The 115,343-nt window shown below is 69.2% G+C and carries 90 protein-coding genes, 3 tRNA genes, 3 rRNA genes and 2 pseudogenes (2 of these 98 cut by a window edge); 30 read left to right on the top strand and 68 right to left on the bottom strand.

Annotated elements, in window-relative coordinates:
* On the bottom strand, nt 1–803 hold the 5' portion of the coding sequence (locus FB559_RS25895) for an NAD(P)H-binding protein (RefSeq protein WP_141958470.1). It extends 61 nt beyond the left edge of the window; the window shows 803 of its 864 coding nt (coding positions 1–803); the start codon lies at nt 801–803; its stop codon lies off the left edge, out of view.
* 20 nt (nt 804–823) lie between these two features.
* A complete protein-coding gene (locus FB559_RS25890; protein WP_141958468.1) occupies nt 824–1,837 on the bottom strand; it encodes a saccharopine dehydrogenase NADP-binding domain-containing protein in 1,014 nt (337 codons plus the stop codon).
* Nucleotides 1,838–1,921: 84 nt separating this feature from the next.
* Here FB559_RS25890 and FB559_RS25885 point away from each other — a divergent pair, with 84 nt between their 5' ends.
* Both FB559_RS25885 and FB559_RS25880 read left to right on the top strand, forming a co-directional pair.
* The gene (locus tag FB559_RS25885; RefSeq protein ID WP_185792402.1) at nt 1,922–2,530 is read left to right on the top strand and encodes a TetR/AcrR family transcriptional regulator; all 609 of its coding nucleotides are present in this window, start codon (nt 1,922–1,924) and stop codon (nt 2,528–2,530) included.
* Nucleotides 2,531–2,596: 66 nt separating this feature from the next.
* Complete coding sequence (locus FB559_RS25880) at nt 2,597–3,181, top strand: GNAT family N-acetyltransferase (RefSeq protein ID WP_141958463.1); 585 nt, start codon at nt 2,597–2,599, stop codon at nt 3,179–3,181.
* Nucleotides 3,182–3,582: 401 nt separating this feature from the next.
* Here FB559_RS25880 and FB559_RS25875 read toward each other — a convergent pair.
* From FB559_RS25875 to FB559_RS25850, 6 genes are all read right to left on the bottom strand, one after another.
* A tRNA-Ala gene (locus FB559_RS25875) sits at nt 3,583–3,655 on the bottom strand.
* A 77-nt stretch (nt 3,656–3,732) separates the two neighbouring features.
* Nucleotides 3,733–4,368, bottom strand: coding sequence for a histidine phosphatase family protein (locus tag FB559_RS25870; RefSeq protein ID WP_141958461.1), 636 nt, complete (start codon nt 4,366–4,368; stop codon nt 3,733–3,735).
* Between the two features lie 201 nt (nt 4,369–4,569).
* Nucleotides 4,570–4,977, bottom strand: a complete 408-nt coding sequence (rsfS, locus tag FB559_RS25865) for a ribosome silencing factor (protein ID WP_141958459.1) — start codon at nt 4,975–4,977, stop codon at nt 4,570–4,572.
* Between the two features lie 36 nt (nt 4,978–5,013).
* Nucleotides 5,014–5,619, bottom strand: coding sequence for a nicotinate-nucleotide adenylyltransferase (nadD, locus tag FB559_RS25860; protein ID WP_141958456.1), 606 nt, complete (start codon nt 5,617–5,619; stop codon nt 5,014–5,016).
* A gap of 53 nt (nt 5,620–5,672) precedes the next feature.
* On the bottom strand, nt 5,673–6,587 hold the full coding sequence (locus tag FB559_RS25855; RefSeq protein WP_141958454.1) for a hypothetical protein: 915 nt from the start codon (nt 6,585–6,587) through the stop codon (nt 5,673–5,675).
* A 101-nt stretch (nt 6,588–6,688) separates the two neighbouring features.
* A complete protein-coding gene (locus FB559_RS25850) occupies nt 6,689–7,957 on the bottom strand; it encodes a phenylacetate--CoA ligase family protein (protein WP_141958453.1) in 1,269 nt (422 codons plus the stop codon).
* Between the two features lie 83 nt (nt 7,958–8,040).
* Between FB559_RS25850 and FB559_RS25845 the strand changes: the two genes are divergently transcribed.
* Nucleotides 8,041–9,075, top strand: a complete 1,035-nt coding sequence (locus FB559_RS25845) for a M48 family metallopeptidase (RefSeq protein ID WP_141958451.1) — start codon at nt 8,041–8,043, stop codon at nt 9,073–9,075.
* 233 nt (nt 9,076–9,308) lie between these two features.
* On the opposite strand, the gene FB559_RS25840 is transcribed toward FB559_RS25845, so the two are convergent.
* The 3 genes from FB559_RS25840 to FB559_RS25830 all read right to left on the bottom strand — a co-directional run bounded on the left by FB559_RS25840 (nt 9,309) and on the right by FB559_RS25830 (nt 11,009).
* A complete protein-coding gene (locus FB559_RS25840; protein ID WP_141958449.1) occupies nt 9,309–9,797 on the bottom strand; it encodes a hypothetical protein in 489 nt (162 codons plus the stop codon).
* 102 nt (nt 9,798–9,899) lie between these two features.
* Entirely contained in the window at nt 9,900–10,229 is a 330-nt protein-coding gene (locus tag FB559_RS25835; protein WP_141958447.1) for a hypothetical protein, read from the bottom strand.
* Nucleotides 10,230–10,238: 9 nt separating this feature from the next.
* Nucleotides 10,239–11,009, bottom strand: coding sequence for a hypothetical protein (locus tag FB559_RS25830; RefSeq protein ID WP_141958445.1), 771 nt, complete (start codon nt 11,007–11,009; stop codon nt 10,239–10,241).
* Nucleotides 11,010–11,178: 169 nt separating this feature from the next.
* On the opposite strand from FB559_RS25830, the gene FB559_RS25825 reads away from it, so the two are divergent.
* Nucleotides 11,179–12,363, top strand: a complete 1,185-nt coding sequence (locus FB559_RS25825; protein WP_221640185.1) for an ROK family transcriptional regulator — start codon at nt 11,179–11,181, stop codon at nt 12,361–12,363.
* Between the two features lie 121 nt (nt 12,364–12,484).
* On the top strand, nt 12,485–14,728 hold the full coding sequence (locus FB559_RS25820; protein WP_185792401.1) for a glycoside hydrolase family 3 N-terminal domain-containing protein: 2,244 nt from the start codon (nt 12,485–12,487) through the stop codon (nt 14,726–14,728).
* 109 nt (nt 14,729–14,837) lie between these two features.
* Here FB559_RS25820 and FB559_RS25815 read toward each other — a convergent pair whose 3' ends face one another.
* The 11 genes from FB559_RS25815 to FB559_RS25765 all read right to left on the bottom strand — a co-directional run bounded on the left by FB559_RS25815 (nt 14,838) and on the right by FB559_RS25765 (nt 27,823).
* Entirely contained in the window at nt 14,838–17,030 is a 2,193-nt protein-coding gene (locus FB559_RS25815; RefSeq protein WP_141958441.1) for an MMPL family transporter, read from the bottom strand.
* 119 nt (nt 17,031–17,149) lie between these two features.
* Nucleotides 17,150–17,407: a hypothetical protein gene (locus tag FB559_RS25810; RefSeq protein ID WP_141958439.1), complete on the bottom strand. Its 258-nt coding sequence runs from the start codon at nt 17,405–17,407 to the stop codon at nt 17,150–17,152.
* Nucleotides 17,407–17,745: an ArsR/SmtB family transcription factor gene (locus FB559_RS25805; protein WP_246122049.1), complete on the bottom strand. Its 339-nt coding sequence runs from the start codon at nt 17,743–17,745 to the stop codon at nt 17,407–17,409. Before FB559_RS25805 ends, FB559_RS25810 begins: the two co-directional genes overlap by 1 nt.
* 144 nt (nt 17,746–17,889) lie before the next feature.
* Entirely contained in the window at nt 17,890–19,143 is a 1,254-nt protein-coding gene (locus FB559_RS25800) for a glutamate-5-semialdehyde dehydrogenase (protein WP_141958435.1), read from the bottom strand.
* Nucleotides 19,144–19,154: 11 nt separating this feature from the next.
* Nucleotides 19,155–20,291: a glutamate 5-kinase gene (proB, locus tag FB559_RS25795; protein WP_141958433.1), complete on the bottom strand. Its 1,137-nt coding sequence runs from the start codon at nt 20,289–20,291 to the stop codon at nt 19,155–19,157.
* Between the two features lie 19 nt (nt 20,292–20,310).
* Nucleotides 20,311–21,774 carry a GTPase ObgE gene (obgE, locus tag FB559_RS25790; protein WP_141958431.1) on the bottom strand — a complete coding sequence of 488 codons (1,464 nt, stop codon included), beginning with the start codon at nt 21,772–21,774 and terminating at the stop codon, nt 20,311–20,313.
* Between the two features lie 91 nt (nt 21,775–21,865).
* Nucleotides 21,866–22,123, bottom strand: a complete 258-nt coding sequence (rpmA, locus tag FB559_RS25785; protein WP_141958430.1) for a 50S ribosomal protein L27 — start codon at nt 22,121–22,123, stop codon at nt 21,866–21,868.
* A 9-nt stretch (nt 22,124–22,132) separates the two neighbouring features.
* Nucleotides 22,133–22,447 (bottom strand): 50S ribosomal protein L21, encoded by a 315-nt coding sequence (gene rplU / locus FB559_RS25780; RefSeq protein ID WP_141958428.1) that lies wholly within the window; start codon nt 22,445–22,447, stop codon nt 22,133–22,135.
* Nucleotides 22,448–22,655: 208 nt separating this feature from the next.
* Nucleotides 22,656–25,184, bottom strand: coding sequence for an Rne/Rng family ribonuclease (locus FB559_RS25775; RefSeq protein WP_141958426.1), 2,529 nt, complete (start codon nt 25,182–25,184; stop codon nt 22,656–22,658).
* A gap of 164 nt (nt 25,185–25,348) precedes the next feature.
* Nucleotides 25,349–26,164 carry a TIGR03936 family radical SAM-associated protein gene (locus FB559_RS25770; protein WP_185792400.1) on the bottom strand — a complete coding sequence of 272 codons (816 nt, stop codon included), beginning with the start codon at nt 26,162–26,164 and terminating at the stop codon, nt 25,349–25,351.
* Nucleotides 26,165–26,740: 576 nt separating this feature from the next.
* Nucleotides 26,741–27,823 (bottom strand): LacI family DNA-binding transcriptional regulator, encoded by a 1,083-nt coding sequence (locus tag FB559_RS25765; protein ID WP_185792399.1) that lies wholly within the window; start codon nt 27,821–27,823, stop codon nt 26,741–26,743.
* A gap of 93 nt (nt 27,824–27,916) precedes the next feature.
* On the opposite strand from FB559_RS25765, the gene FB559_RS44115 reads away from it, so the two are divergent.
* Nucleotides 27,917–28,132 (top strand): hypothetical protein, encoded by a 216-nt coding sequence (locus FB559_RS44115; protein ID WP_185792398.1) that lies wholly within the window; start codon nt 27,917–27,919, stop codon nt 28,130–28,132.
* A 366-nt stretch (nt 28,133–28,498) separates the two neighbouring features.
* Here the strand turns inward: FB559_RS44115 and FB559_RS25760 are convergent, their stop codons facing one another.
* From FB559_RS25760 to FB559_RS25705, 12 genes are all read right to left on the bottom strand, one after another.
* Nucleotides 28,499–30,415: a TIGR03960 family B12-binding radical SAM protein gene (locus FB559_RS25760; RefSeq protein WP_141958420.1), complete on the bottom strand. Its 1,917-nt coding sequence runs from the start codon at nt 30,413–30,415 to the stop codon at nt 28,499–28,501.
* A gap of 96 nt (nt 30,416–30,511) precedes the next feature.
* The gene (locus FB559_RS25755; protein WP_141958418.1) at nt 30,512–30,910 is read right to left on the bottom strand and encodes a type II toxin-antitoxin system VapC family toxin; all 399 of its coding nucleotides are present in this window, start codon (nt 30,908–30,910) and stop codon (nt 30,512–30,514) included.
* Complete coding sequence (locus FB559_RS25750; protein WP_185792397.1) at nt 30,910–31,173, bottom strand: ribbon-helix-helix protein, CopG family; 264 nt, start codon at nt 31,171–31,173, stop codon at nt 30,910–30,912. The genes FB559_RS25755 and FB559_RS25750 overlap by 1 nt, the downstream gene beginning before the upstream one ends.
* A 136-nt stretch (nt 31,174–31,309) precedes the next feature.
* Nucleotides 31,310–32,488 carry a rod shape-determining protein RodA gene (gene rodA, locus FB559_RS25745; protein WP_141958414.1) on the bottom strand — a complete coding sequence of 393 codons (1,179 nt, stop codon included), beginning with the start codon at nt 32,486–32,488 and terminating at the stop codon, nt 31,310–31,312.
* Entirely contained in the window at nt 32,485–34,638 is a 2,154-nt protein-coding gene (gene mrdA, locus FB559_RS25740) for a penicillin-binding protein 2 (protein WP_141958412.1), read from the bottom strand. The genes rodA and mrdA overlap by 4 nt, the downstream gene beginning before the upstream one ends.
* Before the next feature lie 7 nt (nt 34,639–34,645).
* Complete coding sequence (gene mreD / locus FB559_RS25735) at nt 34,646–35,191, bottom strand: rod shape-determining protein MreD (RefSeq protein ID WP_141958410.1); 546 nt, start codon at nt 35,189–35,191, stop codon at nt 34,646–34,648.
* A 2-nt stretch (nt 35,192–35,193) separates the two neighbouring features.
* Nucleotides 35,194–36,174 carry a rod shape-determining protein MreC gene (mreC, locus tag FB559_RS25730; RefSeq protein WP_141958409.1) on the bottom strand — a complete coding sequence of 327 codons (981 nt, stop codon included), beginning with the start codon at nt 36,172–36,174 and terminating at the stop codon, nt 35,194–35,196.
* Nucleotides 36,175–36,189: 15 nt separating this feature from the next.
* Nucleotides 36,190–37,221: a rod shape-determining protein gene (locus tag FB559_RS25725; RefSeq protein ID WP_141958406.1), complete on the bottom strand. Its 1,032-nt coding sequence runs from the start codon at nt 37,219–37,221 to the stop codon at nt 36,190–36,192.
* A 189-nt stretch (nt 37,222–37,410) separates the two neighbouring features.
* Nucleotides 37,411–37,842 (bottom strand): nucleoside-diphosphate kinase, encoded by a 432-nt coding sequence (ndk, locus tag FB559_RS25720; protein ID WP_141958404.1) that lies wholly within the window; start codon nt 37,840–37,842, stop codon nt 37,411–37,413.
* 106 nt (nt 37,843–37,948) lie between these two features.
* Nucleotides 37,949–39,436, bottom strand: coding sequence for a hypothetical protein (locus tag FB559_RS25715; RefSeq protein ID WP_141958402.1), 1,488 nt, complete (start codon nt 39,434–39,436; stop codon nt 37,949–37,951).
* A 125-nt stretch (nt 39,437–39,561) separates the two neighbouring features.
* The gene (locus tag FB559_RS25710; protein WP_141958400.1) at nt 39,562–39,879 is read right to left on the bottom strand and encodes a DUF4233 domain-containing protein; all 318 of its coding nucleotides are present in this window, start codon (nt 39,877–39,879) and stop codon (nt 39,562–39,564) included.
* A gap of 52 nt (nt 39,880–39,931) precedes the next feature.
* Nucleotides 39,932–41,311, bottom strand: a complete 1,380-nt coding sequence (locus tag FB559_RS25705) for a bifunctional folylpolyglutamate synthase/dihydrofolate synthase (RefSeq protein WP_246122045.1) — start codon at nt 41,309–41,311, stop codon at nt 39,932–39,934.
* A gap of 98 nt (nt 41,312–41,409) precedes the next feature.
* Between FB559_RS25705 and FB559_RS25700 the strand changes: the two genes are divergently transcribed.
* Nucleotides 41,410–42,732, top strand: coding sequence for a folylpolyglutamate synthase/dihydrofolate synthase family protein (locus FB559_RS25700; protein ID WP_141958396.1), 1,323 nt, complete (start codon nt 41,410–41,412; stop codon nt 42,730–42,732).
* A gap of 3 nt (nt 42,733–42,735) precedes the next feature.
* On the opposite strand, the gene FB559_RS25695 is transcribed toward FB559_RS25700, so the two are convergent.
* Complete coding sequence (locus FB559_RS25695) at nt 42,736–44,811, bottom strand: SpoIIE family protein phosphatase (RefSeq protein ID WP_141958394.1); 2,076 nt, start codon at nt 44,809–44,811, stop codon at nt 42,736–42,738.
* Nucleotides 44,812–44,920: 109 nt separating this feature from the next.
* On the opposite strand from FB559_RS25695, the gene FB559_RS25690 reads away from it, so the two are divergent.
* Together FB559_RS25690 and FB559_RS25685 are read left to right on the top strand one after the other, a co-directional pair.
* Complete coding sequence (locus FB559_RS25690; RefSeq protein ID WP_141958392.1) at nt 44,921–48,757, top strand: HAMP domain-containing protein; 3,837 nt, start codon at nt 44,921–44,923, stop codon at nt 48,755–48,757.
* Nucleotides 48,758–48,770: 13 nt separating this feature from the next.
* On the top strand, nt 48,771–49,388 hold the full coding sequence (locus tag FB559_RS25685) for a response regulator (protein WP_141958390.1): 618 nt from the start codon (nt 48,771–48,773) through the stop codon (nt 49,386–49,388).
* A gap of 351 nt (nt 49,389–49,739) precedes the next feature.
* Here the strand turns inward: FB559_RS25685 and rrf are convergent.
* From rrf to FB559_RS25670, 3 genes are all read right to left on the bottom strand, one after another.
* Nucleotides 49,740–49,856 (bottom strand): 5S ribosomal RNA (rrf, locus tag FB559_RS25680).
* Nucleotides 49,857–49,958: 102 nt separating this feature from the next.
* A 23S ribosomal RNA gene (locus FB559_RS25675) occupies nt 49,959–53,105 on the bottom strand.
* A gap of 478 nt (nt 53,106–53,583) precedes the next feature.
* Nucleotides 53,584–55,098: ribosomal RNA gene (locus FB559_RS25670) — 16S ribosomal RNA — on the bottom strand.
* Together the 16S, 23S and 5S rRNA genes form the textbook arrangement of a ribosomal RNA operon.
* Nucleotides 55,099–55,941: 843 nt before the next feature.
* Between FB559_RS25670 and FB559_RS25665 the strand changes: the two genes are divergently transcribed.
* Nucleotides 55,942–56,130 (top strand): hypothetical protein, encoded by a 189-nt coding sequence (locus tag FB559_RS25665; protein WP_221640184.1) that lies wholly within the window; start codon nt 55,942–55,944, stop codon nt 56,128–56,130.
* A gap of 894 nt (nt 56,131–57,024) precedes the next feature.
* Here the strand turns inward: FB559_RS25665 and FB559_RS25660 are convergent.
* Complete coding sequence (locus tag FB559_RS25660) at nt 57,025–59,583, bottom strand: valine--tRNA ligase (protein ID WP_141958386.1); 2,559 nt, start codon at nt 59,581–59,583, stop codon at nt 57,025–57,027.
* A 232-nt stretch (nt 59,584–59,815) separates the two neighbouring features.
* Between FB559_RS25660 and FB559_RS25655 the strand changes: the two genes are divergently transcribed.
* The gene (locus FB559_RS25655) at nt 59,816–60,520 is read left to right on the top strand and encodes a transcriptional regulator (protein ID WP_141958384.1); all 705 of its coding nucleotides are present in this window, start codon (nt 59,816–59,818) and stop codon (nt 60,518–60,520) included.
* Here the strand turns inward: FB559_RS25655 and clpX are convergent, their stop codons facing one another.
* The 5 genes from clpX to FB559_RS25630 form a co-directional block, all read right to left on the bottom strand.
* Nucleotides 60,521–61,807: an ATP-dependent Clp protease ATP-binding subunit ClpX gene (gene clpX, locus FB559_RS25650; RefSeq protein ID WP_141958382.1), complete on the bottom strand. Its 1,287-nt coding sequence runs from the start codon at nt 61,805–61,807 to the stop codon at nt 60,521–60,523.
* Nucleotides 61,808–61,965: 158 nt separating this feature from the next.
* Nucleotides 61,966–62,622, bottom strand: coding sequence for an ATP-dependent Clp protease proteolytic subunit (locus FB559_RS25645; protein ID WP_141958380.1), 657 nt, complete (start codon nt 62,620–62,622; stop codon nt 61,966–61,968).
* Nucleotides 62,623–62,648: 26 nt separating this feature from the next.
* Nucleotides 62,649–63,287, bottom strand: coding sequence for an ATP-dependent Clp protease proteolytic subunit (locus tag FB559_RS25640; RefSeq protein ID WP_141958378.1), 639 nt, complete (start codon nt 63,285–63,287; stop codon nt 62,649–62,651).
* A gap of 188 nt (nt 63,288–63,475) precedes the next feature.
* A complete protein-coding gene (gene tig, locus FB559_RS25635) occupies nt 63,476–64,873 on the bottom strand; it encodes a trigger factor (RefSeq protein ID WP_141958376.1) in 1,398 nt (465 codons plus the stop codon).
* 256 nt (nt 64,874–65,129) lie between these two features.
* Complete coding sequence (locus FB559_RS25630) at nt 65,130–65,777, bottom strand: class II aldolase/adducin family protein (RefSeq protein ID WP_141958374.1); 648 nt, start codon at nt 65,775–65,777, stop codon at nt 65,130–65,132.
* A gap of 199 nt (nt 65,778–65,976) precedes the next feature.
* Here FB559_RS25630 and FB559_RS25625 point away from each other — a divergent pair, with 199 nt between their 5' ends.
* Complete coding sequence (locus FB559_RS25625) at nt 65,977–66,390, top strand: pyridoxamine 5'-phosphate oxidase family protein (RefSeq protein ID WP_141958372.1); 414 nt, start codon at nt 65,977–65,979, stop codon at nt 66,388–66,390.
* A gap of 1,823 nt (nt 66,391–68,213) precedes the next feature.
* On the opposite strand, the gene FB559_RS25620 is transcribed toward FB559_RS25625, so the two are convergent.
* Nucleotides 68,214–68,287, bottom strand: a tRNA-Pro gene (locus FB559_RS25620).
* 204 nt (nt 68,288–68,491) lie between these two features.
* Here FB559_RS25620 and FB559_RS25615 point away from each other — a divergent pair.
* Nucleotides 68,492–68,562 (top strand) — tRNA-Gly (locus FB559_RS25615).
* Between the two features lie 687 nt (nt 68,563–69,249).
* Here FB559_RS25615 and FB559_RS25610 read toward each other — a convergent pair.
* Nucleotides 69,250–69,747 (bottom strand): GNAT family N-acetyltransferase, encoded by a 498-nt coding sequence (locus FB559_RS25610; RefSeq protein ID WP_141958370.1) that lies wholly within the window; start codon nt 69,745–69,747, stop codon nt 69,250–69,252.
* 55 nt (nt 69,748–69,802) lie between these two features.
* Nucleotides 69,803–70,921 carry a PP2C family protein-serine/threonine phosphatase gene (locus tag FB559_RS25605; protein WP_141958368.1) on the bottom strand — a complete coding sequence of 373 codons (1,119 nt, stop codon included), beginning with the start codon at nt 70,919–70,921 and terminating at the stop codon, nt 69,803–69,805.
* Nucleotides 70,922–71,119: 198 nt separating this feature from the next.
* On the opposite strand from FB559_RS25605, the gene FB559_RS25600 reads away from it, so the two are divergent.
* A complete protein-coding gene (locus tag FB559_RS25600; protein ID WP_141958365.1) occupies nt 71,120–71,311 on the top strand; it encodes a hypothetical protein in 192 nt (63 codons plus the stop codon).
* A 4-nt stretch (nt 71,312–71,315) separates the two neighbouring features.
* On the opposite strand, the gene FB559_RS25595 is transcribed toward FB559_RS25600, so the two are convergent.
* Complete coding sequence (locus FB559_RS25595) at nt 71,316–71,786, bottom strand: ribose-5-phosphate isomerase (RefSeq protein ID WP_141958363.1); 471 nt, start codon at nt 71,784–71,786, stop codon at nt 71,316–71,318.
* A gap of 44 nt (nt 71,787–71,830) precedes the next feature.
* On the bottom strand, nt 71,831–73,240 hold the full coding sequence (locus FB559_RS25590) for an aldehyde dehydrogenase family protein (protein ID WP_141958361.1): 1,410 nt from the start codon (nt 73,238–73,240) through the stop codon (nt 71,831–71,833).
* Between the two features lie 120 nt (nt 73,241–73,360).
* Here FB559_RS25590 and nicT point away from each other — a divergent pair, with 120 nt between their 5' ends.
* Nucleotides 73,361–74,494, top strand: a complete 1,134-nt coding sequence (gene nicT, locus FB559_RS25585) for a Nickel transporter NicT (protein WP_141958359.1) — start codon at nt 73,361–73,363, stop codon at nt 74,492–74,494.
* A 45-nt stretch (nt 74,495–74,539) separates the two neighbouring features.
* Here nicT and FB559_RS25580 read toward each other — a convergent pair whose 3' ends face one another.
* Nucleotides 74,540–75,154 carry a mycothiol-dependent nitroreductase Rv2466c family protein gene (locus FB559_RS25580; protein WP_246122043.1) on the bottom strand — a complete coding sequence of 205 codons (615 nt, stop codon included), beginning with the start codon at nt 75,152–75,154 and terminating at the stop codon, nt 74,540–74,542.
* A 214-nt stretch (nt 75,155–75,368) separates the two neighbouring features.
* Between FB559_RS25580 and pepN the strand changes: the two genes are divergently transcribed.
* The gene (pepN, locus tag FB559_RS25575; protein ID WP_141958355.1) at nt 75,369–77,900 is read left to right on the top strand and encodes an aminopeptidase N; all 2,532 of its coding nucleotides are present in this window, start codon (nt 75,369–75,371) and stop codon (nt 77,898–77,900) included.
* Nucleotides 77,901–77,951: 51 nt separating this feature from the next.
* Nucleotides 77,952–78,971, top strand: a complete 1,020-nt coding sequence (locus tag FB559_RS25570) for a hypothetical protein (RefSeq protein ID WP_141958353.1) — start codon at nt 77,952–77,954, stop codon at nt 78,969–78,971.
* A 27-nt stretch (nt 78,972–78,998) separates the two neighbouring features.
* Here FB559_RS25570 and malQ read toward each other — a convergent pair whose 3' ends face one another.
* On the bottom strand, nt 78,999–81,029 hold the full coding sequence (gene malQ / locus FB559_RS25565) for a 4-alpha-glucanotransferase (protein ID WP_246122041.1): 2,031 nt from the start codon (nt 81,027–81,029) through the stop codon (nt 78,999–79,001).
* A 39-nt stretch (nt 81,030–81,068) separates the two neighbouring features.
* A complete protein-coding gene (locus FB559_RS25560) occupies nt 81,069–82,478 on the bottom strand; it encodes an amidase (RefSeq protein WP_185792396.1) in 1,410 nt (469 codons plus the stop codon).
* A gap of 203 nt (nt 82,479–82,681) precedes the next feature.
* Between FB559_RS25560 and FB559_RS25555 the strand changes: the two genes are divergently transcribed.
* Nucleotides 82,682–83,476 (top strand): nuclease-related domain-containing protein, encoded by a 795-nt coding sequence (locus FB559_RS25555; RefSeq protein WP_141958349.1) that lies wholly within the window; start codon nt 82,682–82,684, stop codon nt 83,474–83,476.
* Nucleotides 83,477–83,522: 46 nt separating this feature from the next.
* Here the strand turns inward: FB559_RS25555 and FB559_RS25550 are convergent, their stop codons facing one another.
* The gene (locus FB559_RS25550; protein WP_141958347.1) at nt 83,523–84,116 is read right to left on the bottom strand and encodes a VOC family protein; all 594 of its coding nucleotides are present in this window, start codon (nt 84,114–84,116) and stop codon (nt 83,523–83,525) included.
* Nucleotides 84,117–84,215: 99 nt separating this feature from the next.
* Here FB559_RS25550 and ilvD point away from each other — a divergent pair, with 99 nt between their 5' ends.
* From ilvD to FB559_RS25540, 3 genes and pseudogenes are all read left to right on the top strand, one after another.
* Entirely contained in the window at nt 84,216–86,063 is a 1,848-nt protein-coding gene (gene ilvD / locus FB559_RS25545; RefSeq protein WP_141958345.1) for a dihydroxy-acid dehydratase, read from the top strand.
* 58 nt (nt 86,064–86,121) lie between these two features.
* Nucleotides 86,122–86,371, top strand: a pseudogene (locus FB559_RS46835) (hypothetical protein); the annotation flags it as partial.
* Nucleotides 86,334–86,492, top strand: a pseudogene (locus FB559_RS25540) (IS982 family transposase); the annotation flags it as partial. The pseudogenes FB559_RS46835 and FB559_RS25540, both read left to right, overlap by 38 nt.
* A gap of 27 nt (nt 86,493–86,519) precedes the next feature.
* On the opposite strand, the gene FB559_RS25535 reads toward FB559_RS25540, so the two are convergent.
* A complete protein-coding gene (locus FB559_RS25535) occupies nt 86,520–87,518 on the bottom strand; it encodes an IS481 family transposase (protein WP_141956831.1) in 999 nt (332 codons plus the stop codon).
* 152 nt (nt 87,519–87,670) lie between these two features.
* Here FB559_RS25535 and FB559_RS25530 point away from each other — a divergent pair, with 152 nt between their 5' ends.
* Both FB559_RS25530 and FB559_RS25525 read left to right on the top strand, forming a co-directional pair.
* Nucleotides 87,671–88,165 carry an NUDIX domain-containing protein gene (locus FB559_RS25530; RefSeq protein ID WP_141958343.1) on the top strand — a complete coding sequence of 165 codons (495 nt, stop codon included), beginning with the start codon at nt 87,671–87,673 and terminating at the stop codon, nt 88,163–88,165.
* Between the two features lie 217 nt (nt 88,166–88,382).
* Nucleotides 88,383–88,814, top strand: coding sequence for a hypothetical protein (locus FB559_RS25525; RefSeq protein WP_141958341.1), 432 nt, complete (start codon nt 88,383–88,385; stop codon nt 88,812–88,814).
* Nucleotides 88,815–88,918: 104 nt separating this feature from the next.
* Here the strand turns inward: FB559_RS25525 and FB559_RS25520 are convergent, their stop codons facing one another.
* Entirely contained in the window at nt 88,919–89,686 is a 768-nt protein-coding gene (locus FB559_RS25520) for a class I SAM-dependent methyltransferase (RefSeq protein WP_141958339.1), read from the bottom strand.
* 8 nt (nt 89,687–89,694) lie between these two features.
* Nucleotides 89,695–91,800 (bottom strand): prolyl oligopeptidase family serine peptidase, encoded by a 2,106-nt coding sequence (locus tag FB559_RS25515; RefSeq protein ID WP_141958337.1) that lies wholly within the window; start codon nt 91,798–91,800, stop codon nt 89,695–89,697.
* Nucleotides 91,801–92,399: 599 nt separating this feature from the next.
* On the opposite strand from FB559_RS25515, the gene FB559_RS25510 reads away from it, so the two are divergent.
* From FB559_RS25510 to FB559_RS25500, 3 genes are all read left to right on the top strand, one after another.
* The gene (locus FB559_RS25510) at nt 92,400–92,906 is read left to right on the top strand and encodes a hypothetical protein (protein ID WP_141958335.1); all 507 of its coding nucleotides are present in this window, start codon (nt 92,400–92,402) and stop codon (nt 92,904–92,906) included.
* 203 nt (nt 92,907–93,109) lie between these two features.
* Entirely contained in the window at nt 93,110–93,619 is a 510-nt protein-coding gene (locus FB559_RS25505) for an HNH endonuclease (RefSeq protein ID WP_141958333.1), read from the top strand.
* Between the two features lie 18 nt (nt 93,620–93,637).
* The gene (locus FB559_RS25500) at nt 93,638–93,841 is read left to right on the top strand and encodes an FmdB family zinc ribbon protein (RefSeq protein ID WP_141958331.1); all 204 of its coding nucleotides are present in this window, start codon (nt 93,638–93,640) and stop codon (nt 93,839–93,841) included.
* 550 nt (nt 93,842–94,391) lie between these two features.
* Here the strand turns inward: FB559_RS25500 and FB559_RS25495 are convergent.
* Together FB559_RS25495 and FB559_RS25490 are read right to left on the bottom strand one after the other, a co-directional pair.
* Nucleotides 94,392–94,931: a GNAT family N-acetyltransferase gene (locus FB559_RS25495; protein WP_246122040.1), complete on the bottom strand. Its 540-nt coding sequence runs from the start codon at nt 94,929–94,931 to the stop codon at nt 94,392–94,394.
* 4 nt (nt 94,932–94,935) lie between these two features.
* The gene (locus FB559_RS25490; protein WP_141958329.1) at nt 94,936–96,567 is read right to left on the bottom strand and encodes an NsdA family TPR-like regulatory protein; all 1,632 of its coding nucleotides are present in this window, start codon (nt 96,565–96,567) and stop codon (nt 94,936–94,938) included.
* 457 nt (nt 96,568–97,024) lie between these two features.
* Between FB559_RS25490 and FB559_RS45760 the strand changes: the two genes are divergently transcribed.
* The 3 genes from FB559_RS45760 to FB559_RS25475 all read left to right on the top strand — a co-directional run bounded on the left by FB559_RS45760 (nt 97,025) and on the right by FB559_RS25475 (nt 99,177).
* Nucleotides 97,025–97,165 (top strand): hypothetical protein, encoded by a 141-nt coding sequence (locus tag FB559_RS45760; protein WP_246122032.1) that lies wholly within the window; start codon nt 97,025–97,027, stop codon nt 97,163–97,165.
* 631 nt (nt 97,166–97,796) lie between these two features.
* Nucleotides 97,797–98,780 (top strand): mechanosensitive ion channel family protein, encoded by a 984-nt coding sequence (locus FB559_RS25480; RefSeq protein WP_141958326.1) that lies wholly within the window; start codon nt 97,797–97,799, stop codon nt 98,778–98,780.
* 13 nt (nt 98,781–98,793) lie between these two features.
* Nucleotides 98,794–99,177, top strand: a complete 384-nt coding sequence (locus tag FB559_RS25475; RefSeq protein ID WP_141958324.1) for a globin — start codon at nt 98,794–98,796, stop codon at nt 99,175–99,177.
* On the opposite strand, the gene FB559_RS25470 is transcribed toward FB559_RS25475, so the two are convergent.
* The 6 genes from FB559_RS25470 to FB559_RS25445 form a co-directional block, all read right to left on the bottom strand.
* A complete protein-coding gene (locus tag FB559_RS25470; protein ID WP_141958322.1) occupies nt 99,161–100,342 on the bottom strand; it encodes an MFS transporter in 1,182 nt (393 codons plus the stop codon). The genes FB559_RS25475 and FB559_RS25470 overlap by 17 nt on opposite strands.
* A 98-nt stretch (nt 100,343–100,440) precedes the next feature.
* Nucleotides 100,441–101,850 carry a S28 family serine protease gene (locus FB559_RS25465; RefSeq protein ID WP_141958320.1) on the bottom strand — a complete coding sequence of 470 codons (1,410 nt, stop codon included), beginning with the start codon at nt 101,848–101,850 and terminating at the stop codon, nt 100,441–100,443.
* Between the two features lie 123 nt (nt 101,851–101,973).
* Nucleotides 101,974–102,411 (bottom strand): acyl-CoA thioesterase, encoded by a 438-nt coding sequence (locus FB559_RS25460; protein ID WP_141958318.1) that lies wholly within the window; start codon nt 102,409–102,411, stop codon nt 101,974–101,976.
* Between the two features lie 309 nt (nt 102,412–102,720).
* Entirely contained in the window at nt 102,721–104,421 is a 1,701-nt protein-coding gene (gene ettA, locus FB559_RS25455) for an energy-dependent translational throttle protein EttA (RefSeq protein WP_141958316.1), read from the bottom strand.
* A gap of 928 nt (nt 104,422–105,349) precedes the next feature.
* Nucleotides 105,350–106,624: a GGDEF domain-containing protein gene (locus FB559_RS25450; RefSeq protein ID WP_141958314.1), complete on the bottom strand. Its 1,275-nt coding sequence runs from the start codon at nt 106,622–106,624 to the stop codon at nt 105,350–105,352.
* A gap of 1,530 nt (nt 106,625–108,154) precedes the next feature.
* Nucleotides 108,155–108,694 (bottom strand): single-stranded DNA-binding protein, encoded by a 540-nt coding sequence (locus FB559_RS25445; protein WP_185792395.1) that lies wholly within the window; start codon nt 108,692–108,694, stop codon nt 108,155–108,157.
* A 204-nt stretch (nt 108,695–108,898) separates the two neighbouring features.
* On the opposite strand from FB559_RS25445, the gene FB559_RS25440 reads away from it, so the two are divergent.
* Nucleotides 108,899–109,930: a hypothetical protein gene (locus FB559_RS25440; RefSeq protein ID WP_185792394.1), complete on the top strand. Its 1,032-nt coding sequence runs from the start codon at nt 108,899–108,901 to the stop codon at nt 109,928–109,930.
* A 170-nt stretch (nt 109,931–110,100) separates the two neighbouring features.
* Here FB559_RS25440 and FB559_RS25435 read toward each other — a convergent pair whose 3' ends face one another.
* The 4 genes from FB559_RS25435 to FB559_RS25420 all read right to left on the bottom strand — a co-directional run.
* Entirely contained in the window at nt 110,101–111,042 is a 942-nt protein-coding gene (locus FB559_RS25435) for an aldo/keto reductase (RefSeq protein ID WP_141958308.1), read from the bottom strand.
* Between the two features lie 656 nt (nt 111,043–111,698).
* The gene (locus tag FB559_RS25430) at nt 111,699–113,378 is read right to left on the bottom strand and encodes a YfjP family GTPase (protein WP_246122030.1); all 1,680 of its coding nucleotides are present in this window, start codon (nt 113,376–113,378) and stop codon (nt 111,699–111,701) included.
* Nucleotides 113,375–113,590, bottom strand: a complete 216-nt coding sequence (locus tag FB559_RS25425) for a hypothetical protein (RefSeq protein WP_141958305.1) — start codon at nt 113,588–113,590, stop codon at nt 113,375–113,377. The genes FB559_RS25430 and FB559_RS25425 overlap by 4 nt, the downstream gene beginning before the upstream one ends.
* Before the next feature lie 201 nt (nt 113,591–113,791).
* On the bottom strand, nt 113,792–115,343 hold the 3' portion of the coding sequence (locus tag FB559_RS25420) for a GTPase family protein (RefSeq protein ID WP_246122028.1). Its footprint extends 65 nt past the window's final position; the window shows 1,552 of its 1,617 coding nt (coding positions 66–1,617); the start codon falls outside the window, past its right edge; it ends in the stop codon at nt 113,792–113,794.

Below are 115,343 nucleotides of genomic sequence, written 5' to 3'. Positions count from 1 at the left end.
GCCTCGGTCACCTCGTAGAGGTCATGGTGGCCTCCGATGATCCGGAAGAGCTCCCACAGATGGGACAGGTGCTCCACGACGACGGCGTCGCCGTAGACCGCCATCGCCCTGAGCCGCCACTCAGACGGGTCCTGCTCGACGTAGACCAGCCCTCCCCCGAGCGCACGCGCGGCCTCGCCGATGGTCATGATCTCGCCGGTCAGCCGGCAGATCGGGTCCACCTCGCCACCCGGGCCGGTGAGCAGGCCCGTCGCCACCCGCGCCACGTCGGCCCCCGCGACCAGCGGGAGCACGGTCTCGTGAGACCCGAGTGGAAGCGCCAGCTCACGCCCGCCGCCCGCCTCTGCCAGGACGGCCAGATTCTCGAAGAACACCGCCGCGCGCAGGTGGACCGCGCCCACACCGGCCCGGTCGAACACCTGCTCCGACACCCAGTGCCGGCGCATGTGGGGGGTGCCGGCCTCGGGGTCGGCGGCGAGCTGTGACACGTCGACCACCCGCTCCAGCCCTTCCTGCCGGGCCGCGGCGACGAAGACGGCCGTGGCGTCGAGCATTCCGCCGGTCACCGGGTAGGTGAAGAACGCCCGGCGCACTCCTCGTACGGCCGGCATGACATCGCTGATCTCCCGGAGATCGCCGACGACGACCTCCGCGCCCAGCGCCCGCAGCTCGGCGGCCCTGGCGTCGTCCGTACGCACGAACGCCCGTACGGTCTGGCCGCGTTCGAGCAGCATGCGCACGACGTGCCGGCCCGTCGACCCCTGCCGGCCGCCCGCAGCCCCCGTGACGAGTATGGGTTCCATCGTCTCTCCTCGGCCAGGTGTCACAGGGTGACGGTGAAGGCGCCGCGGCGCTCGAGCACGCGCAGGAAGGGCTCGGCCGGGAACGCCTCGCCGGCGCTGAGGACACCGCCCTTGGCCGGGGCCTCGCCGCAGGCCAGCCGCAGGGCCGCCTCCACCGAGGCCAGCGCGCCCGCCCGCCAGAGGTCGTGCCCGCTCACCTGACCCGCACGGCCGCCGTGCTCCGCGATCGCCTGGACGGCGACGGTGAAGTCGGTCTGCGCCCGTGTCTCGGCATCGGCGTCCTCGCTGTCGAAGACCCGCTCCTCCTCGAAGGTCCTGGCGGTCAGCATCGCCTCGACCTCGCGGGCGGGGACGTGGCGGGGAACGGTGACGGCCTCGGGGAAGGGAATGGGCGCGATCATCGTCCGGGGCCCGATGGGCGGCGGGAACGGGAACACCACGTTGCGCGGCTCCACGTAGCCCATCCGGAGGACGCCGTCGGAGAAGCTGATCCGCTCGGTCTCGGCGAACAGCTGCCGAGCCGTGTTCAGGGCCCCGGTGGTCATCCGCCAGCCGCTCACCGCGTACGCGACCGTCACCCGGTCGATGCCGGTCATGCCCTCGGTCACCGCACCGGCGAGCAGGTCTCCCACGCCGCCGTAGAAGCTCAGCCCGGGGATCATGATGGCTCCCGTACGCCGCGCCGGCTCCTGGTACGTCTCGAACACGTGCTTGACGTGGTGCGGCTCGACGGCGTGGTCGATGTAGTGGCAGCCGGCTTCCGCCGCCGCCGAGGCGACGGGGGCACCCGTCACGGAGAAGGGGCCCGCACAGTGGATCAGCACGGCGGCGCTCTCCGCGAGCGCGCGCAGGGACGCCGGGTCGTCCAGGCGTGCGAGGTGGGCGCGGGAGCCGAGCTCGCCGGCCATCGCCCGCAGCGCCGCGTCGTCGCGTCCCGCCAGCACGACCTCCTGGCCCCGTGAGAGCAGCTCGGCGGCCACGAGGCGTCCGGTGTGCCCGTTCGCGCCGTAGATTGCGATGGGTGGTGCGGTCATGGCCATTCCACTTCCATACCGTGAGTATGTAACTTGGGATACGAACGTATGTTCGACCCCAATGTCCTGTCAAGGGGGGACGAGATGGCTCGCCGTACTCAGGCCGAGCGTTCGGACGCGACGTCGTCCAAGCTCGTCTCCGCGGCGCGGGATCTCTTCGGCCGGGACGGCTACGCCGCCACCTCGATCGAGACGGTCGCCGCGGCGGCCGGAGTGACCAAGGGCGCGGCCTACCACCACTTCGGCAACAAGGCGGCGCTGTTCCGGCGAGTCTTCATCCACGAGCAGCGGCAGATCTCCGCCGCGCTCGAGCGTGCCGCCGGTGAGGAACCCGACTCCTGGTCCGCGCTGGTGCGAGGCTGCCGGACCTTCCTCGGACACTGCCTCGACCCGGCCTTCCGCCGGATCGTGCTGCTGGACGGCCCGTCCGTCCTCGGCTGGGAGGCGGTACGCGAGATCGAGTACGCGCACACCCTCCGGGTCCTGACCGAGGGCATACGCGCCGCCGCGGTGGACGGCAACGTCATCGACGGAGACCTGACCGCCCGGTCCCAGCTGATCTTCGGCGCACTGTGCGAGGCGGGAATGCTCCTCGCCCGATCCGACGACCCCGCCCGCGCACTCCCGGTCGTGGCCGCCGAGGCGGAACTCCTGCTGAGCTCCCTGGCCCGCACACCGGACCGACCGGCATGAGAGCCCGACGCGGCTCGTGGGTTGGGGCCGGTAGTGCCGGGTGGGTGTCGTGGCGATAATGGCGAGGTGCCGCAGCTCACTGGTCCGGTCGTCGTGCCCGGTAGTCTCGCGCGGTCGTGTCAGCCGGTTCTGGAATCGGGAGATCTCGTGCTGCGGCCCTGGCAGGCCGCGGACGCGCCCGCTGTCGCGCAGGCTTACTCCGATCCGGGCATCCGGCGCTGGCACGTGCGGTCGATGACCGAGGATGAGGCCCGGGCGTGGATCGACTCGTGGCCTGGCCGATGGGCTGGGGAGAGTGGGGGCGGCTGGGCCATCGCGGGTACTTCCGGTCTGCTCGGACAGATCAGCCTGCGCCGGCTGAACCTCCCCGATGGCAGCGGGGAAGTGTCCTACTGGGTCCTACCCGCGGCGCGCGGCCGGCGCGTGGCGACGCGGGCTCTGTGCGCGCTGAGCACGTGGGCCTTCGAACAGCTCCGGCTTCACCGGGTCGAACTCGCGCACTCGACGCTGAACTCGGCCTCCTGCCGCGTCGCGGTCAACGCCGGCTACACGCACGAAGGGACGAAACGAGGCGAGGGATTGCACGCCGACGGCTGGCACGACATGCACCTGCACGCCCGCCTGAACGACGATCCCCACCCCCACGTCTGACACTCCGCCGGCCGTTTCAGGGAAGCCCCCCGGACCCGGTGGTGAGAACGGTCGTGTCGTTCAGTGCAGGTTCGCCAGACGGGTGGTTCCGATGTGGTCGAAGGCGATCAGTGTTCTGGCGACGGGTGCAATGGTGTGGGCTCGTGCGGTCCACATCTCACTCATGTAGCAACGCCACCGCCACCAAAGGTGAAACACAAAACGGCGCCGCCGTCCACCGCTCCAACGAGCCATGGAAGAACAACGCCGTCAAACCAACAAAAGTGCTCTCAACCGACCCCAGCCCACCGGGGGGCGTGGGGGGCGAAGCCCCCCACATCGGGGGTTCCAGGGGGTCGCCCCCTGGGCCAACATGAAAGCGACGCCCCAAGCCCGAAAGGGCATAGGGCGTCCAAGTCGCGTGGAGCTATGGGGATTCGAACCCCAGACCTCCTCCATGCCATGGAGGCGCGCTACCAACTGCGCCATAGCCCCGCACGTCAATCAGGTGTCCCTGCGACGCCCCGCCAGTGTATCGGACCTGACGACCAGACCTGTAATCGCGAACCGGCTCAGGTGTCACTCGCGGCACGGTCGTCACTGAGTACCGGTTCGGGCAGAGTGCCCGCGTTGTGCTCGACCAGGCGCCAGCCCAGGCGGCCCTCTTCCAGCACGGACCAGGAGCAGTTGGACAGGCCGCCGAAGCGGCCCCACAGCTCCTCCGGGAAGCCCAGCCAGTTCAGCATGCCGATGCGCACGGCGGCGCCGTGGCTCACGACGACGAGCGGGCCGCCGTCAGGGAGGTGTTCGAGTGCGCGCTCCAGGGCCTCGGCGAAGCGCTTGGCGACCTCCTCCGCGGTCTCGCCGCCCGGCGGCTGCCAGATGGCGTGCTCTCCCGGGTATCGGGCGCGGATCTCCTGGTTGGTGAGGCCCTCCCAGGCTCCGCCGCCGCGCTCGATCAGGTCGGGGTCGTGGGTCACGGTCAGGCCGGTGACCTCGCTCAGCGCCTGTGCGGTCGCGGCCGCGCGCCGCAGCGGCGACGAGACGATCGCGGTCGGGGCCAGGGCGGCCAGGAGCCGCGCGGAGCGTGCCGCCTGTTCGACGCCCGTCTCGTCGAGCGGGATGTCGGTCGTGCCCTGGAAACGGCGCTCGACGTTCCAGGTGGTCTGACCGTGGCGCCAGAGCACGATCTTGCGTGACTTGCTCATCGGCCCATCTCCGCGCGAACACGGCGTACGCGACGCCTCCGGCCGGCCCCCGATGCCACCACAGCTCGACCTCCACGTCGCTTGTTCATCGACCCGCTCCGGGCCCGCACATCCGCACGCACGTGCCCGGGCCGTACGGCGCCGAGGTGTGCCGGGACGATCGCCCCGGCCACGACACGCGCCCGCTCACGCGCGGCCGGCTCACTGCCCCTCTCCGGCGCGTACGCGCTGGGACGCGTGGGCGTTGATGCCGGCCGGCAGGTCCATCTCCGGGCAGTCCTTCCAGAGACGTTCCAGGGCGTAGTAGACCCGGTCCTCCTCGTGCTGGATGTGCACGATGATGTCCGCGTAGTCGAGGAGCACCCAGCGTCCCTCGCGCTCGCCCTCCCGCCGGTTGGGCTTGACGTCCGCGTCCTCGCGAAGGCGCTTTTCGATCTCGTCGACGATGGCGCGTACCTGCCGGTCGTTGGCGGCCGAGCAGAGGAGGAAGGCGTCCGTGATGATGAGCTGCTCGCTCACGTCGTAGGCGATGATGTTCTCGGCCAGCTTTTCCGCCGCGGCGTCGGCGGCGATCTGGACCAGCTGGTTGGCCCTGTCGGATGCGGTCACGATGCTGTCGTGTTCCTCCCTGCGAGGGTCTTACCGTTAGCTGTCACGATAAAGCCCTCGTTTATTGATGTACTGCACGATTCCGTCTGGCACCAAATACCACACCGGTTCCCCGGCCCGTACCCGTTCGCGGCACTCGGTCGAGGAGATCGCCAATGCGGGCACCTCGACCAGGCTCACGCCGCCACCAGGCAGGCCTGGATCGGTGAGGTTGTGGCCCGGTCGGGTACAGCCTATGAAATGCGCGAGGTTGAAGAGCTCATCCGCGTCACGCCAGGACAAGATCTCCGACAGAGCGTCGGCGCCGGTGATGAAGAACAACTCGACGTCAGGCCCGTGTATTTCGCGCATCTCCCGCAACGTGTCGATGGTGTAGGTCTTCCCGGGTCGCTCGATGTCAACGCGGCTGACCGAGAAAGCCGGGTTGGAGGCGGTCGCGATCACCGTCATCAGGTAGCGGTCCTCCGCCGCGGACGTCTTACGCCCTTCCTTCATCCACGGCTGCCCGGTCGGCACGAAGACGACCTCATCCAGGGCGAACAGGTGCGCGACCTCGCTCGCGGCCACCAGGTGCCCGTTGTGGATGGGATCGAACGTGCCACCCATGACCCCGAGGCGACGCCGCCCCCCATCGGTGCTCATGGCGCGACCCTAACCAGCGGCACCGACGAACGCGCGGCTCGCCCCCCGTGAAATCAGTGCTCGGCGGCGTTCCGCAGGTCGAGGGTCGTCTTCGCGAGCGCCGGGGCACCGCTGCCGCCCGTCTCGATCAACATGCCCACCGTGGAGGAATCGGCCCACGCGCAGGCGGTCGCCTCGCCGGCGCCGACCGATCCGGCGCCACAGCGGAGGGCGCCGCCGAGCGGCCCGGCCGGATAGTCCTCCGCGTTGTCGATCCCCATACCGAGGAACGTCGAGTCGACCTCCTTCGAGGGGGAGTTCGCCTTCAGCTCCGCGGCGAACTGCGGGCTGTCGCTCCCCACCAGGCCGACGAAGATCAGGGGGCGTGCGGTGTCGCCGTTCTTCGTGTAGATGGCGATCTTGGCCTTGGCGTACACCTCGGCGTAGCCTTCGGCCGAGTCGCCCATCGACTTGCGCATGGTCGAGGCCAGGCGGTCGGCGACGCTTCCGTTCAGCAGCCGGTAGTCGCCCACGGACTTGGGGACGACGATCGAATGCGGCACGCCCGCGTCGACCGGGGAGGTCGGTGCGCCGGAGGTCGCCGCCACCGGCTTGTCATCGCCGGAGGAGGCCACGCCCACCGCCACCGCGGCGCCGCCGAGCACCACGACCGCACCCGCGATGACGATCCCGGTGACCAGACCCTTGTTGCTCTTCTTCGGCGGCACGGCGCCCGGCCCGTACCCCCACATGGCCTGCGTGTCGGGGCCACCCGGACCGACCGGGCCGTTCGGGCCCCCGTACGGCCCCGGCTGCGGGTTCCCGTAACCCGGCTGACCGCCGTACGGGTCCGGAGCCGGCCCGCCGTACGGACCCGGAGACTGCGCCGGGCCGCCGTACGGCGTCCCGCCCTGTGCCGGTCCTTCGTTCGGCCACTGGCCACCGCCCGGCGCCGGATGTTCCGGTCCGCCGTCCTGTCCACCGTTCACTGTGTCCCCGCCCCAGAGTCCCCGAATGATCAATGCCGAAGAAAGGATATCTGCCCTACATTCGGCAAAATGTCGCAAATGACGACCAGGGGCGGGGAATGTCACAACCCGGGTAGCGGAGGCTCTCCCGACTGCCAGCTCACGACGCGTACGGCCTTGCCGATCTCGACTCGGGGTACCGTCCCGGCCGGGAGTACGCGCACGTCGCACGAGAGGCCCAGCTCGGCCGAAAGGGCCGCCTCGAGCCCGGCGTCCGCCTCCTCGCACGCCACGATCAGCCGTGGCATCGCGGCGCGGCGGTCGACGACCACCTGGTAGTGCGCCGAGGCGTGCCGCAGCACCACCGCCTCGATCTCACGGGGATAGACGTTCACCCCGCGGATCACGAGCATGTCGTCCCGGCGGCCCAGCACCTTGCTCATCCGCACCAGCGTGCGGCCGCAGGCGCACGGGGCATGGGACAGCGAGGCGATGTCCCCGGTGCGGTACCGCAGTAGCGGCATCGCCTCACGCGGCGTGCTGAAGACCAGCTCGCCCGGCACCCCGTCCGGCACCGGCACGCCGTCGGGGTCCACCGCCTCGACCAGGAAATGGTCCTCGTTCACGTGCAGGCCGCTGCGCTCGAGGCATTCGGTGGCCACTCCTGGCCCGATGATCTCCGACAGGCCGTAGATGTCGAGCGCGGCCAGGCCCAGAAGGTCCTCGATCGTGGCGCGCAGCTCCTCCGACCACGGCTCGGAGCCGAACAGGCCCGCCCTGAGGTTCAGCTCGATGCCCGCTTCGCGCGCCGCCTCGCCGAGGCGTACGGCGTAGGAGGGTGTGCAGGTCAGGATGTCGGGACGCAGGTCGGCGAGCAGCCGGATCTGGCGTTCGGTCATGCCGCCGGACATCGGCACGACGGTGGCGCCGAGCGCGATCGCGCCCTGGTGGATGCCCAGGCCACCGGTGAACAGGCCGTAGCCGTACGCGTTGTGCACGACACTGTCCGGGCCGGCACCCGCGCAGACCAGCGACCGCGCGCACATCGCCGCCCACAGCTCCAGATCCCCTTGGGTGTACGGGACGAGGGTGGGCCGTCCGCGCGAGCCGCTGGAACCGTGCACCACCACCACGTCGCGCATCGGGACGGCGAGCATCCCGTACGGGTAGGAATCCCAAAGATCCTGCTTCGTGGTGAACGGGAGTTTGGCCAGATCACCGAGGCCGACGTCCGCGCCGCCGGCCACGCCCGCCTCGCGGAGCCGCTCGCCCTGCGTGCCACCGGCCGCGACCAGCCGGTCGACCAGTCCGCGGAGCCGGGCCTGCTGCACCACGGCGCGTTCGTCCCGCGACATCGTTTCCTCGGGCCCGGGCCCGTACGCCTCCGCCATAGATCGGAGTAGACCCCCACGCGACCGCGTGGCGCAAGGGGAACCCTGGTGGCGGTGAACTCGTCGGAAATAGCATGCCGGATATGACGAGCAACACGCCTGACCGCTCACGCACCCGCTTTCCGGGAATCAGCTCCCGGGCCTACGAACATCCCGCGGACCGGTCGGCGCTCGTCGCCCTCCGGTCACTGTCGGGGTTCGACACCGTACTCAAGCGTCTGGCGGGCCTCTTCAGCGAGCGCGCCATCCGGCTGATGTTCCTCGGCGGGAGCGTACGCGCGGGAGAGACGCAGTTCCGCAACATCAACGACATGGTCCGCGACAGCGCCTACATCCTCGACCTGCCCGAGGTGCCGGAGCTCTACGTCGTGCAGGACCCGGTGCCCAACGCCATGGCGATCGGCACCGACCACCCGTTCATCGTGTTGAACACCGGCCTGGTGGACCTGCTCGACGACGAGGAGCTGCGGTTCGTCGTGGCCCACGAGGTCGGGCACGTGCTGTCCGGGCACGCGGTCTACCGCACGATGGCGCTGATCCTCACGAGCCTCGGCGCGCGGCTGGCCTGGCTGCCGTTCGGCAACATCGCGATCTCCGCGATCCTCATGGGCCTCAACGAATGGCAGCGCAAGTCCGAGCTTTCCGCCGACCGGGCTGGGCTTCTCGCCGGGCAGGACGTCGAGGCGGGCAAGCGCGCCCTCATGAAGATGGCCGGTGGCGGCAAGCTCACCGAGATGGACGCCGAGGCGTTCCGCGAGCAGGCCCGCGAGTACGACGAGGCCGGCGACGTACGCGACGGGCTGCTGAAGTTCCTCAACCTGCTGACCCGCTCCCACCCGTACGCGGTGGTGCGGTTCGTCGAGCTCGACCACTGGGCGACCGACGGCGGTTACCAGCGCATCCTCGCCGGCGACTACGAGCGGCGGGACGACGACTCCGGCGCCTCGGTCTCCGATGAGATCAAGAACGCCGCCAAGGCCTACCGCGACTCCTGGAACCGCAGCTCCGACCCGTTCATCGGCGTCGTGAAGGGCGCCGCCGAGGGCGCGGTCAACGTGGGCGAGAAGATCTTCTCGCGCTTCGGCCGTCCTGGAGACGACCGCAACCGCGACGCCTGAGGACGACCAGGTGCACCGGCCCTCCTGCCAGTCGAGGTCAGCGGGGGCCGACGGCCGCGGTACGGCCGGTGACGTTCTCACCTGCGTACCGTTGTACATGCGCGGCAAGGCCCGCATTCCCACCACCTGGTCTCGCCCTCAGGACCGGGCCACCGAGCCACCGGCGAAGGGTTGTGAGCCAGGAGCGTGAACGACCGGGCGAAGGCGGCCTCCCCCGCGGACGGCCGCCTCCGCTAAACCGCCGCGGTGTTGCCGGAGTTCGAGCCGCCGCCGGACCCGCCCATGAAGAAGTTGAGCGCCGCATTGGTGGCGCCGTTCTGGACGAACCGTCCGGAGGCGATCACCTCCGGTATCGCCAGCTGGCCACCCGGAGTCATGGCCGAGATGGCGAGCTCCGTCAATGTGACAGCGGCGTCGACAATCTTGGTGATCTTGAGCGCGGGCACTCCGATCGCCACCGGCCCCTTGAGAATCACAGCTCCCACCCGTGCACCCTTGTGGTGATCGTCGAGGTTGTCGAGCGGCCCCTCGGGCTGGTTCAGCTGCTGGGCCATCGCGGTCGAGACGTTGCCGTCGACAGCGGCGACAGCGCTCGCAGCGTGCCCCTTGAAGTCGGCCACCATGGGCTGCAGCTGGTCTCCGTACGAATAATTACGGTCGGCTTCGGCGCTGGCCCCGTCCTCGTTGGTGCCCGGAAAGCCCACTCCTCCGGCCAGTCCCATGAGATTCAGCGCCTTGGCCGTCGAGCCCGGGAGCATTATCGCCATTGGTCATCCCTATCTATCCGGCCGTGCCCGGCCTCATCGGATCGAACCCAACAGGGTTCAGATCTGCTGGACCATTCCGCTGTTCGCGTCTTCCGCCTCGTCGAAGTTCGCGGCCGTCGCCTGAATGGCAGGCCCGTACGGCTGCGCCGCAGCGAGGTTCTGGCCACCGGTCTCGGTCTTCATCTGTCTGAAGGCGCCGACCGCTCCTTCGAGCACCCCAGCGACGAGGTCGTTGGGGTCATTGTTGGGATTGGCCCAGTTACCGAGCGCTTCGGTCTGCGCCCTGTGGTCGGCCATGTGGGCGTCTATGTCCTCAGCGGTGGTCGTGCTGCCCACGCCCGCCTGCTTGAGCTGCGACTGCTGATACGCCATGTAATGGTCGGTCATCTCACGCCCCTACCGCTCCGGCTCGATGCCGTTGATGACAGTACTCATCGACTGGTAATAGGACTCCAGCCGGGCCAGATTCCGTTCCCGTACCTGGCCGAGTCGCTTGCGCAGTGCGTCCGCGTCGATATCGGCGCTCGCCTGCCATTCCTGGATCTTGGCCGCCAGGTCCTCCAGCGCGGCGTTCACCACCGTCACGACGTCGCGTTCGAGCTCGACGCTGCCGCGCATCGCGCGCGAGTCGAGTGTCAGCGAGTCGAGCCGGGCAGTGGGCACGCATACCGCGCGCACCTCGCCGTGACGGATCTCGCCGACGCCGGCGAGTTCCTCGCCTCCGAGGTTCCGCGCCTCGTCCACCGTCCGCATGACGTCGCCGAGTTCATCGACCAGGTCCCCGAAGTCCACGGTCGGCAGGTCCCCGATCCGCACCCCGTCCCTGCGCAGGCTCGTGACGATCTCCGCGGCTTCCGACATCCGCCGTCGCGCGTCGTACTGGAACTGCTCGTTCGCCTTGCGCATGTCGTCGGCTGCCTCGTTAAGGTCCACGACAGGGACCTCGTCCGCGCGGCGCTCGCGGAAGTCATCGAGTGCCGCGTTCACCGCTTCGATGAGAACCTCGCCAAGGTTCCGCGAGGACGACCGGAGCAGACGCGGCTCGACGCGTACGGTCTCCAGCCGCTCCTCGGCCACGGTCACGCGGACCCGCCCCTCATCGGCCTCTCCGACTCCACGGATTGCTTTGGACGGCGTGTCCGACTCCTCCCGCGACCACTGCGACATAGTCCCTGATCGTATCGGTGGCATATGTCTCCGGACATACGGAAACTGTCGGGAAAGGCCGGAGATCGGCGTTCGCCGCCGGCCAGGACGCGCCGCGGCCGATTCCGGCCGCCCCGGACGCGTGCGAGGATGCGCCGGGGCGCGGTGCGCGTAACCTTATGTTCACTTCTTGAACGCCGTATACCCGCCGGAGGGACCGATGGCGATGCCGGGCTCGCAGACGTCGCTCCGCGAGGCGAACCAACGGCGGGTGATCCAGGCCGTCCGCGAGTCCGTGGCGCCGACCCAGGCCGACATCGCACGCAGCACCGGGCTCTCCCGCGCCACCGTCTCCAACATCGTGCGTGAGCTGACCGCCGACGGGCTACTCGTCGTGACGCCGACGTCGGCGGGCGGGCGGCGGGCCCGCGCGGTCTCGCTCGCGCCCGGTGCCGGACTCGCCGTCGGCGTCGACTTCGGCCACTCCCACCTGCGCGTGGCGATCGGGAACCTCGCCCGTGAGGTGATCGCCGAACGGGTGATGCCGCTCGATGTCGGCGCGTCCGCCGCGGACGGCCTGTCCGCGGCGGAGCGCCTCCTGGACGAGCTGCTGTCGTCGGCCGGCGCGACCCGCGACGACGTCATCGGGATCGGGCTGGGCGTGCCCGGCCCGGTCGACAAGGTCACCGGCACGCTCGGGTCGAGCACGATCCTGCCCGGCTGGGCCGGGATCCACGCCGCCGACGAGGCGGCACGCCGTCTCGGCCGCCCGGTGCACGTCGACAACGACGCGAACCTCGGCGCGCTCGCCGAGGTGATCTGGGGTGCGGCACGCGGCCATCCCGACGCGGCGTACATCAAGATCAGCTCTGGTGTGGGCGCCGGCATCGTCATCGGCGGCCGGGTCTACCACGGCCCCGGCGGCACGGCGGGCGAGATCGGGCACCTCACGCTGAACGAGAGCGGGCCGATGTGCCGATGCGGCAACCGCGGCTGCCTGGAGACGTTCGCGGGCGGCCGGTATCTCGCCGACCTGCTGCGGCCGGCCCACGGCGAGGGACTGACCACCGCACGCATCGTCGAGCTGGCCCTCTCCGGCGACGCGCCCTGCCGCCGTGCGGTCAGCGACGCGGGCCGCTATGTCGGCGCCGGCGTGGCGAGCCTGTGCAACCTGCTCAACCCGACGCGGGTCGTGGTCGGCGGCGACCTCGGGCGTGCGGGCGACCTCCTGCTGGAGCCGATGGCCGAGGCCATGGGGCGGTCGGCCATCGCCAGTGCCGCCTCGCTGGTCTCGATCGTGCCCGGCATCCTGGGCGATCGCGCCGAGGTCCTCGGCGCGCTGGCGCTCGTACTGCAAGCATGGGAAATCGTTTAGTTCTTGAACGCTGCTGGCACGTTTCGGCCAGATTACGTTCACACCTTGATTTGATCTTCAGGCGGGTCTTTGATCACAGAGCCTCTCTACACTCCTTGATCCCCGCATGGAGACACGCGTCATGAGACTGAGGTCCAGGGCCGCCCATATCGGGCTCGCCGCAACGATCACATTGTCCGGCCTGGCGTTGAGCGCGACCGGCGCCAGCGCGCAGTCCGGTTATCAAGATCCGCACGCATCGATACCCGCGCGCGTGTCCGACCTCCTCAAGCGCATGACGCTCGAGGAGAAGGTCGGGCAGATGACCCAGCCCGCGGTGGTCAACATGCAGGGTGACTGCCAGTGGGCCGGCGGTGCGCTGGTCGAGTCCTGCATGCAGCACATCCTCGGCGACCTGAAGTCCGGCTCGGTACTGTCCGGCGGCGGCGAGACGCCTCCGCAGAACACGCCCAAGGACTGGGCCGACATGGTCAACACGGTCCAGAAGTACGCGATCGACCACTCGCGGCTGCACATCCCGATCGTGTACGGCGTCGACGCCGTACACGGCCACAACAACGTGCTCGGGGCGACGAAGTTCCCCCAGCAGGTCGGCGTCGGCGCGACCTGGGACTCGCAGCTGTCCGAGGCCATGGGCGAGTCCACCTCACGCGCGGTGAAGGCGACCGGGCCGCAGTGGGACTTCGCGCCGGTCGAGGACATCTCGCGGGACACCCGCTGGGGCCGCTACTACGAGACCTACTCCGAGGACCCGTACCTCGCGGGCTCGCTGGGCGCCGCCAACGTCCAGGGTCTGCAGAAGACCGGCCAGGTCGCCGCGACGGTCAAGCACTTCATCGGCTACTCCGCTCCGTTCGCGGGCCATGACCGCACCGAGTCGCACCTGGACCCGCGCTACATCCAGGACACGTTCCTGCCGTCGTACAAGGCGGCGGTCGACGCGGGCGCGCTGACCCTCATGGCCAACTCCGGCTCGATCAACGGCGTCCCGGCGCACGCCTCGCACTACCTGCTCACCGACCTGCTGCGCAAGCAGTGGGGCTTCAAGGGCGTCGTGGTCAGCGACTGGAACGACGTGCAGAGCCTGCAGACCGCCTACCACCTCAGCGACACGTACGCGGGCGCGGCGGCCATCGCGGTCAACGCGGGCGTGGACATGGCGATGCTGCCGCCGGGCAGCGTCGACGACTACGTCAGCGGGCTGATCGCCGACGTCAAGAACCACAAGGTCGCCAAGTCGCGCATCGACGAGGCCGTCTCACGCATCCTGACGCTGAAGTTCAAGCTCGGCCTGTTCGAGCACCCGTACGTGGACGCCTCCAAGGCGAACGGCATCGCGCTCGGCGCCGACAAGGACCTCGCGGTCAAGGCCGCCACCGAGTCCCAGACGCTGCTGAAGAACGACGGCAATGCGCTGCCCCTGTCGACCGGCCTCGGCAAGGTGGTCGTGACCGGCCCCAACGCCGACTCGATCCCCAACCAGGATGGTGGCTGGACGATCGGCTGGCAGGGTATCCCGGACGGCGTCAACGACCCGGGCGTCACGATCTACCAGGGCATCAAGAACCTCATCGGCGACCACGCGAAGCTGGTGGCCGACGCCGGTGACGCGGTCTCCCAGGCCAAGGACGCCGACGCGACCATCGTCGTGGTCGGTGAGAAGCCCGGTGCCGAGGGGAACAGCGACAGCGAGACGCCCGAGCTGGCCGCCGACCAGCAGAAGCTCGTCGATGACCTCCAGGCCACCGGCAAGCCGGTGATCGTGGTGGTCGTGGCCGGACGGCCGCTCGCCCTCGGGAGCGCCGCCGACGCCAAGCAGCTGCTCATGTCGTGGCTGCCGGGCAGCGAGGGCGGTACGGCCGTGGCGAACGTCCTGTTCGGCAAGGCCAACCCGAGCGGGCGCCTGCCGGTGTCGTGGCCGAAGGTCGCCGGCGACGAGCCGATGTTCTACCAGCAGCTGCCGGGTACCAACTCCGGGCCCAGCTCCTCCTACGACCCGCTGTTCGCCTTCGGCGCGGGCCTGTCGTACACCACGTACGCGGTGAACGACATCTCCGTCTCGGGCGGCAGCACCGTCAAGGTGTCGGTGAAGGTCGCCAACACGGGCGGCAAGGACGGTGACATGGTCGTGCCGGTCTTCGCCCAGCAGCCGGTCAGCCGGATCGTCGTGCCCCCGAACCGGCTCGTCGCCTACACCCGCGTGCCGCTGAAGGCGGGCCAGTCCACGACGGTGTCGCTGTCGTTCCCGCTGTCACGCCTGGCCGTGACACAGGGCGACATCAACGGCTCGTCCACCCGGTCGGTCATCCCCGGCCTCTACAAGATTGTCGCCGGTGGGAAGTCCGCGGACCTGACCGTCCACTGATCGGCGCTGAACCAACCGGCCCTCCGCCGGGAGAGGCGGTTGCCCCGACGGGTGCGTATCCCACCCGTCGGGGCGACCCGCCCGCCTCTTCCGGCAGCGAAGGCCACGTTCATCCGGGGCGATGGCGGCCCCAGGCTCGGTCCCCCAGCAGGGCCAGGGCCGCTGGGAGGAGAACGCCGCGCACGATGGTGGCGTCGATCAGGATGGCCACCGAGAGCCCGACGCCCATCATCTTGTACTCGATCGCCGACAAGACGACGAAGACGCTGAACGCGGCGGTCATGATGACCGCCGCGCTGGTGACGACCCCGGCGCTGGCGCCGATGCCGCCGACGATCGCGTCGCGGGCCCCGGCGCCGCCGGACCGGCGCTCGCGGATCCGGCTGAGGATGAAGATGTGGTAGTCCATGCTCAGGCCGAACAGGATCACGAACATGAACACCGGCAGCCAGTCGACGATGCCTCCGTAGGAGGTGAAGCCGAGCAGGCCGCCTCCGTGTCCGTCCTGGAAGACCCAGGTGACCACGCCGCACGCGGCGCCGATCGACAGCAGGTTGAGGGCGATCGAGACCAGTGACACGGCGACGGAACGGAACGCCACGGCGAGCAGCACGAACGCCAGGACGAGCACGAAGCCGAAGACCAGCGGCGTACGGCCGGAGAGCTGCCGGGTGAAGTCGTAGGCCAGCGCCGTCCTCCCGGCGACCGCGTAGTCGACCCCGTCCACGTGCCCGAAGGCCGCGGGCAGCGTCCGGTCCCGCAGCGTCCGCAGCGCGTGGTTCGCGGCGTCGCCGTTGCCGAAGTCGGCCAGCGGCACCCGCAGGAGCAGCGCCCGGCCGATCCTCGCCTCGGCGATCGGCCCTCCGCTGCCGGCCTGGCCGCGCAGTCCGTCGATCGCCCGCCGTACGCCGGGCGCGTCCAGTGCTCCCGCCCGGCTCTCCCAGAGCACCACCCGAGCCGGTGACGGCGTTCCCGGGAACGCGTCCTGCATCCGGATGGCGGCGTCCACCACCGGCACGCTCCGAGGCAGGCTGTCCGTCGCCGCCGCGTCCTGCAGCCGGATCCCGGACACGGGTAGTGCCAGGACGACCAGCGCGAGCACCGCCGCCCCGCCCCAGAGGAGCGGCCGGCGTACGACCGCCCGCGCGATGGCCGTCCAGGCACGTGACTCCGCCGCCTTCGTACGCCGGCGGCCCAGCCACGGAATCCGGCCCCGGTCCACCCAGCGGCCCAGCAGGCTGAGCAGCGCGGGCAGCACGGTCACCGAGCCCACCACGGCCAGACCGACCACCAGGACCGCGCCGATCGTCAGCCCGCGAAGCTGGGCCAGCCCGCTGAGCAGCAGCCCGGTCATGCAGAGCGCCACGGTCAGGCCCGAGACGAGCACCACGCGTCCGGAGGTGCGCGCCGTGATTCGCAGTGCCTCCTCGACGGTCCGCCCCGCGGCGCGTTCCTCACGCTCCCGCCGCAGGTAGAACAGCGAGTAGTCGATCCCGACCGCGACGCCGATCAGGAGCACCATGGAGTGGGTCGCGCTGTTGATCGGAACCCAGTGGTCGATCACCTGCAGGAGTCCGAACGCACCGATGACGGTGGTGAGCGCCAGCAGCAACGGGATGCCCACCGCGACCAGCGAGCCGAACACGAACAGCAGGATCACGACGGTGAGCGGCAGCGAGAAGTACTCCGCCCGCTTGAAGTCGCCCTTGATCCCCGCATCGACCGCCGAGGTCAGGCTCTTGTCCCCGGCCTGCACGACACGTGCCCGCGGATGGCGAGCCGCCACCTCCGCCACGGCCCTGACCACGGTGTCGTACTGCGCGCCCACCTGGTCGTAGGAGCCCGCGAGCTGGAAGGTGACCAGTCCGGAGCGCTCATCCCCCGACACCAGCGTGTCGCCGCCGGGCCGGAGCGGTGAGCGGAGGTCCGTGACGGTGCCGGGGGTCCGCTGGAGCGCCGCCTCCAGGTCCCGCGTCGCCTGCCGCAGGTCGGCGTCGCCGGTGAAACGCGCACCCGTACGGGACTGGATCAGCACGTTCTCCAGCACGGGCACGTACCCGTGCTGGGCGTCCAGGACCCGCTCGGCCCGCCCCGACTCCCCCGGGTCGACGCCGCCGGCTCCGGGGCCGGGGATCAGGGCGGCGGCCATCACGGCCACGGCCACCAGGGCGAACCAGCTCGCGATGGCCAGGGCGCGGTGCCGCGCGGACCAGCCCACCACGCGTTCGACCAGTGGGGCCGCAGGAGGCGATCCCCCGACGGTCGGTGCGGGTGGGGCCGCCGACTTGCCAGTACGCAGCATGAACTGCTGTCCTTTTCCTTGAAGGGGCATGCGAGAGAACTCGCCCTCGGGCGAGGCGGTGCTTCTTCCACACCTGGGCCGTCGAGTTGCCGCTCGGCGGCCCAGGGTCTTCCGGTCGGTTACTCGACCTCTTTGAGGATCCGTTCCAGCGCGACCACCCGGCCCCGCATGTCCTCCAGGAGCAGGGTGATCTCCCGGAGCTGGAGTTCGGTGTGCTCCTGTACGGCCGCCGAGGTCTCGGCGAGCCTCTGGTACTTCCCCTCGCGGGGTGCCAGCACCTTGGCCCGCCAGGTGACGGCGACCTGCCAGATGGTCACGGTGATCGCCGTGAAGATTCCGGCGGCTCCGATGGCTTCCGCCAGTGCGTGCCCGTTCATCAGGGTGATTCCTCCTCGCCGCCGCGCTGGACGATCTCGGGTGTGCTGAGAGTGAGTACGGCCGCCGCGACGGCGTCCGGGGTGAGCTGGATGGAGAAGGGGGTCACCTCGTAGAACTTCATCGCCTTCCCGTCCTCGGACAGCTCCAGCTCGGCCGACACGAGGCCGGCCGCCTGCAGCTTGCGGAGGTGGACCTGGAGCAACGCGCGGCTGATGCCGAGGTCGCGCGCCAGCCGGCTGACGTAGTTGCGCTCGCGCGTCAGCGCCGCGACGACGCGCATGCGGTGCGGGTTGGCGAGCGTCGCCAGCACCTGCACGAGCTCATCCCCGGTCGGCACGGAAGCTCCCAACGGTATTTTGCATCTGCAAGGAAAAGTTAGCAGGTATGGCCGGATTCGACCAGCGAGTCATCGGGAATGTCCGCCGCCGCGGAAGGACGTGCGCCGCGGCCCCGTACGCCAGGGCCGCGGCGGAGCCTTGCCTCAGACGCCCTTGATGTGGCCCTCGCCGGTGACCACGTACTTGGTCGAGGTCAGCTCGGGCAGGCCCATCGGGCCTCGGGCGTGCAGCTTCTGGGTCGAGATGCCGATCTCCGCGCCGAAGCCGAACTCCTCCCCGTCCGTGAACCGCGTCGAGGCGTTGACCATCACGGCCGCCGAGTCGACCAGCGCCACGAACCGGCGCGCCGCCGACTGGGAGGTCGTCACGATCGCCTCGGTGTGCGCCGAACCGTACCGGCGGATGTGGGCCACGGCGTCCTCCAGCGAGTCGACCACGGCCGCGGCCAGGTCGAGTGAGAGGTACTCCTCGCTCCAGTCCTTCTCGGTGGCCTCCACGACGTCCCCGGAGTACGCGCGCATCGCGGCGTCGCCGTGCACGGTCACGCCCTTTTCGCCCAACGCCTTCAGGGCGCGGGGTACGAACGCCTCGGCGATGTCACGGTGCACGAGCACCGTCTCGGCCGCGTTGCACACCGACGGACGCTGGACCTTGGCGTTGATCAGGATGTCGATCGCCATGTCGAGGTCGGCGTCCGCGTCGACGTAGACGTGGCAGTTGCCCACGCCGGTCTCGATGACCGGCACCGTCGACTCCTCGACCACCGAGTTGATCAGTGCTGCCCCGCCACGCGGGATCAGTACGTCGACCAGGCCGCGTGCGCGCATCAGGTACTTCACCGAGTCGCGGTCACGGCCCGGGACGAGCTGGATGGCGTCGGCGGGGAGGCCGGTGAGCGCGGACCGCATGACCTCGACCAGCGCCGTGTTGGAGTCGTACGCGGAGGACGAACCCCGTAGCAGCACGGCGTTCCCGCTCTTCAGGGTCAGGGCGGCGGCGTCGACGGTGACGTTGGGCCGTCCCTCGTAGATGATGCCGACGACACCCAGCGGTACACGCACCTGCCGCAGGTCCAGGCCGTTCGGCAGCGTGTAGCCGCGTACCGACTCCCCCACCGGGTCGGGCAGCGAGGCCACATGGCGTACGGCCGCCGCGATCGCCTCGATCCGCTCGGTGGACAGGCTCAGCCGGTCGATCATGTACTCGGAGGTGCCAGCCTCGCGGGCCCGCTCGACGTCGGTGGCGTTGGCGCGGACGATCTCGGGTGCCCGGGCGATTAGGGCGTCCGCGATCGCGTGCAGCGCGGCGTCCTTCGTGCCGCGCGGCAGCGGGGCGAGTTCGGCGGCGGCCTGCCGGGCGCGCCGCGCGACGTCGAGAACCTGCTCCTGGGTGCCCACGATTCCTCCTGTTACCCCGCCGGGGTCCGTGCTTCCGTAACGGCCAGGACGACCAGGTCGTCCCGGTGAATGATCTCGCGTTCGTACTCGGGACCGAGCTCTCGCGCCAGCCAGCGCGTCGAGCGGCCCATCAGCTCGGGGATCTCCCCCGCGTCGTAGTTGACCAGCCCGCGGGCGACCAGCCCGCCCTGCTCGGCGTACAGGTCGACGGGGTCACCGGCGCTGAAGTCGCCCTCGACGCCGGTGATCCCGGCGGGCAGCAGCGACTTGCCGCGGCGCAGCACCGCCTCGACCGCGCCGGGATCGAGGCGCAGCCGGCCCTGGCCGGTCGTGGCGTGCGCGAGCCACTGACGCCGGGCCGACGGGCGCGCCCCGGCAGGGTGGAAGTAGGTCCCGACGTCCTCGCCGGCCAGTGCCGCGCCGGCCGAGGCCGCGTCGGTCAGGACGACCGGCACCCCGGCGATGCGTGCGGCCTCCACCTTGGTGACCATGCCGCCGGTGCCGACCCGTCCGGACCCGCCCAGGCGTACGCCCTCCAGGTCGGCGGGCCCGTGGACGTTCTCGATCCGCCGGGCGCCGGGCAGCCGCGGGTCGCCGGTATAGAGCGCGTCGACGTCGGAGAGCAGGATCAGCGCGTCCGCGCGTACGAGATGGGCGACCAGCGCGGCGAGCCGGTCGTTGTCGCCGAAACGGATCTCGTCGGTCGCGACCGTGTCGTTCTCGTTGACGATCGGCACGATGCCGAACGCCAGGAGCTGCTCCAGCGTGCGCCGTGCGTTGCGGTGGTGCGAGCGCCGCATCATGTCGTCGGCGGTCAGCAGCACCTGGCCCACGCCCAGGTCATAGCGCGCGAACGAGGAGGTGTAGCGGGCGACGAGCAGGCCCTGGCCCACGCTCGCGGCCGCCTGCTGGGCGGCCAGGTCACGCGGCCGTGCCGGCAGGCCCAGCGGGCCCATGCCCGCGGCGATCGCGCCCGAGGAGACGAAGACCACCTCATGGCCCTTCGCACCGTCGGGCTGCCGCCACCCGGCGAGCACGTCGACGAGCGCGTCGATGCGGGCGGCGTCGATCGCGCCGCCGGCCGTGGTGAGCGAGGACGACCCCGCCTTCACCACGACCCTGCGTGCGCCCGCGATCGCCGTACGCATCAGCGCCGCCCTTGGGCGATCATCGGCCGTCCAGCCTCCGGTCGGTCCCGCGCCGGCCCATGTTGCTGTCGGCCCCGGCGAGCACCTCCGGCTCCCAGTCGAAGACGATCGAGTCCTCCTCGGTGCCGATGAGGACGGTCGCGCCGGACTCGGCACCCGCCTCCGCCAGCTTTTCCTCGACGCCGAGCCTGGCCAGCCGGTCGGCGAGGTAGCCGACCGCCTCGTCGTTGCTGAAGTCGGTCTGCCGCAGCCATCGCTGCGGCTTTTCGCCGGTGATGAGGAAGCTGCCGTCGCCCAGCAGGCGTACCTCGAACTCCGGGCCGCCGACCGGCACCGGCCGGATGACCAGCCGTGTCGCCTCCTCGGCCGGCAGGGAGGCGCGGTACGCGGCGACCATCTCCGCCATCGCGAAGCCGAGCTCGCGCAGGCCCTCGTGCGTCGCGGCCGAGATCTCGAACACGGTCAGCCCGCGCTCCTCGAACTCGGGCCGGACCATCTCGGCGAGGTCGCGGCCCTCCGGCACGTCGACCTTGTTGAGCACGATGACCCGTGGCCGGTCCGCCAGCGGCCGGTCGCCGAGTGTGTCGTACGCCTCCAGCTCGGCCTCGATGACCTCGAAGTCGGAGATGGGGTCGCGGCCCGGTTCGAGCGTGGCGCAGTCGAGCACGTGGACCAGCGTCGACGCGCGTTCGATGTGGCGCAGGAACTCCAGGCCGAGGCCCTTGCCCTCGCTGGCACCTTCGATGAGACCGGGTACGTCGGCGACCGTGAAGACCGACTCGCCGGCGCTGACCACGCCGAGGTTGGGCACGAGTGTGGTGAAGGGATAGTCGGCGATCTTGGGCTTGGCGGCGGACATCGCGGCGATCAGCGACGACTTGCCGGCGCTGGGAAAGCCCACGAGCGCGACGTCGGCGACGGTCTTCAGCTCGAGGACGACGTCGAGCTCGTCCCCGGGCTCGCCCAAGAGGGCGAAGCCGGGCGCCTTGCGCCGCGCCGAGGCGAGCGCGGCGTTGCCGAGGCCGCCGTGGCCGCCCTGCGCGACCACGAAGCGCGTGCCGGCGCCGGTCAGGTCGGCGAGGATCTCGCCGTTCAGGGCCTTGACCACGGTGCCGTTGGGCACGGACAGCACCAGGTCACCGCCGTTGGCGCCGCTCTTGTTCGAGCCCTGTCCCTGCTTGCCGCCGCTCGCCTTGCGGTAGGGACGCTTGTGGTAGTCGAGCAGGCTGGCGGTGTTCGCGTCGACCTCGATCGTCACGTCACCGCCGCGGCCGCCGTTGCCGCCGTCCGGCCCGCCGAGCGGCTTGAACTTCTCCCGGTGCACGGAGGCGCAGCCGTTCCCGCCGTTGCCCGCCTGGATGTGCAGCGTCACCCGGTCGATGAACTGCGCGCCCTTGCCACCGCTGCTCTGGCTGTGTCCTGGAGCGCGGTCGACCGCTCCGCTGCGCTCCCCCGTCTCCGGCGGAACGGCACGATCCGGCATGCTTCCCTCCCTCATGTACGAACAAACGACGAGGGCGGACCGATCGAACGGTCCGCCCTCGTCCTGAAGTCCTACTGTCCCGTCGGCGGACCTACTCCGCCGGAGGGACGATGCTCACGGCGCGCCGGCCGCGGTAACGAACGAACGTGACCGCGCCCGGGATGAGCGCGAACAGCGTGTCGTCTCCGCCACGACCCACACCCGGACCCGGGTGAAAGTGCGTGCCACGCTGGCGGACGATGATCTCACCGGCGTTGACGACCTGGCCGCCGAACCGCTTCACTCCGAGCCGCTGGGCATTGGAGTCGCGGCCGTTGCGGCTGGACGAGGCGCCCTTCTTGTGTGCCATGTCTGGGTCCTACTTTCCGGCCTTGATACCGAGCACCTTGACCTGGGTGTACGGCTGACGGTGACCCATGCGCCGCTTGTACCCGGTCTTGTTCCGGTAGTGCATGATGTTGATCTTCGGGCCCTTGGTGGCGCCGACGATCTCGGCGGTCACCTCGTACTTGGCCACATCGGCGGGCGCGCTGACGACATTGTCGCCGTCGACGACGAGGAGCGTCGGCAGCACCACCGTCGAGCCGATCTCACCGGCCAACTTGTCGACGGTGACGACGTCGTCGACGGCCACCTTCTCCTGCCTGCCGCCGCAACGGACGATCGCGTACACCGCGGAACCTTTCCTTTGCGTGCCTCGGGCACGACTAATCGAACAGAAGCTCAATTGGAAGCTGCTGCCTGCGCCCATCGGGCGAGGGGCCTCAGGCGCGCTAACAACGGCGCAAGAGCACCGGGATACTCAGGATACCGGATCGGGCGCCCACAGGTCGAACTGGAGCCGAACAGGGCCGCGATCCCGGATCGCGGCCCCTACGACGTCAGTCCGCGGCGGCCTCGGACTTGGCACGCGGTGAGCGCCGGGTACGCCTGCGTCGCCCGTTCGCCGACGGCTCGCCGTCGGCGGTCTCACCGTGTTCGCCGTGGTCACCGTGGTCTTCGGGCGCCGTGGCCGCCTCGGCGGTCTCGGGCCTGGTCTCCGCGGCGTCGTCGGCCTTGGCATCGTCGGCCTTGGCGCGCTTGGCGGCGCGCTCGGCGTAGGCCACCTTGTCCTCGACGGCCTTCTCGACGTCGCCCTTGCGCTTTCTGCGCCGGTTCGTCCCGCCGGACTTGTCCGACTTGAGCTCGACCGGCGAGAGCGTCACGTGGATGCCCCGGCCGTTGCAGCATTCGCACGGCTCGGAGAAGGACTCCAGGAGCCCGCCGCCGACGCGCTTACGCGTCATCTGCACGAGCCCGAGGGAGGTCACCTCGGCGACCTGGTGCTTGGTCCGGTCACGGGACAGGCATTCGAGCATCCGGCGGAGCACGAGCTCGCGGTTGCTCTCCAGGACCATGTCGATGAAGTCGATGACGATGATGCCGCCGATGTCACGCAGCCGGAGCTGGTGGACGATCTCCTCGGCGGCCTCGAGGTTGTTGCGGGTGACGGTCTCTTCGAGGTTGCCGCCCTGCCCGGTGAACTTGCCGGTGTTGACGTCGACGACCGTCATGGCCTCGGTACGGTCGATGACCAGCGAACCGCCGCTGGGCAGCCAGACCTTGCGCTCCATGGCCTTGGCGATCTGCTCGTCGATCCGGTAGCCGGTGAGGATGTCCTCGTCATCGGCCCACAGCTCCAGCCGGTCGGCCAGGTGCGGCGCGACGTAGCCGACGTACTCCTTGACCATGTCCCAGGCTTCCTCGCCCTGGACGACGAGCTTGGCGAAGTCCTCGTTGAAGATGTCGCGTACGACCCGGATGGTGAGGTCCGGCTCGCCGTACAGCATGGCGGGAGCGTTCGCCGTCTTGGACTGGCGCTTGATGTTCTCCCACTGCGCGGACAGCCGCGACACGTCGCGGGCCAGTTCCTCCTCGGCCGCGCCCTCGGCGGCGGTCCGGACGATCACCCCGGCGTTCTCCGGCATGACCTTCTTGAGGATCTGCTTGAGGCGGGTGCGCTCCTTGTCGGGCAGCTTGCGGCTGATGCCGGTCATCGAGCCGTCCGGGACGTACACGAGGTAACGGCCCGGCAGCGAGATCTGGCTGGTCAGCCGGGCGCCCTTGTGGCCGAGCGGGTCCTTGGTGACCTGCACCAGGACGGACTGGCCGGACTTCAGCGCCGACTCGATGCGGCGCGGCTGGCCCTCCAGCCCGGCCAGGTCCCAGTTGACCTCGCCGGCGTACAGAACCGCGTTGCGGCCCTTGCCGATGTCGACGAACGCCGCCTCCATCGACGGCAGGACGTTCTGGACCTTGCCCAGGTAGACGTTGCCGACGTAGGACTGGTGGCTCGACTTGTCGACGTAGTGCTCGACCAGCACGTTGTCCTCGAGCACGCCGATCTGGGTGCGGTCGCCCTCCGAGCGAATCACCATGACGCGATCGACGGACTCGCGGCGAGCCAGGAACTCCGACTCGGTGACGATCGGCGGACGGCGGCGGCCCTGCTCACGGCCCTCACGGCGGCGCTGCTTCTTGGCCTCAAGACGCGTGGAGCCCTTGACCGACTGCACCTCGTCCTCGACGGCGCGCGGCTCACGTACGTGCACGACGGTGTTGGGCGGGTCGTCGCCGGTGTGGTCGTCGCCGTCGCCCCCGCCGGTACGGCGACGGCGGCGGCGCCGGCGGCGGGTCGAGCCGTTCTCGTCGCGCTCGCCGTCGGAGTCGTCCGCGTCGTCGTCCTGGTCGGCGTCGTCGGCGTCGGTGCCGGTGTCCTCGCCGTCCTGACCGTCCCTGACCTTGCCACGGCCGCGACCGCCACGACGGCGGCGACGGCGGCCGCTCTTGTCAGTGCCGTCGTCGTCATCGCCGTGGTCGTCGGGCTCCTCGGCCTTCGGCTGAGGCTCCTGCTTGGGCTTGGGCTTCGTCTCGGCCTTCGGCTTGGTCTCGGCCTTGGGCTTGGGCTGGGTCTCAGGCTTCGGCTTGGACCTCGGCGCGGCCTCCTCGGCCGGGATCGCCGGCGGCTGGAAGACGACCATCGGCGGCTGGAACGCCGCGTCCGGGACGTCCTGACCGGCCCTCGGCGCCTCCCTGACCTGCGGCTCCTTGACCTGCGACTCCCTGGCCTGCGGCTCTTTGGCCTCCTGAGCCTCAGGCTCCGGCGGCTGCGCGGCCTTGCGGGTGGTGGTCCTGGTGCGCGTACGCGTGGTCTTCGCCGGGCGCGAGTCGTCATCGCTCCCGCCACTCGGCTGGGCCTGCGCGGCAGGTGCGGGCGCGGGTGCCGGCTTCGTCTCCTCTACCGGCTCGGGCGGCGGCCCGGCCGGGCGACTGGCCCGGCGCCGGCGGCTCGCCTGTGTGGTCTCACCAGTGGTTCCATTACCGGTGTCGTCGGTGCCGCTTGTCGCGTCACCGAGCTCGTTGTCAAGCATGCGGGCTTTCTCCCGTCAGCCCCCGGGCGCGACCGGTAAGGGTGCGCCGCACAGGAGCGATCCATTTCTCGTTGGCGCCGGCTCGGCCCTACGGGCCGCGTCGACAAAGTCATCAGGGGCGTGCCCGGCCGCCGTTGAGAATCCATGCGATGCACGGAACCCGCCTACGGCTGGGCACCGACGGCGTCCGGCTCCGCAATCCGCACGGCGTCCGCGGTCTCGGCGGCAACATCGCCTGCCGGTGCGGTCTGCCGGTCGGGGGCCAGCGGGTCGGTGAGCTCACCAGAATCGTCCAATGGCCCCTGCGCCAGCCGCGTCACCAGTGGAGGCGACGGCGGCGCGAGGTCGGCCACCAGGCGAAGTCCGGTGAGGACGTCGTCAGGTCGAACAGCAGGTGTCGTGTGCCGAACAACCATTCGAAGTATGGCACACTGCGCATCCGCGTCTTCCATGGCACGCCGGTCGAGCTCGCACGCGATCACCGCCGCACGGGCGTCGAAGCGCCGGCGTCCCTTCTTGGTAAGGCGTTCTACCTCGATCTCGTCGGCCGCCAGGAAAGCGGCCACGGCCGTGCCGGCGGTCTCGGGGGTGACCCCGTCGAGACGTATCTGCCAGCGTGATGCCTCCAGGCGATCCGCCAGCGTCCCGGTCCGCGCCTCGACGACATCGAGGATGTCAAGACCCTCGGGTAGCGCGTCGTCGAGACCGGCCCGCAACCGGTCCGGCTCACAGGGGGCAACAAGCCCGATCTCAAGGTATTCCGCCTCGCTGGCAACCCCGGTCGCCGCCGCACCCGCGTACGAGATCTTCGGGTGGGGAGTGAATCCGGCGCTGAAGGCCACCTGAATCCCGGCGCGCCTAACGGCACGTTCCACGGCCCGGGAGATGTCTCGGTGGCTGGTGAACCGGAGCCTGCCGCGCTTGGTGTAGCGCACGCGCAGACGCTGGATCACGGGGGCCGGCGCCGGGCCCTCCGGCATGGGTGCCAGTGTTTTGATCCTTCCTACTCGTACCATTCAAGTCTTGCTCTTAAGACTACGGGGTCAGGGGCCCTTTGCATCCAGGCCGAGCACCCTGGAGACCGAACGACCGGCCACGCACGGGGGTTCCCGTGCGTGCGCGGGCGGCCCTGGGGCCGCCGGGCGTACGGTCATCCGTCAGGCTCGCCACAACGCGCCCACAACCGATCTGACCAGCAAACGCCACAGTAGTCGTACGGCATGTAAGCGCAGGGTGAAGAGGACGGCGTAGGCCTGATGCCGGGGTCCTCGCAGGGTCTCCGCCGGGCCGTCAGGGTCGCCTCAGGCCCGCGCCATCGCACGGCGCGTCTTCGGCTCCCGGCACCGCAGAGTGGGCGACCTGAAGTGGTCACTGAGGTACGCCGGGTCACGCGGGGCGTCGGTGGCATGTCGTGACGCAGGTGGACGCCCGGCCGTCGCGCCCGTCGCGGTGATCGGCTGACGGACGGTCGCGAGCCGGGCTAGAACTTCGGGAGCCGCCTCACGCCGGCGCCATCACAGAAGGCGTCCCCGGCCTGCGGTTTTCGCAGAGGCGCGTCAGCTCGACGGGTCACCGGGGGGCGCGGTGGTCCGGCGGATCACGAGCCGGTGATCCATGAGTACACACGGCGCCGGGTCGTGACGCGAAGGTTCGAGCAGCAGACGCCCTGCCGTCGTGCCCTTGGCGGTGATCGGCTGACGGACGGTCGTGAGCCCGGCCGGATCCGCGGCCGGGACATCGTCGAACCCGACGACGGACAGCTCTCCGGGGATGTCGATGCCTCTCTGCGCCGCGACGTCCATCACGCCGAAGGCGATCTCGTCGGTCGCCGCGATCACCGCGGTCGGCCGTGGGCGCAGGTCGAGGAGGTGCTCGGCCGCCCGCCGCGCGATCTCCCGGTCGTTCGTGGTGCGGTGGATCGGCACGTCCTCCCAGGCCAGCCCGGCTTTCAGGCACGCGTCGTGGTACCCGGCGAGCCGGGCGCGCCCGGCTCCGAAACGGTGTTCGCCGGCCAGGTCGACGTCGAGCCATTCCTCGGTCACGGGCCGCGTACGCGCCTCGGCCTGGGCGGCGAGCGGCTGGGCCGCCACGATGGCGATGCGCCGGTGCCCGAGCCCGAGGAGATGCGCGGCGACCTCGCGCGCGGCGATCCGGTCCTCGATGCCCACGAAGGGCACGCCCGGGACGTACGGGTGATCGACCGTGACGACGGGAAGCCGCCGCCGCAGGACGGTCTCCACCAGCGGGTGCCCCTCGGGTGAGAAGAGGCAGAAGCCGTCGACCACGGCGTCGCCGATCACTTCCTCGGCGACCCCGGGCGAGGGCCATCCGATCAGATGAAGCCCGGTCCCGGACTGTTCCGCCACCCGGGCGAGCCCGCGCAGGAACCCGACCGCGTACGAATCCGCGAAGGCGTACGACAGCGCCTCGGTGAAGACGACACCGATCACCCCGGCACGGCCACGCCGGAGCGTACGCGCGGCGGGGTTCGGTCCGGGGTAGTCGAGCTCCTCGGCGACCTCCATGATCCGCTGGCGCAGCTCTTCTTTGAGCTGATCAGGGCGGGAGAAGGCGTTGGACACGGTGGTCCGTGAGACACCGACCCGATCGGCAATCGTCTGTAGCGTGACGCGTTCCACAGCAGAGACCCTATTTCTGAATTGATTCAGACGCGACCTCCCCTTACTCTCGTAAGTGGTTCTGAATCGATAAAGAGACCGAGAGAGGGGCAGATGGAACCGCTGCAGTTGATCGCGTTCGAGTCCACAGACCAGGCACGTCAGCGCCTGCTCGACTCGCTCCCGCAGGCACCTCGGGTGCCCTACCGGCCGACCCGTCACCAGGAGGCGGCCACCCGGGCGCGCGTGACGGTCCGCACCCAGCTGGCCGGCGCGTTGCGCCGTACCGCCGACCGCGTCGACCCCTGCCCGGCCCCGTCCGTGGGCTGAGCCCGACCCCGATCCGGTAGCCCCCACGCACGACGTCGTGCGCCTGCCGGATCCCCGTCATCTTCGTCGCCCTGAGGCCGTACGCTCCGGCCCAAGGTGACCAGCAGCCCTGTGAGGCCCCTGACCAGTACGGTGGGGCACACCTCACAGGGCCGCGCCGTTTCTCGGCACCGCCCCCATCAGTGAGCTCACCCGCGAACCAGCGGGGATCTACCGACCCGCCGCCTTCACCGGTCCAGCTCCGCCCTGGATGGCAGGCAACCCTCACAAGCCCCCCAGCGCCTTCCGCTCCACGCACTGACATGCGGAGATCTCCGCCCGCAGAGGACGTCATTCCCCCTGACGTCGCGCGGGCGGGGCCGGGGTTCAGACGACGCTCAGCGGGAGGAGTTTCTTGCCTGTGGGGCCGATCTGGATCTCGGTGTCCATGGTCGGGCAGACGCCGCAGTCGTAGCACGGGGTCCAGCGGCAGTCATCGACCTCGGTCTCGTCGACCGCGTCCTTCCAGTCCTGCCACAGCCATTCGCGGTCGAGGCCCGCGTCCAGGTGGTCCCATGGGAGCACCTCGACCTCCTCGCGCTCGCGCACGGTGTACCAGTCGAGGTCGACGCCCTCCAGGGCCTTGTCGGCGCAGGCGCGCCAGCGGTCGAAGGAGAAGAACTCGCTCCAGCCGTCGAACCGGCCGCCGTCCGCCCACACCGCCTCGATGACCTTGCCGACCCGGCGGTCGCCGCGCGACAGCAGGCCCTCGATGACCGAGGGCTCGCCGTCGTGGTAGCGCAGGCCGATGGCGCGGCCGTACTCCTTGTCGCGGCGGAGCGAGTCCTTCAGCGCGCGCAGCCGGCGGTCGACCGTCTTGTGGTCGCACTGCGCCGCCCACTGGAACGGCGTGTGCGGCTTGGGCACGAAACCGCCGATCGAGACCGTGCAGCGGATGTCGCGCCGGCCGGTCGCGTCGCGGCCCGCCTTGATCACGCGCTTGGCCATGTCCGCGATGGCGAGGACGTCCTCGTCCTCCTCGGTGGGCAGCCCGCACATGAAGTAGAGCTTGACCTGCCGCCAGCCGTTCTCGTACGCGGTGGTGACCGTGCGGATCAGGTCCTCCTCGGAGACCATCTTGTTGATCACCTTGCGCATGCGCTCGGAGCCGCCCTCGGGGGCGAAGGTCAGACCGGAGCGGCGTCCGCCGCGGGAGAACTCGTTGGCCAGCGTGATGTTGAACGCGTCGACGCGCGTGGACGGCAGCGACAGCGACGTGTTGGTGCCCTCGTACCGGTCGGCGAGGCCCTTGGCCACGTCGCCGATCTCGGAGTGGTCCGCGCTGGACAGGCTGAGCAGCCCCACCTCCTGGAAGCCGGACGCCTGCAGCCCGCTCTCCACCATGTCACCGATCGTGGTGATCGAACGCTCGCGCACCGGCCGGGTGATCATGCCGGCCTGGCAGAAGCGGCAGCCGCGCGTACAGCCACGGAAGATCTCCACGCTGAACCGCTCGTGCACGGTCTCGGCGAGGGGCACCAGGGGCTTCTTCGGGTACGGCCACTGGTCGAGATCCATGACGGTGTGCTTGGCGACCCGCCATGGAACGCCGGGCCGGTTGGGCGCGACCCGCTGGATCCGGCCGTCGGGCAGGTAGCTCACGTCGTAGAACCGCGGCACGTACACACCGCCGGAGCGCGCCAGCCGCATCAGCAGCTCGTCCCGCCCGCCGGGGCTGCCCTCGCCCTTCCACTCGCGGATCACCTCGGTGATCGCCAGGACGATCTCCTCGCCGTCGCCGAGCACGGCCGCGTCGAGGAAGTCGGCGACGGGCTCGGGGTTGAAGGCCGCGTGGCCGCCGGCGAGCACGATCGGGTGGTCGTCCGTACGGTCCGCCGCGTGCAGCGGGATCCCGGCGAGGTCGAGCGCGTTCAGCATGTTGGTGTAGCCGAGCTCGGTGGAGAAGCTGATGCCGAACACGTCGAAGGCCCCGACCGGACGGTGGGCGTCCACGGTGAACTGCGGGATGTCGTGCTCGCGCATCAGCGCCTCGAGGTCGGGCCACACGCTGTAGGTGCGCTCGGCGAGTACGCCGTCGCGTTCGTTGAGCAGCTCGTAGAGGATCTGGACGCCCTGGTTGGGCAGGCCCACCTCGTACGCGTCCGGGTACATCAGGGCCCAGCGGACCTGCGCCTCGTCCCAGTCCTTGACCGAGGAGTTCAGCTCACCGCCGACATACTGAATCGGCTTCTGCACCGCGGGGAGCAGCGGCTCCAAGCGGGGGAACAGCGACTCGACGGACATGGCGAAAGCCTCCGGAGAACAGAATGGGAATCAAACTCCGAGCCTACCGCCGCCCACCCGCCACCCCGGCCAGCACGGCCGGGGTGGCGGGTGGCGTCAGACCTTCTGGACCAGTGGCGGGGCGGGGGCGTCGGACACGTCGAGGAGCGCCTCAAGATCGTCAGGGTCGCTAGTGAAGATCGTCGCGGCCTCCATCTCGATCGCGGTCGCCACGACCAGCGCGTCGACGGCATCACTGGTGCCCGCACGTCCGAGCAGCTCACCCGCGCGTTTGGCAACCGACTCGGACGGCGAGTCGATCATGCAGCCCTTCAGGAAACGGCAGAGCGCCGCCTGCCGGGGGCCGCTCCGCCAGACCTGCGTCAGAACGGGCGTGGTGATGATCAGAGCGCGCGAGCCGCGCGCCTTCCGCTGGATAGACCAGGCGACCTTGCTGCGGGATTCCGCATTGATGAGAACCCCGGTGTCGAGAACCGCGCGGACGATCGGTTCCATCAGGTCGCCGCCCTTCGCATCTTGCGTTGGTGAGCCTCGGCGGCCTGCCACATCCGCTCGGCCTCGACCAACTCCTCAGGCGTGAACGGCCCTTCTTCCTCCTCGAACCACCTCACGGCCTCTTCCCCGGCCAGCTGGCGGGCGCGGTGGCCCAGCACATCGGCGATGACGGCGGAGACGGAGGTGCCTTCTTCCTCGGCTTGGCGCCTGACCATCTCCGCGAGCTCGGCCGGGAGGGTGATGGACAACTTCTTCATCGCCATGGGGTCGATCCTACTTCGGTAGGATTGCCCTGGCCAGGCGATATACGTACGTCGCCGGGGGCGCGACATCTAATGCTGCGGTCACACGGAGTAACTTAACCCCTACTATCGAACGTATCCACTCGTTTACGCAAAGTCACTCGTACGGGTTGTGGCGCAGGTGGACGGCTTCCAGTAGCCCGATCGCGATCATGTTGGCGAAGGTCGCCGATCCCCCGTACGACACGAAGGGCAACGGCAGGCCGGTGATCGGCATGATGCCGACCGTCATGCCGATGTTCTCGAAGGTCTGGAACGCCAGCCAGCAGACCACCCCCGAGGCCACCAGCAGGCCGAACAGGTCGGCGGCGTTCATGGCGATGCGCAGCCCCCTCCACAGCACCACGCCGAGCAGCGCCGTGATCAGGGCGGCGCCGACGAAGCCGAGCTCCTCCCCCGCCACCGTGAAGATGAAGTCGGTGTGCTGCTCGGGGACGAAGTGGCCGGTCGTCTGCTCGCCGTGGAACAGCCCCTTGCCGAAGAACCCGCCCGAACCGACCGCGATGCGCGCCTGTTCGGCGTTGTAACCCGCGCCGCGGGGATCCTTCGACGGATCGGCGAAGGCGGTGAAGCGGTTGATCTGGTACGGCTTCAGCAGGTGCAGCCACCACACCAGGAAGGCCCCCGTGACCGCGCCCCCGAGCAGGCCGAGAACCCAGCGTTTGGGCGCGCCCGACACCGCGAGCATGCCGATGACCACCGCGCCGAAGACCAGTGTGGTGCCGAGGTCGGGCTGGAGCATCACCAGCGCGGCGGGCAGGGCGGCGAGCGCGAGGGCGATGAGGATGTCGCGGCGGCCCGGTCCGACCTCGCCGTCGCGCGGCTCGCCCAGGATCATCGCCAGCAGCACGACCATGCCGACCTTGGCGAACTCCGAGGGCTGGAGCTGGAAGCCCCCGCCCAGGGCGATCCACGAATGCGACCCGTTGATCGTCGCGCCGAGGGGCGTGAGCACGGCGACCAGGCCGACGCACGCGGCGGCGTACACGATCGGCGCGTACGCGCGCAGCAGCCGGTAGTCCAGCGCCGCCGTGACCCCGCCGAGCACGAGCCCGATCATGACGTTGAACAGGTGTTTCTTCAGATAGGAGTACGGGTCGTCGCCCGCGTCGGCCAGGCCGACCCGCGTGGCGGAGTAGACGAGTACGGCGCCGATCGCCGACAGCACGACCGTCACGCAGACCAGCGTCCAGTCCAGCCGTCGCAGCGGTGACTCCGACAGCCGGCTGGTCCAGGACCGTCCTTCGTACGTCCGGCCGTATCCGCCGCTGATCATTTGTGCTTCTTTTTCTTCTTGCGTACGGGAACCGCGGCCGGCGTCTTCTCCTCTGGCTCGCCGAAGCCCTGCGGCGGGACGATGGTGCCGTCGAGCGCCAGCGTGGGGAGCCGGTCCGGCACCTTCCCGTCCGGCAGGTCGGGGGTCTTGCCCTTGCGGAGGCCGTACATGTCCTCCCAGATCTCGCGCACGGCCGGCGCGGCGGTGGTCGCACCCGTACCGGTCTGGGTCACCATCACGACGACGACGTAGCGCGGGTTCTTGGCCGGGGCGTACGAGGCGAACCAGGAGTTGTCCTTCTTGCCCCACACCTCTGCCGTACCGGTCTTGCCGGCGACGGCGAGCCGGTCGAGCGGGAACCCGCCGAACGCCCCGGCGGCCGTACCCGACTTGGGCACGTCGGCGAACGCGCTGCGCATGTACGCCAAGACCTTCTGGGAGATCGGCAGCGAGCCGGCCTTCACCGGGTCGATGCGGCGTGCCACGGTGCCGTTCGGCGCGAGCACCGCCTTGGCGACGCGCGGGCTCCACAGGGTGCCGCCGTTCGCGATCGCGGCGTACGCGCGGGCGAGCTGCAGCGGCGTGACGAGCACGTCGCCCTGGCCGACCGCGAAGTTGGCCGCGTCGCCGGCGCGGAAGATGTAGCCGTCGACGCAGTTCTCCGAGGCCATCAGCTTGAGGTACGCCGCGCGGGCCGGGTCGGTCTTGGCCACGTCGGGGTAGCCGGCCTTGCCGTGCTTGCAGTCGGACGCCTTGGTGGCGTTCCAGTAGTCCTGCTTCCACTGCCTGCTGGGGATCCGTCCCGGCGACTCACCGACGATGTCGATGCCGGTCCGCTTGCCGAAGCCGAAGGACTTGGCCATCTTGACCATGGGGTCCTTGGGGCTCTTGCCCGGATGCATGGCGCCGTCGCGCTGCCACTCCTCGTACGCGAACCGGTAGAAGATCGTGTCGCAGGACATGACGATCGCCTGGTGCAGGCTGATGTCGCCGCCCGACTCGCCCTCGAAGTTACTGAAGGCACGCGCGCCCACCATGTACGAGGACGGGCACGAGTAGATGCCGTGCAGCGGGTAGCCGTCGTTGACCGCCGCGGGCAGCGAGGAGACCTTGAACGTCGACCCCGGCGCGAACTCCCCCTGAGTGGCCCGCGAGATCAGCGGCTGGCCCTTGCTCTTGTTGAGCAGCGAGTCGTACTCGTTCTGCGAGATGCCGCCGGTCCATACGGCGGGGTCGTACGTCGGGTAGCTCCCGAGCGCCAGGACGCGCCCGTTGCGGACGTCCATGACCACGCCCGCCGCGGAGTCGGCCGGGTCGCCGCGTTTGCGCGCGGCGTCGACCGCGTGCTTGAGCGCGCCTTCGACGTCGCCCTGGACCTTGGCGTCCAGGCTGGTGACGAGGTTGCCGCCGGAGACCGCGGGCTGTTCGGAGGCGACGCCGGTGACCCGCCCCTGGCTGTCGACCAGGACTCGGCGTACGCCCGGCGCCCCGCGCAGGTCGCCGTCGTAGACCGCCTCCAGACCGTCGCGGCCGATCAGGTCGACGCCGCTGTACCCGGTGACCTTGATGCTCTTGCGCTTGTTGAGCTCCGCCTGGGTGATCGGCTGGAGGTAGCCGAGCGCCTGCGCGGCACCGGCCCCGTCCGTACGCGGGTAGTCGCGCACCGCCTGGAGCTGGGCGTTGATGCCGGGAAAGTCCTCCTGGCGTTCGCGGATCTGCAGGGCCTTCTGCGGATCGGCGTGGTCGTCGATCGGGATCGGCTGGTACGGCGAACCGGTCCAGCAGGGACGCTGGACGCCGGGACCGCACAGCCGGATCTTGGCGGCGATCTGGTCGTAGGGCATGCCGAGCACCCCGGCGAGCCGCTGGAGCACGGCCCTGCCGCTGTCTTTCTGCCGCATGAGCGTCGTGCGGTCGGCGGACACCACCAGGGCCGTACGGTTGCGGACCAGCGGGCGGCCGACGTCGTCGAGGATCTGCCCGCGCGGCGCCGGCACGATGATGTCGCGGATGCCGTTGTCGGCGGCCACCTTGCGATAGTGCGCGCCGTTCATGACCTGGAGGTACCAGAGCCGCCCGCCGAGTGACAGCAGCAGCGACATGACCAGCACGTGCAGCACCACCAGGCGCAGGCGCGATCGCGAACCCATGGTCCTCCTACCTCGCCCGGTAGAAACCGGGGACCGGGTCGAGCCCGGCCGAGTCTCTCGGGTGCTCGGCGCGTCTCGTCAGCCGCAGCACGGCCCAGACCACGAACGGGCTGGCGACGATGTCGTAGAAGACCTGCAAGGGCAGCACGTGGGACACCACCGACCAGCGGGCCCGCGGGTCGCCGAGCATCGCCCCGACCACGGCGTACAGAACGGATCCGGCGAGGGCACCGGCCGCGACCGTGATGAACGGCAGCAGCGGCGCCCGGTCCATCTCGATGGCGACCGAGCCGCAGATGTAGCCGATCAGGCAGTAGACCAGCGCGTAGCGGCCGATCGTGTGGTCGGCGGGCGGCACGATGTCGGTCGCCAGGCCCGCGGCGAATCCGGCGACGAGGCCCGAGAGCGAGCCGTTGACCAGGGCGAGCGCGACGACGGCCAGCAGCACGAGGTCCGGGACCACCGAGCCGGGCAGCGGCAGCCGGTTGGCCACCGTCACCTGCAGGATCAGCGCGGCGACGATGACGATCGAGGCGAGGACGTTACGGGACATGGTCAGCCTCTCGTCGGGGTCGGAGCCGGCCGGGACTCGGGCGGCGGCGAGCCGGCCGCCTGGGACGGCGGCGAAACCGGCGCGGGCGGTACGGGCGGCGGAGCCGTCGGTGAGGGTGACGGAGAGGGCGGGAGCACCGAGTCGCGCGGGTTGCGTTTGGGCGGGGCCACCACCACGCCGACGACATCGAGCGAGGTGAAGTGCACGTAGGGGGTCACGAAGGCGGTGCGGGTCAGCGATCCGGGAGTGCGCTCGATCTTGGTGACGGTGCCGATCGGGACGCCGGGGACGTACGGCCGGTCGCCCTGGGAGCCGAACGAGACGATGCGCTGTCCCGGCTCCATGACCACGGTCGAGTCGAGAAGCTGGAACTTCAGCGCCGAACCGCCGCGCCGCCCGGCCCCCTGCACGATGCCGATCTCGCCGGAGTTCTCCAGTCTCCCGCCGATCGAGGACGCGGCGTCGGTGGCGAGCATCACCGTCGAGGTGGACGGCCCGACCTGGGTGACACGGCCGACCAGCCCGTCGCCGGACAGCACGGTCATGTTCGGCCGGACGCCGTTGCCGCTGCCGACGTCGAGGGAGACGGTGTCCTCCAGGCCCTCTCCGGAGGAGATGACCTCGGCCGGGACGATGCGGTAGCCGCCGAGCCCGGACGTGCCGAGGAGGCGGCTGAGCTCGTCGGCGCGTTTGCGGTCGGTCTGCCCGGTCCGCAGCTGCTGCCGGAGCTGCTGGTTCTCGCGTTCGAGCCGGTTGATGCGGCGGTGCGCGCCGGGCGCGCCGGTGAACGTGTGGAACGCACCGGCGACCGGGCGCACGACCGCGGTGGCGCCCTGCTCGATCGGGCCGAAGATGGCCTCGCCGAAGCCGCGCAGCGCGCTCAGCGGCGAGTTGTCGCCACCGCGGTAGTCCACGGTGATCATCGCGAGCGAGACGAGCAGCAGGACACCGAGCACGGCGCGAGTTCGCCGGGTGTCGTTCACCGGCCGGACGCCCCTCTAACGCCTGGGTTCGGGTACGAGGACCTGCCGAAGTGCCTCGAAGTCCTCGACGCACTTGCCTGAACCGAGCACGACCGAGTCGAGCGGGTTGTCGACCATGTGGATCGGCATGCCGGTCTCTTCGCGGAGACGCTCATCGATGTTCTTCAGCAGCGCGCCACCGCCGGTCAAGGCGATGCCGCGGTCCATGATGTCGCCGGAGAGCTCGGGCGGGCACTTGTCCAACGTGGTCTTGACCGCGTCGACCACGGTGTTGACCGGCTCCTCGATCGCGCGGCGTATCTCCTCGGCGGAGATCACGACGGTCTTCGGCAGGCCGCTCACGAGATCGCGACCGCGGATCTCGGCGTGCGGCTCGTCCTCGAACGGGTACGCGGACCCGATCGCCATCTTGATCTCTTCGGAGGTGCGCTCCCCCAGCATGAGGGAGTACTCCTTCTTCGCGTAGGAGATGATCGCCTGGTCGAGCTCGTCTCCGCCGACGCGGATCGACTGGCTCGTCACGATGCCGCCGAGCGAGATGATCGCGACCTCGGTGGTGCCACCGCCGATGTCGACGACCATGTTGCCGGTCGGCTCGTGCACCGGGAGCCCGGCGCCGATCGCGGCGGCCATCGGCTCTTCGATGATGTAGACGCGCCTGGCTCCGGCCTGGTAGCCGGCCTCCTTCACCGCGCGCTGCTCCACCCCGGTGATCCCGCTGGGCACGGCCACGACGATCCGCGGTTTGGCGAAATGTCGTCGTTTATGCACTTTTTGGATGAAATAGCGCAACATGCGTTCGGTCACGTCGAAGTCGGCGATCACGCCGTCCTTCAGCGGACGCACCGCGACGATGTTGCCCGGCGTACGGCCGATCATCCGCTTGGCTTCGATACCGACGGCGACGATCTTGCCCGTGTTCGTGTTGATCGCCACGACAGAGGGCTCGTTGAGCACGATGCCGCGACCGCGGACGTAGACCAACGTGTTCGCCGTACCTAGATCTACCGCCATGTCGCGGCCGAGGAACGACAGCTTGTTACCCATGAAGAAAGGCAGCCCTTCGAGATTGGCGGGCGTGCAGGAGCGCATTGTCATGGTAACTCGGAACACGCCAGTTGATGCAGGACCAATCGGCGCGCGTCGCCGATCGGTTGTGCTCCGGTCAGGGCCCGGTCATGGTAAAACAAACGCGCGGACCGGAGTCGCTCCGGCCCGCGCGTGTTCACGCCGACGTCAGAAAAGGTTCGGGAAGAAGAGCTTGATCTCACGCTCGGCGGAGTAGGTGGAGTCGGAGCCGTGCACGATGTTCTCCTGGATCTCCAGCGCGTGGTCGCCACGGACCGTGCCGGGCCCGGCGGCCACCGGGTCGGTCGCGCCGGCCAGCCCGCGGAACGCCTCGATCGCACGCGGTCCCTCGACCACCATGGCGACGAGCGGACCACCCGTGATGAACTCCACCAGCGAGCCGAAGAACGGCTTTTCGCGGTGCTCCTCGTAGTGGGTCTCGGCGACGTCGCGCTCGAGCGTGCGAAGCTCCAGCGCGACGAGCTTCAGGCCCTTGCGCTCGATGCGCGCGATCACGTCGCCGACAAGCCCCCGGCGTACGCCGTCGGGCTTGACGAGGATGAGGGTGCGTTCGGACACGGGTGGTTCTCCTAGCGTCATGGATTGCGGTCGTCGGCGGGGGGCCGCGCCTTCGCCGCCTGGAACACGGCCGTGTCGCGCTGGATCCGCGGCGATCGCGGCCGGGCCTCCGCGTGTGGCTGCGATCCTACCCGCCCCATCCGGCCCGCAGGGCGGCCCCGCCGGTGTCCGGAGCCGCGGCGATACCGGGGTCGCGGGGGGTGCGCCCGCGTGCCGCCCAGGCGGTCGCCAGGGCGAGGACGACCGCGATCCCGCCGGCCCCCACGAGCCACATCCGGTACGCCTCGGTGAGTGCCACCAGGGCCTCGCCCGCGCCTCCTCCCGACCGGGTGACGGCGCCGACCCTGGCGACCTGGAGCGGCCCGACGACGAGGTGTCCGCCGAGCACGGCGGGGCAGCAGAGCGTCAGGCCGAACAGGCCGGGGCCGATCTCGGTGGGCCGCAGCGCGGTGCCCAGGGCCAGCCCGATGCCGGTGCCGAGAGCCCCCAGCGCGCCGGACAGCTCCCACCGGTCGGCGCCGGTACCCATCGCCAGGAACGCCACGATCGCGGCGATGACCAGGGCGTACCCACAGAGCACCGCGCTCCGGCCCGCCGCGCGCCTGGACGCGGTCGCGGTGAACACGGCCAGCGCGGCACACGCGGCTCCCGCCCCGAACGGCCCGAACGACACTTGCGGCCCGTCCAGGATGCCGGCGAGCGGCCCGGTCACCGGCATGGTCAGCAGGCCCACGGCGATCATGACGACGGCATAGCCGAGCGGGCTGCCGGTGATGGCGCCTCGCGACCCGGCCAGGGCGAGGCCGAGCAGGCCCACGATGGCGCACGAGGCCAGGATGAGCTGGGCGCCGGGCGACCAGTCGTAGCCGGTGACGACCGCGAGAAAGGCGAATCCCGCGGACGGGGCGACGGGCAGCAACAACAGCACGCGTTCGCCCCGGCCGGCCGGCGGGACGCCGGGCCAGCGGGCCGGACGCAGCCGCAGCACGCCGAGGATCCCCGCGCCGACGAGGGCGGTGGCCGCCAGCCACCAGTACGGATGCAGGATCGCCCGCCACGCGGGGGCGTACGGGTCGTCCGGGGCGGGTGTGGCGATGAGTACGGCGGGCGTGGCGGCCAGCAGGGAGGCGACGAGACCGGCGGCCCACACACCCACCGTGAGACGGCGCTCACGGCGCTCACAGGCGAGGAGGAGCGCCGCGGGCAGGACGGCTCCCGCCCCGGCCCCCTGGACGGCCCGCAGGAGCCCTGTGAGCGGTACGGAGGTGGCGTACGCGGCCGACGCCTGGGCGCCGAGTATGAGGGCCAGGCCGGCGAACAGGACGCCCCAGGCGGGGAGCCTGCGGGCCAGGACGGCGGCCAGGGGCGTGGCGAGCAGCAGGGCGGGCAGGGCGAGCCCGGTCGCACGTACGAACCCGGCGGCCTGGCCGTCGGTCAGGCCGAAGTCGCGGGCGGCCAGCGGCACGACGTAGGAGGCCGTGTTGGGCAGGACCAGCACCGCCGCCGGGACCGCCGTGGCGAGGACGAGCACCAGCACGGCGAGGCCGGCCGGGTCCCGCCCGGCTGGGGGATCGGGCGTCACGGCGAGGTCCGGTCTTTCGGGGGGCGTGGACATCGGGAAGTCCTCCCGGAGTTTCGACTTCCCCGCCTTCTACCGGCACACCTAATATTAGGAAATGCCCCACTTTTCCCAGAACATAACCTTCTGGTGGCGAGGAACGCGTAATGGTCATTGCGACATTAGCGCGCCGGAGCGTTCTCCACCCGCCGTCCGAGCCAAATCGCCGTTATCCAGAGAGCGGCGAAAATAACACCAAGGAAAAACATCGTAGTAACCACGAAACCGGTAGCAATTACAAGAATCTGCAAAACGCTCCCGGCGACGTACGCCCATCGGTACCGCAGCAGACCTGCGATGATCACTCCGGCCAGCGCGAGTCCGCCGCCCACGATGCCGGCCGCGGTGCCGTCGGCATGCACCACGGTGATCGCCACTGGAATCGACAGAGCGGTCACCACCGCCTGAAGCACGAGGGTGACGGCACACAGTCTTCTCACGCGCGACCTGCCTTTGCGGCGCGGAACTCCCGGCCCGCGCGGATCATTTCGATCATGCGGACCCTTCCGGGGCTCGCAGGAGCAGGCGGGCGTCCCCCGCCGTCGTCACCGAGCCGGTGATCAATACGCCCGCGCCGGCGAACTCCCCCGCCTCGTCGGCGAGCCCGATGGCCTGGTCGATGGCGTCGTCCAGCCGGGGGACCAGATGGACGCGGTCCTCGCCGAACATGTCCACCGCCACCTCCGCCAGGTCCTGCGCCGACATCGACCGCTGCGAGGAGTTACGGGTGACGATCAGCTCGTCGAGCACCGGCTCGAGCTCCTCGAGCAGCCCGGCGACGTCCTTGTCCGCCATCACGGCGAGAATCCCGACGAGACGCGTGAAGCCGAACTCCTCCGTCACCGCGGCGGCGGTGGCCGCCATGCCGGCCTGGTTGTGCGCGGCGTCGACGAGGACGGTCGGCCCGGTGCGGACGACCTCGAGCCGCCCGGGCGAGGGAGCCTTCAAGAACGCGGCGCGTACGAGCTCGGGATCGAGCTGGTCGGGGTCGCGCCGGGCGTCCTCCCCGGTCGGCTCGCCGGTGGCCCGCCCACTGGCGAACGCCTCCACCGCCGCCAGCGCGCACGCCGCGTTGCTCGCCTGGTAGTCGCCGAACATGGGCAGGACCACGTCGTCGTACACGCCGCGCAGGCCCTGAAGCCGCGTCACCTGCCCGCCGACGGCCAGCTCGCGCTGGAGCACGCCGAACTCGATGCCCTCGCGCGCCACGGTCGCGCCCACCTCGGTGGCACGGCGGATGAGCACCTCGGCCGCCTCGACCGGCTGCTGCGCGAGAATCGCGATCGAACCGGCCTTGATGATCCCGGCCTTCTCCCCCGCGATGGCCTCGACCGTGTCGCCGAGCACCTCGGTGTGGTCGAGCCCGATCGGGGTGATGACGGCCACCGCTCCGTCGGCGACGTTGGTGGCGTCCCAGACCCCGCCCATGCCGACCTCGATGACCGCGACGTCCACCGGAGTGTCGCTGAACGCGCTGAACGCCATCGCGGTCAGCATCTCGAAGAAGGAGACCTTCACGTCGTGCTTGGCGTCGATCAGCTCGGCGAACGGCAGGACGTCGTCGTAGATCTCGGCGAAGCGCTCCTCGCTGACCGGCTGCCCGTCCACACCGATCCGCTCACGCATGGTGTGCAGCTCGGGGCTGGTGAACATGCCGACCCGCAGCCCGCGCTCGCGCAGCAAGGCGTCGATCATCCGTGCGGTACTCGTCTTGCCGTTCGTCCCGGTGACGTGGATCACCGGGTAGGCCCGCTGCGGCGACCCGAGAATGTCGGTCAGGTCCCGGATCCGGTCCAGCGTCGGGTCGATGTCCCACTCGACCCCACGCTCGCGAATCCCGCGTACGGCCTCCTCATAGCTGCTCCCAGTCACGATCAGAGCCTACTAACGCCCGCCCCCACCCCCGACCGCCCCTCAGGCCTGACGGCTATCGTCGTCCTCGTGGTGCCGGAGCCGTGGGGAGGACGCCGATGACGGCCCCGGCGGTCCCCTCCTTCTTCTTCGAAGAGTGGAGCCGGCGTGGTCCCGGTGATCGCCGCAGCCTGCGGCGTGCCGCTCTTCTCGCCGGTGCGCTCGGTGTGGCCGAGCCCGGTACGCCCGTGCTCACCGTCGTCGGCTCCAAGGGCAAGGGCACGGCGGCGACGTACGCCTCGGCGTGGCTCGTCGCGGCGGGGTGCCGCGTGGTCACGGTCACCAGTCCCGGCCTGCGCGGTGACGTCGAGCGCGTCCGGGTCGACGGGGCCGCCGTCTCCGCCGGCGAACTGGCCGGGCTCGGACGACGGCTCCGGCAGGCGTCCCGCTCGCTGCCGCGAGAGCACGACGGATATCTGTCGCCGAGCGGGCTGTTCACGCTCGCCGGACTGCTGCACGCGCGGGACGTCGGCGCCGATGCCGTCGTGCTGGAGGCGGGCATGGGCGGCGTCTCCGACGAAGCGGGGCTCTTTCCGCCCTCGGTCCTCGCGATCACAGAGGTGTTCGGCGAGCATCTCGGTGTGCTCGGCGACACACCCGCGGAGATCGCCGCGGACAAGGCCGGCATCGCGGCGACGACCACGTCCGCGGTCGTGTCGCTGCCCCAGACCCCCGCCGTCGCGGCCACGATCGCGGCCACCGTGGCCGCCGCCGGCGCCGGCCACGTCGAGACCATCGGCATCGCACGGACGGCGGACCTGCCCGGGGCGGCCGGCATCGACGAGCCGGCCGGGTGGGGAGGCGCAGACCCTTCCGGCAACGCGAGCCCCGTCGGCCTCACAGGCCCCGACACGTTGCCCGCCGACCTTCTCCCCCACGGCCTCAACCGCCCGAACGCCGCCCTCGGCTGCGCGGCCGCGCGACGTCTCCTCGACGCGATGGGCCGCCCGGCACCGGACGGCGCCCGGCTCGCCGGAGTCCTGGCCTCCGTACGGCTCCCGGGCCGTACCTCCTGGCACACGATCCCCGGCGCGACGGTCCTCATCGATTCGGCGATCGGACGGGCCGGAGCCGCGGCGGCCGTCCGCGAGGCACATCGGCGCTGGGACCGGATCGATCACGTCCTCGTCTGTCTCCCCGACCACAAGGACATCCCCGGCGTGCTGGCCGAGCTTCGAGGACTCCCCGTGACCTTCGTACGGATGCCGGACCGCGAAAGCCTCCGGTTCACGCGCACCCAGGCCACGATCGACGCCGCCGACCTCACCCCCGGGAGGCTCGCGGCGCTGGGCGGGAGGATCCTCGTCCTCGGCACGGTCTACTTCACCGGCCGCGTCCTCGACCTCGTCGACGCACCGACCGAGCGGCTGTTCGACGCCTGAGGCTCACTCCGCGATGCGAAGGACGATCAACGCCATGTCGTCGTGCGAAGGCTCGGTGGAGAAGGCGCGTACCGCCCGGCTGATCCGTGCCGCCACCGCGCCGGCGCCCAGGCCGGCGCAGGCCGCCAGGATGCGTTCGAGGCCCTGGTCGTCGCCGAGCAGCCGGTCACCGTTGCGTCGCTCGGTCACCCCGTCCGTGAAGCCCAGGACGAGATGCCCCGGCTGGAGGGTCACGGTCCGTACCGAGAACTCCGCCCCCGGGAAGACCCCGAGCATCAGGTCGGACTCGGCGTCGCCGTCGACCGTGCCCGCCGGGCTGAGGAGGAGCGGCGGCGGATGCCCCGCCGTCGCGTACGTCACGCGGGCGCTGCCGTCCGGCAGCGGCTCGACCTCCCCGTGCAGAAGCGTCAGGAACCGCGCCCTCGGCCCCTCCTCCAGGATCAGGGCGTTGAGCCGCTGGAGCACGTCGGGGATGGAGTAGTCCTCACGCCCGAGGATCCGCAGCGTGTGGCGGGCCAGTCCGGTCACCGAGGCCGCCTCCGGCCCCGTACCGCAGACGTCGCCGATCGCGAACCGCCAGCGGGAGCCCACGTTGAACACGTCGTAGAAGTCGCCGCCCACCTCGCTGCTCTCGCCTCCCGCCGGCTCGTACACGGCGGCCAGGTCGAGGCCCGGGATCACCGGGATGTCGGGCGGGAGCAGGCTGCGCTGGAGCGTACGGCTCATGTCCGCCTGCTCCTCGTACAGGCGCGCGTTGTCGATCGCGAGCGCGGCGCGGCCGGCCAGGTCCTCGGTCAGCTCGAGCATGTCGCGCGTGAACCGCGCGCCCTTCGGGCCGCCGACCACGAGCATGCCGATGCTGCGGCCGCGCGCCAGCAGCGGGAACACGTGCGCGACGTCGCCGGTCACCCGGTGGGCGGTGGCGGGCATCGGCGACTGCCCGGGGGCGGGGCCGAACCCCTCCCACGGCCCCGGCTCGGCCGGCGGGGGCGCCTGGGGCACCATGTCGAGCATCGTGCGCAGGTCGGCCACCATGGTCTCGTCGGCGTGCCACGCGTACGCCGGAAGCGCCATTCCCCCGTCTCGTACGGTGAACAGCGCGCACCAGGTCGCCAGGCGCGGCACGATCAGCTGGGCGACGAGCGCCATGGTCATCTGCTGGTCGAGGGTGCCGGCGAGCAGGCTGCTCGCCTCGGCGAGGAAACCGAGCCAGCCGCGCCGGGCGCGCTCCAGCTCCATCAGGCGTGCGCGTTCGAGGGAGGGCGCCTGCCGGTCGGCGACCTGCTGGAGGTGTTCGACGTCCTCCTCGTTGAAATGAGCCGCGTCGCGTGAGGCGGCGATCAGCAGCCCGACCCCCCGGCCGTCGACCACGAACGGCGCGGTGACCAGCGAACGGATCCCGGCGGCCTGAAGGGCCGGCAGGTTGTACGGGCTGCCGCCCAGGTCGGCGTACACGCCGCGGCCTCCCACCGGAGCGCCCTCCAGCCCCAACTCCAGGGCGGCGCCCTCGGGCCGTACGCCGGAGGTCGCCTTGAGCACGAGTTCGGCGTCGTCCTCGGTGAGCAGGACGTACACGCAGTCGGCGCCAAGGGCGTCCTGCGCGGTCTGTGCGGTGCGGTGGGCGAGCTGGTCGACGGTCGGCCGGGACGGGCGCGGGGTGGCGATGATCTCCTCGTACGACGGCGGTGGCGGCGCCTGCTTCTCCCCGGAGGTGCCGGGGATGGTGAACCAGACCTGCTTTTCGCCTTGGCCGTACGTGACGCCCCATGAGGTCGCGAGCGTCTCGGGGAACAGCAGTCCGCGGCCGCTCACCTGATCGCCCGGGATGGGGATCCTCCGTGCCTGGTGCCGATCGTGCACCTCCACCCTCACCTGCCCGGGGAGGGCCTCGCACACGACCTCCACCTCGGTCCCCGCGTGCACGATTGCGTTCGTAACCAGTTCGCTGGTGAGTAGCATGGCGTCGTCCACCTCGTCGACGCCCCAGTTACGTAGCGTCTCCCCGACAAAACGCCGTGCAGCCGCGACAGAAGCGACCTCCGGCGGGAAGGTCGCGTACCTCTTTGGGTTCTTCTCCACAGCCACTTGGATTCGTCTCGGGGATGCACGACGCTGCCATCGTGGCAGATTCCCCGGGTGGACTGTACATATCCCCGGCCACGCCGCATGGAAGGCGAGGTGGAAGGTAATGGCTCGAAGCACGTCCCATGCACCGGTGAGCGCCCATTATGACGGGGCCGACCTGCGGCCCGTGCTCGATGCGCTCAGCGCGCTGCGCGACGGCGATTTCGAGCACAGACTCGACACCTCCGGCGATGACGTCATGGCGGAGATCGCCTCGGTCTTCAACGAGGTCCAGGCGCGCGCCGGCCATCTGACCGGGGAGCTCGTACGCGTACAACGTGAGGTTCGTCACGAGGGCCGCATCGACGAGCGCCTGGGAGCCGGCGGCGAAGGCGCCTGGGCGACGGGCAACGCGGCGGCCAACGCGCTGATCGACGCTCTCGTCCAGTCCGCCACCGCCATGGCCAGAGTGGCCGACGCGGTCGCCGACGGCGATCTGAGCCAGCGCATCGAGCTCGACACCGGCACCCGGCCGTGGCGGGGCGAGCTGCTGCGGATGGGCACGGGCGTCAACCGCATGGTCGAGCATCTCGACGAGTTCGCCGCCGAGGTCACGCAGCTGGCCCGCGAGGTCGGCGCGGAGGGCCGTCTCGGCGGGCAGGCCACGCCACGGGAGATGTCGGGCCGCTGGCGCGACGTCACCGGCGCGGTCAACGCCATGGCCAGCCGGCTGACCGGCCAGGTACGCGACATCGCCCTGGTGACCACCGCGGTGGCTCGCGGCGACCTCACCCGCAAGGTGACGGTCGAGGCGACGGGTGAGCTGCTCGAGCTCAAGCAGACCGTGAACACCATGGTCGACCAGCTGTCCTCGTTCGCCGACGAGGTCACGCGTGTGGCCCGCGAGGTCGGCACCGAAGGACGCCTCGGCGGCCAGGCACAGGTCAGTGGCGTCAGCGGGGTCTGGAAGGACCTCACCGACAACGTCAACTCCATGGCCGGCAACCTCACCGGCCAGGTGCGCAACATCGCCCAGGTGGCGACCTCCGTCGCGAACGGTGACCTGTCCAAGAAGATCACCGTCGACGCGCAGGGTGAGATCCTCCAGCTCAAGGACACCCTCAACACCATGGTCGACCAGCTGTCGGCCTTCGCCAACGAGGTCACGCGTGTGGCCCGCGAGGTCGGCACCGAAGGACGCCTCGGCGGCCAGGCACAGGTCGGCGGCGTCAGCGGCGTCTGGAAGGACCTCACCGACAACGTCAACTCCATGGCCGGCAACCTCACCGGCCAGGTCCGCAGCATCGCGCAGGTCGCCACGGCGGTCGCCGGCGGTGACCTCTCCAAGAAGATCACCGTCGACGCCCAGGGCGAGATCCTCCAGCTCAAGGACACCCTCAACACCATGGTCGACCGGCTCTCGTCGTTCGCCGACGAGGTCACCCGCGTCGCCCGCGAGGTCGGCACCGAAGGAAACCTCGGCGGCCGCGCCAAGGTCGGCGGCGTCAGCGGCGTCTGGAAGGACCTCACCGACAACGTCAACTCCATGGCGGACAACCTGACCTCCCAGGTCCGCAACATCGCCCAGGTGACCACCGCGGTGGCGAACGGCGACCTGACCAAGAAGATCGACGTCGACGCCCAGGGCGAGATCCTCCAGCTGAAGACGACCATCAACACGATGGTCGACCAGCTGTCCTCGTTCGCCGGCGAGGTCACGCGTGTGGCCCGCGAGGTCGGCAGCGAAGGCCGCCTCGGCGGTCAGGCCGAGGTCGAGGGCGTCTCCGGCACCTGGAAGCGGCTCACCGAGAGCGTCAACGAACTCGCCAGCAACCTGACCCGCCAGGTGCGCGCCATCGCGTCGGTGGCCAGCTCGGTCGCCCGCGGCGACCTCACCAAGGCGGTCTCGGTCGAGGCGCGCGGCGAGGTCGCCGAGCTCAAGGACAACGTCAACCTGATGGTGGCGAACCTCCGCGAGACCACGCGCGCCAACCAGCAACAGGACTGGCTCAAGACCAACCTCGCCCGCATCGCCGGCCTGATGCAGGGCCACCGCGACCTGATGGAGGTCGCCCGGCTGATCATGAGCGAGGTCACTCCGCTGGCCTCGGCTCAGTACGGCGCGTTCTACCTCGCCGAGGAGCGCGACGGCGACCGCGAGCTGGTGCTCAAGACCGGGTACGGCGTCGGCAAGGACCAGGTCGACAAGGTCCGCTTCACGTTCGGCGACCGCCTCGTCGGCCAGGCCGCCGTCGAGCACAAGCCGATCCTCGTCGACGATCTGCCCGCCGGCTACATCACGATCGGCACGGGCCTGGGCCAGGCGTCCCCGGTCAACGTCATCGTGCTGCCGATCCTGTTCGAGAACCGCGTGCTCGGCGCGATCGAGCTCGCCTCGTTCAGCCCGTTCAGCGAGGTACACCTGGCCTTCTTCGACCAGTTCGTCGAGACCATCGGCGTGACGATCAACACGATCACCGCCAACTCCCGTACGGAGGCCCTGCTGGCCGAGTCGCAGCGGCTGACGGTCGAGCTGCAGGACCGCTCCAGCGAGCTCCAGCGCCAGCAGGCCGAGCTGCGCCGCTCCAACGCCGAGCTGGAAGAGAAGGCGGCGCTGCTGGCCAAGCAGAACCGCGCGATCGAGATGCAGAACTTCCAGATCGAGCAGGCTCGCCGCACCCTGGAGGAGCGCGCGGAGCAGCTCGCCCAGTCCTCGCGGTACAAGTCCGAGTTCCTCACCAACATGTCCCACGAGCTGCGGACGCCGCTCAACAGCCTGCTCGTGCTCGCCAAGCTCCTGTCCGGCAACCCGGACAAGAACCTCACGCCCAAGCAGGTCGAGCTGATCAAGACCATCCACGAGTCGGGGTCCGACCTCCTGCGATTGATCAACGACATGCTCGACCTGTCCAAGGTCGAGGCGGGCAAGATGGAGCTGCATCCGCAGCGCATCTCCCTCGCCGAGCTGGTCGACTACGTCGACGCGACGTTCCGGCCGATGGCGGCCGACAAGGGACTCGCCTTCGACGTGTACGCCGAGCCCGGCCTGCCCCAGGAGCTCTTCACCGACGAGCAGCGGCTGCAGCAGGTGCTGCGCAACCTGCTGTCCAACGCGGTCAAGTTCACCTCCTCCGGCGAGGTACGCCTGACGGTCCGGCGCCCGGACGACGTCTCGTTCGTCGACCCGATCCTGGCCGAGACGCCGGACGTCATCGGCCTGGCGGTCACCGACACGGGCATCGGCATCGACGAGCACAACCTGCGATCGATCTTCGAAGCCTTCCAGCAGGCGGACGGCACGACGAGCCGGCGCTACGGCGGCACCGGCCTCGGCCTGTCGATCAGCCGCGACATCGCCCAGCTCCTCGGCGGAGAGATCCACGTCTCGAGCCGTCCGGGCGACGGCAGCACGTTCACGCTGTACCTGCCGATCAACTACGCCGGTCCGGTGGGCACGGCGCTGGCGGCGCCCAGCGAGAAGCGCGCGCCGCTGATGCCCGCGCCCATCCCTCCGGCGCCGCTGGAGCTGCCCGAGGCCGAGGAGCCCTACGTCGAGCAGCCCATCGACGACGAGGTGCTGTCCGGCCGCAAGATCCTCATCGTCGACGACGACGTCCGCAACATCTTCGCGCTGACCTGCGTACTGGAGCAGTACGGCATCGAGGTGCTGTACGCGGAGAACGGCCGCGAGGGGATCGACACCCTCGACCGCAACGAGGACGTCGACCTCGTCCTGATGGACGTCATGATGCCCGAGCTCGACGGCTACGCGACGACGGAGGCCGTACGCCGCATGCCGCAGTTCGCCGACCTGCCGATCATCGCCCTGACCGCCAAGGCGATGAAGGGTGACCGGGAGAAGAGCATCGAGTCCGGAGCGTCCGACTATGTGCCGAAGCCTGTCGACGCGGACCATCTTCTTGACATCATGAGGGCGTGGCTAAGTCGGCCGCGGACGTGATGGAGGGTTGATCGTGGCCGAGAAGGCGAACATTCTTCTGGTCGATGACCGAGACGAGAACCTCGTCGCTCTCGAGGCGATCCTGAGCTCGCTCGACCAGAACATGATCCGCGCCCGGTCGGGCGACGAGGCGCTACGCGCGCTGCTGACGAACGAGTTCGCGGTGATCCTGCTGGACATCGTGATGCCGGGGATGGACGGTTTCGAGATCGCGCGGGCGATCAAACGCCGCCGCAAGACGCGCGAGGTCCCGATCATCTTCCTGACCGCGGTCGACGCGGGCCCGGACTACGCCTTCCGCGGGTACGCGGCCGGCGCCGTCGACTACATCTCCAAGCCGTTCGACCCGTGGGTGCTCCGCACCAAGGTGTCGATCTTCGTTGAGCTGCATCGAAAGAACCAGCAGCTCCGGGAGCAGTCCGAACTCCTGCGAACCCAGTTCGCCGCCGCACCGGCGGGCGAGTACGCGGCCGAGCTGAGCGAACGCCTGACCGCGGTGGAGGACCAGATCGGCGCACTGAGCGAGTGGGCACTGAAGGACGAGGACGCGGCCAAGGCCATGGGCACTCTGGAACAGCGCGTCGGCGAACTACGAACCGCCATCGACACTCTGCGTACGCCGTCAGACTAGTTCCGCAGGCCTGCCGCACCCTCGGTGTGCCATCCTGAGCGCTCCGCGTGCGCTACCTACACCACCCGCCAAAGCCGACCGCCGGCGCGGACGTTGCGCTGGCCCGTGACTCGCCACTGACAGCCCCCAGCCCGCTGACGTGAGCGCGCCGATCTCGGATATCGCCGGCTGGCAGATCATCCCTCCACTCACCCGCCCGGCCCCGTGCGAGTCCGGCTGGCCTATCTCGGCGTTTGTCCCCGTAAATGCAAATAGGCCCCTTCCCCCACTGAGGTGGGGAAAGGGGCCTATTTAATGGAAAGAGCGGACAGGACCCCGGGGGGTTCTGTCCGCTCTTTCTTATATGTTTATGTCCGGCGGTGTCCTACTCTCCCACACCGTCCCCGGTGCAGTACCATCGGCGCTGGAGGGCTTAACTTCCGGGTTCGGAATGGGACCGGGTGTTTCCCCACCGCTATGACCACCGAAACGCCTGAACAGGAGCACGACTCCGGTGAGTGGTTCCCGGTCGTGTCCCGGGAACCGCATAGTGAACGCGAACATAGAGCACAGCAGTTAAGTCTGTTGTGTGTGTTCAAGCCGCTCGGCCTATTAGTACCAGTCAACTCCACACCTTGCGGTGCGTCCATTTCTGGCCTATCAACCCAGTCGTCTAGCTGGGGGCCTTACAACCCGTAGGTTGGGAGACCTCATCTTGAGGAAGGCTTCCCGCTTAGATGCTTTCAGCGGTTATCCCGACCGAACGTAGCCAACCAGCCATGCACCTGGCGGTACAACTGGCACACCAGAGGTTCGTCCGTCCCGGTCCTCTCGTACTAGGGACAGACCCTCGCAAGTCTCCTGCGCGCACAGCGGATAGGGACCGAACTGTCTCGCGACGTTCTAAACCCAGCTCGCGTGCCGCTTTAATGGGCGAACAGCCCAACCCTTGGGACCTACTCCAGCCCCAGGATGCGACGAGCCGACATCGAGGTGCCAAACCTTGCCGTCGATATGGACTCTTGGGCAAGATCAGCCTGTTATCCCCGGGGTACCTTTTAGCCGTTGAGCGACACCACTTCCACACGTCGGTGCCGGATCACTAGGCCCTGCTTTCGCACCTGCTCGACATGTCTGTCTCACAGTCAAGCTCCCTTGTGCCCTTGCACTCAACACCTGATTGCCAACCAGGCTGAGGGAACCTTTGGGCGCCTCCGTTACATTTTGGGAGGCAACCGCCCCAGTTAAACTACCCACCAGGCACTGTCCCCCACCCGGATTCACGGGTGCGGGTTAGACGCTCGAAACGACCAGAGTGGTATTTCACCAATGACTCCACCCATACTGGCGTATGAGCTTCATAGTCTCCCACCTATCCTACACAAGACGCTCCAAACGCCAATGCCAAGCTGTAGTGAAGGTCCCGGGGTCTTTCCGTCCTGCTGCGCGTAACGAGCATCTTTACTCGTAGTGCAATTTCACCGGGCCTGTGGTTGAGACAGTGGGGAAGTCGTTACGCCATTCGTGCAGGTCGGAACTTACCCGACAAGGAATTTCGCTACCTTAGGATGGTTATAGTTACCACCGCCGTTTACTGGCGCTTAGGTTCTCAGCTTCACCCGCCGAAGCGGATTAACCGGTCCCCTTAACGTTCCAGCACCGGGCAGGCGTCAGTCCGTATACAGCGTCTTACGACTTCGCACGGACCTGTGTTTTTAGTAAACAGTCGCTTCCCCCTGGTATCTGCGACCCCCACCAGCTCCACAGAGCTAGTCTGGTCACCAGCAGGGGCCCCCCTTCTCCCAAAGTTACGGGGGCAATTTGCCGAGTTCCTTAACCACAGTTCACCCGATCGCCTTGGTATTCTCTACCTGACCACCTGAGTCGGTTTGGGGTACGGGCCGCCGACACACATCGCTAGAGGCTTTTCTCGGCAGCATGGGATCACTCACTTCACCTAAATCGGCTCGGCATCACATCTCACCCTTAATGGTGTGCGGATTTGCCTACACACCGGGCTACATGCTTACCCCAGGAACAACCATCGCCTGGGTTGAGCTACCCTCCTGCGTCACCTCATCACTTGCCTACTACCACCTCAGGTCCGCAGCTCCCCCACCAAACAACCCGAAGGTTACAAGGTGAGCTTGCGGCGTTAGTGTCAGTGGGTTCAGCATGGGCGCGTGTCAGCGGGTACGGGAATATCAACCCGTTGTCCATCGACTACGCCTCTCGGCCTCGCCTTAGGTCCCGACTTACCCTGGGCGGATTAGCCTGCCCCAGGAACCCTTGGTCATCCGGCGGAGGGGTTTCTCACCCCTCATTCGCTACTCATGCCTGCATTCTCACTCGTGTGGCCTCCACGGCTGGCTCACGCCGCCGCTTCACCGCCCACACGACGCTCCCCTACCCACCCCAACCCCTGAACAAGGATCCGAAAACCCTCACTAGGGACGTGTTGGAGTGCCACGGCTTCGGCGGTGTGCTTGAGCCCCGCTACATTGTCGGCGCGGAATCACTTGACCAGTGAGCTATTACGCACTCTTTCAAGGGTGGCTGCTTCTAAGCCAACCTCCTGGTTGTCACGGCAACTCCACATCCTTTACCACTTAGCACACGCTTAGGGGCCTTAGCCGATGATCTGGGCTGTTTCCCTCTCGACTACGAACCTTATCGCCCGCAGTCTCACTGCCACGCTCTCACTTACCGGCATTCGGAGTTTGGCTGACTTCAGTAAGCTTGTAGGCCCCCTAGGCCATCCAGTAGCTCTACCTCCGGCAAGAAACACGTGACGCTGCACCTAAATGCATTTCGGGGAGAACCAGCTATCACGGAGTTTGATTGGCCTTTCACCCCTACCCACAGGTCATCCCCCAGGTTTTCAACCCTGGTGGGTTCGGTCCTCCACACGGTCTTACCCGCGCTTCAACCTGCCCATGGGTAGATCACTCCGCTTCGGGTCTACAGCATGCGACTAAAAACGCCCTATTCAGACTCGCTTTCGCTACGGCTCCCCCACACGGGTTAACCTCGCCACACACCATAACTCGCAGGCTCATTCTTCAAAAGGCACGCCATCACATCACAACACCCCCGAAAGGGTGTTAACGCTCTGACGGCTTGTAGGCACACGGTTTCAGGTACTATTTCACGCCCCCTCACCGGGGTGCTTTTCACCTTTCCCTCACGGTACTAGTCCGCTATCGGTCATCAGGGAGTATTTAGGCTTACCAGGTGGTCCTGGCAGATTCACACGAGATTTCACGGGCCCCGTGCTACTCGGGAAACACCATATGAAGACGGAAAGGTTTAACCTACCGGACTATCACCGACTACGGTCGACCATTCCAGGCCGTTCGGTTACCCAACCGTTTTATAACTTCACATCCGGCCAGGCGGACCAGATACAGATGCTCCCACAACCCCACACACGCAACGCCCGCCGGCTATCACACGCGCATGGTTTAGCCTCATCCCCTTTCGCTCACCACTACTCAGGGAATCACTGTTGTTTTCTCTTCCTGCGGGTACTGAGATGTTTCACTTCCCCGCGTTACCACCAACCGCCCTATCAATTCAGACGGCGGCAACACCCCATGACGGGTGCTGGGTTACCCCATTCGGAAACCCCCGGATCAACGCTCGGTTGCCAACTCCCCGGGGCATATCGCAGGCTCCCACGTCCTTCATCGGCTCCTGATGCCAAGGCATCCACCGTGTGCCCTTAAAAACTTGAACACAAAAGTTACAAGATGCTCGCGTTCACTATGCAGTTCTCAAAACACGAACGGACACCAACCCACACCACCACCAAACCACCCAAAACCCCCCACCCCACAGACAACACACAAGGGAAGAAGCCATGGATGCGGTATGACGGCAAGACCGGCCCGCACGCCCAAACCCACCCCACCAACCGTGGCAGGACAGGCTCAAAGGCGACCTGAAGACAACCAACACCAGAACAAATCCTGGTGTCCGTTTCCTCAGGACCCAACAGTGTGCTCGACCCTCCCCGACCCATCCGTCCGACGGGTTTCCTGAACCCCCGCTCCGAAGAGTAGAGGCAGTACTCGCGTCTGGGATCAACCAATGAGAATCGAATAGCCAGTGCTCCACTAATGAGCAACCCACCCGCAGAACATTCGCCCGCAGCATGAGTCATGGACCCCACACCCCGAGAACCCTCGAGTGTGTGTGGCCAGGTGCTCCTTAGAAAGGAGGTGATCCAGCCGCACCTTCCGGTACGGCTACCTTGTTACGACTTCGTCCCAATCGCCGGCCCCACCTTCGACGGCTCCCCCCACAAGGGTTGGGCCACCGGCTTCGGGTGTTGCCGACTTTCGTGACGTGACGGGCGGTGTGTACAAGGCCCGGGAACGTATTCACCGCAGCGTTGCTGATCTGCGATTACTAGCGACTCCGACTTCATGGGGTCGAGTTGCAGACCCCAATCCGAACTGAGACCGGCTTTCCGGGATTCGCTCCACCTCACGGTCTCGCAGCCCTTTGTACCGGCCATTGTAGCATGTTTGCAGCCCAAGACATAAGGGGCATGATGACTTGACGTCATCCCCACCTTCCTCCGAGTTGACCCCGGCAGTCTCCCATGAGTCCCCACCATTACGTGCTGGCAACATGGAACGAGGGTTGCGCTCGTTGCGGGACTTAACCCAACATCTCACGACACGAGCTGACGACAGCCATGCACCACCTGTCACCGGCCCAAAAGGACCCCGCATCTCTGCGAGTTTTCCGGTGATGTCAAACCTTGGTAAGGTTCTTCGCGTTGCGTCGAATTAAGCAACATGCTCCGCCGCTTGTGCGGGCCCCCGTCAATTCCTTTGAGTTTTAGCCTTGCGGCCGTACTCCCCAGGCGGGGCGCTTAATGCGTTAGCTACGGCACGGAATCCGTGGAAGGACCCCACACCTAGCGCCCAACGTTTACGGCATGGACTACCAGGGTATCTAATCCTGTTCGCTCCCCATGCTTTCGCTCCTCAGCGTCAGGTAAGGCCCAGAGAACCGCCTTCGCCACCGGTGTTCCTCCCGATATCTGCGCATTTCACCGCTACACCGGGAATTCCGTTCTCCCCTACCTACCTCTAGTCTGCCCGTATCCACCGCAAGCCACGAGGTTAAGCCTCGGGTTTTCACGGCAGACGTGACAGACCGCCTACGAGCTCTTTACGCCCAATAATTCCGGACAACGCTTGCGCCCTACGTATTACCGCGGCTGCTGGCACGTAGTTAGCCGGCGCTTCTTCCCCACCTACCGTCACGTTAGCTTCGTCGGTGGTGAAAGAGGTTTACAACCCGAAGGCCTTCATCCCCCACGCGGCGTCGCTGCGTCAGGCTTTCGCCCATTGCGCAATATTCCCCACTGCTGCCTCCCGTAGGAGTCTGGGCCGTGTCTCAGTCCCAGTGTGGCCGGTCACCCTCTCAGGCCGGCTATCCGTCGTCGCCTTGGTAGGCCGTTACCCCACCAACAAGCTGATAGACCGCGAGTCCATCCCCAGCCGAAAAACTTTCCACCATCAGACATGCATCCAATGGTCATATCCGGTATTAGACCCAGTTTCCCGGGCTTATCCCAGAGCCAAGGGCAGGTTACTCACGTGTTACTCACCCGTTCGCCGCTCGAGTACCCCGAAGGGCCTTTCCGCTCGACTTGCATGTGTTAAGCACGCCGCCAGCGTTCGTCCTGAGCCAGGATCAAACTCTCCGTTAAGGTCACAACGACAACCACCCACCGGGCAGCTGCCAAACCAAACCGAAAAAATCCTGGCAAGAATCATATCTTGCCAAAGAAATCCAAAACCAAAACAACCAGACAAGCCCCGCAAAGGGACCCACCCAGCCGCCTCGGTCGAGGACCTAAAGGCACTGGCTTTTAGCACACTGTTGAGTTCTCAAGAAACGGACACACACCGTTGAGGACCCTTTTGAAGTCCCCTCTGGGGTATTTCCTCTATCTTAGCCTTTTTCGTTTCCTTTGTCGAATTGACCGACTTTGGAGACGAATTCCCTTTTGGACCTTTTCGGATCCGCTTGGGACATTTCCCATCTTACCGTTTCCGTTCTTTTTGTCGAATTGACCGACTTGAGAAGCGAAAACAGTCCCCGCCCAGCACTCAGAACGGAAGCCGAAGCTTCCGACACTGTCGAAGGGAGGTTCCCGGGGGCCGTTGCCACCTTACGGTGGTTCACAACCTGATCGGGCCGACACATCCAGTTGGTCCGTGGCAGACGAAGTCCACTACGAGTTTTCCTTGGGGTGTCTTCCGCGAGGCCGGCCGTCTTACGACGTCCCGCTTCCCCGCAGGCTCGGCAAGCTTAGGACACCCAGGCGTCGAGGTCAACTCCACGGCGCGGGCGTACGTTCTGTCGCAGGTAAACCTGCGTTGTCCTGTCATTCCCCACGCCCCTGCCCCCAAACTCCCGACGTGAGAAATCTTGTCCGGCACCGCGCGACACCAGGCTCGGAGGCGCGCTACCCCTCGGCTTCGCCGCAGGTGAGGAGGTTGGTCGCCGTACGAGGACCACCGTGTGACCGTCCGGCAGGCCGGTGCTTGTGCGCTGGGGCGGACTGCTTCGCGTGCACTGCGGTGGTCACCTGCACAGCCCCGGCGATCTGCACGCGCTCACCCCGGCCACGGACGGCTCCGGTGGCCTGCGTGCGCTCGTCCGGCTGGTCGCCGACGGTTCACCGATGCCCACGAAGGCCAGGCGGGGGGTGGTGGCTGGTCGTGGCGGACTCTGAAGAAGGTGTACGGGGGGCGTGGGCGGCGTCTTGTGCTGCATAGCGGGAGGGACGAAGGCGGGCGAAACCCGTGGTGCGGCGAGCCGAGGATGGAGCCGGACCCCGCCGACGTCGTACGAAGCGCGTTCGCATCGGGTCTACCTACCGGCTGCGCATCTCACGTGCGCCCGGTCCGATGGCGCGGTGTCCGACCGTGCGCCGGCACAGTCCCGGCGTTCAGGGACTCGGTCGGGTGTGAGGGTGGCTCTGATCATTGCTCCGGCCGATGAGAACCACCCCCACAAGTGCACAAGGTTACGCGTGTCAGCGATTCCTCGTGGATCAGTGTCGGTGAGGACTCGCGGTCCGGCCCACTGGCACACACGGCGCCAGAGTCATCCGCCCCGCCGCCGACGACTTCAAGCGGTCCCCCACCGACAAAGTGGAAGCGTGGCCCACAACCGACGTGGCCCACAACCGACGTGGCCCACAACCGACGTGGCCCACAACCGACGTGGCCCACAACCGACGTGGCCCACAACCGACGTGGCCCACAACCGACGTGGCCCACAACCGACGTGGCCCACAACCGACGTGGCCCACAACCGACGTGGCCCACAACCGACGTGGCCCACAACCGACGTGGCCCACAACCGACGTGGCCCACAACCGACGTGGCCCACAACCGACGTGGCCCACAACCGACGTGGCCCACAACCGACGTGGCCCACAACCGACGTGGCCCACAACCGACGTGGCCCACAACCGACGTGGCCCACAACCGACGTGGCCCACAACCGACGTGGCCCACAACCGACGTGGCCCACAACCGACGTGGCCCGGCCGTTCGGCCTGGGCCACGTCTTCGTGCGTGCTTGCCTCAGGTGACACCTGAACGCAGCGGCGAGGGCCTGGCTACGCGACCGGCAGGGCGGCCAGGCGGCCCTCCAGGCTCACGGCATCGCTTTGGGCCTGGGCCAGGCGGGCGCGGGTCTTGGTGACCACCGGTTCCGGTGCCTTGGCCATGAACTGCTCGTTGCCCAGTTTGCCCTCCGCCTGGCCGATCTCCTTGCGGGCCGCAGCGAGGTCCTTCTCCAGGCGGGCGCGTTCGGCGGCCACGTCGATCGCTCCGGCCGTGTCCAGGCGTACGGTCACCCCGTCCACCGGCAGCGACGCGGTCGGGGTGAAGTCCTCGCCCGGCAGGGTCAGGCGCAGCAGGGTGCGAGCCGCCTCCTCGTGCAGCGGGTCGAGGCCCTCCAGAGACGCGGCGACCTTCTGGCCCGGCTTCAGGCCCTGGTCCGCACGGAACCGGCGTACCTCCGTGACCAGGCGCATCAGGCCGGCGATCTCCGCCTCCGCCGACGGGTCGGAGAAGTCACCCGGCGAGGGCCACTCGGCGGTGACGATCGACGAGCCTCCGGTCAGTGCCGTCCAGAGCTCCTCGCTGACGAACGGTGTCAGCGGGTGCAGCAGGCGGAAGAGTACGTCGAGGACATGGCCCAGCACGGCGGGGGCGTCGGCGCTCATGCCCGGGACCTTGGAGAGTTCGACGTACCAGTCGCAGAACTCGTCCCAGGCGAAGTGGTAGAGCGTCTCGCACGCCTTCGCGAACTCGAAGTTCTCGAAGTGGGCGTCCACCTCGGCGATGACCGACGACAGGCGGGACAGGATCCATCGGTCCGCCACCGACGGCGAGGCGGGCAGCGAGCGGATCGTCGCGCCGTTCAGCAGGGCGAAACGGGTGGCGTTCCACAGCTTGTTGCAGAAGTTGCGCGAACCCTGCGCCCACTCCTCGCTGACCGCCACGTCGCCACCGGGGTTCGCGCCGCGCAGCAGGGTGAAGCGCGTCGCGTCGGCCCCGTAGCGTTCGATCCACTCCAGCGGGTCGACGACGTTGCCGAACGACTTCGACATCTTCTTGCCGTACTGGTCGCGCACCATGCCGTGCAGCGCGATCACCTTGAAGGGTTCGACACCGTCCATCGCGTACAGGCCGAACATCATCATCCGGGCGACCCAGAAGAACAGGATGTCGTAGCCGGTGACCAGCACGGACGTCGGATAGAACGCGCGTAGCTCGGGTGTGTCCTCCGGCCAGCCCAGTGTCGAGAACGGCCACAGCGCCGAGGAGAACCACGTGTCGAGTACGTCGGTGTCCTGCGTCCAGCCTTCGGGCGCCTCCTCGCCTGGACCCACACACGTCATCGAGCCGTCCGGGCCGTACCAGACCGGGATGCGGTGGCCCCACCACAGCTGCCGGCTGATGCACCAGTCGTGCATGTTGTCGACCCACTCGAAGTAGCGGGGCGCCATCTCCTGGGGCACGATGCGGACGCGGCCGTCGCGTACGGCGTCGCCGGCGGCGCGGGCGAGCGGCTCGACGCGGACGAACCACTGCAGCGAGACGCGCGGCTCGACCACCGTCTTGCAGCGGGAGCAGTGACCCACCGCGTGGACGTACGGGCGTTTCTCGGCGACGATGCGGCCCTCTTCGCGCAGCGCGTCGACGACCGCGGGCCGTGCCTCCAGGCGGTCCAGGCCCTGGAACGGCCCGTGCGCGGTGATGACGCCGCGCTCGTCCATGATCGTCAGCGCCGCCAGATCGTGCCGCTGCCCGATCTCGAAGTCGTTCGGGTCGTGAGCCGGGGTCACCTTGACGGCGCCGGTGCCGAACGCCGGGTCGACGTGCTCGTCCGCGACGATCGGGATGTGCCGGCCGGTCAGCGGCAGTTCGATCTCCCGCCCGACGAGATGGGCGTAGCGAGAGTCGTCCGGGTGTACGGCGACGGCGGTGTCGCCGAGCATCGTCTCCGCGCGGGTCGTGGCCACGATGATCGAGTCGTCGCCGGAGCCGTAGCGGATCGAGACCAGCTCGCCGTCGTCCTCGGAGTGCTCGACCTCGATGTCGGACAGCGCCGTCAGGCAGCGGGGGCACCAGTTGATGATGCGTTCGGCACGGTAGATGAGGCCGTCGTCGTAGAGCCGCTTGAAGATCGTCAGCACGGCGCGGGACAGGCCCGAGTCCATCGTGAAGCGCTCGCGGCTCCAGTCGACGCTGTCGCCGAGGCGGCGCATCTGGCCGAGGATCTTGCCGCCGGAGTCGGCCTTCCACTCCCAGACCTTCTTGACGAACGCGTCGCGGCCGAGGTCGTGCCGGGACAGGCCCTCCCGAGCCAGCTCGCGCTCGACGACGTTCTGCGTGGCGATGCCCGCGTGGTCCATCCCGGGCAGCCAGAGCGTCTCGACGCCGCGCATGCGCTGCCGGCGTACGAGCGCGTCCTGGATCGAGTGGTCCAGTGCGTGGCCGACGTGCAGGGAGCCGGTTACGTTCGGCGGCGGGATGACGATCGAGTACGAGGGCGCGCCGGGTACGGCGGCCGGCGTGAAGTGGCCGTCGTCGATCCAGCGTTGGTAGAGCCGTCCCTCGACGTCGGCCGGGGTGTACTGAGTCGGCAGATCATCGCGCGAAGTCACGCGAGGAGTTTACGGAGGTTCCGCGGGAACCGTGGTCTCGCCCCGCACATCCGGGGAACTACGGCAGAATGCCGGGTCCCGCGACGCGAGCCGGTAGGACGGGGCCGCGACACGACCAGGCCGGTCGCGCTACTGGGTCGACGCGGCGATCCGGAGGACAATGTGACGGACAGCGACCGGGCGAACGGAATCTCAAGATGAGACACACCGCGACTGGCAGGAGGTATCGCGCGTGAAGGTGCTCCTGGCCCTCGCGATCCTCCTCGTCGGCATCGCCATGCTGGCGCTCGCCTTCGGGTTCGTCGTGAACGCCGTCCGGCGTACGCAGGCGGGAGAGTCGGCTCCGGACCCGCACACCGTCCCTCCGGCGGAGTCACCGCGCGGAATGTGGGCCGGCGCGGGGATCAGCGCCGCCCTGGGCCTGGGATCGTTGACCGCCGCGGCGGTCGTACTGATCTCGATCATGGCGGCGCCCACGCACGTCCTGAACGCGCCCGCACAGGCCGGCGGTCTGCGGCGGGACGACTCCCCCGGCACTCAGCAGCTGACGTCACGGCAGCGGGAGCAGCTGCGGGCGGCCGGCATGCCGAACCCGCTGACCGCCGTCTACCACCAGGCGGCCGAGGGCAGCACGACCGTGCTGTTCATCGGGTCCTCTGGGCACATCGACGCACCGGCCGCGCGGCTGAGGGAGTTTCTCAGCGGGCTCGCGGAGAGTACGGGATCGACCGGCCGCGTGCCGGCCGGATACCCGGCCGGTCGCCTCAAGGGCACGGTCATGTGCCTGGACCGGCTGAGCACCGGTCAGGCGACGCTCGCGACCTGCGGATGGGCGGACGAGGCCACGCTCGGTGTCATCACCACTGATGGGGGCGACGCCGCGCAAACGGCAGGACTGCTCCTGTCGATGCGCGACGACATGGAGAAGAAGGCCTGATCAGGCCGACTTCTCGCGCGGCTCCCGCTTGGTGCGCTCCCGGGGTACGAGTGTCGGGTTGACGTGCTCGAGGACCGCCTCGCGAGTGATCACCACACGGGCGACGTCGGCGCGGCTCGGCACCTCGTACATCACCGAGAGCAGGACTTCTTCCATGATGGCGCGCAGCCCGCGGGCACCGGTGCCCCGCAGGATCGCCTGGTCCGCGATCGCCTCGAGGGCGTCCTCGGTGAACTCCAGGTCGACTCCGTCGAGCTCGAACAGCCGGTGGTACTGCTTCACCAGAGCGTTGCGCGGCTCGGTGAGGATGCTGATCAGCGCCTCACGGTCGAGGTTGTGCACGCTCGTGATGACCGGCAGCCGTCCGACGAACTCCGGGATCATGCCGAACTTCAGGAGGTCCTCCGGCATGACATCGGCGAACCGGTCGGCGATGTCGCCCTCGTCGTCCTTGGTGCGCAGGACCGCGTTGAAGCCGATGCCCTGCTTGCCGACGCGTTGCTCGACGATCTTTTCCAGACCGGCGAACGCCCCACCGCAGATGAACAGCACGTTGGTGGTGTCGATCTGGATGAACTCCTGGTGGGGATGCTTGCGGCCGCCCTGCGGCGGAACGCTCGCGGTCGTGCCCTCCAGGATCTTCAGCAGCGCCTGCTGAACGCCCTCACCGGACACATCACGCGTGATCGACGGGTTTTCGCTCTTGCGGGCGACCTTGTCGACCTCGTCGATGTAGATGATGCCGGTCTCGGCCTTCTTGACGTCATAGTCAGCGGCCTGGATCAGCTTCAGCAGGATGTTCTCGACGTCCTCGCCGACATAGCCGGCCTCGGTGAGGGCGGTCGCGTCGGCGATCGCGAACGGGACGTTGAGCAATTTGGCGAGCGTCTGCGCGAGGAGCGTCTTGCCGGAGCCGGTGGGGCCGAGCAGCAGGATGTTGGACTTGGCGAGCTCGACGCCCTCGTCCCTGCCGCCGTTGCCGCCGCCACTGCCCGACTGGATCCGCTTGTAGTGGTTGTAGACCGCCACGGACAGGGCCTTTTTGGCCTTGTCCTGCCCGATCACGTACGAGTCGAGAAACTCATAGATCTCGCGCGGTTTTGGCAGGTTGTCCCACTTGAGGTCGGATGACTCGGAGAGCTCTTCTTCGATGATCTCGTTGCAGAGATCAATGCACTCGTCGCAGATATACACGCCCGGACCCGCGATGAGCTTCTTGACCTGCTTCTGGCTCTTTCCACAGAACGAGCACTTGAGCAAGTCACCACCGTCGCCGATGCGTGCCACCCTGTCTCCTTTTCGTGGGGCCGCTCACCCGCGAGGAGCGGGGCGAGGGAGCGAGCTGAGGCTCTCGACGTTGTCTCGACGTTACCGCCTGGCGGGCGGTGAGTGAGCCCTCCGGTGTAGTCAATCTGACGGACACCCGAGGGTCACCCAAGGGCCGCTTATGACGACACTACCTCGGAAGCGCGCTTCTTGCGGCTCTCGATGATGTCGTCGATGAGACCGTAAGTCTTCGCCTCCTCCGCCGTCAGGAATCTGTCTCTCTCGATGTCCCGGCGGACCTTCTCAACATCCTGGCCGCTGTGCCGCGACAGGATCGTTTCCATCTCCGCGCGGATACGGAGGATCTCGTTCGCCTGGATCTCGATGTCGCTGGCCTGACCATAGCCGCCTTCGGTGGCCGGCTGGTGGATCAAGATCCGCGAGTGCGGCAGAGCCGCGCGCTTGCCGGCCGTGCCGGCCGACAGGATGACCGCCGCGGCCGAGGCCGCCTGGCCGATGCAGACCGTCTGGATGTCGCAGCGCACGAACTGCATCGTGTCGTAGATCGCCGTCATGGCGGTGTAGGAGCCGCCGGGCGAGTTGATGTAGATGCTGATGTCACGCTCGGGGTCGATCGACTCCAGCGTGAAGAGCTGGGCCATCACGTCGTTGGCGGACGCGTCGTCGATCTGCACCCCGAGGAAGATGATCCGCTCCTCGAAGAGCTTGTTGTACGGGTTCATCTCCTTGACCCCGTACGTGGTGCGCTCGACGAACGACGGAATGATGTAGCGGCTCTCCACGGGCTGGACGCCGGCCGTGATCTGGTGACTCATTGGGTTCAGTCCCCTCGCGTCAAAGGTCATGACACCGCGCCCTCGGAGGCGACCTGAGTGGCGTTGTGCACGACGTGATCGATGAAGCCGTAGTCCTTGGCTTCGTCGGCCGTGAACCAGCGGTCACGGTCGGAGTCGGCCTGGACCTGCTCGATCGTCTGACCGGTGTGGAAGGAGATGCGCTCGGCGAGCGTCTGCTTCACGTACAGCATCTGCTCGGCAAGGATCTTGATGTCGGAAGCCGTGCCGCCGATGCCGCCGGACGGCTGGTGCATCATGATGCGCGCGTGCGGCAGGGCGTAGCGCTTGCCCGCCGTGCCGGCGCAGAGCAGGAACTGCCCCATCGAGGCGGCCAGGCCCATGCCCACCGTGGCGACGTCGTTGGGGACGTACTGCATCATGTCGTAGATCGCCATACCGGCGGTCACAGAGCCGCCGGGCGAGTTGACGTAAAGGTAGATGTCCCGCCGGGAGTCCTCGGCCGCGAGCAGCAGCAGCTCAGAACAGATGCGGTTGGAAATGTCGTCATCGACCTGCTGCCCGAGGAAGACGATCCGCTCACGCAGCAGGCGCTGGTAGAGCTGGTCGCCCAACGGCAGTAGGGGCGCCTCGGCCGTACGCGCCTGAATGGGCGCCGGCGGGTCGAAGGTCGGAGGCGTGGTCACTGGGTCACCTGCTCCGGAGTCGTGGTTCGTGGTCGGTTGCTTGCGACATTAACGCGCTGCGGCGAGGGCTTTGGCCGCCAGGGTCGCATGTTCGCTGTGGGCGTGGAAGCTCGCCCGGACGCTCACGATCTCCGGAGACGCGAACGGGCCGGCGCGTCACGCGCCGGCCCGCCAGGTCTTCGCTCGGATCAGGCGTCGGCCTTGTCCTCTTCGGCCTCGGGCGTCTCCGCGGCCTCCGAGTCCCCGCCGTCTTCGTCCCCGCCGGCCTCGTGCCGCAGCATGGCCGCGATGTCGACGTCAGTGCCCTTGTCGTCAGTGGCCTTGACGTGCTCCACGACGAGGTTGAGAGCCTTGGAACGCAGAACCTCGGACACGATCGCCGGGATCTGGTTGTTCTCGGTCAGGTGCTGGGCCAGAACGTCCGGCTGCACGCCCATCTGCATGGCGTTGCGCACGACGTACTCGGTCAGCTCCTCGTTCTCGACCGTCAGCTCCTCCTGAAGGGCGAGCTGGTCGAGGATGAAGCCGCCCTTGACCGCGTCACGCGCACCCTCCGCGATCTCCTTGTCGTACTCCTCGGCGGACTTCTTCTCCTCCTCGAGGTACTTGTCGCGGCTCATGCCGTACATCTGGAGCTGCTGGTCGAGCTGCTCGTTACGGCGCTGGACCTCGCTGTCGATCACGCTGTCGGGCAGCGGGATGTCGAGCTTTTCCATCAGCGCCTCGAGCGCCTTGTCGCGCGCCTGGCCGAGCTGCTGGTGGAGCTTCTGGTCCTCGAGGCGCTTGCGGATGTCGGCCCGCAGCTCCTCGATCGTGTCGAACTCGCTGCCGAGCTGGGCGAACTCGTCGTCGAGCTCGGGCAGCTCCTTGATCTTCACGCTGTGCACCGTGACGGTGACCTCGGCGTCCTGACCCTCGTGGTCGCCGCCGACCAGCGTCGTCGTGAAGGTCTTGGAGTCGCCGGCGTTCATGCCGACGATCTGGTCGTCGAGACCCTCGACCGACGAACGGCTGCCGACCTCGTAGGAGTAGCCGCTGGTGCGGGCGTCATCGACGTCCTCACCGTCGACCGTCGCGGCCAGGTCGATCGAGGCGAAGTCGCCCTCCTCGGCCGGACGGTCGGCGTTGGTCAGCGTCGCGAACCGCTCGCGGAGGTTGGAAAGGGTCTCCTCGATCTCCTCGTCGGTCACCTCGACCGAGTCGACGGTGATCTCGAGGCCGTCGTACTCGGGCACCTCGAACTTCGGCCGGATGTCGACCTCGGCGGTGAAGGCGAACTGCTCGTTGTCCTCGAGCTCGGTGATCTCGACATCGGGCTGGCCGAGCGCGAACAGCTCGGTCTCCTCGACGGCGCGGCCGTAGAGGCCGGGGAGCGCGTCGTTGACCGCCTCCTGCAGGACCGTGCCGCGGCCGACGTACTGGTCGATCAGGCGGGCAGGCACCTTGCCGGGGCGGAATCCCTTCAGGCGCACCTGCTGCGAGAGCTCCTTGTACGCCTTGTCGAGGTTGGGCTTCAGCTCGTCGAAAGGAACCTCGACGGTGAGCTTGACCCGAGTCGGGCTCAGCTCCTCCACATCGGTCTTCACTTGGGCGGTCTCCTTGATCCGGCCGCGGCACGGATTTCACGTTGGATGTCGTGGGCGGCTGCGTTTTTCAGCCGGGACGCGGGCACGTCAAAGTGCGTCACCGCGCCTTCGCGCGCCAAGTCTATGGTGTTCCGGCGCGCCCGCGGACAGTTGGGGCGGCAATGCGGCACCAAGTATTGCGAAAGCGCACCCCGCCGGAGACCCCCGGGCCGGTCCGGCGTCCATGACGGCTTGGATTTTCCAGCCCCATTTGGACCTAGTTCGCGGCGTTCGCCCCTGGGCCGTACGTGGTGAGCTTCCGCCGGACACGCTCGATCTCCTCCGGCGGCAGCAGCCGCGGCTCGCCTCCGGCGCTCGCCCGCAGGTACACCTCGCAGATCCACTCCAGGTGGACCGCCTGGGAGTAGGCACCGGCGAGGGTGGCGGCGTACGTGACCGCGCCGTGGTTGCCGAGCAGGCACGCGGTACGGCCCTGGAGCGCCGCGATCATCTCGGCCGCCAGCTCTTCGGTGCCGTACGTCGCGTACGGGGCCACGCGCACCGGCCCGCCGAACATCGCGATCAGGTAGTGGATCGGCGGGACCTCGGCCACCAGGGTGGACAGCACGGTGGCGGACGTCGAGTGGGTGTGCACGATCGCGCGGGCGTCCGTACGGGCGTAGACGGCCAGGTGCATGGGGAGTTCGGTGGTCGGCCGGAGGGGCGCGTCGACCGGGGTGCCGTCGAGCCGGTGGACGCCGACCCGCTCCGGCGTGAGCGCGTCGTAGTCGAGCCCGCTGGGGCTGACCGCGATGAGCTCCCCGGACCGTACCGAGATGTTCCCCGAGGTGCCCACGACCAGGCCGTCCGCCCGCATCCTCCGGCAGTGATCGGCGACCTGACGGCGCTCCTCCTCGAGTTCCACGCGGCCGAGTATCGCCGACGGCGATCACGCCGGCCAGGAACCCGGGACCTTGGTCCCTGAATCCAGGGATATTCGGGCCACCGTCATCGGGGCGATGCTCGTTAGCGTCAAAGCAGGACCGCTCGCAAATCCCACCGTCCCGGTACCCGCTCCGGGCCCCGAACCTCGCACGCTAGAGACAGGTTGAAGGCGTGACCCCTTGTATGACACGGAAGGTCTGAAAATACTGACCGAGCAGGAGTGCCGTGAGCTGCTCGGGACCGTCGCCCTCGGCCGGATCGTCTTCACCGACCGCGCCCTGCCCGCCATCCAGCCGGTCAACTTCGTGCTGGCCGACGGCGAGGTCGTGATCCTGACGGCGGCCGGCTCAAAGCTCGCCGCGGCGACCCGCAACGCGGTAGTGGCGTTCGAGATAGACAAGTTCGACCACGCACTCGCCACGGGCTGGGCCGTAGTGGTCATCGGCCACGCACGCGTGATAGCCGAAGACGGCGAACTCGACCGAATGCGATCTCTCCCCCTAAAGCCGTGGAACGAGGGAGAACCCGTCCACTACATCGCCATAACCCCCGAACTAATCTCCGGCCGCAGCCTCCCCAAGGCCCCGGAATAATCACCCACCGAACACCCTACGGAGCATGGACGCCGGGGCTTTAGCGCGCGCCTACGGTTGGCGTCGCGCTGGGGGGTTGCGTGGCCGGTGGGGGTCGGTTGGCGTCGCGCTTGGGGGTTGCGTGGCGGTGGGGGTCGGGCTCGGCTGCGGCGGTGGGGGCCGCGGTTGGGCATGGGGCTGACGGCGGGGTCGGCGTTTTGGGGTGGCGCTGGGGGCCCTCGGGTCGGTGTTCAGGGCCGTTGGACCGCTATTGGGGGCGGCGGGTGGCGGTTGGGCTGAGGCCGGCGGTTGAGGGGTCCGGTTGGTGTGGGCGGTAGGGACCGAGGTTGGGGGTTGGCCTTGGCGGATCGGGGTTCGCGGTCGGGAGCCGGGGTCGGCAGCTCGGGGTGAGGTTGTGATCGGTGTTGAGGACTGGGGTTGGCCTCGGTGGACGAGGGCCGGGAGTTCGCGGTCGCGGGCCGGGGGGTGGTTGAGGGTCGGCAGACGCGGTCGGGGCCAGGGGTTGGGGGCGGTCGGCGCTTGGCGGTTGGGTTGGGGTCGCGGCTTGGCGGTTGGGGTCGGCGGTTGGGGTCGGCGGTTGGGGTCGGCGGTTGGGGTCGGCGGTTGGGGTCGGCGGTTGGGGTCGGCGGTTGGGGTCGGCGGTTGGGGTCGGCGGTTGGGGTCGGCGGTTGGGGTCGGCGGTTGGGGTCGGCGGTTGGGGTCGGCGGTTGGGGTCGGCGGTTGGGGTCGGCGGTTGGGTTGGGGTCGGCGGTTGGGGTCGGCGGTTGGGGTCGGCGGTTGGGGTCGGCGGTTGGGGTCGGCGGTTGGGGTCGGCGGTTGGGGTCGGCGGTTGGGGTCGGCGGTTGGGGTCGGCGGTTGGGGTCGGCGGTTGGGGTCGGCGGTTGGGGTCGGCGGTTGGGGTCGGCGGTTGGGGTCGGCGGTTGGGGTCGGCGGTTGGGGGTCGGCGGTTGGGGTCGGGCTTAGCAGGTGAAGGTTGGAGTTGGGGGCTTGGGGTGAAGGCGGTGTTGGGGACAGTGTTTGGGGTTGAGGGGCGGAGTTGGGATCGGTTGCGGTAGGTGTTCGGACTTCGCGGGTGAGTGCCGAGGTTGGCGGTTCGGAGGTCGGCACCGATGCTTGGCACTCGGCGGTTGACCGCTAGCCGTCAACGGTTAGCCGTAGGCGCGTGCCAAGCCAGCCAGGAAGACAAGACCAAAACCCTGCCGACACGGCAGAAAGCTGAAGCTGAAGGCGGGACGCGAACGTCCGGGAGCGTAAGCGACGCCGAAGGCGAGGCAAGCAGAGGACCGAAGCCAAAGGCGAAACGAGAGGCCCCGGAAGCGTGAGCGACGCCGAAGGCAAGCCAAAGGCGAGGTGACAAGGCCCATGAGCGTGAGCAAAGCCGAAGGCGAGCCATACCGGAGCCAAAGCCGAAGGCGACGTGAAGGCCCGAGAGAGTGAGCGAAGCCGAAGGCGAGCGAAGCCGGGGCCGAGGCCGAAGGCGAGACGAGAAGCCCCGGGAGCGTGAGCGACGCCGAAGGCAAGCCAAGCGACCAGGAGACCGAAGCCAAAGGCGAGGTGACAAGGCCCATGAGCGTGAGCAAAGCCGAAGGCGAGCCATACCGGAGCCAAAGCCGAAGGCGACGTGAAGGCCCGAGAGAGTGAGCGAAGCCGAAGGCGAGCGAAGCCGGGGCCGAGGCCGAGGCCGAAGGCGAGACGAGAAGCCCCGGGGGTGTGAGCGAAGCCGAAGGCGAGCGAACCCGGGGGGCTCCGGGGGGTCGTCCCCCCGGGAAAAATAGCGGGCCCGAGCGAGCCGCCCCCGGCGGCGAACAGCATTCGCCGCCACGTCGGGCTGGCCGGATTTGAACCGGCGGCCCCCGCGACCCAAACGCGGTGCGCTACCAAACTGCGCTACAGCCCGTGAACGAGTTGAGTGTAGCCCGGCTCACGCCGGGCGAGGGCCACATTATGGGCCCATCGTGTTCATCGCCTGAACCCGCCTCGGCAAGCACCCGCTCATGCCGCCGTCTCCGGTACGTGTGGTGCGCGCCGAAGTCCTGGGAACCGGTACGCTACGCGGGTGGCGTACTGAGGTCGCGGCCGATGGCCGGCGGCTCAGCAGCTCGCGGGCGTAGCTCAATGGTAGAGCCCCAGTCTTCCAAACTGGCTACGCGGGTTCGATTCCCGTCGCCCGCTCCCCAAGCACCAAAGGCCCAGGTCGACCGGGATTCCGGGACCTGGGCCTTCGCGCTTTCAACCGGTCTATCTTCGCTTCGGTGCCCCCCGCGTGTCCCTTGGGACGTTCCCGGGTGGTCTCTGATGACGCGGGCAGCCGCATCCCCACTCCCCTCAGGCGGGGCGCACGGGCCATCGCTCGGGCCGTTACGACCCGGCAGCGGCCTCGGGTTGCGGGACAGGGGCTTCCCGGCCGTCTGGGACGGTGACAGGGAGCTGATCGGACAAGGGGGACCGGTCCGCGTACGGTCGGTGCGCTTGCGTCGGCGCACCCATCGCGAGTGCTCGGACGATGGTCGGGATGTCTTCGGGGCGCGCCCTGAGCAACGCGACCAGTCCGAGCACGATCCAGGAAGAGGCCACGATCACAGCGGCCAGAGCAACAGGCACGACAAAACCATCCTTCGGGTACCGGTACCTGTCGCTGGAGAACCTGCAATACGTCGTGCCTTCCGTACGGAAAGCACGGCACAAAACAGACTCCAGCCACAGCCTTGGGGCTGAAGGATCACATCACCCACCCCCCGCGTCAACACGGTCACCCGCGCCCCACGACGAAGGCCCAGGTCGGCCGGCGTTTCCGGGACCTGGGCCTTGAGCTTTCAGTTGACTTCCGCGGGCACCCGCGCGAGCCGGATCGGCGCGCGGTCAGTGACGCGTGCCGTGCCGGACCGAGTCGCCGACGCGGAGAGTGGCGTGGACGGCTCCCGACTCCGGGTCCTCCCAGAGTTTGGCGCCCAAGGTGCGCAGGGCGCTGAGGGCGGCCGGGTTGGCGGTGTTCGTCTCGGCGATCAGGGCGGTCGTGCCCTTCGCGCGGGCCTCCTCGATCAGCAGGTGCAGGGCCTCGACGCTGTGGCCCTCGCCGCGTGCCGAGCGTGCCAGCCAGATGCCGATCTCGGCCGCGCCCGGGGCCTCGGCCGGGGTCAGGCGGGTCGCTCCCACGATCTCGTCTCCGGCCACGATCGCGTACGGGCTGCCGGCCCCGGACCGGTAGTAGTCGGTGAAGGCGGCGCGGCGTTCGGGGGTCCAGCCGGGTGGGCCCGGTACGGGAGGCATGACTTCGAGGGGATCCGCGCCGGAGGCGGCTACGTCGAGTAGCCGCGGCAGGAGATCCTCGTCGACCGGCCGCAACTTGACAGTACTCATGACATCAGCCTGCCAGGAATGCGATGCATGCGCCCGGCCGACACGAGCCGATGGCTCACTTGCGCCAGATGAGGACCAGCGCGCAGTCGTCGTCGCGGCTCGCGGCCATCTCGGCGACGAGTTCTTCGGCTCCCTCGCTGAAGCCGTTGGGGATCAGGCGCTCGGCCTCGCCGACCAGGCGGTCGATGCCGGCGTCGAGGTCGCGGCCCGGCGCCTCGACCAGGCCGTCGGTGTAGAGCATCAGCGCGTCGCCGCGGCGGAGGGTGCCTCGCTCGGGTTCGGTGCTCATCTGTGGCACGACGCCGAGCACGATGCCCTTGGCGGAGCTGACCTGCCAGGTGCCGCTGCCCGCGTCGAACTGCACGGCGGGAGGGTGGCCCGCCGACTCGACGATGTACTCCCCCGTCGTCAGGTCGATGACCAGGTGCACGGCGGTGACGAAGCCCTCGTCCCAGCGCTGACGGTGCAGGTAGTCGTTGCACGCCGGCAGGAAGCGGTCGGGCTCGACCGAGCCGAGCAGGCCGCCGAACGCCCCGGACAGCATCAGCGCGCGTGTGCCCGCGTCGACTCCCTTTCCGGACACGTCGACCAGCGCCACCTCGAGCGTCTTGCCGTCGCTGTGGGACACGACGAAGTCGCCGCCGAACGAGGAACCGCCCGCCTGCAGCAGCACGATCTTGCCGTCCCAGCCCTTGGGCAGGGCCGGCATCGCGCCGTGCCGGCGGAGGCGGTCGCGAAGCTCGAGCAGCATCTGCTCGCCGCGCAGTCCGGTGACGCCGATCTGCTGGCGGCTGCGGGCCAGCACGATCGCCAGTATCGCCGTGACGGCGATCGTGGCGATCACGCCGAGACCGACCTTGCGGAAACCGAGGGAGACCGCGTCGTACGTCAGTGCCGCGGCGACCACGCACAGGAGGATGCCGAGACTGCGGACGCGCAGCATCAGGCCGCCCGCGAGGACGGTGAGGACGACCGCGCTCGGAGAGAACCACGTCTGGGACGCCGGCGCGGAGATGGCGAGCACCGCGGTCAGGATGATCAGGCCGACCAGAGTGTTGCGGTCGCGGGTGACATGTCCCCGCCTAGCCCACCGGTAGAGCCACACGAGCAGCGGAATCCGGCGCAGGAACACGCGGACTCTCGGCGGCAGCAGGTGCACTAGACGGGTAAGCATGATGCGGGCACTGTATCGAGCATCGAGCCGTCCGCGCTGGAAGGCGGCACACCCTACACAAATCAAGACCGGCCGAAATCTAGTGGCCGAATCCGGCCGAAGCCCGGCAAGCAGCCGAGGCGCCGTCCGTGATGCCCGGGTTTCGGCCCGGCCGCCTCGGGGAGATCAGAGACACACCGCTATCGATGGAGGCACACGATGGGGCAGGGGATGCGCGTCACGGTCGACGCGGCGATGCGGGCCCGCGATATCTCCCGCATCCGGCCGCAGGACGAGGCGCCGCCGCCCGTCGAGGAGGCGCCGCCCGCTCCGCAGGCCGCGCCCGCGCCCACCCGTGGCCGCCGCGGTGAGAAGCGCCGGCTCGCCAAACGCCGCGCCGCGAAGGCCTGAGACGTCAGGCGGGGGGTTCGGGAAGCAGCCCGGTCTCCTCGTACGCGGTGAGCATCGCGATGCGCCGTGAGTGACGTTCGACGCCCGAGAACGGCGTGCCGAGGAAGATCTCGACGAAACGCGTCGCCTCGTCGGCGGTGTGCATGCGGGCGCCGACGCTGATCACGTTGGCGTCGTTGTGCTCCCGGCCCAGCCGGGCGGTCTGCTCGTTCCAGGCCAGCGCCGCGCGTACGCCGGGGACCTTGTTGGCCGCGATGGCCTCGCCGTTGCCGGAGCCGCCGATGACGATGCCCAGCGAGCCGGGGTCGGCCACCGTCCTGGCCGCGGCCTGCATGACGTACGGCGGGTAGTCGTCGTCGGCGTCATAGGCGGGCGGGCCGCAATCGATCGCCTCGTGGCCGTGCGCGGCGAGCCACTCGACCAGGTGCTGCTTGAGCTCGTACCCCGCGTGGTCGGAACCGAGATAGACGTGCATGGCGCAAAGTCTGTCAGGTGTGGCCGGTGCGACACACCGGTGGGTCAGAGCTGCAACGACTTGATCTCGAGGAACTCCTCCAGCCCGTGGAGGCCCAGCTCGCGGCCGATCCCCGACTGCTTGAAGCCGCCGAACGGCGCGACCGGGTTGAACCGGCCGCCGTTGATCTCGATCTGGCCGGCCTTCAGCCGCCGCCCGACCGCGACCGCGTGGTCCCGGTCGCCCGCCCAGACTCCGGCGGCCAGGCCGTACGGCGTGTCGTTGGCGATGCGCACGGCCTCGTCCTCGTCCTCGTACGCGAGGATCACCAGGACCGGCCCGAAGATCTCCTCGCGGGCGATGGTCATGGAGGGCGTGACGTCGGCGAAGACGGTCGGCAGGACGTAGTAGCCGCGGCTCAGGGTGGTCTCGACGCCGCCGGTGACGAGCCGCGCGCCCTCCTCGACGCCGCGGTCGACATAGCCGCGTACGCGGTCGAGCTGGGCGCGGGAGGCGAGCGGGCCGAGCCGGCTCTCCTCGGCGAACGGGTCGCCCGGCGTGTAGCGCTCGGCCGCCTTGACGGCGAGCTCCACCGCCTCCTCGTAGTCCGCGCTGTGCACGAGCATCCGGGTGAGGGCGTTGCAGGTCTGCCCGGAGTTGACGTACGCCTTGGCGACGCCGACCTTGACCGCGACCGGCAGCTCGGCGTCGGGCAGGATGAGGTTGGGCGACTTGCCGCCGAGCTCCAGCGCGACCCGCTTGACCGACCGCGCGGCGAGCTCGGCGACGCGCTTGCCGGCGCGTGTGGACCCGGTGAACGACACCATGTCGACTCCCTCGTGCGAGGCGATCGCCTCGCCGACGAGCGGGCCGAGCCCCGACACGAGGTTGAACACGCCGGCCGGCAGCCCCGCCTCGTCGATGATGTCGGCGAGCGCGTACGCCGCGAGCGGCGCGACCTCGCTCGGCTTCAGCACGACGGTGCACCCGGCGGCGAGCGCCGGCGCGACCTTGGCGACGACCTGGTGCAGCGGGTAGTTCCACGGCGTGATCGCGCCGACCACGCCCACCGGCTCACGGACGACGAGCGAGTTACCGCATGGCCGTCCGGCGAAGTCGTAGGTCTCCAGGACGTTGAGGATGCCGCTCAGTACCGCGATCGGCGTGCCGACGTGCACCTTCAGGGCGAGCTGGTACGGCGCGCCGAGGTCGGTGGCGATGAGGGTCGCGAGGTCCTCCTGCCGCGCCTTCAGGCCGTCGAGGACCGCTCTCAGGTGAGCGGCCCGCTCGGCCGGAGGGGTCGCCTCCCACCCGGGCTGCGCCCGGCGTGCGGCGGCCACGGCACGGTCGACGTCGGCCGCCGTGCCGGCGGGAACCCGGTCGATGACCTCCTCGGTCGCCGGGTTGACCACGTCGATGGTCTCCGAGGTCGAGGAGTCCGCCCAGGCACCGCCCACATAAATCACATCGCGCATGTGCTCATCCTTCCCCGGCGAGCGTACGTGGACCACCCACACAGGTGAATGAACATCCGGGCCTCAGGTGGCGCGCAGGTAGCTGTTGCGAACTACTTGCAACAAAGATTAGATGGCGTCATGTCCCCCAGACGTGATGCTCCCGCCACAGGAGACCCAGGACCACGCTCCGGCACACGCCTCGGCCAGGCCGAATGGGGACGGCTGGCCGGCATGACCGGTTTCGTGGCGCTCCTGCACGCGGTCGGGTGGGGACTCCTGCTGTTCCTCATCATTCCCGGCCACTATCACCTGGGCGACGGAAAGCTGTTCGGCGTCGGGATCGCCCTGACCGCGTACACGCTCGGCATGCGGCACGCGTTCGACGCCGACCACCTCGCGGCGATCGACAACACCACCCGCAAGCTCATGTCCGACGGTCAGCGGCCACTCTCGGTCGGCTTCTGGTTCTCGCTCGGGCACTCCTCGGTGGTCTTCACCGCGTGCGTGCTGCTCGGCCTCGGCATCAAGGCGCTGTCCAACGGCATCTCCGATGACCACTCGGGCCTGCACACGATCACCGGCACGATCGGCCCGACCGTCTCGGGCACCTTCCTCGGCGTCATCGCCATCATCAACCTGGTGATCCTGCTCGGCATCCTCAAGGTCTTCCGCGAGATGCGCAGCGGCGTCTACGACGAGGCCGCGCTGGAGGAGCAGCTCAACAACCGCGGTTTCATGAACCGCCTGCTCGGCCGCTTCACCCGGGCGATCACCAAGCCGTGGCAGATGTACCCGCTGGGCTTCCTGTTCGGGCTCGGCTTCGACACCGCGACCGAGGTGGCCCTGCTCGCGCTCGCGGGCTCGGCGGCGAGCGCGAGCTCCCTGCCCTGGTACGCCGTGCTCTGCCTGCCGATCATCTTCGCCGCCGGCATGTCGCTGTGGGACACCATCGACGGCACGTTCATGAACTTCGCGTACGGCTGGGCGTTCTCCAACCCCGTGCGCAAGATCTTCTACAACATCGTGCTGACCGGTGTCTCGGTGGCGTTCGCCTTCGTCATCGGCGGAACCGAGCTGCTGCAGGTCGCCCAGGACCGGTTCGGCCTGCACGGGACCTTCTGGGACTGGGTCGCCGGCCTGGACCTGAACACCGCCGGGTTCGTCATCACCGGCGTGCTGCTGGTCATGTGGGTCGGCGCGCTGGCCGTGTGGAAGTTCGGCCGCATCGAGCAGCGCTGGTCGGCCGCCCTGCGCGACTCCGAAGGCTGCTGAGGAGCCGAGGGCGGCCCTCCCCCGTCAGGGCCGCCTCCCGGGCCATCAGTCGAAGATCGGCTTGCGGGTACGGCTGCGCTTGAGCTCGAAGAAGCCGTCCGTCCCGGCGACCAGGCGTACGCCGTCCCACAGCTTCGCGGCGGCCTCGCCGCGCGGGATCGGGGAGATGACCGGGCCGAAGAACGACGCGCCCTCCACCGAGATCACCGGCGTGCCGACCTCGTAGCCGACCCGGTCCATGCCGTCTTTGTGCGAGGCGCGCAGCGCCGTGTCGTACTGGTCGGTGTCGGCCGCGTCCGCGAGCGCTCGGTCCAGCCCGGCCGCCTCCAGGGCGTCCTCGACCGCCTCTCGGCTCAGCGGCACCTGCTCGTTGTGGAAGCGTGTGCCGAGCTCGGTGTAGAGGCTGCCGAGCACCTGCGTCCCGTACTTCTCCTGTGCCGCGATGCAGACGCGCACCGGACCCCATGCCTCGGCCATGGACTTTTGGTAGTGCTCCGACAGGTCCCGGCCCTCATTGAGCACCGAGAGGCTCATGACGTGCCAGCGGACCTCGATCGGGCGGAGCTTCTCCACCTCGAGAATCCACCGTGAGGTGATCCAGGCCCACGGGCATCGGGGGTCGAACCAGAAATCCACGGGCGTGCGTTCGGCGACGGCCACCGCATCCTCCAAAGAGATTCGGGGTGTTTCTCTCTCGCGCAACCCGCGTATCCTCCGAGGCATTCCAACCTTAGGGTTTGCTGAGAGTTTGGACCAAGATCCCCTCCTGGCAGGTTAGATGTGGGGCAGCGTGCCGTTCCCTGCGCCCACCAGCGGGCCTTACGGTGGGACGGACAATGACGTCGCATTTATGCGTTCGAGGCGAGGAGTTCACTTGGCTGGCAACCTGACGCGGGAAGAGGCGCGCGACCGCGCCCGGCTGCTCACCGTCGAGTCGTACAACGTCGATCTCGACCTGACGACGGGACCGGAGACGTTCGTCTCGGACACCACGATCAGGTTCGGCTGTGCGGAGCCCGGTAGCTCGACGTTCGTGGATCTGCACGGGGCGAAGGTCCGCGAGGTCACCCTCAACGGCCAGAGCCTCGACGCGAGCTCCTACGACGCGGACAAGGGCCGTATCCCGCTTCCGCGACTGACCGCCACCAACGAACTGCGCGTGGTCGCGGACGCGACCTACTCCCGTACCGGCGAGGGACTGCACCGGTTCGTCGACCCGGTCGACAAGCAGGTCTACCTGTACACGCAGTTCGAGACGTGTGACGCGCACCGGATGTACACCTGCTTCGACCAGCCCGACCTCAAGGCGCGCTTCGAGCTGAGCGTGACCGCGCCGGCCGACTGGCAGATCATCACCAACAACGCCGCGGACCGATCCGAGGACGGGCGCTGGCACTTTCCGGCCACGCCCGGCATCTCGACTTACATCACCGCACTGGTGGCCGGGCCGTACCACGTCGTACGCGACGAGTACCGCCAGGGGGACCAGACGATCCCGCTGGGCGCCTACTGCCGCGCCAGCCTCGCCGAGTACTTCGACGCGGACGCGATCTTCGAGGTCACCAAGCAGGGCTTCGACTTCTTCCGCAAGACCTTCGCCCGGCCGTACCCGTTCGACAAGTACGACCAGCTCTTCGTGCCGGAGTTCAACGCGGGCGCGATGGAGAACGCCGGCTGCGTGACGTTCCTGGAGGACTACGTCTTCCGGTCCCGCGTCACCGACGCCGCGTACGAGCGCCGCGCCGAGACGATCCTGCACGAGATGGCGCACATGTGGTTCGGCGACCTCGTCACCATGCGCTGGTGGGACGACCTGTGGCTGAACGAGTCGTTCGCCACGTTCATGAGCGTGATGTGCGAGGCCGAGGCCACCCAGTGGACCGGCGCCTGGACGACGTTCGCGAACCTGTGGAAGACCTGGGCGTACCGCCAGGACCAGCTTCCGTCGACACACCCGATCTCCGCCGACATTCCTGACATCCGCGCGGTCGAGGTCAACTTCGACGGCATCACCTACGCCAAGGGCGCGAGCGTCCTGAAGCAGCTCGTCGCCTACGTCGGGCGCGACAACTTCATCAGCGGCGTGCGCAGCTACTTCGACCGGCACGCGTGGGGCAACACCTCGCTGTCGGACCTGCTGGACGCGCTGGAGGAGACCTCCGGCCGGGACCTGACGTCCTGGTCGAAGGAGTGGCTGGAGACCGCCGGCGTCAACACGCTGCGCCCCTCGTACGAGGTCGGCGACGATGGGACCTTCACGTCGTTCGCGGTGCTGCAGGAGGCTCCGCAGGAACACCCGACCCTGCGCTCGCACCGCGTCGCGATCGGCCTGTACGACCGCACCGACGCGGGGATCGTCCGGCGCAAGCGGGTCGAGCTGGACGTCGTCGGCGCCCGTACGGAGGTGCCGGACCTGCTCGGCGAGGCACGTCCCGACCTGGTGCTGGTCAACGACGACGACCTCACCTACGCCAAGATCCGGCTCGACGACCACTCGTTCGCCACCCTCATCGACGGCATCGGCGACATCGGCGAGGGACTCCCCCGCGCGCTGTGCTGGTCCGCCGCGTGGGACATGTGCCGCGACGCCGAGGTGGCCGCGCGCGACTACGTACGCCTCGTGCTGTCGGGCATCCGCGGCGTCACCGACGTGTCGGTGGCCCAGTCGCTGCTGCGGCAGGCGCGGACGGCCACGCGGCAGTACGCCGATCCGGCATGGCGCGAGACCGGCTTCAAGCTGCTCGCCGACGCGATGCACGACCTGATGACCGAGGCCGAGGCGGGCTCGGACTGGCAGCTCACCTACGCCCAGGCGTTCGTGTCGGTGGCGGCCTCGCCGGAGCACGTGGACTACGTCCGCGGGCTGCTGGACGGCTCGGTCTCCCTCGACGGTCTGGTCATCGACACGGACATGCGCTGGGGTCTGCTGCGCCGCCTCGTCCTGCGCGGTGCCGCCGGCGAGGAGGAGATCGACGCCGAGCTGCGGCGCGACCCGACCGCGGCGGGCGAGCGCCACGCCGCGGGCGACCGCGCGGCGGTGCCGACGGCGGAGGCCAAGGCCGCCGCGTGGGACCGCGTCATCGCCGGCGACCTGCCGAACGCCGTGTTCCGCGCCACCCTCGGCGGGCTGGTCGACGTGGACGACACCGAGCTCCTGGTGCCCTACGTCGAAAAGTACTTCGCCGAGATCGGCCGGGTCTGGACGTCGTGGTCCAGTGACATGTCCAGCACGTTCGCCGAGGTCGCCTACCCGTTCCTGGTCACCGACCAGCGCACGGTGGACCTCACCACCGCCTACCTCGAGGAGCAGGACCCGCCGCCGGCGCTGCACCGGCTGCTGATCGAGGGCCGCGACGGCGTCTCCCGTGCGATGCGGGCGCAGGCCAAGGACCGTTCTGCGAGCTGATTCACCAGATTGGGGCGGGTCTGCCGCGCTTCGTCGTGACAGAGTGAACGGGTGGAAACGGCCCGGGAGGTTCTGACGACGCTCGCACAGCGCTACGCGTTCGGCGATCTGGCCGCGCTGTGCGAGGCGGGGGCGGCGGACCTGCCGCAGGAGGTCGCCGCCGAAGTACGGCTGATGTGCTCGTTCGGGCAACGGCTGCTGGACCTCGACGCGGAGGACTTCGGCATGCCCGAGCGCACCGGCGACCCGCTCGTCGACGCGTACCGGGTGCCCGAGCCGCTGCTGTCACGCGCGCGGGCCAGCAGGATGCCGCAGTCGGCCAAAGAACGCTCCCGCGGGGCGCTGCGCACACTGCGCCCCGCGTACGCCCTCCTGCTCGAGGTGATCCAGGCACGCTGGCACCGGCGCGAGATGGCGGCGCTGGTCGCCGCGGTGCACATCGCCTCGGAGTACCTGCCGCTGCTCGCGTGGGAGCCGGTCCTCGGCCACGCGGGTGACCCTCTGCTGCTGCCCGAGTCGCTCACGGGCGCCGGCAGCCGCTTCGGCGTCACCGGCGGCACGAGCCGGCCACGTGACTGTTCCCTCACCCGCCCCCAGCAGTCCGCCGCCGAACGCGCCCTGCGCGTCGCGCGCGAGCCGGGACCGGGCTGGCGCAACTACCTGGACCGGCAGCACAGCACGCTCGCCTCGGCGCTGTGCACCTGCGCGGCGACCTGCCGTACGCCCTGCGACGTCATGACGCGGATCGAGCCCGACGCACGTGCGTCCCTGTCCGAACGCGGCCGGCTGGCCCATGAGTTCGCCGAGAGCGCCGTCGTACGCCTGCGGCACGCGGCTCCGGTCGGTCACGGCTTCGGCGTGCCCAACCCCGAAGAGGTCTCGGACGCCTGGTCCCGCACCCGCACCTCACTGGGCCGCCTGCCGCTCGGCGAACGCGTCGCGGGAGAGGCCGCGGACTATCCCCTGCCCGGTCTGCCGGAGCTCGTCTCGACCGCGGCCGGCCATGAGATCGTGCCCGACACCCTGCTGCACGACGTCGCCGACCACCTCGTACGGATCCTGGCGAAGTAGCCGCGCGTCTCCGCCCGTGCCGGGATCTCAGCCCGGAGGCAGGGAGCGTACGGCCTCGATGGCGGCGCGCAGACGCGGGTTGGACGGAAGGTCGTCGAGCAGGACCGGGTGGCCCTCGGCGTCGGCCAGGGGGACGCGCCAGTTCGGGTACTCATCCGTCGTGCCGGGCTGGTTCTGGGTGCGGCGTTCTCCCACCGCGTCCGCCAGGGAGACCCCGACCAGGCGCGACGGTGTCCGTGCGAGGAAGGCATGCAGGGCCGCGGTCATGCCGGACGGGTCCAGGTCGAGTGAGGCCAGCAGGTCACGCCACTCCCGCAGCCAGCGTTCGAGCTCCGCGTACTCCTCGGCGGCCGGGCGGGTCAGCAGGCCCAGGCGTTCGCGCAGGGCGATGTGGTCGCCGTTCAGGAATCCCTCGATCGGTGGCATGTCGTGCGTGCCGACCGTCGCCAGGCAGAGCTCCCGCCACTTCGCCGGCGCCAGCGGCGCTCCTCCGGAGTCGCGTTCGAACCAGGCCATGGACGTCCCGAAGACGCCACGGTCCGCGAACACCTCGCGCATGTAGTCCTCGACCGTGCCCAGGTCCTCGCCGACGACGACCGCGCCGGCCCGGTGGGCCTCGTACAGCAGCACGCCGAGCATCTCGTCGTGCGGATAGGCGACATACGTGCCCTCGGAGGCCGGGGCGCCCTCCGGCACCCACCACAGGCGGAACACCTGCATCGCGTGGTCGAGGCGCACGCCGCCCGCGTGCCGCAGGACGTGCCGCAGCATCTCGCGGTACGGCGCGTAGCCCGAGGCCGCGAGCCGTTGCGGGTGCCACGGAGGCTGGCCCCAGCCCTGGCCGAGCTGGTTGAACGCGTCCGGCGGGGCCCCGACCGTGATGCCCTGGGCGAACAGGTCCTGGTACGCCCACGCGTCCGCGCCGCCCGGGTCCACCCCGACGGCGAGGTCGTGGATCACTCCGATCGGCATGCCCGCCGTACGTGCCGCCGCCTGCACCGCGCCGAGCTGCTCGTCGAGCAGCCACTGCAGCCAGGCGTGGAACTCGACTCGTGGCGCGAGGCGGTCGCGTTCGGCGGCCACCGCGGCCGATTCGGGGTCGCGCAACGCGGACGGCCACCTGCGCCAGTCGGCGCCGTGGGCCTCGGCGAGCGCGCACCAGGTCGCGAACGCCGTCAGTGCGGCGCCCTCCCGATCGCGGAACGCCTCGTAGGCCGAGGCGCGGCCGGCCGTGCGTGGCTGGTCGTACAGCAGCTCCAGCGCCGCGCCCTTGGCGGTCCACACCGCGTCCCGGTCGAGCTCGTCGAGAGTGTGGTCGCGTGTCCGTACCGGGCCGGCGAGCTCGTCCACCCGGCGGCGTACCTCCGGGTCGGCCGCGGCGTACTCGGGCACGTCCTGCGGGCGCAGGTACAGCGGGCTGGTGAAGCGACGGCTCATCGGCAGGTACGGCGACGGGCGGATCGGCGGTGACGGCTCACCCGCGTGCAACGGGTTGACCAGGACGAATCCCGCGCCGAGGTCCTGCCCGCTCCAGCTCGTCAGGGCGCGGAGGTCGGCCAGGTCGCCGAGCCCCCACGAGCCGCGTGAGCGCACCGAGTAGAGCTGCGCCATGAAGCCCCACGCGCGCCGGCCCGGATCGGGGGCACGTGCGGGCACGACGAGCAGCGGGACGCTTTCCGTGCGGTCGCCGCGCCGCGCGTGGATCGTGTGGTCGCCGAGGGGGAGGTCGGCGGGGAGCCGGTGGCTCCCGTCCCGGCCGACCGGGACGAGGGCGATCTCGCCGCCGCCGGCGAGCCCGACCCGCAGGTCGGCGCCTGCCGGCGCCGGGAGGTCCTCTCCCGCGTACGCGACGACGACCGGAGGCAGGAGACGGGTCTCCCGTTCGACGCGGAGCCGCTCCAGCTCCGCGCGTACGGCATCGGCGGAGGAGACGTCCGCACCCAGTGCGGTCAGCACCGCCCTGATCGTGTCGGGTGGGACGTTCGCCGGTCGCCTCCGCCAGTCGGTGTAGGAGGTCTCGACGCCGTACGCGGCGGCCAGCTCGTTGAGATCGTTCACGGTGTCAACGATGCCCGCAGTGCCGGTCTCAAATCGACGTCAGTCCCAAATCGGCGGGTGCCGGTCCGCCCACGGGCGCGCGGCCTCGAGCTGAGCGGACAGGGAGATGAGGGTCGCCTCGGCGTTCATCCTTCCGACGAGCATGACACCGATGGGCAGGCCCGCCTTGGTCCAGTGCAGCGGGACGCTCACGGCGGGCTGGCCGCTCACGTTGTACAGCGACGTGTAGGGAGTGAAGCGCTTCTGCCGCTCGAAGTTCTCCTCGGGCGTGACGCCGTCGAAGTAGCCGATCGGCACCGGCGGCTGGGCGAGTGTCGGGTGCAGGATGACGTCGTACCGGTTCGTGACCGGCATCGCCAGGCGCACCGCGAGCTGCAGCGACGCCTGCGCCGCGAACAGCTCCGGCGCGGTCACGGCCTTGCCGCGCTCACGAAGCCAGCGGGTCAGCGGCAGCAGGCGCTCCTCGCGGTCGGGCGCCACGGGGGTGAGCGTCGCCATGGCGGCCCACAGCGTCTCGAAGTGCGGCACCAGGGTCTCGTCGAAGGGCAGGTCGAGCTCTTCGACCTCGTGGCCCAGCTCGGTGAGAAGCTCGGTCGCGGCGTCGTAGGCGGCGAGGCAGTCGGGGTGCACCTCCGCGCCCGGGACCGGGGAGGCCACACTGCGGGCGATCCGCAGCCGGCCCGGTTCGCGCTCGGCCGCCTCCAGGAAGGTCCCGTCCTGCGGTGCGGCGTGATACATATCACCCGGCATGTTCTTGGCGATGATGTCGAGCATCAGCGCGGCGTCGCGGACATTTCGGGCGATCGGGCCGTTGGTGGAAAGCCCGGTCAGATCCGGGACGATCGGGCCGTGGCTGACGCGCCCCCGGGTCGGCTTGATCCCGAAGAGTCCGCAGACGCTGGAGGGGATGCGGATCGACCCGCCGCCGTCGCTGCCCTGCGCCATCGGCGCGAGGCCGGAGGCGACCGCGGCGGCGGCTCCTCCGCTCGACCCGCCCGCGGAGCGGGACAGGTCCCAGGGAGTGCGCGCGGGCGGCGCGACGCCGTTTTCGGTATAACAGGGCAGACCGAATTCCGGTGTATTGGTCTTGCCGAGAAGAATCGTGCCCGCCTCGCGGAGGAACGTGACGACATGGTCGTCGGCGAATCCCTGGAAATCGTCGTACACGGACGAGCCGAGCGTCATCGGCACGTCCTTCACCATGTTCAAATCCTTGATGGGGACGGGCACTCCGAGCAGGGGTGCCGACTCGCCCTGCATGACGGCCTTCTCGGCCGCTTTCGCCTGCTCACGGGCGATATCGGCGGTGACCGTGACGTAGGCGCCGACCTGTTCGCTCAGTCGGTCGATGCGATTCAGGTAGTGTTCGGTGATGTCGACGGGCGAGAGTTCGCGGTCGCGGATGGCGGCGGCTTGCTCCCGTGCACTGAGGTCATGAATTTGCGTCACAAGTGAAGACGGTACGCCCACTGAAAGTTGCACGGCGACCGTGGGGGACGATGGGAAATCTACCCCGCACGCGTGACGTGAATCACCCGAGCGGGGGGACAAAAGTGTCATCCCGACACGGCTAGGCACTCGGCGCGGCGGCTCGTTACGCTTCTTACGGAAGATCATGTGTGCTGCTGTCGATCAAGCACGGAGTGTCGATAATGGAGCGGGATACGTCCACACAGACCTCCACACGCGACGACGAGCGACCCGCGGAGGAGAGCCCGTTCGAACGTCCCAAGGAGGAGACGTACGGCGACATGATCGGTGACCCCCAGGTCCAGAGATGGATCCGCCGGGCGGTCGCCGCACTGGCTCTCGGCCTGCTGGTCGCGATCCTCATCAACCTCCCCGTCGGCCTCATCGTCGCGATCCTGGTCGTGATCGGGGACGTCGCGCTGAAGGGCCGCAAGGAGTCCGCCGTCGAGGCATGGCGCAAACCCTCGATGGCCGAGCGCAAGACGGAGCGGCAGCTCCGCGGCATGGAGAAGGCCGGCTACCGCACCCTGCACGCACGCGCCGTCCCCCAGGACGAGGAAGGCGCCAGTGACGGGCAGATCGACCACCTGGTCATCGGGCCCACCGGGGTGTACGCGATCGACTCCGAAAAGTGGGACAAGCGCCTCCCCGTACGCGCGATGTCGCACCGCAAGCTGTTCCTCGGCCCCTTCAACAAGAAGACCGACCTCGACGAGGCGCGCTGGGAGGCCGACCAGGCCAGCAGCCTGATCAGCGATGCGCTCGGGTACGAGGTGCCGGTGCAGCCGTCGATGGCCATCTACGGCCCGGCCATCTCCTGGAAGGTCCTGATGGTCCGCGAGGTCGACGTGTACGCCGGCGCGCGTGCCCGCAACTACCTGCGCCGCCGCCCCAAGATCCTCACCTCGGTGGACGTCGACCGCATCCACGCGGCGGCCCAGCGCGTACTCCCGCCGAAGTACCCGACGGAGGACTGACCAGGACCGCATGAGGAAAGCACTCCGCCAGGCGCGGGGTGCTTCTTCATGTCAGCGTGGTGGTGCCGCCGAGGACGGCGACCAGCCCCTGCTCCCCCTCACGTACGTCCAGCTCGACGCCGAGCGCGGCCAGGCGGTCGCGTACGCCCGCCGGGTCCGGATGGGTGCCGCTGAAGGCGGTCAGCGGCACGACCGGGAGACGGCGGGCCGGATGCGGCGTCCGCCCCCAGTCGATGAGGAACGGCACCACGGGCTCGTACGGGAAGGTCAGCCGCCAGCGGAGCACCTCGCCGTCCGGCGTACGGCGGGACAGCGGCTCGATCGGGCCCGGGTCATAGCCCAGCGTGCGGGACCGTGCGACGCGTGCCTCGATGTCGGCGGCGCGGACCGCCCAGGCGGCCAGGCGCGGCTCGGTCAGCTCGTCGATGCCGAACGGGCGCGGCCGCTCGGGCTCGGGCTGGCCGGAGTCGGGTCCGATGATCTCCAGGTAGCGAAGCTCGCCGAGGCCGAGAAGGTGGTTGCGGGTGCCGAGGCCGGGATGTGGCCCACCCTCGACCGGCCGTACGCCGGTGAGCTTGGCGACCAGCCGGACGCTCTCCTCCAGGTCCGGCGTCGCGTAGACGAGATGGTCCAGTGTCATGACGTCCCCTGGGTTATGCCCGCGATGTAAGACGGTGTGTCTCAGCCCTGTGCTCCTACCCCGTACGATCGAAGTCTGAGCACAAGGGATGGAGAGGTCATGCCGCCGCTGAGGTCACGAACGGTAACGCACGGTAGGAACATGGCGGGAGCGCGGGCGCTTCTGCGGGCCACCGGTGTCGCGCGAGAGGACTTCGGCAAGCCCATCATCGCCGTGGCCAACAGCTTCACCGAGTTCGTCCCCGGTCATGTGCACCTGCGCGAGGTCGGCCAGGTCGTCGCCGCCGCCGTCAAGGAGGCGGGCGGGATCCCGCGGGAGTTCAACACGATCGCGGTCGACGACGGCATCGCGATGGGGCACGGCGGCATGCTCTACTCGCTGCCGTCCCGCGAGCTGATCGCCGACTCGGTGGAGTACATGGTCAACGCGCACTGCGCGGACGCCATGATCTGCATCTCCAACTGCGACAAGATCACGCCGGGCATGCTGATCGCGGCCATGCGGCTCAACATCCCCACCGTGTTCGTCTCCGGTGGGCCGATGGAGGCCGGCAAGCCGGTCGACGGCACCACCAAGCTCGACCTGATCGACCCAATGATCGCCGCCGCGGACGAGTCGGTCTCCGATGAAACGCTCGCGCAGATGGAGGAGAACGCCTGCCCGACCTGCGGGTCGTGCTCCGGCATGTTCACCGCCAACTCGATGAACTGCCTGACCGAGGCCATCGGGCTCTCCTTGCCCGGCAACGGCACGATCCTCGCCACGCACGCGGCACGCAAGACGCTGTTCGAGGACGCCGGCCGGCGGATCGTGGAGATCACCAATCGGCACTACGCCGACGATGACGACACGGTGCTGCCGCTGAACATCGCCACCCGCGACGCATTCGAGAACGCCATGGCGCTCGATGTCGCGATGGGCGGCTCGACCAACACGATCCTGCACCTGCTGGCCGCGGCGGTCGAGGCGGGCGTCGACTTCGGCCTCAAGGAGATCGACGAGCTGTCGCGCCGGGTGCCGTGCGTCTGCAAGGTCGCGCCGGCCACCGCGAAGTACCACGTCGAGGACGTCCACCGGGCCGGCGGCATCCCCGCGATCCTCGGTGAGCTGGACCGTGCCGGGCTGCTCAACCGCACGGTGCACACGATCCACGGCGACTCGCTCGGCGCGTTCCTGGACTCCTGGGACGTCCGGGCCGCCGACCCGTCGCCGGAGGCGGTGGAGCTGTTCCACGCCGCGCCCGGCGGGATCCGCACCGTCAAGCCGTACAGCCAGAACACCCGGTGGGACTCCCTCGACCTCGACGCCTCGGAGGGCTGCATCCGGGACGCCGAGCACGCCTACACCAAGGACGGCGGCCTGGCGGTGCTCTACGGCAACCTGGCCGTCGAGGGCGCGGTCGTCAAGACGGCCGGCGTCGAGGAGGAGCTGTGGAGGTTCGAGGGCCCCGCGGTGGTCTTCGAGAGCCAGGAGGACGCCGTCGAGGGCATTCTCGGCGACAAGGTCAAGCCGGGTGACGTCGTCGTCATCCGCTACGAGGGCCCCAAGGGCGGTCCGGGCATGCAGGAGATGCTCTACCCGACCTCCTTCCTCAAGGGCCGCGGGCTCGGCAAGGCGTGCGCGCTGGTCACGGACGGCCGGTTCTCCGGCGGCACCAGCGGACTGTCGATCGGCCACGCCTCCCCGGAGGCCGCGAGCGGCGGCGACATCGCCCTGGTCGAGGACGGCGACCGCGTCGTCATCGACATCCCGGGCCGCGAGCTGCGCCTCGACGTGCCGTCGGACGTCCTGCGCGACCGCCGCGAACGCCTCCTGAAGGACCTGGGCTCCTACCGCCCGCGCGACCGCCGTCGCCCGGTCAGCGTGGCACTCCAGGCGTACGCCGCGATGGCCACGTCGGCCTCCACGGGCGCCGCACGTGACATCTCCCAGCTGGGCGGCCACTAGTTGACGGGATATCGCTGAAGCGATCGCGGGCATGAGGAAGGGCGCCCAAGATCAGTGTGTGAAGACAGACCTGGACGCCCTTCTGGCCGCTCTATGTCCATCTGGATGATCATGTCCTGCCGACGCGGATGCGGGGGCCGGGCCGGCCCCGGTTGCTGAGAGCTGATCTGCGTCGCGATCGCGCAGGTGTTGCTGCGTCGTGTTGACGAACGCCGCCGGCTGCGGCTGGCACCCGCCGAATCGGTCACCTGTTCCCACGCCTGCCGTGCGCTGAAGAACCAACTCGGCATCGAACGTCACAACGCCCGCACCACCGAAGGGCTATGGGCCCGCACCAGCCAGCGCATCCTCGCCCTCAACACCGCGATCTGGCACAACTGGCTGATCGACGCACCCATCAAACGATCTCTGACCGCCTACGACCACTGACCAGCCCACACATAACCCATCAACGATCTAGGTGTACTGCCCAGGGAGGTTGGTCAAGCGGGTGATGGGTGGTTTGCCGTTGGTGGCGGTGTGGGGTCGGTGGTGATTGTAGAAGTGGAGCCAGGCCGGGAGGGCTTTGCGTCGGGCTTGTTCGGAGGTGTAGAAGCGGCCGAGTGCCCAGCCGTCGGCCAGGGTGCGGTGGAAGCGTTCGACTTTTCCGTTGGACTGTGGCCGGTAGGGTCGGGTCTTTTTCGCCTGGATACCGAGGTCAGCGCACGCATCACGCCAGGCGTGGGATTTGTAGGCCGAGCCGTTGTCGCTGAGCACTCGTTCGATCACCACGCCACGGCTGGCGAACCAGGCCACGGCGTTGGGGAGCACCTGGATCGCGGTAGTGGCCTTCTCATCATTGCGGATTTCGGCGTAGGCGATGCGTGAGTGGTCATCGATGACGGTGTGCACGAACGCGGTGCCCAGGCGGGGCTCATAACGGGTGTTGCGGTTGCCGGTGCGATCAGCGGTGGCTTCGCGGTTGCGTTCGCCTTGGACTCTGCCCACATAGCGCCAGCCGCCGCCATCGGGGATGTTCCCGAACTTCTTCACATCCACGTGCAGCATCGCGCCCGGCCGGTCGTGCTCATACCGCCGGATCGGCTCCCCGGTAGCGCGATCGATGTAGGTCAAGCGGTTGAGACGGCACCGGGTCAGGACGGCGTGGACGGTCGAGGCCGGCACGCCCAGCCGCCCGGCGATCTGCGCCGGCCCCAGCCGCTGCTTCAACCGCACATGCACGATCTTGCGCACCATCGGCTGTGGCGTCTTGGACGGGCTATGGCGTGGCCGCGATGACCGATCGACCATCCCAGCCACGCCATCGCGGCGGTAACGCTGCGCCCAACGTTTGGCGGTCGGCCAGGACACCTCATAACGCTCCGCCACCCGAGCGATCGGCCAGCCCTCATCAACGACCAGACGCGCGAGGCGAAGACGCCCGCGAGGGGTCAGGGCAGCGTTAGCGTGGGACACGAAGGCCTCCTGTTGGCGGAGCGGTTCCTAGACAGCTCCACTCCACAACCGGAGGCCTTCACCCGTCACGGACATTCAGACCGTGTCGTCACACAACCTCAACCAACCTGCCTGGGCAGTACATCTAGGCCGTGTCGCGGTAGCTTGCGCGGGTGTCCGCGTTGAACCTGCGTCACTCGGTCCGCGCGGTCGTCCTCGACGAGGACGACCGCGTGCTGCTCTGCCGCCTCGCGGTTCCCGAGCCGATCGGCACGGTCGTGTGGGTGACCCCGGGCGGAGGCGTTGAACGCGGGGAGACGCCGTTCGCCGCGCTGCGCCGCGAGCTGCTCGAGGAAGTAGGGCTGGCGGTCGACACCGAGCCGCCACACGTTTGGCATCAGGAGGTCGCCGGGGCGGAGCACGCGGCCGGTCACGACGGCGTGGTCCACGACTACTTCCTCGTCCGCACCGCGGCGTTCCGTCCGCGTGGCGCGATGTCCGACGACGAGCTCGCGGCCGAGTACATCGTCGGGTTCCGCTGGTGGCGCCTGCCGGACATCGCCGGTTACCGGGGCTCCGATCTGTTCTCACCCCGCGACCTCGCCACACCGCTGGCGGCGCTGATCGCCGACGGGGCGCCCGCGACACCGGTGGTCCTCGGCCTGTGAGTCCGGCGGCCAGGTGAGGATGGCGCTTACGGCGCCCCCTGTCCTGGTCGGCGGGCGGTGACCTCCGTTCGTGGAACGCGTCAGCTCTCGGACACCCCCTTCCTGAGCGGTTTCTCCTAGACCCGCCCGACCATCTCCGCCTCTGCGAAGGCGCCGATCGCTTGGTTGGCTAGGTCACGGACCGTACGACCAGGGTTGATCTTTTGGGGGATACCGCATGAAGCGTGGATCGTTCATCCTCGTGCTCGGCTTCGGGGCTTCGCTGGGGAGCGCCGGAGTCGCGCACGCCTCCGTTCCGCCCCTCGGCCAGGTCCGCGTGCCCGGCGCGTACCACGCCGGCGCACGGATGCACCCGCAGAAGATCCGGCTCGCGCGGCGGCTGCACGCGGCCCTGGGGCACGAGCTGACCCGTATGCATGTCACGTTCGGCGTTCCCACCATCCAGCGGGAGGCCCCACGCCGCCTGCCGCACCGGCGCGGGGCGCACGTGGCCACGTACGCCCTCGACCAGCTGTCCAGAAGCTCGAACGTCATCACCTCCAGCCCGGACGGCCAGTCGTACACCAGGGTCGACACGTCGGCCGCCGACCTGGACGTGTGGACCGACCGGCAGGGCCGCGTCCACCAGACGTTCTCCGACGCGCGGTAGACGGCGTACGCCCAGGACGCCGGGCGCTCCACCAGCGCGGCCATGCTCATCGACCGGCCGGAAGGCGAGGACGAGCGGGCCGGGCTTTGACGCATCCCGGATCTCTAGCCGAGGGTGGCGCCGGTGAACTGCATGAGGCCGTAGGAGCGGCGCCGGATCGCGGAGAAGCCGGCGTTCGAGAGGGCCTCGGCGATCTCCGTCTGGCCGAACATCCGGATGCCGGTGAGCCGGCTCAGGGCGCCCATGCCCCGGCCGACGAGCGGCAGCCGTGGGCGGCGGGTGGCGAGCACGACGAGGTGGCCGCCCGGCCGCAGCACCCGTGCCATGCTCGCGACCGCGGCCCACGGGTCCTCGAAGAGGTAGAGGGCGCCGTAGCAGCACACCGCGTCGAAGGTGTTCGCGCGGAACGGCAGGTCGACCGCGTCGCAGCGTACGTAGGCGATGTCGGCCCCACCGGCACGTACGTGCGTGTCCGCGACGGCACGCTCCAGCATGGTCGCCGACGCGTCGGCGCCGACCACGAGGCCGTCCGCCGTCATGCCCGAGGCCAGTGCCCTCGTCACGTTGCCGGGGCCGCAGGCCACGTCCAGGACGGTCGCGTCCGGCGTGTCGGCCAGGCCCAGCCAGTAGCGCGCCAGGGCGTACTCCTCGGCGGTGCTCGGCCCGAGCGGGCCGCCCTTGGACAGGCCGAAGACCACCGGCCGCCACACGTGCTCGTAGATCCGCGGTAGTGCGCCTGAGCGCATGAGCCGCTGCGCGACCGTGTCGTGTGACTCCGCCGCCTCGCCCAGGAGGTCGAGGTGGCCCCGGCCGACGTCGGGCTCGGCCGGGGCGGACTCCAGCAGCTTCAGGACACGGTCCAGAGCGATCATGGACGCTATTAGACACCTTCCTCAATAGTCAGCCCGGTGTGGGCGGCCGTGAAGGCGAGCGTGTCCACGGTCAGGTCGACCGAGCGGCTGATCGCGCGCGACCCGTGGCCGACGTCGGCCTCGTTGCGCAGCAGGATCGGCGTGTCGGCGGTGTTCGCGTGCTGCAGGGCCGCGCACATCTTGCGTGCGTGCAGCGGATCCACGCGGGTGTCGCTCTCGAACACCGTGAACAGCGTGGCCGGATAGGCGACGCCCTCACGTACGTGGTGGTACGGCGAGTAGGCGTACAGCCACGCGAACTGCTCGGGATCCTCGGCGGAGCCGTACTCGACGTTCCACGTCTCGCCGAGCCCGAACTTCTCGTACCGCACCATGTCCAGCAGCGGCGCGGAACAGACCGCCGCGGCGTACAGGTCCGGCCGCTGGGTGATCGCCGCGCCGACCAGCAGGCCGCCGTTGGAGCCGCCGGCGATGGCCAGCTGCTCGGCCGTGGTCCAGCCGTCGGCGATGAGCTTCTCCGCGGCGGAATGGAAGTCGTCGAAGACGTTCTGCTTCTTGTCCAGCATCCCGGCGCGATGCCAGCCCTCGCCCTCCTCCGAGCCGCCGCGCAGGTTCGCGACGACGTAGACGCCGCCCGCCTCGACCCACGCCAGGGTCGTCGCGGAGTACGCGGGGGTCAGCGGGATGTTGAAGCCGCCGTAGCCGTACAGGATCGCCGGGCGCGGGCCCTCGTGGCCGGGCCGGGCCACGACGATCATCCGCACCTCCGTGCCGTCGTAGGAGGTGTAGGTGACCTGGGTGGCCTCGACGTCGGGGACCTCGACGGCACCCGGTGCCGACGCCCAGAGCGTGATCTCGCCGGTACGCGCGTCGAACCGGTGGACCGACACCGGCGTGATGTTGTCGGAGTAGACGAACCACGCCTCGTGGCCGCCCTCCGGGCGTTCGCCGATACCGCCGATCGAGCCGAGGCCGGGTACGGGCACCTCGCCGATGCGTTCGCCGGTCTCCAGGTCGTGGATGCTGATCTCGCTGAGCGCGTGGCGGGTCCAGCCGGCGAGCAGGATCGGCCGGTCCAGGTCGTCGAGGATCGCGAAGTCCGACAGCACGGCCTCGGGGTCCTCGGGGATGAGGTCCCGCCAGGTGTCACTGGACGGCGTGGCCGGATCGGTGACGCACAGACGGCCGCGCGGGGCGTCACGGTCGGTGAAGATGTACGCCCGGCCGTCGCGGCCGACCTGGAGCCCGGTCTCCGCGTCGACATTCTGCTGTACGACCTCGAGCCGGGGGTCCTCCAGCGGCGACGTACGCAGGTCGGCGATCCACAGGTCGTTGCGCGGCGCGGTGCCCTGCGAGGAGGACAGCGTGAGCCAGTTGCCGTCGCGGCTGACCCCGACGCCGTAGTAGTTCGTCTTCTCCAGGCCCTCACCGAAGATCATCACGTCGTCGGTCTCGGGGTCCGTGCCCACCCGGTGCAGGTAGACGCGGCGGTGGTACTGGTCCTCACCGGCGGGCACCTGGTCGGCCCTGAGACGGCGTACGTAGTAGTACGCCTCTCCCCCGGGCAGCCAGGCGACCGGGGTGTAGCGGCACCGGTCGATCGGCCCCTCGACCGCCTCACCGGTGGCGATGTCCATGACGTACAGCTTGGACTCCTCGTCGCCGCCGTGAGAGAGCTGGTACGCGAGGCGCCGGCCCTCCTTGTCGGGCTGCCAGGAGTCGAGCGTCGTGGTGTGGGAGGGGTCGAGCGCCATCGGGTCGATCAGCGCGCGCTCGGTCTCCTCGCCGCCCTCCGTCTCGGGGGGATCGACCGTGTAGAGCACGGCGTGCTCCTGCTCGGCCGTACGGCGCATGAAGAAGCGCCTCTCGCCGCGCCAGAAGGGCGAGCTCAAGGTGCCGGAGCCGAGCAGCTCCCGGATGCGGGCGCGCAGGCGGTCACGGCCCGGCAGGCCGTCCACCTCGCCGTGGAACAGCTCGTCCTGCTCCGTCAGCCACGTCTTGGTCTCCTCCCCGTGCGGGTCCTCCAGCCAGCGGTACGGGTCGGGTACGCGCTGGCCGTGGACGTCCTCGACGAGATCCTCACGGCGCGCGGAAGGGTACGGCGGTCGGCTCATGTGCGCACTCTACGAGGTCATGGCGCCGATCAGGACCGGCCATGCCGGTTTAACAGCAAATGTCGGTGGCCGGGCGTATCGACGATGAAACCGGTTGGCATGGGAGTGGTCAGATGGATTCATGGGTTCTGCCACCGGCGCTTCCGTGCCCGCGTGGTCGGTGCCGGCCCGCTTCTGGAGTGCGGGTTGACCGGCCGGCCACTCCGTGAGGAGCCGGGGACGGTCGTCGCCCCGGTCGCCCGGCGGGTCTTCCTGCGGGTTCCGGGGAAGTCGGCCAAGGGCGGATCCGCTTCGACCTGCGGCCCGTACGTGGGGCCGGTACGTGGGGCCCGTGCGTGGGGCCCGTGCGTTGGGCACCGAACCGTACGCCGGACGGGGATGGAGCGGCGTGCCCGCTCTGGGCTCGATGATCCCGCTGTGCGGGCCCGACGGCATGGCAGGGGTCGCCGACCGATCCGGTGCCGAGAGGAGCGCTGGTCCGTCTGGGCCGGACCTTGCCGGCTCATGGCCGAATGATGACGAACATCGACGGCGGCGCGGCGTCACGGACCGTAATCTGGGCCGGCGGACCTTGTTGCATGTCGATCGGGGGGTTGGACATGAGAGGCAGCATCGCGCTACTCGCGTTTCCCGTACTGGCCGTCGCGCCGTCGGCCCACGCGGCCGGCCCGCCGCCGGCGGCCGATCTGCGGATGGTGTACGTACACCCGCAGATCGCCAAGGACAGCTCCGGAGTCACCTGGCACTGGGTGCTGACCAACAGTGGCGCCGCGGGCGCCGAGACGGTCGTCGCCACCCACCGGGTCTCGCCCGACCAGAAGATCGTCGGGGTCTCCCAGCCGTGCGCGGGCCAGGGAAACGACGTCGTGTGCCAGTTCGGGTCGATCAAGCCCGGAGAGAAGCAGGCCGGCTGGATCAAGACCAAGGTGGCCCGGCCGGGCGGCGATCTGCGCGTCAACGCCCAGGTGACGTGGCGCGAGAACCAGAGCATCCTGCCGGATATCGGCGACCCGTCCGCGGTGGACGCTTCGGACGCCTGGGGCGCCTCCGGGACCGACGCCACGGCGGAGATGCCCAGGCAGGACTCCTCGCTGACAGATCCGTGATGAAGAGCCCTTTACAGCGTTTGCCGGGTAATGGGGTAGCGAAATCCGCATCTCAGCGGCCACACTGATTTCAGTTCGGGTATCACCCGTGAGGAGGTCCTCGTGGCGGGTGCGCTGGTGCTGGAGATCGTCAAGCCTCGTCTCGAGGCGCGCTGGAGCGTGCCCCACGGGGCCACCGGCGCCTGCGTCCCGGAGGGCGTCTGATGAGACAGGTACTGCTCCTCAACGCGACATACGAGCCACTCACCACTTTGCCGCTGCGGCGCGCCGTCTGCCTGGTCCTCCGGGAGAAGGCCGAGATCGTCCACCATGACATCTCGGGCGCCTGCCTGCGTTCGGCGACCGCGGTGGTGGAGCTGCCGTCGGTGATCCGATTGCTGCGCTACGTACGCATCCCGTACCGACAACGCGTGCCGCTCACCCGGGCGGCTCTGATGCGGCGTGACAACTTCCGCTGTGTCTACTGCGGTCGCCGCGCGGAGACGATCGACCACGTGATCCCGCGCAGCCGTGGCGGAAAGCATCTGTGGGAGAACTGCGTCGCTTGCTGTATGCCCTGCAATCACCGCAAGGCGGACAAGCTCCTGGAGGAGCTGGGCTGGCAGCTACCGGTCACACCCGCCGTACCCCGGGGGGCGCACTGGCGCCTGATCGGGCTGGTCCACGACGGCGATCCCCAGTGGGCGCCGTACGTCAACGAGCCCGCCGCCTGATCGGCGTATCCTGGGCAGGTGCCACGTTATGACTTCCGCTGCCGAGCGTGCGGTTCGACGTTCGAACTCAGCCGCCCGATGAGCGAGTCGTCCTCCCCCGCCACCTGCCCGGACGGTCACGACGACACGGTGAAACTGCTGTCCACGGTCGCCATGACAGGCGGCGCGGCGGCCCCGCCCCAGAGCGGAGGCGGCTGCTGCGGCGGCGGCTGCTGCGGCTGACCCCTAGGCCGGGCCCACGTCGCCCGGCCCGCTGACGGAGCCGTCCATGCCGATGCCGTGTGGCGCCGCCTAGACGGCGCCAACACGACGTTATCCACAGAACCCCGCTCTACTTCCACCCACCGCTGATCCCGCTGGACAATGAAAGTGGGATGGCACCCCCCGGGCGGGAGGGCTCCAGACGGGCGGGAGGGCTCCAGACGGGCGGGAAGGCTCCAGACGGGCGGGAAGCCGGGAAGGCTCCAGCGCCGGGAACTCCAGTACCGCGCGTATCACTGGCCAACACTCGGAGCCGTGGCAGCACTGGCAAGACCACCACCCGCCCAGATCACCACCACCTCGGACCACTGCCCTCTCTGGCGGGGGCCTTTCAATCACCATCTGCTCAGACCATCCCCACAGACAGGCGGTCCCTCACGCGAGGCGGCCCATCAGAACACCACCCGCTTAGAACACCACCCGCTCAGACCATCACGCCCTCACGCCTCCGCCCTCTCGGGCGGGGCGGCGTCACCAGGCCCCCCGGGGTGGCTCGGAGCGCTGTTCCCGGTCAGCCGGTGAGGTGTTTTTCGAAGTAGACGGTGACGGTGGTGCCGGTGACCTTGCGGTTGATCTCCTGCCAGTCCGAGGAGCGGTACAGCTCCAGCGCCACCGGCTGTTTCACCGTCGTGTCGGCCTGGAGGGTTCGGTAGCCGAGTTCGATCGCGCGTTCTTCCAGCACGGTGACGATGGCGGCGCCGTACCCCTGGCCCTGCTGGTCAGGGCGGACTCGCAGGCGCACCATCTCGGCGGTGCCGGGGTCCACGCGCCGGAGGCCGCCGATCGCGGCGACGGTGCCCTGGACCTCGCCTACCAGGAACTCGCCGCCCGCGTGGAGATAGATCTCCTCCACCCGGGCGAAGTCGTCGTCGTAGTACACGCCGTCGCCTGGGCGCAGGCCGACCTGGGCCAGGCATTCCTGGTGGAGGGCGAACACCGGTGCGTGGTCCTCGGAGACGTATCTGCGGATGCGCAGAGCGGAGAAGGTCCAGAGCGGCGGGTTCTTGCGCCGCCGCTGGGGAGCGGCGGCGGCGCCGAGCACGCGGGCCACGGGGTCAGGTCTGCTTCTCGTCGGAGGAGACGACCCTCGCCGGTGTGGCCAGGACCTCGCGGAACTCCTTGGCCGCGTTGATCTCGCCGTACTGTGCGACGGCGGCGCCGACGAGCTGGCGGGCGCGCTGGGCGATGATGTCGGTGAACTGGCCGGGCGACAGGGCGAGCACGCTGTCCTGTGCGGCGCGCAGGGCCTCTTCGGGTTCGCCCTTCTGCAGCCGGCACGAGGCGCGGTTCAGCCAGATGAGGGTGCGGTCGAGCTCGGCACTGGCCGGGTAGAGCGTCAGGGCGCGGCGCAGTGACTCCTCGGCGTGGGTGTGGTCGCCCAGGTTGGTGTAGGTGTCCCCGATGTGGAAGGCGAGCTGCCGCTCGGTGTAGCCGAACGCCGTGTCGGCCACCTGGTCCCTGCCGAGCTGGCCGAAGACCGCCTGGCCCCGGGCGATCGCCCGTTTGGCGCTGCCGGCGGCGTCTCCGCGGCCGCGCTTGACCAGCATGCCGAGGGCGCGGGCCTCCACGATCGGGGCCATCGCGGCGGCGGCGCTGGGCGTACGGCCGGCGAGGTCCTGTGCGCGCCGGGCCAGGTGCAGGGACTCGCGCGGGTCGCCGTAGTACATCGGCACGAGCGCCTCCCGCACGCTCACCCACGACCTCAGGCCGCGGTCGCCGGTCTCGTCGGCGGCGGTGCGTGCCGTACGGAAGAAGGAGCGGGACAGGCGGTGGTCGCCGAGGTTGATCATGATGGCGCCGGCGAGCCCGGAGAGCTGGGCGGCCAGCCGGCACAGGCGTTCTTGCAGCTCGATCGGTTGTCGCTGCTCGCACATGCGGCGTACCTCGCTGAAGTCGAGCAGCACGTCGCACATCAGGCGGAGCGGCGGTGTCGAGGTGTACTGCTTGCCGTACCCGAGCGCGGTCTCCTCCCACTGGTCGAGCATGGTCGGCGAGACCGAGGCGTTGACCAGCGTGTCGTCCATCTTGCGGCGGACGCCGTCCACCGCGCCCAGGATCTGGCCATCGAGCGCCACGCCCGCCCCGGCCAGAAGTTGCAGAAGGGTTCGCCGAAGCACTGTCTCCTCCTCCTCCCCGCGTCCGCCACGGGAGTCCTCGGCGCGGTACTGGACCCCGGAGATGTGCGGTGCGGAGAACGGTTGTCGTATCGGATCGTTGTCGATCATCAAGGACCCGGGCCTGAGCACGATGTCGGGCTCGCGGGAGGACTGGACGCCGAGGGCGCCGTCCGAAGGCGGAGAGTGGGAGCGTCCGCAGACACAGGGCCCCGGTAATCCGAGGTCGGTCGGCTCGACGCGGTAGACCCGGCAAAGGTCATGGAGGTAGGCCGGGCCGGGCCGCTTGTAGCCGCTCTCGTACGCGGACAGCAGGGTCTCGCCGAGCTTGGGCCTTGGCCGTCCGTCCAGCTCGTATAACGCTCTGACCTGCGCGACGACGTCGGAGAGCGCGATGCCGTGCGCGAGACGATGTGCCTTGATCCGGCTCGTGCCGTGGATCGGCGCGCATCCGTCGTGGATGGCCCTGGCGATCTGTGGTGGTGCGTGTCCGAGGGCCAGCCCGCGAGCTCGGATGGACCGGGCGAGATCCGCTTCTTTACGTGGCGGCTCGGTATCCGCGACGTCTGGCATTTCCGGCCTCCTCAGGGGGGAAGGAGCCGACCGGCGCTGCGATTATGGCTCAGGGGAGACACTTGCGTACGCAGCGTAACCCTGGTGTCGCCGTACGCCAACCAGATTGCCCGGAAACACCACGAGATTAACTTCCCGGCACCCACCGGAGCAGAGGTTCCTCATGCGCCGAATGAGAAACCTCCTCCCGCGTCGGGCGATTGTGGTCCGCGTGCCTTCGGGATGCTCTTGACCATGCCCCACGGCCTTGCGATTCTCGCAGCGCGTAGTCGATCGCGTCCGAAGCGTGAAAGGGGAGTCATCCGAGATGCCGGATGAACGCCGGGTTGGATACCTCGAAGGCCTCGTTCGCGAGTTATGCGAGCGCGGTCTGGTCGCAAGGGTGGTCCGTTCCCGTTCTGGACCGGCCTTCTGCAGGGTCGTCAACCCGGAGGCGGCGAGCCTTTCGGAGAACGTCATGTGCGCGCCCGCGCCCGGCGGCACCGATCAACCCCCCTGGTACTTCTGGTGGTCCTGGGGTGAGCCGATGCACGCCGTCGATGATCCATGCGGTGCGGCCGTCAAGGTGGCACGCGTCCTGGAGGCGCACCGCGACTAGCGCCTGTCTCACGAGCCTGTCCGTACCCAGCGGCGTCACTTCGCGCGGAGCCGGCCTGTCCGGCCGGCGACGGGGGCGGCGCGACTGGGCGCCGCGCAGTGGGCGGCGGGCTCATGGAACAGGTTCCAGGGGGTGAGCGTCCCGCGGGACCGCGACCGGTGGCGCGGACTGACCGGTCCCGCGGGGCCCTCGTACGATCGCCGGCCCGGCCGGCGCCGCAAGAGGCATGTCCGAGGTTCCGCTGCCCGGCGCCTCGCCGAGAACCGGATTCGTCAGCCACGCGGCCTACGCGACGACGGCTGGTCAGGACCTCCGCCGGGGATCCCGGCATCGGGGTTCCGAAGGACGCCCCCCGGGCAGGCGCCGTGGGGCCGGCGGGTCGGATCGTCCGCTGAGCGTGGCCACCACGTCCCGCTCGCCGCCGACCGCCTGACCAGGTCATTCACCCCATCTGCTCCCGTCCAAGACATGATCATGGTGGCGGAGCGCACACCCGATATGGACGCCGCCGTCTCACCGTTCGCCTACCATCGGTGTCTGGCTTACCGGCTACGCGGCCTCGTGGGCGGGGCCGTCGGGGAGGGTTTTCTCTGTGCTCGCGTTCTCCACTGTTGCCTCTGTCCTCCCATTCATGGCGGACAAAGGGAAGGCGGTGGACTACTGCCAGGTCCCGGTCAGCATGGGATGCAAGCTGACCTGGAACTTCAGCCACAACGGCGGCGTCACCCGCACCTACAGCGAATGGCTGGACGGCGAAAGTCCGATCACCCTCGCGCTGAAGATCATTCTCTGCGTCGCCATCGCGCTGCTGCTGCGCCGCGTCGTCAACCGGACGATCACCCGCATCACCCTGCGGATGGCCGAGGGCACGATGTCCGAGCGCATCCGCGAGCGTACGCGGACGATCTTCGACGGCAGTCCCGTCCTGGTCAGCGAACGCCGCAGGCAGCGCGCCGAGACGATGGGGTCGGTGCTGCGCAGCATCGCCTCGATCATCATCCTCGGCACCGCCTCCATCACCGTGCTCGGCTACATCGGCCTGGACCTCACACCGTTCCTCGCCAGCGCGAGCATCATCGGTGTCGCGGTCGCCTTCGGCGCGCAGAGCGTCGTCAAGGACTTCCTCACCGGCATCTTCATGCTGCTGGAGGACCAGTACGGCGTGGGCGACGTGGTCAACCTGGGCGAGGCGAAAGGGACGGTCGAGGCGGTGACGCTGCGCACGACCCGGGTGCGCGATGTCAACGGCGTGGTCTGGTACGTCCCGAACGGTGAGATCAAGCGGGTCGGCAACGAGTCTCAGAACTGGGCCCGCGTGGTGCTCGACGTGCCCGTGGAGTACGACGCCGACCTCGACAAGGTGCGGACGATCCTGTCCGAGACCGCCGGCCGGATGGCCGTCGATCCGCCCTGGGACGAGGTCATCATCGAGGACCCGACCGTATGGGGCGTACAGGCGCTCTCGGGTGAGGCGATCGTCGTACGCGTCGTCTGCAAGACGGCTCCCGGCCGGCAGGCCGACACGGCGCGTGAGCTGCGTGAACGCGTCAAGAAGGCATTCGACGCCGCGGGCGTCAACGTGGCCACTTTCAAGGAGGACACGTCCGCCGCATAGGGTGGACCACGCCATGGCACAAGAAGTCACGTTCTTCGAGGCGGTCGGCGGCGAGCCCACCTTCCGCCGGCTCGTCCACACCTTCTACGAGGGCGTCGCGGCCGACCCGGTGCTCCGCCCTCTCTACCCCGAAGAGGATCTCGGGCCCGCCGAGGAGCGGCTGCGGCTCTTCCTCATCCAGTACTGGGGTGGGCCGCGCACGTACAGCGAAAATCGCGGCCACCCGCGGCTGCGGATGCGGCACGCGCCGTTCGCGATCGGCGAACGCGAGCATGACGCGTGGCTGACCCACATGCGTACCGCGGTCGACGAGCTCGGGCTTTCGGAGCAGTTGGACAAGATGCTGTGGGACTACCTCGTCATGGCCGCGCGAAGCATGATCAATCAGATGGGCTGACCTCGTCCGGGTGCCCGGTGCCGAGGTGCGCGGGGATCAACGCGGCGGCGGCCAGGGGAAACACCACGACCGCGGCGAACGCGGTGCCGTACGTCGCCCCGGTGACGAGCGCGCCGAGCGCCGGCGGGGTCGCGGCGGCCAGGAGGTTCTGCCCGGTGTTCTGGATGCCCAGCGCGCGTCCGGCCCAGGAGCGCCCGGCGTACTCCGCCACGGCGGTGAAGGCGAGCCCGTTCGTGGTCACCGTGATGACCGCCGCGGCGAGCAGCGCCACCGTCGCGAGCCCGCGGCCCGACAGTGCTCCGGCGGCGAGGACGGCCATGACGAGCCCGATGGTGAGGGCGAGCGTACGCATCGGCCGTACGCGGCTCCCCGCGCGGTCCGACCAGTGGCCGACGGCCAGCCGAGCGACCGCGCCGCCGACCTGCGTCACCGCCAGGACCCGGCCCGCGGTCGCGGCGTCCCAGCCGCGTGCGTCGACGAGGTAGACGAGGGCGAAGGCCGAGACCGCGAACTGCGGCACCACCAGCAGCGCGCTGGCCGCGTGGATACGCCACAGGACCGGCGTGCGGTACGGGGATCCGGCGCGGTGCTCCTGGCCGGTCCCGGCGCGTTCCGGGTCGCGTACGAGCAGGCCCACGAGCAGCGCGGCACCCAGGCAGCAGCCGGCCAGCAGGTACAGGCCGCCGTCGAGGCCGGCGCGCTCGGCGAGCGGTGGCAGCGTGAGTGCGGCGAGGCCGACTCCGAGCGGTTGCCCGGTCTGGCGTACGCCCATCGCCAGCCCGCGCTCATGTGCCGCGAACCAGCCGAGGATCAGCCGCCCGCTGGCGGCGTGGATGGAGGCGCCCCCGGCTCCGGCGACGAAGAAGCAGGCGCCGAGTTGTGCGGTGCCCGACGTCCTCGTCGCGGCGAGCAGGGCGAGCCCGGCGATGGACAGGCCGGTGCACAGGATGATCCGTTCGCCCCAGCGGTCGGCGGCGATGCCCCACAGGGTCAGGGCGACCAGGAGCCCGGCGACCGGGCAGGAGATCACGATCGCCGCCTCACGGAGCGACAGGCCGTTGTCCGCCCGGAGCGCCGGGATCAGATAGGGCAGACCGTACTGGTACGCGCATCCGGCGATCATCGCGAACAGCCCGACAATGAGGATCAACCACCGCCTGCTCATGATGTGATACTAACGTCTCATATATTGGGACATCTCTTGGGCACGAAGAAGGCCCTCGCCGCGCTTGCCGGCGAGGGCCTTCCGTCGCTTTGACGCGGTTACAGGCGCGGGTGCTGAGCCAGTACGGGGTCCTCGGTGACCTGGGGGCCGACCAGCGACCTGGCCTGCTGCTGAGGAGTCGCCTTCACGCCGGCCCAACGGAGCAGGTCGGCCGTGACCTCCGCCTTCTGCGCGGCCGGAAGGGTCGCGATCAGGTGGGAGCTGTGGTTCTGGCCCGGTGACACATAGACCTTCGAGTCACGTGCGCCCGGACCGACACGGAACGCCTCGGCACCCCACGGGTCGTTCTGACCGTAGATGAACGCCATGTGCGTCGCGCTGGTGCGTACCCAGTGGTCGACATCGGACATGGCCTTCGGGTCGAACTTCATCGGGATGTCGCTCGGCACGTACGTCCGCGGCTGGTAGGTGCTCTCCCAGCGCAGCAGCGGGTGCAGGTACTTGAACTGCGGTGACGGCCAGCCGAGCTGGGTGCCCGCCTGGTAGTAGTACGGGATGTAGGGCTCGAGGCCCTGGTCGGTGTAGGTCAGCGCGCCGGAGATCTCGTCGAAGAAGTTGTAGATCTCATCCGTGGAGGCCGTGGTGGGCGGGACTCCCGGGCACTCCGACTGCAGGTGGTACTGCCAGAACGCCCACTCGAAGTCCATCACCGAGTTCTCGAAGGCCTGGTCGACGGACTTGATGATCTTCCAGGTGTAGCCGGCCTCCTGGGCGGCGGCGGTCATCCGCGCCTCCATCTCGGGGCGGCGCTTGAGCATCTCGCGCTGGAGGTTCTGCAGGTCGGCGCGGCACTTCGGGTCGGTGCCGACCGTCTTGAAGAACTTGTCGTACGCGCTGTCGTCCTTGTTGTTCACATCGTTCGGCGCGACGTAGGCCACCGTGCCGTCGACGTCACCCGGGTAGAAGCGCTTGTGGTACGTGGCGGTCATACCGCCCTTGCTCGCCCCGGTGGAGATCCACTTGCCGTGGTAGATCGTCTTGAGCGCCTTGATGAGATCGTGCTCGTCGGTGGCCGCCTGCCAGATGTTGTCCTTGCTCCACACCGTCGGCTGCGGGATCGACGGCGTGAAGTAGCGGTACTCCACGGAGATCTGGTTGCCGTCCACGAGCCCGGTCGGCTCGGACAGGAACATCGTCTCGGGCGTGTTGTAGCCGCTCGTGTAGAGGACCATGGGCCGGTCGTCGGACTTGTGCTCGAGCAGGACGCGCTGCTCGAACCAGCCCTTGCTCGGGTTCCGGTGGTCGACCGGCTGGCGGTAGTTCAGCCAGAACCAGCGGTAGCCCGTCAGGGTGGAAGTCTTCTCCTCCACGGTCATGCCGGGAATCGCCTTCAGCCTGGCCGCCACGTCCTCATCGGCCCGGCTCGGCGCCGCGTGCGCGGTACCCGAGACGCCGCTGAGGCCCGCCGCGAGCAGCACGGCCAGCACCCCTCGTGAGACCTTACGCATTCTCACCCCTTTGTGTCGCGCCAATGGCAGGCGCGACATTACGGGTATTGAGTGCTAAAAAGGGATCTTCCGCGAGGGTTCGTTACAGAACTGTCGCCGGTCTAACTGACAGCGAGTCAGGTTCTACTGGTATTCGCGCAGGAAGGCGAGCTCGTCGTCCCTGAACCTCCGGGCGCGGGTCTTCTCGAGGTCGTACGCGACGATGACCGAGGAGGCACGTACGTAGACGTGCTCGTCGTCCCGGACCTCGTACGCCACGGAGAAGGACCCGGCGCGCAGTTCGGTCACCCAGGTCTCCACGCGTACGAGGTCGGGCCCGAACAGCAGCGGCCGGCGGTAGTCGATCTCGTGGCGGGCCACGACGAGACCGTGCAGCGGCTCGCGTCCCTCACGCTGGGGGTCCAGGCGGAACATCGCGATCCGCGCGTCTTCCAGGTAGGTCAGGTAGCGGCAGTTGTTCACGTGCCCGAGGACGTCGATATCGCCGAAGCGCACGTGGAATTCGTGGACATGCCGACGACTCTCGCCGAGCCGGTCGGCGCCGAGGGCTGGCTGAACCATTTGTCACCTGTCTCATGAGGCGTACCGGTCGCGCCCAGTCTTCCGGTCCCTCGGCGTCCGGGGGACGGCGGGTGCCGTCGCTCAGCGCCGGGCGTGGCGCTGCTTCCCTGTCCTGGCCTCTGCCGGGGGCCGACCTGTTGACCGGAGCCTGTGAGGCCGGTCGCCGGCCGGGCATGGGCCGCTTGGGGCAGTGACCGGGCTGGGCCGCTTGGGACAGTGACCGGGCTGGGCCGCTTGGCGCAGTGGTCGGGCTGGGCCGTTTGGGGCAGTGGTCGCGCCGGGCGTCGGTGCGGCCACTGCCCGTACGGGTCAGCGGGTGAGCTTGCGGTACGTGACGCGGTGCGGGCGGGCCGCCTCGGCGCCCAGGCGCTCGATCTTGTTCTTCTCGTAGTCGGCGAAGTTGCCCTCGTACCAGAACCAGGTCGAGCCCTCTTCCCACGCCAGGATGTGCGTGGCGATGCGGTCGAGGAACCACCGGTCGTGGGAGGTGATCACGGCACAGCCCGGGAACTCCAGCAGGGCGTTCTCCAGCGACCCGAGCGTCTCGACGTCGAGGTCGTTGGTGGGCTCGTCGAGGAGCAGGACGTTGCCGCCCTGCTTGAGGGTGAGGGCGAGGTTGAGCCGGTTGCGCTCACCGCCGGAGAGTACGCCCGCGGGCTTCTGCTGGTCCGGGCCCTTGAACCCGAACGCGGCGACGTACGCGCGGCTCGGCATCTCGACCTGGCCGACCTTGATGTGGTCGAGGCCGTCGGAGACGACCTGCCAGACGTTCTTCTTGGGGTCGATGCCGCCGCGGCCCTGGTCGACGTACGAGAGCTGGACCGTCTCGCCGACCTTGAGCACGCCGTCGTCCGGCTCTTCACCGTCGTCCGCCACCCCGGGAGGCGCACCCGCACCGGCCTGCCCGACGATCATCCGGAACAGGGTCGTCTTACCGACGCCGTTGGGCCCGATGACGCCGACGATGCCGTTGGGCGGAAGGGTGAACGAGAGCTTCTCCATCAGCAGCCGGTCGTCGAAGCCCTTCGTGAGGTGGTCCGCGACGATCACCGTGGTGCCCAGACGGGGCCCCGGCGGGATCTGGATCTCCTCGAAGTCGAGCTTGCGGTACTTGGCCGCCTCGGCCGCCATCTCCTCGTACCGCTGCAGACGGGCCCGGCTCTTGGTCTGACGCGCCTTGGGGTTGGAGCGCACCCACTCCAGCTCGTCCTCAAGGCGCTTCTTCTTCTTGACGTCCTTCTGCCCCTCGACCTTCAGCCGCTCGGCCTTCTTCTCCAGGTAGGTGGAGTAGTTGCCTTCGTACGGGTGGCAGCGGCCACGGTCGAGCTCGAGGATCCAGCCCGCCACCCGGTCGAGGAAGTAGCGATCGTGGGTGACGGCGAGGACGGTGCCCTCGTACTTTTCGAGGAACTGCTCCAGCCACTGCACGCTCTCGGCGTCGAGGTGGTTGGTGGGCTCGTCGAGGAGAAGCAGGTCGGGCGCCTGCAGGAGGAGCTTGCACAGCGCCACGCGGCGGCGCTCACCGCCGGAGAGCTGGGTGACGGTCGCCTCGGGCGGCGGGCAGCGGAGGGCGTCCATGGCCTGCTCGAGCTGACTGTCGAGGTCCCACGCGTTGCGGTGGTCGAGCTGCTCCTGGAGCTTGCCCATCTCGTCGAGCAGCTCGTCGGAGTAGTCGGTCGCCATCTTCTCGGCGATCTCGTTGAACCTGTCCAGCATCGCCTTCGTCTCGGCGACGCCTTCTTCGACGTTGCCCAGGACGGTCTTGTCCTCGTTGAGCGGCGGCTCCTGCTGCAACATGCCGACGGTGAACCCGGGCATGAGCTTCGCATCGCCGTTGGAGACCTGCTCGAGGCCGGCCATCATCTTCAGCAGGGTCGACTTACCCGTGCCGTTCGGTCCGACGACACCGATCTTTGCTCCGGGCAGGAAGCTGAGGGTGACATCGTCGAGAATGACCTTGTCACCGTGCGCTTTGCGCACACGCTGCATCGTGTAGATGTACTCCGGCATGTCCACAAGCCTATGGCCTCCGAGATGGTGCACTTACCGGCCTGGGCGGTTGTCCCGCCCGCGTTCCACAACCGGCCAGCCGGGTGTCGTCAACCCGCCTCTCGCGCCGGGGGCAGCTCTCTTTCGGGGGTGGGGCTGGTGGGTGGCGGTGCCTCGGTTTGGATCGACGGCGCTCGGCTCTACACCGGCGGCGAACCGCTAGACCGCCGGGAACGCCGGTCACGTATCGGAGCCGCCACGCACGAGGGCCGGTCACGTACGAGGGAGATCGCGAGACGTCACGCACTACGGCATCGCGACGAGACGCTCACACACGAGAGCCATCACGCACGAGAATGCCGCGCACGAGAAATCAGGCCGCGAGGTCGCGGGGGGGGTGAATGATCGGCCGCGGCCGCATGTCCTTTGCGCACTCGGCACTCGGTAGGCCACGCCACAAGCCGTGCTGGCTACAGATCGCGCCGCCTCGTAGGCCGCGCTACCCCACAGGCCGCGCCAACTCGCCTCAAAATCAGCACCGCACAAAGCGCGCCACCTCGCGGGCCGCGCTACCCGTGAGGCCACCCCACAAACTGCGGCCTTCTGGACACCGCCACTTCGGCCCCGCGATCTCGCCACCTCCACGCCCCGGCCTTCGCAAACCGCGCCACCCTGCGAATCGTGCTACCCCACAGGCCGCGCTAACCCGCGTGCTATCCCATACGCCAACCGGTGCAGAAGGCCGAAGTGTCCATGCCGAGAACCGAGCCCGCAGCGGACGGTCCCGCGACCGGCGAACCCACCCGCGCCGACGACACCGGCCCCAGCACAGCCACGTGGGGCACACCGCCTTGCCGCCCCGCAAGCCGCGGTACCACGCCTGGCACGTCGAGGGCGGCGGTTGCCGGTCATGCGAAAGCGTCCGCCGTCCGTTGGGCGTTCGTGGGGGTCAGGCCTTCTGGGTAGCGGGGAGGCAGATCCGGTCACGGCCGGATTTCTTGGCGCGGTAGAGGGCGAGGTCGGCGGAGGCGAGGAGTTCGAGTAGATCCTGGCCGTGGGTGCGGAACAGGGCGACGCCGACCGACACCGTGACGGTGACCGACTCGTCGTCGGCGGGGACGGACAGTCGCCGTACGCGGTTGCGGAGGCGTTCGGCCACGCGGCAGCCCTCGAGGATGTCGGCGCCGGGTAGGAGGACGACGAACTCCTCGCCGCCGAATCGGCCGATGACGTCGTACTCGCGCAGTTGGCTGACCAAGGTGCCGGCCACGCCGATCAGGACCTGGTCGCCGGCCAGGTGCCCGTGAGCGTCATTGACACGCTTGAAGTGGTCGATGTCGATCAGAAGGAGTGCCAGTGACTCGCCGGTGCGGTTGGCGCGGGCGATCTCGGTGTCGGCCTCGCGTTGCCAGGCCGCAGCGTTGAGCAGGCCGGTCTTGGCGTCGGTACGGGCCGCGGCCTGGAGTTGCTGGTGCATCAGGCTGCGTTGGAGCAGCATCACCGGCGGAAGGGCGACGAGGATCAATAGGGGGGTGAGCGCGCAGGCGATGGTGACGAGCACGCCGAGGCAGAGCTCGACGACATCGAGAACCAGGTGCTCTCGGTTGCGCATGTGCTCATGCCAACGGCACCCTGGCGCGGAGCTGTGCGCGGCCACGGCCACGATCGCCGTGTTGATCAGCGTGAACAGCACGGCGCAGCCGATCATCGCCGGAATGATGGCGTCCAGATCGGTGAGCCACTGCGCGTTCCCTCGTAGCGGGTCGGACACGACGAGGTGGAAGGTGGCCGAGGCGGCGGCCCCGGCAAGACCGTGTGCGGCCGAGACGAGCGCTCGCCGGTGCAGCAAAGTCCGGCGGACACGCAGTTGCAGAAGCGCCTGCATCGGGATCGGGATCAGCAGGGCGTACACGGGGGGCAGGAGCAACGCCACCGGCAACCACCAGGCGGACAACAGGTCACGCCCGATACCGGCGGGCATGCCGAGCCGTCGCGACGCCTCGATGCAGATGGCCCCGGCCGCCATCAGCGCGCCGAACGTCAGCAGGGCCGGGGTCCGCCACACCGTATGGGAGGCCAGGGCGCCGATCAGGATGAAGTGCAGGCCGACGACAACGACGACGTACGCGATCGTCGGGGTGGGCTGGGTGAGCAGAGGCCAGCGTTGTGGCTTACGAGTCAGATCGCCCCGGTCCTCGGCGGCCGACTGATGCAGTGCCGTCATCATTCCCCCAACGGATCGGGCCGGAGCCGCACGGCAGGGCAGCCCTTTGGCGGAGGGCGGCCCGCGCTCACCCATCATCGAATCACGTTCAGTAATAGGATAGTTGCAATGTGTGCGGAGTGGGCAGGAAAAGCTGTACCTTCTTAGGACGCCCGAGGGATGAAGGGCGTACGCTCAGGCCCGCAGGCGCTCATCGCCCTCCTGAGTGCCCCCGTAACCCGTCCGGTCTGGCGCCGGGTGGGATGCACCATTTCCGGAAAGGGAATCAGGATGCGCGGAGTCTCCTGGATCTGACGCTGACAGGGCCCGAAGCCCTGCCGTCCGCCCGACCCGCTGGTCGTCCATCTGGGCCGAGCTACTACTAGCTGCCACGACAACGGATACGCCACGCCACACCACCCTGCTGGTGCCGGCGCAGGAGGCGCCGTACCCGTGAACGACACCCCCTGCGCATAGCAAGGCGAACAGCGTTCTGCTCACCAGGACCGCCCGGACCTCCCAAGGATGCGGAGGCCCGGCGTATGGCGCAGCCTGGTGGGAGACCCACTGCGGCGTGGCCACGGCCTGCACGTGAGACCTACGGGGTGACAGCGACCGCCGCGGGACGCGCAGCCGTCCGGGTGAGTACAGCAGGGTGGGAATCCACTGCGGCGTAGCCCACGGCCTGCGCGTGAGACCTGCGGGGTGACAGCGACCCACCGCAGGACCCGCAGCCGCTGGGTAGTACAGCCGGCACCGTGAGGGCAACCCGCAGATCACCGCGTCCGCAGCCCCACCGCGTCATCACAGCCCCCAGCTTGGGTCGCAACTCTCTAGGTGACTGCAATCCCCAGCTAGTCGCAACGCGCGGGGTGACCGCCGCGTCCGGCGTGACCGGCGATTCGCGAGGTGATCGTTACCCGCAGGGTTGGTCTCGCCGCGCAAGGGCGCTCGCACCGTGGTCGTATCTGCGTGCTGTGATCACGACTCACCATGTGAGCACGATCCGCGAGTTGAGTAACGGGCCTATGTGCAGGTCAGGTCGTTGCTCTGTGGTCGTGCTCTGTGATTGTTGCGCCGTGGTCGCTACCTCCTGCGGTGCCGGGCAGTGGCCGGGCCTTGGCCCGGGTACCTCGGGCTAGACCGGCCTACCGTGATAACGACTCCGGGCGGCAGCGTCAGGTTGCCTTTCGTGCCCAAGAGACGCCTGGATGGACGTGGTTGTTCATCGCTCCCCTCCTACGTGTCTGTGCGATGAGTGTGACCTCACGAATCCGTTCGCTCGATCGGATGGCGCCGTCCGCGCGGTCGGTGCCTGCTGGTCGCGTGGCCGATGTCTGATGCCGAAACCAGATCGTATGGGCGGAGGACCTCGATCGCTTGGAGGGAGGGCGGAGTGCGTCGATGGCATGGCATTTCCGGCACTTCCGACCTTTTCGGCGTGTCTCGACTCTGATCGGCGTACCCGGGGGACGAGGTGGGCGTACACGGCGGTTCTTGGCTTTCTGGGTCATTGGGGTTTTGCGGCGTGTTCGAGCCCCCGTCGGGCGGTTAGGCGACCGCACGGAATGGGCCTGCCTCTCCGTTTTCGTCCGTGTCATCGAGTTCGTCGGCGGCGTCTCCGGTCTGAGTCGTGATCCCCGCGACGAGATCTTCGGACATGTCCTCCTCCAGCCAGCGGTCGGCGAGATCATCGGCCAGGCGCCGGTCCTCCGGCATGCTTGCGGACCGCTGCGACCTCTGGAACCGGGCGATACCCCGGCTCAGGTCGTGGCCCACCGTCGTGGCCTCGATCTGGGCTGAGAACCGCGGCTGCCCGTCCTTGCTGTATTCGCGGATGCGGAGCTTGCCGGTCACGATGACGGGATCGCCACGTTGCAGCTCACACCCCTGCAGGTTGTCGGCGAGCGTGCGCCAGCAGCTGACCGTCAGGAACATGGGGTCCTCGTCGCGCCACTGACCGATCTCCCGGTCGTAGCGACGAGGAGTGCTGCCGATCCGCAACGACATGAGCGACGTGCCACTCGCGAGGATCTCGAAGCGGGGGTCTTGGGCGACGAAGCCGACCACAGTGACGATTGCGTCGTTCACGAATAATCTCCCGATCTGTGCGGGGCGGCCCGGTGCCGCCGATGTGAGAAACACCGTGACCGATGACGGGTGCTTGCTGCCAGACCCCTGTGTCATCTGTGGATAACTCCGTGTGACCGATTGGGGGCGGCTGCTGGTGGCGCGCGCACTGCGGATTTTCGCCCTTGCCTGGGCTGGATTCTGCGAGGCGCCAGACAGCGGGAAGTGCACAGGACCGGCGGGTCAGCCGGGCGGCGGAGCGGCGGAGCGGCGGAGCGGCGGAGCGGCGGAGCGGCGGAGCGGCGGAGCGGCGGAGCGGCGGAGCGGCGGAGCGGCGGAGCGGCGGAGCGGCGGAGCGGCGGAGCGGCGGAGCGGCGGAGCGGCGGAGCGGCGGAGCGGCGGAGCGGCGGAGCGGCGGAGCGGCGGAGCGGCGGAGCGGCGGAGCGGCGGAGCGGCGGAGCGGCGGAGCGGCGGAGCGGCGGAGCGGCGGAGCGGCGGAGCGGCGGAGCGGCGGAGCGGCGGAGCGGCGGAGCGGCGGAGCGGCGGAGCGGCGGAGCGGCGGAGCGGCGGAGCGGCGGAGCGGCGGAGCGGCGGAGCGGCGGAGCGGCGGAGCGGCGGAGCGGCGGAGCGGCGGAGCGGCGGAGCGGCGGAGCGGCGGAGCGGCGGAGCGGCGGAGCGGCGGAGCGGCGGAGCGGCGGAGCGGCGGAGCGGCGGAGCGGCGGAGCGGCGGAGCGGCGGAGCGGCGGAGCGGCGGAGCGGCGGAGCGGCGGAGCGGCGGAGCGGCGGAGCGGCGGAGCGGCGGAGCGGCGGAGCGGCGGAGCGGCGGAGCGGCGGAGCGGCGGAGCGGCGGAGCGGCGGAGCGGCGGAGCGGCGGAGCGGCGGAGCGGCGGAGCGGCGGAGCGGCGGAGCGGCGGAGCGGCGGAGCGGCGGAGCGGCGGAGCGGCGGAGCGGCGGAGCGGCGGAGCGGCGGAGCGGCGGAGCGGCGGAGCGGCGGAGCGGCGGAGCGGCGGAGCGGCGGAGCGGCGGAGCGGCGGAGCGGCGGAGCGGCGGAGCGGCGGAGCGGCGGAGCGGCGGAGCGGCGGGGCGAGCATGACCCAGGAGCGTGATCTGCGGTTCTTCGACGTCGGCGGGCCGGGACGCGAAGAGGCCGAGTGGGCGAGCGCGCCGCTCGGCCGTGCGGATGCGTGCGCGTGGGCTCGACCGCTGACCCGCGCCGGGCGATTCTCAGCCTGCGACGGACTCGTTCGAATTCAGTAGAGCGCCCGAATCCAGTCTCTGGGCGGTACCGGGTACGGGCGGAACTCTCACAGGTTGCGCGGTAGGCGACCGCGTGTCAGCTAGCCGAGTACGTTGTCCCTCGATCGCGTAGGGACGGCAACCAGCGCGGCTCGCGTCGCGTCGTTGCGCGGTAGGCGACCGCGTGTCAGCTAGCCGAGTGCGATGTCCCTCGATCGCGTAGGGACGGCATCCAGCGTGGCTTGCGTTGCGTCGTCGAGCACGATCGCGCCTGCGGCGGCGTTCGCTTGAAGGTGTTCGGCGTTGGTGGTGCCCGGAATGAGGAGGACGTTCGGGGCGTGGTGGAGCAGCCAGGCGAGGCCGACCTGCGCGGGGGTCCTGCCCAAAGACTGCGCGGCGGCTACGACGGCCGGCTCGTCGGTCACCTTCGGCAGGCCGGGGAGGGCGCTGCCGAGAGGGAAGTACGGGACCCAGGCGATGTTCTCGGCGACGCAGAGGTCAAGCATGTCCTCGTCGTCGCGTGCCACGAGGCTGTAGGCGTTCTGCACGCAGGCGATGCCCGCCGGGATACCGCGGCGCAACCTGTCCAGGGTCACGCTGCTTAGCCCGATCGCGCCGATCTTGCCCTCGTCGCGCATCGCGACCATGACCGCTAGCTGGTCGTCGAGATCGACCACCTGCTCACCCTCGGCCTGGGGACCGGGCCCGTCGTCCGCGCGGCGGAGGTTCACCAGCGGGATCTGCTCGAGACCTAGGCTCGTGAGGTTGTCCTCGACGCTCGCCCGTAGCTCCTCGGGCCGCTGCGCGATACGGAGCGGGGCGGGCCCGCCAGGGTTCGGGGTGGCGCCGACCTTGCTGGCTACGAGGACTCCGTCCTCGGGGCGGATCGCCTCACGGATGAGGCCGTTGACGTAACCGTCGCCGTAGAAGTGGGCCGTGTCGATGTGGTCGATGCCCAGCTCGACCGCCCGTCGCAGGATTGCCACCGCCTCGGCTCGGTCACCGTGCAGACGCAGCTGCATCGCCCCGTAGCCGATGCGGGAGACGGTACGGCCGGCCAGCAGACCAGGGCCGCCGGGGCGCGGGGCGCCGGTGGCCGTGTTCTCGGGAGAGGGGATACCGGTGGAGGGCATGGAAATCCCGTCGTCGCTCGATGATGGGGGAAGCGGAGAAGGGCCTCCGCTACTGCGACTGTAGCACTACCGGAGACATCTCCGCTTGCGGCTGTCCGGACTGACGTACCCGATGGGCGAGCCCACTCTGTGCCGCGCCATAGTCGGTCGAGGGGTCTGACCAGGGCGTCTACTGCTGGGCGGCCAGTCCCTCGGTTCCTGAATTGATCTCTGCGTGGCCGATGGTCGGCTGGTGTCACTTAGCCGGAGCGAAGCGCAGCCCCAAGATGCGGAGATCTTGGTCCTGCACGTAGGAGCGCCTCGCTGCGGGCAGGCGGATAGCGGGGGTGACCGGGGGCCTTGAGCGGGATAACGGGACCGGAGGCGGGATAGCGGGGACCGGAAGCCGGAGCACGGGAACGGACGCCAGGAACGAGGAACGGAAACCGGTGCCCACAAACAGAGAGAGCGACAACACCAGCGCACGCGCAGCGCCGTGCAGCAACGCCCCAGCATCGGTAGGTCATCGACGCCGCGAAACCGCCCGCAGACGAAAACCCCGAGAGCGACAACACCGGCGCACACTCCTCGGCGTGGGCCGGCGTCGCAGCGCCGCTATCGGCGGCAGGGCGTCGGCGCGGATGCCCGCGCCAACGCCGCGCACGAACAGGAGGGGACTACATCAGGGCGCTGATGGCGGTGCCGACCTCCTCGCGGAAGCTCTTGTACACCGCCAGTTCGCGCTCCACCGGGGCGATGACCAAGGTCTGGGCCGAGGTGGTGATGCCTTCTCGCATCCGCTCTTCGAGGCGTTCGCTGTGGCGGACCGACGACAGGGCGATCATGTTGCGGGCGGCCGAACCTGTGAAGGCGCCCAAGCCCAGTGTGCATACCAACAGCAGGCCGACGTAGGCCGCCACCGACGGGTCGCCGATGATGTCCAGCGGTGCGTCGGCCAGTTTGAGGACGCCGTATCCCAGGATGGCGAACAGCCAGATCACGCCCAGGGCGGAGGCCGCGATCAGCAGGTACTGCCACGCCCGTACGACCCACCACCAGGCCGGGATCTGGTTGAAGCCGGGGACGACCGACCGGAGTGAGTCGCCCAGGGCCTCCGGTAGTTCGTCGGCCTTCGAGCGGCCGGCGTCGCGGACCGAGCGCTGCCATGACGGGGGCAGGTCGCTCACCACGCCCTCCGTCACCTCCTGCAGCGCGTTGTCCACGTGGGCCTGCTGGGCGTTGACCGGGGTCGTGAACGCGGCTCGGAGCTCGGCTCGGAGTTCGCCCAGGCGCATGCGGCGCAAGGGGTCGGAATGCAGGCGGGCGATCAGGCGGCCGACCGGCCAGCCCACGTAGTCCAGGGCGCGCAGCGAGTAGGCGCTCTCCATCGACTCGGCCACGGCCGGGACGCCGGCCGCGTCGGCCAGGGCCTCGACCAGGGCGGCCGTGCGGCGGTCGTCGACCGTCGACGGGGGCTCGGTGGCGCCGTACTGGTCCTCGAAGCGGCGTACCAGGCGGTCGATGTCGGCGACCAGTCGCTCCAGGCGAGCCTGCCTGGCGGCAACCGCGTCGGCCAGCACCTCGCGGAAGCCCTCCACGCCGGCGCCCGACTTGGCGGACGTCGTCAGGATGGTCGGGCCGTCCATGCCCTCGGCCTCCAGCAAGCGCCGGAGGTCCTTGACGCACTCGGTGACCTCTTCGGGCTCGAGGCGGTCGACCTGGTTGAGGACGATCAGGGTGACGCCGGTGTGGCCGGACAACTGTTCGAAGTAGCGCCGGTGGACGGCGAAGTCGGCGTACTTCTGCGGGTCGAGCACCCAGATGATCAGGTCGGCGACCTTGACGTACTTGTCCACCTCGGCGAGGTGTGCGGCCCGGACCGAGTCGTGGTCGGGCAGGTCGAGCAGGACCAGGCCTTGCAGGGAGCCGACCTGGCCCTCTCCGTCCAGGGCGCTGGCCCGGGCGTAGCGGTGGCGCGAGTCGATGTCGAGCCAGTCGAGGAGCGGGCCGGCGCCTTCGAGGCCCCATACGCAGGCGTGGGCGGAGCTGGTCATCGGGCGGCGCATGCCGGTGGGTGACAGCTCCAGGCCGCAGACGGCGTTGAAGAGGGAGGACTTGCCGCTGCCGGTGCCGCCCGCCAGGGCGACCACCGTGTGGTCGCCGGACAGCCTCAGGCGTTCGCCGGCGCGGGCCAGCAGGTCCGCCGCGTCGTCCATGAGCGTCCGATCGACCCGGCCGTCGCCAAGGGCGACCAGGCGGTCGAGGACGTCCAGGCGTGCGGACAGGCCGGGCTCGGCGAGGCTCGGCGGAGTCTCGGTTTCCTCAAGCGAGGAGATCGGCGGTGTCGTCGCCGTCATCGGGCGCGCTCCTCGTGGTGTCGAAGGAGCGCCTGGTCGACTCGGCCGTCGCCCAGGGCGACCAGGCCGTCAAGGACGTCCAGGCGTACGGACAGGGCAGGCTGGTGGTGTCCGAGGAGCGCCCGGTCGCCACCCAAGGCGACCAGGCGGGCGGACAGGCCAGGCACGGCGGTCTCCCCAAGCGAGGAGACCGGCGGTGTCATCGCCGTCATCGGTCACCCTCCCCCAGGTGTCGAACGAGCGCCCGGCCGCCACCCACGGCCACCAAGCCGTCAAAGACGTCCAGGCATGCGGACAAGCCAAGCTCGGCGGTCGCCTCAAGCGAGGAGACCGGCGGTGTCGTCGCCGTCATCGGTCGCGCTCCTCGTGGTGTCGGAGGAGCGCCCGGGAACGATCAGCGTGGACAGGCTCGGTCACCGGGCGACCTCGAGATTGTATGTGGCCTGGTACAGCTGGACCGGTGTGGTCTCGTCGGGCACTCCGGCCCCGTCGAGCGCCTGCCCGAAGCGGATGGCCTCTTCGTCGTAGAGCATTCCGACCCGGCCGCGTAGGTCGGCCCTGGCCTTGGCGCTCATGCTACGCAAGGATTCGGCGCCGAACAGCGCCTTGAGCAGACGCTGGGGTACGGCGCTGGTGCCCGCCTCGACCGCGACGTCACTCGTGCCGAAGCCGAACAGGCCCACCATCATCACCAGTGAGAGGGCCTCGTCGTCATAGGAGACGAACTTGGCCACGGACCGCTTGGTGACGCCCTCCGTACGGATCAGCTCGATGATGTGGTCCTGCCACGCGCTCACCGCGCGTGTGGTGCGGCGGGACAGCTCCGCCGAGGCGCGGCCCAGGGTGTCGGCGCGGCCCTCCAGGAGGTCGGCGCCCGCCTGGCGGCTCTGCCACCGGCTCACGACGTCCTCGGCGGCGCGTTCGGCGGCGGCCACGACCAGGGACTCCAGCCCGCTCCGCAGTGCCACCTTGAGCGCGCGTACGCGGGCCGGCGCGCGGCGGCGGCGGCCTCCGCGGTGGCCGGCCTGAACGCCACCGCGTGCCTGCAGGGCGCGCTCGAGGTCGCCGGTGCCGGCGAAGTCCTGCCAGCGTGCGAGGACCTCACCGCGCAGCAGCGAACCGTTGCGGGTCGCCTCGTCGAGCTCGGCCAGGCCCGTGGCGTACGCGCCCTCGACCTCCTCGCGCAGCATGGTGCGCAGCGCGACCTGCTCCTCGACCCGCTTGGCGAGCTCGGGGACGCGAGTACGGAAGGTGTCCAGCACGCTACCCAGGGTAGACCTGATCACCTCGGTGCGGACGTCTTCGTCCTCGGTGATTCCGGTCAGCCAGGCGTGGACCTCCTCGGACAGCTGCTTGGGCAGCATGCCACCGGAGACCTTGGTCTCGGGGATGGTGAACTGCGCCGCCGTCTCGAGGCCGTTCTCCTTGAGCATCTCGGCGAAGTGCGCGACGACCTCCTCGCCGCCCTCCGGGATGCGGGACAGCACGATGCCGAGGGTGGCGCCGTGGTCCCTGGCCCGGTGGAGCAGGCGCCAGACCTGGGCGTCGGCATAGCGCGCCGCGGTCGTCACGCACATCCACACGTCCGCGGCGGCCAGGAACTGGGCCGCGAACTCATGGTGGTCCTCGAAGACCGAGTCGACGTCGGGGCTGTCGAGCACCGCGAGGCCCTTGGGCAGCACTTCGCTCTTCATGATGACGAGCTGGTCGCCGACCACGGCGTCGGGCGCCGGGCCGGGAACCCGCCCGAAACCGGGCAGGACGAACCTCTCGTCGAGCCACCAGTCGGCGTCGTCGGGATGGCAGACCAGGATCGGGCTGCTCGTGGTCGGTCTCAGCACTCCGGTCGCGCTGACCCGTGCGCCGACGAGCGTGTTGACCAGCGTGGACTTGCCCGCGCCGGTCGAACCGCTCAGCACCACGAGCAGCGGTGAGTCCGTGCGGCGCACTCTGGGCAGCACGTAG

Source organism: Actinoallomurus bryophytorum (assembly GCF_006716425.1).
Taxonomy (GTDB): domain Bacteria; phylum Actinomycetota; class Actinomycetes; order Streptosporangiales; family Streptosporangiaceae; genus Actinoallomurus; species Actinoallomurus bryophytorum.
The sequence above is the reverse complement of the archived record's forward strand: the minus strand, read 5'-3'. Positions and strand labels throughout refer to the sequence as shown.

What these genes read in the sequence shown, in the direction of transcription:
- FB559_RS25890 (WP_141958468.1), bottom strand. Translation starts at nt 1,837, where the DNA reads ATGACCGCACCACCCATCGCAATCTACGGCGCGAACGGGCACACCGGA.
- FB559_RS25885 (WP_185792402.1), top strand. Translation starts at nt 1,922, where the DNA reads ATGGCTCGCCGTACTCAGGCCGAGCGTTCGGACGCGACGTCGTCCAAG.
- FB559_RS25870 (WP_141958461.1), bottom strand. Translation starts at nt 4,368, where the DNA reads ATGAGCAAGTCACGCAAGATCGTGCTCTGGCGCCACGGTCAGACCACC.
- nadD (WP_141958456.1), bottom strand. Translation starts at nt 5,619, where the DNA reads ATGAGCACCGATGGGGGGCGGCGTCGCCTCGGGGTCATGGGTGGCACG.
- FB559_RS25850 (WP_141958453.1), bottom strand. Translation starts at nt 7,957, where the DNA reads ATGGCGGAGGCGTACGGGCCCGGGCCCGAGGAAACGATGTCGCGGGAC.
- FB559_RS25845 (WP_141958451.1), top strand. Translation starts at nt 8,041, where the DNA reads ATGACGAGCAACACGCCTGACCGCTCACGCACCCGCTTTCCGGGAATC.
- FB559_RS25840 (WP_141958449.1), bottom strand. Translation starts at nt 9,797, where the DNA reads ATGGGACTGGCCGGAGGAGTGGGCTTTCCGGGCACCAACGAGGACGGG.
- FB559_RS25835 (WP_141958447.1), bottom strand. Translation starts at nt 10,229, where the DNA reads ATGACCGACCATTACATGGCGTATCAGCAGTCGCAGCTCAAGCAGGCG.
- FB559_RS25830 (WP_141958445.1), bottom strand. Translation starts at nt 11,009, where the DNA reads ATGTCGCAGTGGTCGCGGGAGGAGTCGGACACGCCGTCCAAAGCAATC.
- FB559_RS25820 (WP_185792401.1), top strand. Translation starts at nt 12,485, where the DNA reads ATGAGACTGAGGTCCAGGGCCGCCCATATCGGGCTCGCCGCAACGATC.
- FB559_RS25815 (WP_141958441.1), bottom strand. Translation starts at nt 17,030, where the DNA reads ATGCTGCGTACTGGCAAGTCGGCGGCCCCACCCGCACCGACCGTCGGG.
- FB559_RS25810 (WP_141958439.1), bottom strand. Translation starts at nt 17,407, where the DNA reads ATGAACGGGCACGCACTGGCGGAAGCCATCGGAGCCGCCGGAATCTTC.
- proB (WP_141958433.1), bottom strand. Translation starts at nt 20,291, where the DNA reads ATGCGTACGGCGATCGCGGGCGCACGCAGGGTCGTGGTGAAGGCGGGG.
- obgE (WP_141958431.1), bottom strand. Translation starts at nt 21,774, where the DNA reads ATGCCGGATCGTGCCGTTCCGCCGGAGACGGGGGAGCGCAGCGGAGCG.
- rpmA (WP_141958430.1), bottom strand. Translation starts at nt 22,123, where the DNA reads ATGGCACACAAGAAGGGCGCCTCGTCCAGCCGCAACGGCCGCGACTCC.
- FB559_RS25775 (WP_141958426.1), bottom strand. Translation starts at nt 25,184, where the DNA reads ATGCTTGACAACGAGCTCGGTGACGCGACAAGCGGCACCGACGACACC.
- FB559_RS25770 (WP_185792400.1), bottom strand. Translation starts at nt 26,164, where the DNA reads ATGCCGGAGGGCCCGGCGCCGGCCCCCGTGATCCAGCGTCTGCGCGTG.
- FB559_RS44115 (WP_185792398.1), top strand. Translation starts at nt 27,917, where the DNA reads ATGGAACCGCTGCAGTTGATCGCGTTCGAGTCCACAGACCAGGCACGT.
- FB559_RS25760 (WP_141958420.1), bottom strand. Translation starts at nt 30,415, where the DNA reads ATGTCCGTCGAGTCGCTGTTCCCCCGCTTGGAGCCGCTGCTCCCCGCG.
- FB559_RS25755 (WP_141958418.1), bottom strand. Translation starts at nt 30,910, where the DNA reads ATGGAACCGATCGTCCGCGCGGTTCTCGACACCGGGGTTCTCATCAAT.
- FB559_RS25750 (WP_185792397.1), bottom strand. Translation starts at nt 31,173, where the DNA reads ATGGCGATGAAGAAGTTGTCCATCACCCTCCCGGCCGAGCTCGCGGAG.
- rodA (WP_141958414.1), bottom strand. Translation starts at nt 32,488, where the DNA reads ATGATCAGCGGCGGATACGGCCGGACGTACGAAGGACGGTCCTGGACC.
- mrdA (WP_141958412.1), bottom strand. Translation starts at nt 34,638, where the DNA reads ATGGGTTCGCGATCGCGCCTGCGCCTGGTGGTGCTGCACGTGCTGGTC.
- mreD (WP_141958410.1), bottom strand. Translation starts at nt 35,191, where the DNA reads ATGTCCCGTAACGTCCTCGCCTCGATCGTCATCGTCGCCGCGCTGATC.
- FB559_RS25725 (WP_141958406.1), bottom strand. Translation starts at nt 37,221, where the DNA reads ATGGGTAACAAGCTGTCGTTCCTCGGCCGCGACATGGCGGTAGATCTA.
- ndk (WP_141958404.1), bottom strand. Translation starts at nt 37,842, where the DNA reads ATGACGCTAGGAGAACCACCCGTGTCCGAACGCACCCTCATCCTCGTC.
- FB559_RS25715 (WP_141958402.1), bottom strand. Translation starts at nt 39,436, where the DNA reads ATGTCCACGCCCCCCGAAAGACCGGACCTCGCCGTGACGCCCGATCCC.
- FB559_RS25700 (WP_141958396.1), top strand. Translation starts at nt 41,410, where the DNA reads ATGACGGCCCCGGCGGTCCCCTCCTTCTTCTTCGAAGAGTGGAGCCGG.
- FB559_RS25690 (WP_141958392.1), top strand. Translation starts at nt 44,921, where the DNA reads ATGGCTCGAAGCACGTCCCATGCACCGGTGAGCGCCCATTATGACGGG.
- FB559_RS25645 (WP_141958380.1), bottom strand. Translation starts at nt 62,622, where the DNA reads ATGAGTCACCAGATCACGGCCGGCGTCCAGCCCGTGGAGAGCCGCTAC.
- FB559_RS25610 (WP_141958370.1), bottom strand. Translation starts at nt 69,747, where the DNA reads ATGAGTACTGTCAAGTTGCGGCCGGTCGACGAGGATCTCCTGCCGCGG.
- FB559_RS25605 (WP_141958368.1), bottom strand. Translation starts at nt 70,921, where the DNA reads ATGCTTACCCGTCTAGTGCACCTGCTGCCGCCGAGAGTCCGCGTGTTC.
- FB559_RS25600 (WP_141958365.1), top strand. Translation starts at nt 71,120, where the DNA reads ATGGGGCAGGGGATGCGCGTCACGGTCGACGCGGCGATGCGGGCCCGC.
- FB559_RS25595 (WP_141958363.1), bottom strand. Translation starts at nt 71,786, where the DNA reads ATGCACGTCTATCTCGGTTCCGACCACGCGGGGTACGAGCTCAAGCAG.
- FB559_RS25590 (WP_141958361.1), bottom strand. Translation starts at nt 73,240, where the DNA reads ATGCGCGATGTGATTTATGTGGGCGGTGCCTGGGCGGACTCCTCGACC.
- nicT (WP_141958359.1), top strand. Translation starts at nt 73,361, where the DNA reads ATGTCCCCCAGACGTGATGCTCCCGCCACAGGAGACCCAGGACCACGC.
- FB559_RS25555 (WP_141958349.1), top strand. Translation starts at nt 82,682, where the DNA reads ATGGAGCGGGATACGTCCACACAGACCTCCACACGCGACGACGAGCGA.
- FB559_RS25550 (WP_141958347.1), bottom strand. Translation starts at nt 84,116, where the DNA reads ATGACACTGGACCATCTCGTCTACGCGACGCCGGACCTGGAGGAGAGC.
- ilvD (WP_141958345.1), top strand. Translation starts at nt 84,216, where the DNA reads ATGCCGCCGCTGAGGTCACGAACGGTAACGCACGGTAGGAACATGGCG.
- FB559_RS25525 (WP_141958341.1), top strand. Translation starts at nt 88,383, where the DNA reads ATGAAGCGTGGATCGTTCATCCTCGTGCTCGGCTTCGGGGCTTCGCTG.
- FB559_RS25520 (WP_141958339.1), bottom strand. Translation starts at nt 89,686, where the DNA reads ATGATCGCTCTGGACCGTGTCCTGAAGCTGCTGGAGTCCGCCCCGGCC.
- FB559_RS25515 (WP_141958337.1), bottom strand. Translation starts at nt 91,800, where the DNA reads ATGAGCCGACCGCCGTACCCTTCCGCGCGCCGTGAGGATCTCGTCGAG.
- FB559_RS25510 (WP_141958335.1), top strand. Translation starts at nt 92,400, where the DNA reads ATGAGAGGCAGCATCGCGCTACTCGCGTTTCCCGTACTGGCCGTCGCG.
- FB559_RS25505 (WP_141958333.1), top strand. Translation starts at nt 93,110, where the DNA reads ATGAGACAGGTACTGCTCCTCAACGCGACATACGAGCCACTCACCACT.
- FB559_RS25490 (WP_141958329.1), bottom strand. Translation starts at nt 96,567, where the DNA reads ATGCCAGACGTCGCGGATACCGAGCCGCCACGTAAAGAAGCGGATCTC.
- FB559_RS45760 (WP_246122032.1), top strand. Translation starts at nt 97,025, where the DNA reads ATGTGCGCGCCCGCGCCCGGCGGCACCGATCAACCCCCCTGGTACTTC.
- FB559_RS25480 (WP_141958326.1), top strand. Translation starts at nt 97,797, where the DNA reads ATGGCGGACAAAGGGAAGGCGGTGGACTACTGCCAGGTCCCGGTCAGC.
- FB559_RS25475 (WP_141958324.1), top strand. Translation starts at nt 98,794, where the DNA reads ATGGCACAAGAAGTCACGTTCTTCGAGGCGGTCGGCGGCGAGCCCACC.
- FB559_RS25470 (WP_141958322.1), bottom strand. Translation starts at nt 100,342, where the DNA reads ATGAGCAGGCGGTGGTTGATCCTCATTGTCGGGCTGTTCGCGATGATC.
- FB559_RS25465 (WP_141958320.1), bottom strand. Translation starts at nt 101,850, where the DNA reads ATGCGTAAGGTCTCACGAGGGGTGCTGGCCGTGCTGCTCGCGGCGGGC.
- FB559_RS25460 (WP_141958318.1), bottom strand. Translation starts at nt 102,411, where the DNA reads ATGGTTCAGCCAGCCCTCGGCGCCGACCGGCTCGGCGAGAGTCGTCGG.
- ettA (WP_141958316.1), bottom strand. Translation starts at nt 104,421, where the DNA reads ATGCCGGAGTACATCTACACGATGCAGCGTGTGCGCAAAGCGCACGGT.
- FB559_RS25450 (WP_141958314.1), bottom strand. Translation starts at nt 106,624, where the DNA reads ATGACGGCACTGCATCAGTCGGCCGCCGAGGACCGGGGCGATCTGACT.
- FB559_RS25435 (WP_141958308.1), bottom strand. Translation starts at nt 111,042, where the DNA reads ATGCCCTCCACCGGTATCCCCTCTCCCGAGAACACGGCCACCGGCGCC.
- FB559_RS25430 (WP_246122030.1), bottom strand. Translation starts at nt 113,378, where the DNA reads ATGACGGCGACGACACCGCCGATCTCCTCGCTTGAGGAAACCGAGACT.
- FB559_RS25425 (WP_141958305.1), bottom strand. Translation starts at nt 113,590, where the DNA reads ATGACGGCGATGACACCGCCGGTCTCCTCGCTTGGGGAGACCGCCGTG.